The sequence below is a fragment of the Solimonas fluminis genome, from assembly GCF_002930645.1.
Lineage (GTDB): Bacteria > Pseudomonadota > Gammaproteobacteria > Nevskiales > Nevskiaceae > Solimonas_A > Solimonas_A fluminis.
The window spans coordinates 276315-386366 of the sequence record NZ_PSNW01000002.1 but is presented as its reverse complement, the minus strand read 5'-3'; the positions used below and the strand labels follow the sequence as shown (position 1 = coordinate 386366).

Sequence of the window (110052 nt, the reverse complement as noted above, 5' to 3'; positions counted from 1 at the left end):
TGTTCTTCGCGATCAGCCCGTTGGCCGCGCGCAGGATGGTGCCGGTGGAGCGGTAGTTCTGCTCCAGGCGCACCACCTCGGTGCCGAGGAAGTCGCGCTGCAGGTGCAGCATGTTCTCCACGCGCGCGCCGCGCCAGGAGTAGACCGACTGGTCATCGTCGCCCACCGCGAACAGCACGCCGCGATCGCCGGCCAGCACGCGCAGCCAGTCGTACTGCAGCTTGTTGGTGTCCTGGAACTCGTCGACCAGCACGTGGCGGAAGCGCGTGCGGTAGTGGCGCTGGATATCCGGGTTGTCGCGGCAGAGCTCGTAGGCGCGCAGCAGCAGCTCCGCGAAGTCCACCAGCCCGCTGCGGCGGCACTGCTCCTCGTAGGCGGTGTAGACGCGCACGAACTGGCGCATCGCAAAGTCGCCGGTGTCCTGGATGTGCTCCGGGCGCTCGGCCTCTTCCTTGCGGGCATTGATCCAGCCCGTGAGGGCCTTGGCCGGGTATTTGTCCTCGTCCAGGTCCAGTGCCTTGATCACGCGCTTGACCAGGCGCTGCTGGTCGTCCGCATCCAGGATCTGGAAGTTCTGCGGCAGCCTGGCCTCCTTCCAGTGCAGGCGCAGCATGCGGTGCGCGATGCCGTGGAAGGTGCCGACCCACATCGAGCGCACCGGCACGTTGATCAGCTGCTCGATGCGGCCGCGCATTTCGTTGGCGGCCTTGTTGGTGAAGGTCACCGCCAGGATCGACTGCGGCGAGACGCCTTCCACCGCGATCAGCCAGGCCACGCGGTGCGTCAGCACCCGCGTCTTGCCGGAGCCGGCGCCCGCCAGCACCAGCCGGTGCTCCGGCGGCGCCGTCACCGCCTCGCGCTGGGCGGGGTTCAGGTCGCGGGTGAGGGCGACGACGCGGGGGTCGGTGGGGGGGAGGAAATCCATGCGGGTATTTTAGCCCTTTAGCGCGGAGGGCCGCGGCTGGCTTCGGTGCTCTGAATCCGCCCGTACTTCGACAGGCTCAGCACGAACGGATTCCTCTAGCCTTGGCTACACTTGACCGAACACTCCTGCCGTTCGCCCTGAGCCTGTCGAAGGGTGAACGGCCGCCCACCGGACCTCAGCTCATCGCCTTCTGGACCTACATCCTGCAGTGCGCCGACGGCTCCTACTACACGGGCCACACCGACGAGCTTGAGCGCCGCATCGGCCAGCATCAGGCCGGAGAGATTCCAGGCTGCTACACCCTGGACAAGCGCCCGGTGAAACTGGCCTGGTCGCAGGATTTCGCGAGCCGGGAGGAAGCCCTGGCTGCGGAGCAGCAGATCAAGGGCTGGAGCCGGGACAAGAAGCGAGCGTTGATCCGAGGCGACTGGGCAGACGTCTCCCGTCTGGCGCGCTCCAAATCCGCCCGCACTTCGACAAGCTCAGTACGAACGGATTTGGATAGCAAGGACCGCCAATAACACCCGTTCGTGCTGAGCCTGTCGAAGCATGAACGGCCAGGCCCTTCAATTCCTGCCAGGCCTCAGAACACCACCACCTGTCTTACCGCCAGCCCCGCCGCCAGCTTGTCGAAGGCCTCGTTGATCTCCTCCAGCCGGATAGTCTGCGTCAGCAGCTTCTCCACCGGCAGTTGCCCGGCCTGATGCAGGGCGATGAAGCGCGGGATGTCTCGGGTGGGCACACAGGAGCCCAGGTACGAGCCCTTCACCGTGCGTTCTTCCGCCACCAGGCTTACGGCGGAGATGGAGAACTGCTTGGACGGATGCGGCAGGCCCACGGTGATCGTGGTGCCGCCGCGGCGGGTGGCGGCGTAGGCCTGGGCCAGCACCTGCTCGTGGCCGACGCTCTCGATGGCGTGATGCACGCCGCCGGCCGTCGCTTCCTTGATCAGCGCCGCCACGTCCACGCCGGGGCCGGCCTGGATGCAGTGGGTGGCGCCCAATTCGCGGGCGAGCTCCAGCTTCTGCGGCACCACGTCCACCGCCACCAGCGGATAGGCGCCGGCGGCCTTGGCGCCGAGCACGGCGGACAGGCCGACGCCGCCCAGGCCGAACACCGCCACGCTCTCGCCGGGGGACACGCGGGCGGTGTTCACCACGGCGCCCATGCCGGTCATCACCGCGCAGCCGAACAGCGCCGCGATCTCGGGCTTCAGGGCAGGGTCGATCTTCACCGCCGAGCGGGCCGACACCACGGTGTGGTCGGCAAAGGCCGACACGCCCAGGTGATGGTTAAGCGGCTCCGCGTCATGCCAGCGGCGCTCGCCGGACAGCAGCGTGCCGGCGACATTGGCCTTGGCGCCGGGCTCGCAGAGCGCAGGGCGGCCGCTGGCGCAGGGCAGGCAGTGGCCACAGACCGGCACGAAGGAGAACACCACGCGGTCACCGGGCTTGAGGTCCGTCACGCCCTCGCCGGCCTGCACCACCTCGCCGGCGGCCTCGTGGCCCATGACCATGGGCATTACGCGCGGGCGCGAGCCGTCGATCACCGACAGGTCGGAATGGCAGAGGCCCGCGGCCAGCACCTTGACCAGGATCTCGCCGGGGCCCGGCGGGTCCAGCTCCACGGTCTCGATCACCAGGGGCTTGGACTGCGCGTAAGGGGCAGGCAGGCCCATCTGGCGCAGCACGGCGGCACGAACTTTCATGCGGACTCCTTGGACAGCTTCTGCAGCGCGGCACGCAGGGTCTCGGGCAACGGTGCGGGGCGGCGCGTCTCGCGGTCCACGAAGACGTGGACGAACCAGCCTTCGGCCGCCGGCTTGTCGTCGTCCTCGCGGAACAGGCCGATCTCGTAGCGCACGCTGGAGTTGCCCAGCTTCACCACGCGCAGGCCGGCGTTGACCGTCTCGGGGAACTCCAGCGGCGCGTCGAAGCGGCAGTGCGATTCCACGCAGAGACCGATGTTGGGGCCCCTGTGGATGTCCAGCCCGCCCTGGCGGATCAGGAAGGTGTTGATGACGGTGTCGAAGTAGCTGTAGTACTCGACGTTGTTGACGTGACCGTAGATGTCGTTGTCCTTCCAGCGGGTGGTGATGGGCTGGAAGTGCGGGTATCCGGCGCGGGCGCTCATTAAAGTCCTTATTCCTCTGACGCCTAACGGCTATTCAAGCAATCTAGAGCAGGATGCCTAGATGAGACGCTCAGCCTTTCATAGCCCTAGGGCGCTTGGCAATGGGCGCATAGATCGCGCTCATTAGATTGAAAGCTCTTCGCAAGGACTGGACACCACCGAACGGCAGGGGGGGGGTGCTGCCAGCAACCGCTTAGAATTTCTTGCGCAGCTTCACTCCTGCTGGTAATTAGCGTGTGGGTAGATCGTAGGACCCACTTTCGGAGATGACGTATGCCGCTATGCAAATTCTGTGGCGCCGATAGAAGGCTTATAAAAGCCCATATCATCCCCGAAGCATTCTTTCGACAGCTAAAAGTGCCAGGAGAAACTCCTATCTTGGTATCGAGTCGTAAGGGACATTTCAAAAAGAAGTCCCCCATAGGAGTTTACGACTCAAACATTCTTTGTGCCGAGTGCGAAGGTTTGTTCGCAGCTCCCGACAACTATGGCGCGAAAATTCTAATTCAAGAATTCGACTCGCTCTTCGAACCTGTGATCCGTCATGGTCGGATAGTTGCCTTCACTGGAAAAGGAATAGATCAAACTCTGCTTCAGAAATTCTTAGTAGGTACGCTTTGGCGAGCATCTGTGTCCGGGCAAGATTACTATTCCAATGTTCGCCTCGGGCCGTTGGAGGAGATGGCAAAAGCCGCATTTCTTGATCCCACGCATCCCGAGGCTCACAGATTCTCCTCACTTCTTTCTCGTTGGCAAGTCAGTAAAGAACGAGAAAGCCTTGCTGATGCAATGATGGACCCACTACCCGAAAAGTGGAATCAAGTACGTGCCTATAGGTTTTACTTCGGCCGGACTGTCGCATACATAAAGGCTGACAATCGAAAGTTCGGTCGAAATTTCCAGCAGCTGTCTCTTGGCGCACGTCTCGAGCCGGTTGCGATCACACGAGACTTCGACTCTAGTAAGGATTTCGCAGCGATGGTAAGAGTCGCTCGACTTCAGGCGAGAGCCGACGCTGAAATGGGTACTGCTTAGTCAGGTTTTCTTGAATCGAAATCAGGCTCAGTCCAGCAGCGGCGCCAGCGAACGCGGCCGCCAGCGGTAGACCTCGAGGTCGATCTTGCCCTTCACGATCTTCACGCCCTCGTTCTTCAGCCGCTTGAGCTGCTCGCGGTTGCCGCGGCTGCCTTCGGGCATGGAGCTCTTGCCCTGGGCGTTGATGATGCGGTGCCAGGGAATCTCCATGCCCGGCGGCACATGCGCCAGGGCCTGGGCGGTGAGGCGGGGACGCCTGACGAAGCCGGCCTCGGCAGCGATCTGGCCGTAGGTGGCGACGCGGCCCAGCGGCACGCGGCGGATGGTGGCCCAGATCTTCTCGAAGTCTTCCTGCAGCTTGCCCATGTTCAGATGCCCTCCGCGTCCACCACGGCCAGTGTGACCGTGGCCTTGGACTGCAGTTCGCGCCGGCCGTCGTCGAAGACACCCCAGACCGAGGACTCCACCACGCTGATGCGGCGTCCGGGCTTGAGCACCTCGGATTCGCAGCGGTAGCGCGGGGCGCGGCCGGGCCGCAGGACGTTGATCTTGAACTCCACCGTCAGCACCGCCTGGCCGGGCTGCAGCAGCGTGGTGGCCGCGGCGCCCGCCGTATGGTCCGCCAGCGTGGCGGCGGCCCCGGCATGCAGCAGGCCATGGTGCTGGGTGAGGTGCGGCGCCAGCGGGAATTCCGCGACGAGGCGGCCCGGTCCGGCCTCCACCACCTGGGCACCGAGGTTCTGGATGTAGGGCGCCGTCGCATAGATGCGGCGGGCTTCGTCGATGGCGGCGGCCTGGGCGGAACCGGCGGACATGGGCAGCATCCGGGACGCGGCGGGATGCCGCGGGGGAATCATAGCGCCGGGCCTTTCTTCCGTGGGAGCGGCTTCAGCCGCGATTTCCGGAGATCGCGGCTGAAGCCGCTCCCACATGTAAAAAACTAGCCCTTCAGGATGTCCCGCAGCGCCGTCACCAGCGCCCCGCATTGCTCATCCGTGCCGATGGTGATGCGCAGGAACTGCTCGATGCGGGCCGACTTGAAGTGCCGCACGATGATCTTGCGCTCGCGCAGCGCCGCCGCGAGCTGCGCGGCGTCATGTCCGGGGTGGCGCGCGAACACGAAGTTGGCGGCCGACGGCAGCACCTCGAAACCCAGTGTCGCGAGCTGCGCCGCCAGCCGTTCGCGGCTGGCGATCACCGCACCGCGGGTCCGGTCGAAGTACTCGCGGTCTTCCATGGCCGCCGTCGCGCCGGCCTGGGCCACGCGGTCCAGCGGGTAGGAGTTGAAGCTGTTCTTGATGCGCTCCAGGCCTTCGATCAGCTCCGGATGGCCCAGCGCGTAGCCCACGCGCATGCCGGCGAGCGAACGCGACTTGGACAGGGTCTGCACCACCAGCAGGTTGGGGTAGCGGTCCACCAGCGCCGCGGCGGACTCGCCGCCGAAGTCGATGTAGGCCTCGTCCACCACCACCACGGAGCCGGCGTTGGCGCGGAGCAGCGTCTCGATATCGGCCAGGGGCAGCAGGCAGCCGGTGGGCGCGTTCGGGTTGGGCAGGATCACGCCGCCGTTGGGCTGCGCGTAGTCCGCCACGCGGATGCGGAAGGCCGGGTCCAGCGGGACCTTGGTGAACGCCACGCCGTAGAGCCCGCAGTACACCGGGTAGAAGCTGTAGGTGATGTCCGGGAACAGGATCGGCCGCTCGTGCTTCAGCAGCCCCTGGAACACGAAGGCCAGCACCTCGTCGGAGCCGTTGCCGACGAACACCTGCGCGGCCTTCAGCCCGTGGAATCCGGCGATGGCGCCCTTGAGCGCATCCGCGTTCGGGTCCGGATACAGGCGCAGGGCCTCGTTCACCGCCGCCGCCATCGCCGCCATCGCCTTGGGCGAGGGCGGGTAGGGGTTCTCGTTGGTGTTGAGCTTGATCAGGTCCGCGATCTTGGGCTGCTCGCCCGGCACATAGGGCGTCAGGCCATGGACCACGGCGCTCCAGAAACGGCTCATCGCATTCCCTCTCTTACAGCTCGACCTGCGATTCCTTCTTTTCGATCTTGCCGCGCATGCGGATGTTGAGCATCTCGACGGCGACGGAGAAGCCCATGGCGACATAGACGTAGGCCTTGGGCACGTGGAAGCCCATGCCCTCGCCGATCAGCACCATGCCGATCATGATCAGGAAGGACAGCGCCAGGATCTTGATGGTGGGATGGCGCTCCACGAAGCGGCCCACCGCGCCGGAGAAGAACATCATCACGCCGATGGCGATGACGATGGCGGCCACCATGACCGGGATGTTGTTGGTCATGCCCACGGCGGTGATCACCGAGTCCAGCGAGAACACGATGTCCAGGATCATGATCTGCACGATGATGGAGGCGAAGCTGACGCTGGCCACCTTGCCGATCACGTCGTCCGGGCCGTGTCCGTCGCCCTCCACCGACTCGTGGATCTCCAGCGCGCTCTTGCCCAGCAGGAACAGGCCGCCGCCGATCAGGATGATGGCGCGGCCGGATACGCCGAAGTCGCCGACATGGAACAACGGCTCGGTCAGGCGTGCCACCCAGGCCAGCGACATCAGCAGCGCGATGCGCGTGAGGCAGGCGCCGGCCAGGCCGATGGTGCGGGCGCGGGCGCGCTGATGCTCCGGCAGCTTGTTCGCCATGATCGACAGGAAAATGATGTTGTCGATGCCGAGCACGATTTCGAGCGCGGCCAGGGTGATCAGGGCGATCCAGAGTTCGGGAGAGGTCAGGAATTCCATGGCGTTCAGGGCCTAAAAGAGGGGCGCATTCTAGCCGAGACGCTCGCAAGGGCCGGGCCGGCCATTCTTAACCAGCTGATATCAAATAGGAATCTCCGAACTCACGACAATCCGTTCGTGCCGGGTAGCCTCGTGAGGGGTCCCCTGTTGCCTGGTCCCTCACAGCGTCTTCATGTACTCGATCAGCGCCCTTCTCTCCTGGTCCGTCAGCACGCGGGTGAACTCGTGGCCGCCCTTGTCCTGGCTGTAGTAGAAGCTGTTGTAGACCTTGCGGTCCTCCACCTGGGCGTCGGTCAGGATCGGGGCGTTGATCAGGTTCCAGGCCAGGCCGCCGTTGGCCCAGACCAGTGAGAGCGCATCCTGGATGGTGGCGCCGTCGGGGTCGTCCTGGCAGTCGATGAAGGGCATGGAGCCCACGCCGCAGCTCAGGGTCTCGTACTTCCAGCCGATGTCGGTGCTGTCGTAGCCGGTGGCCAGCGCGGAGTCGAAGCCCATCACCACCTTGCCCTCCAGCCCGGCCGGCGCCGGCTTGGACAGTCGCCGCCAGATCGCGGGGCGGTCGGCGGGCTGCAGCACCTGCCAGAGGTTGGGCACCGCACCGTTGTGGAAGTACGGCGCCGTCGCCCAGACGCCGTAGAGCGGCGGCGCGAGGTAGCCCAGCTTGCGGTCGCCGCGCAGCGCGGTGTCGTTCCAGTCCGCGCAGAGCGATACGCCGTTCTCGTTCTTCTCGCCGTCGTTGTAGGCGAACCAGTTGCTGCGCGCGGCCAGGGCCACGAGCTGGCTGTTGCCGTCGAGGCGTCGGCGGTCGGTGCCGATCACCTCGATGGGCACGATGTTGGCGGCGATGCCTTCCAGCAGCGGCGTGTCGAGGTAGGCCGGGTCGTGCACGAAGCGCGGCGAATAGGCGCCGTGGCAGCTCGCGCAGGAGCCGTTGCCTCCCGGCGGCTTCGGCACCGGATTGTTGAGCTTGGCAGCCCAGAGGTCCTTGCTGTGGAACAGGATCGCGCCCTGTTGCGCCAGCGCGGTGTCGATCTCGCCGAGCTTGTTCTCCGGCCAGGCAGGGGACTTCAGCGACATGATCCAGGCATCGCTGTCCTGCTGGTGGTCGAGAATCCATTGCTTGTCCGCCGCCATGTCGAAGTGGAACGGCGTGTTGGGGAAGTGGAAGGACAGCTCGATGCGCTTGGCATCCATCACCTGGCCGCCGTCGAAGAACTTGGCGGAGCGGCTGCCCACGTTCCACCAGACCGGCGGATCCTCGGTGCCGGTGGAAGGCTGCGTCTGGATGGAGAGATAGCCGGGCAGGCCCGGCACGTCGGTGATCGTCAGCGTACCGAAGAGCTGGAAGTTGGTGATGTTGCCGGTGCCGCGCACCTTGTTCTGCGAGATCAGCGCCAGCGCGCTCTGTTGCGGCGCCAGCCGCGCGAGATCGCTGAACATCACGGTGATATCGGACAGCGAGTTGGTGCCGTACATCGCGCCCAGGCCGGGGCCGTCGCCCTTGTCGCCCACGCCGCCGCCGTGGCAGATGCTGCAGGTGACGTTGAGCTTGCCGGTCCAGCTGCCGTCCTCGTTGCGCAGCTGCGTGACGCCCATCGGCAACTGGCCGCTGCCGCCGGGCTTGAGCGGATCATTGGGATCTTCGTCCGGCAGCGGATAGGGATTGGGCGTGGGCGAGAGCGGCATGCCCCAGCGCTCCGCCACCAGTTCGTCGAAATTCTGCGGGCGCGCGTCCAGCTTCCAGACGCGGTCCCACATCTGGTTGTAGAGCTCCGCGTCGAAGGCATAGAACGCCGTCGGATAGTTGCCGCCGAAGAAATGGCCGGCGCCCACCTCGCCGTCGCTGGCCACCAGCGGGTAGCCGCGCTCGGAGCGCGCGCGCAGTTCGCCGCAGGTGCCCGGGTGGTTGTCCTCCTGGCAGGTCTGCCACCAGGCGTTCATGTACACGGCCTTGCCGGCATTGACGCCCGGCGTCACGAGCTCGCGCGGGTCCGGCGGCACCTCGGTATTGTCCGGCTTGCCCTCGCAGTAGTCGAACCAGTAGTGCCCACCGCGGCGGCTGCCCAGCAGCGGCCGCTCCACCACCGCGCCGCCGCCGATGCTGCTCAGCAAGCCGGCGCAGGCACTCTCGTCCTCGAAGCACTTGAGCAGCACGTCCATGGCCTTGTAGGCGTCGCTGCCCACCGGCCAGGGCGCGCCGCCGCTGTGCGGGGTTTCCTGGCCCGAGGCCATCAGCAGGATGCGCGAGGTGGGGTTGTTCCTGCCCAGGCGCTCCCAGCTCAGCCGCAGCAAGGCCATGTCCTGCGACTTGTCGGTGGGATGGAGCATGAAGTCCTGCCCGTCCTCGACGTCGCCGGCGCCGCCGTCGATGTGGCAGCTGCGGCAGAAGTCCAGGCGCGGCTGCACCTGGCCGCTGAAGAGTTCGCCCATGCTGCGGGGCGAGTTACCGCCGCCGGAAACACCGTTGCTGCGGCCGCTGTACTCGCCGCAGGCGGCCAGCAGCAGGGCCGGGAGCAGGACGGCGGCGACGCGAAGGCCCACTTGGGTTTTCATGTGTCAGTCCTCGGGTGACTGGGCGACATGCCGGTCCTCACCGGCTGGCGCCTTTGGCATTGAAGATACCCGCGTACGAAACCCGTCGCCAGCAAGCCGGCTCCCGCAGGGATCGAATGGCAGGACACCCCTGGTCATGGCCGCCGACGGCTACAGCGTCTTCAGGTACTCGATGATCGCGCGCCGCTCGGTGTCGCTCAGCGCGCGCGTGAAATCATGCCCGCCGTTGCTCTTGGCGAACTGATGGCTGTTGAAGATCATCCGCTCCTGCACCGCGGCACGGCCCAGCGGCGGCGTGACCTGGTAGCCGAGGCTGTTGAGCGTGCCCGGCACGGTGTTGATGAATTCCACCAGCGCGGTGAGGGCCGGCGGCGCGTTTTCCGGCTCGCAGGACACATAGGGCAGGCCGCCCGCGCCGCAGATCAGCACGTCGTGCTTCCAGCCCAGGCGGTCGGCATCGTAGGCGGCCGCGCCGGTCTCCAGGCCCTGCTCGCCCAGCTCCGCCGTGAGCTGTCGGCGCCACACCGCGGGACGGGCGTCCGGATCCAGCAGGCTCCAGACATCCGGAACCGAAGCGTTGTGCAGGTAGGGCGCCGTTGCCCAGATGCCGTGCAGCGGCGGGGAGAGGTAGCCCACCGCGTCCTCCGGCAGGGCGCCCTGCCAGGTGCAGGCCCCCTTCACGCGCGTGCCGGTGAACACGGCGAAATCGTCCAGGCGCTCCTGCAGCGCGTTCTTCTGGTCCGGCGCCACGTAGCCTTCCGAGCCCTCGGGGTACGAGAACCAGGAGCTGCTCATCAACTCCAGCAGCGGCTTGGTGAAACCATCCAGCCGCTGCCGGTCGGTGCGGATCTGCTCGATGGGCGCGATATAGCCGGCCATGCCGCGCAGCCGCGGATCCTCGAGGAAGGCCGGATCGTGGGCGTAGCGCTCCGAGTACACGCCGTGGCAGCCGGCGCAGGAGCCGTTGGTGGGCGGCCGGGGAATGTCGCCGTTCTTGCCCGAGGCCCAGAGGTCCTTGGCGTGGAACAGGATCGCACCCGCCTGCGCCAGCGGCTCGTTCACCGTTCCCGGGTATGGCGGCGAACGCAGCGACTCGATGTAGGCCTGCGTGTCGATGCTCTGCGTCTCGATGATCTCGCGCTGCCGGCGGTTGTGCTCCTTGTCCATGCCCAGCGGCGACTCCAGCGGCCGCAGCAGGTTGAGGATGGCGCTGTCGAGCCGCGCCGCGTCGTAGGAGAAGCCGCCGTCCCAGAACTTGCGCGGCCGGTGGCTGGCGTTCCACCAGGCCGGCATCTTGGTGTCGCCCGCGCCGGAGGTGTTGCCGGGCAGCTGCATCAGCAGCGTGCTTTCCGGACGCAGGCCCAGCGAGTCGATGTCGAGAAGGCCGATCAGCAGGCCCGAGAGTCCTTCCGCGTTGGTCACGCCGCGCGTGTCGTTGAGGCCGATGGGCAGCAGCGGGATCAGCAGGTCCGACAGCAGCAGCTGCATGTCTGCCGTGTTGGCGCCCAGGCCGGAGACGAAGTCCTTGCCGGCCACGTCCAGCTCGCCGCTGTGGCAGATGTCGCAGGTGATGCCGATGGTGCCGGTGTAGTGGCCGTCCGCGTCCTTCACCTGCGTGAGGCCCGCGGGCAGTTCGCCGGAGCCGCCGTTGCTGGCCAGCGGGTCCTCGTCCGGCAGCGGATAGGGATTGGGGAAGGACGCCTGGGGCAGGCCGTAGCGGCGCCGCGCCTGCGCGTCGAAATCCGCCGGCCGCGCGGCAAGGCCCCAGCGCTGCCAGAGGTTGTTGTAGGAGCTGGCGCTGACCAGGCCGCGGCCGTGGAAGCTCATCGCCAGGCCCGTGCGCATCAGCGCCTCGCCGGCCTGCGCGCGGCGGCGGTACTCGCCGCAGTTCTGCGGCTTGCGCCGCGGGTTGCTGGACGGGCCGGTGCAGTCCTGCCACCAGGCGTTGAAGGCCACCGCCCGGCCCTGGTTCACGCCGGGGCGGATCAGCTCGCGCGGGTCCTGCGGCAGCGTCGCCGTGTCCGGCTGCCCTTCGCAGAACTCGTCCATGAAGGAGCGTGCATGGGTGCTGCCGAGCAGCGCGCGCTCCTGCACCGGCGGCTCCGTCCCGCCCCCGGTGTCCTCGCGGCCGCCGGCCGCCGCGCCGGGCGCATCGCTGCGCGAGCAGGCCGACAGCGCCAGGCCGCCGCAGAGCACCGCCACCATCCAGGCTTGCCGCATCGTCTCTCCTCCCGACCGGGGGTCCGGCGTCGGCCTCTTGGCGAGCCGCCCAACCAGAAACCCTACATTTGTAGGTTTATGGCGAAACCATACATTTGTAGGCTTTTGTGGTCAAGGCGGGTATCCTTGCTCCATGAACGACCTCCAGGCCGGCCTCTCCGCCCCCCGAGCGCCCTCGCAGCAGCGCGGCCAGGCGCGCTTTGGCCTGGTGCTGGACGAGGCGCGCAAACTGCTGACCGAAGAAGGGATTTCGGCCTTCTCGATCCCCGCGCTGGCGCAGCGCCTGGGCTTCACGCGGGCCAGCATCTACAACTTCTTCCCGACGCCGTACTCGGTGCTCAACGAGCTGGCCCGGCGCGAGTTGCAGGCCCTGGAGGAACGGCTGCTGGCCCTGCCGGCCGAGCATCCGGGCATCTCCTGGAAGGAGCAGGTGCGCCTGACCGTGGACGCCGCCGCGCGCTTCCACAACGAGCGTCCGGTGGCGCGGATGCTGATCCTGGGCGGCGCGCAGACCGACGAGACCTACCGCGCGCAGGCCATGACCATCGACCACCTCGGCAGCCTGTCGCAGCGGCTGTTTGCCGATGCCGGCATCGCGCTGCCGCGCGAGCCGGTGGACGTGATGGTGCTGGCGGTGGAGCTGGGCACGACCTGCCTGCGCCATTCCGTGCTGCTGCACGGGCACGTCACGGATGCCTACCGGGAGGAGGCCACGCGCGCGATGCTGCGCTACCTCGGGCCCTATGTGCGGCAGGTGGTGGTGAGGCAGGCAAGGGCGGCGTAGCGACGGCCGGGGAGGCTGTCCCGCCCCGCCAAAAAAATCGCCGCCCGTCCCCTGTTGGCGGAACGTGGCGGCAATGGTGCCTCCCCCTAACAACTCCGTGTCCTCTCGCATGGAGAGGGAATGCCTGGAGTGTATCCGGTTTGCCGCGTGCAAGCCGGCTGCCGAAAGCGATGGCAGCAGCGCTACAGCGTCTTCAGGTACTCGATCACCGCCTTGCGCTCCTGCTCGGTCAGCACGTCGCTGAAGTCGTGGCCCGAATTGCTGTTGCCCAGGATGCGCGTGTCGTAGACCAGGCGCTTGTCGAAGCCGCCCGGCGTCGGATCCGGCAGCAGCACCAGGCCGGCGTAGCTCACCGTACTGTTCAGCAGGTTCTGCACGATCTGCACCAGCGACGGATTGTCGCGCGCGATGGGATTGCAGTTGAGCAGCAGGTTGCCCGGCATGTCGCCGCAGGCCAGCACCTCGTGCTTCCAGCCCACCGCGCTGAAGTCGTAGGCCTCGCCCAGGCGCTGGTCGAAGCCGGTGACGCCATCGACGGTCTGCAGCTGGCGGCGCCAGATGGGCCGCCGCCGGGACGAATCCAGCAGCTGCTCCAGCGTGGGCACCGAGCCGTTGTGCAGGTAGGGAGCGGTGGCCCAGACACCGTACAGCGGCGGCGCCTGGTAGCCGATCACGTCCTTCTGCCAGCCGCAGACGCCCACCGGGCGCAGCGGGTTCATGTCGTCCAGAAGCTCCACGGCCGGGTTCTTGTCGTCTGGCGAGACGTAGCCTTCCGCGCCTTCCGGGTAGCCCCAGTAGGTGGTGTCCCACTGCAGGCGCAGCGTCGGCGTGAGCATGTCGGAGCGCGCCGGATCGGTGCCGATCACGTTTAGCTCCACGATGTGGCCGGCCACGCCCTCCAGGTCCGGCGACTCCAGATAGCTCTCGTCATGCACGTAGCGCGGCGAGTACACGCCGTGGCAGCTCGCGCAGGAGCCGTTGCCGCCGGCCGGCTTCGGCCGCGGGTTCTCCAGGCCCGCGGCCCAGAGGTCCTTGCTGTGGAACAGGATGGCGCCCTGCTCCGCCAGCCTGGTGTCGATGGCGCGCGGATACGGCGGCGAGCGCAGCGACAGGAAGAAGGCTTCCAGGTCCTGGTCGTACTGCTCGACGCGGTCGCGGTAGTACTTGCCGTCGGCGCTGATGAGCTGGCCGAACTCGCCGGGGCCGGCGGCCATGATGATGCGCGTGCTGTCGTTGGAGACGCCGGCGTCGAAGAACTTGCGCGGGCGCGAGCCCATGTTCCACCAGGCCGGCGTGTCCTGCGTGTGGGCCAGCGGGTGGGCGATGTCCCCCACGCCGCCCAGCGGATTCTCCGGGTTCACGAACATCTTCACCGGGATCGGGTTCAGGCCCAGGCTGTCCACGTCCAGGATCGTGTTCAGCAGTTCGAAGGCACCCACCGCGTTGTTCTGTCCGCGCTGCTGCACGCCGATGTTGAACAGCGTGCCCACGTCCAGCGTCGGCAGGATCGGCGCCAGGATGGTGTTGGCCCAGGGCGCGTTGTCGCGGCCGTTCATCAGCGTGTCGTAGTTGTTGTTGCCGATGCCCAGGCTTTCCACGCCCGCGATGATGTCGCCGGAGCTGGGATCGCCGATCTGGCCGCCGTGGCACTGGAAGCAGGCGCCGCTGCCGATCTTGCCGGTCCACTTGCCGTTCTCGTCCTTCAGCTGGCGCAGGCCCAGCGGAAGCTGGCCGCTGCCGCCGTCCACACCCGGCGCATTCGGGTCTTCGCCGTTGCGCGGGTAGGGGTTGCGGAAGGGCGCGGCGTTGAGCCCGTAGCGCAGCGTATACATCTGGTCGAAGTTCTCCGGACGCTTGTCCAGGCCCCACTTCTGCCAGCTGTTGTCGTAGTCCTCCGCCGTCATGTTGCCGCCCGGCAGCTCGTCCATCAGGAAGTGGAAGCCGCTGTCGCGGCGCGCACGGTACTCGCCGCAGGTCTTGGCCTGCTGCTCCTCCGGCGGCAGCTTGGCGTGGCAGTCCTGCCACCAGGCGTTGTAGTACACCGCCTTGCCTGCATTGACGCCCGGCTGGATCGCCGTGCGCGGGTCGCGCGGCAGCAGCGCGTTGTCCGGCCGGTCCTTGCAGTAGCTGTTCCAGACATGCACCGCGTGCTTGCTGCCGAGCAGCGGCAGCTCCTGCACCACGCCGCCGCCGGTCAGCGTGCACTGCACCGGATTCTCGAAGCACTTGAGCAGCGCCTCCATCGCCTTGTAGGCATCGCTGCCCACCGGCCAGGGCGCGCCTCCGGTATGCGGCGTCTCCTGGCCCGAGGCCATCAGCAGGATGCGCGAGGTGGGGTTGTTCTTGCCCAGGCGCTCCCAGCTCGCACGCAGGTTCTCCAGGTCATCCGCCTTGCGACTGGAGAGCATGAAGTCCTTGCCGTTCTCCACGTCGGCCACGCCGCCGGGGATGTGGCAGCTGCGGCAGAAATCGAGACGAGGCTGCACCTGGCTGCTGAAGTGCTCCTCCATGCTGCGGGCGCCGCCCGTATCGCCGGAGACCGGATCGCTGCGCCCCGGCGCGCAAGCCGAAAGCAGGACCAGCAGGGACAATGCCGCCAGGCGGCCGCGGAACGCGTACTTCATATAGGGCTCTCCTCCCCACGCAGGTTGGCCGCGGTCTTTGCCGCTTGGCCATTTATTGGGGGAAGTCCTCGAGCCGCTTCCGTTCGCCCTGAGCCTGTCGAAGGGTGAACCCCTCCGACGCCAGCCGGCCCCAAAAGCTACTTCCGGAACTTCCCGCTCGGGCCTAAGCTAACCCGAGCCAGGACTCAGGTACTACTCGGTTTCGGCCGGGGGCCTGCGGAGACCGAGCAGGAGGGGACAAACGATGGCGCAGGCAATTGATCTGACGCCCAAAAAGAAACCGCAGCAGGCGCGGGCCAGGGCCTCCGTCGAGGCCATGCTGGATGCCTGTACTCGGCTCTTGGTCGAAGAGGGCTACGAAGCCATTTCCACCAACCGCGTCGCGGAGGTGGCCGGCGTCAGCATCGGCTCGCTCTACGAATACTTCCCCCACAAGCAATCCCTGGTCGCGGCCGCGCTGGCCCGCGCCCTGCGCGAGGTGATGGATGAAGTGGGCACCAGCCTGCGCGCCGCACTCGCCCTGCCCAAACAACCGCACGACGGCATCGACCATTGGATGCGCGGCATGATCGCCGCGCTGGAAAAGCGTGAGGACCTGCTGCGGGTGTCGCTACGCGAGGTGCCCTTCTTCTGGAACATCCCCGAGGTGCGGGAGTTCTCGCGCACGCTGCAGCAGTTCGCGAAGGAAGGCCAGTACAAGAGCCAGCGCGTCATCCACTTCGAAGACCCCGAGGCCAGCACCTACCTGCTGATGAACATGACCTGGGCGGCGGTGCTGCAGACCGTGCTGCATCGGCCGGCGCATCTGTCGCGGGAACGGTTGACTCGGACGTTGGTGGATATGGTGTTGAAGTTGCTTTAGCAGCACTCGCCAAGTCACAAGCTCTTCATGGCCTGGATTCTCTCGAAGAAAGAGTGCGCATGCTTCAACGCACGCCGATAGCGCCCTACGAGGTCGGCATTCAGATGCCGCTCCGCCACCTTGGGATCAGCGTCCGTCAGGACGACGAAGATAGCCAGGGCGAAGAGAAGCGAGGGAGCGGAAAGATAGCCACGGCTCGAACTTCGCCAACCCACCGTCGTGCCTTCCGTGAACTGGTGAAAGCTGAACGCGCTGTTAGCCTGGAATATTCCAAATCCCATGAAAACCGCGGCAAGGTCAGTGGCAAGCTCCGACATTTCCCAGCCTCCAGGGGGAGGGTTCTCCACTCTATGAAGCAGATAGTGGCTAAGCTCATGGGCGAAGGTTGCCACAAGAGCTATCGGCTGACGGCCTAGGGCAGGATCGTAAGTGATTGTCGCGGTGCCGCTCTCATGATCTTCTGAAAACGTTCCGGCAATGGACTCATGTTGCGTGAGCCCTTGTGCCGCATGAGGCTGCGGCGGCTCCTCGTCCTCGTAATGTGGCTCTAGGACACAAGGCCAGTCTTCCAGGCCTGCGAGCTTCCGGACCTGTTCGAACATGTAGGCAACAAACTCGTGACCCTTGAGGTCCGTGTTTGGAAAATACTCCGGCGTCGGCGTAATCAGCGGCGTGCGCTTCAGCTCTTCATATCCACCACAGTTTTCGATCAACCAAGAAAAGCCCTGAAGAATCCACTCTGAATATTCTTCCGGGATGAACGGAGCGCTGGTGAATGGCCACATGAGAGCGACAATAGTGGAGCCTTGCGATGGCAGGCAACCTGAATTGATTGTCAGGTTAAGTCGTCTGCGATGCGTGTCACCGCATTCACCCTTCGACAGGTTCTGGGCGAACGGTGCAGCTAACACATTCAACCTTCCCTGCTCGCCTTGCCCCTTTTCCGCAAGAGAGGGGCACGAAAGCGGCACTAACCCAGCAGCTGTGAGAGCCCGTAAATCAAGGCACCTGCCGCGACTGCTACCGCCGCCATGATGACGTAAGCCCCCTTAGACATCTCGCCCTTGATCTTCTGGAACTGGGCGCGGCTGTTGATGTTGGGGAATGGTGTCGTGGGCACCGGCTTGCCGATGAATTCGCAGAGCGGGTTCCAGCCCTGGTCGGCCGAGAAGATCAGCAGCTTGTCCGCGGGGACTTCGGCCTTGATGGTCTCGATGTGCTGCCGGTAGTAGGCGATAGCCTTCTCGCGGTTGGTGATCGTGTTCTGGTGGCCGCGCTGCCAGATGAGCTTGCGCGTCATCTCGCCGAACTTGCTGCCGAAGGGCGTAACGGCCCGCAGCACCTGGAACTGCCACTGGTTCTCGGTGAAATAGATCGTCTCCATGGTGCTCTCATGCCAGGCCTGCGGTCCCTTGGGATGCAGGGTGAGGATCACCTTGGCGTCCGGGTACGCGGCCATCAGCTCGCGCCAGACGACACAGGCGGGGTTGTCCACGGCGGCGGTGTAGCGGGAGAACACCTGCTCCCAGTCATGTTGGGTGCCGGGCTCTGAGCGGGCAACCTTGAGCCAGAAGTCGATGTGGGTCTTGTTGGCCTTGTTCTTGACCACCTCGAACATGTGGTAGCAGGGCAAGCCGAGCTGGTTCAGCGCGGTGTAGAGCGATTCCGTCCCCGTGCGGCCGAAGCCGACGCCGATGATCTTGAGTGCCATGTCTCCCCCGGTTGGCTCGAGGCGGAGCGTAGCAGATGGGCAGGAGCCGGTTGGAAAGTTCCGCGCGACTGGTGAAGCATGCGCCTGCTCTTGCGAACGGATCAGATCGCAGCAGCGCAGAGATGCGGGGCGGATGAGCTCTGGTTCGATCCGTAGCATTCGCAGGAAGCCTGTTCCAGGCGCGGACGGTCCAGAACGGTGATGCGGCCGCGGCTGTAGCGAATCAGGCCGGCGGCCTGCAGCTTGCTGGCGGCCTCGGTCAGCCGCTCGCGTCGCACGCCGAGCGTTGTGGCGAGCAGTTCCTGGGTCATGACCAGCTCGCTGCCCGGCAGGCGGTCCAGGCTCATCAGCAGCCAGCGGCAGAATTGCTGGTGAACCGAATGGTGACGGGTGCAGGCGGCGGTTTGGGATATCTGCGCCAGCAGGCGTCCCGTGTACTCCTGAAGCAATGCCCGCAATCCACCTTCCAGGCTCAGCTCTTCGCGCAGCCGGCTACGCTCCAGGCGATAGGCATGCCCGGCGCTCTGCACTACGGCGCGGCTGGTGGCGGCCGGCTGCCCCAGGAAAAGGCCGATGCCCACCACGCCCTCATTGCCGGCCAGGGCCAACTGCGCGGTGGCGCCATCCTTCATGACGCGCAGGAGGCTGACGATGGAATCGATAGGAAAGTAGAGGTGGCTCAGCACTTCCGCCTGTTCGTGCAGCGTCGCGCCGGGAAGCAGCGACACCAGGCTGAGCTGGGGAAAGAGACGTTCGCGTTCCCGCGGGGGCAAGGCACGGAGCAGCCGGTTCTGCAGCGGATGCGATGCCATGGCGTGACCTACCCCGGGGCAGCTTCTACGCATGTCGCTCCATTGCACTGGCCTCGCGGCGGCGGGCCGGGATTGGGAATTCCCTACGTAGACAAAAGCCTGCCGCCATAAGTTCGTTATCGCGCAGACGCTGCTCCAGGGGTAGCTTACGGTGGGAGGCTTGCCGGTGCCTGCGCACCTCACCCACGCGACATCCTCCAAGAGGCGGCCTCAAGATGAAGTTCAATATCTCCATGGGAACCCTGAGTCGCCGTGCACAAGCCGTTCCGGCCAACGACACGATGACCTTCAGCCTCATTACGGACAAGAGGGCGACTGATGGCGTCCATACCGCGGCCTGGATGCGCGGTGCCTTTGCGCCGCGATCCGCAGCCGCCCCGGCGAAGACACCGGACGCCGCATCCTGATCGCCACCCTGATGCTCCAGTCGAGAAAGTCGAAGCTCCAGTACATGCGCAGCGAGACCCCCGGCCTGCTGACGCAGGGCGATCCCCGCCCCTTGCAGGTGATCGGCAGCACGGCCGAGGGATCGTTCCTGCTGCTTTGCGACCATGCCGGATTCAGCGTGCCGCGAAGGCTCGCCGGCCTGGGCTTGCGGGCGAAGGACCTGGAGCGGCATATCGGTTGGGACATCGGCGCGGCGGAAGTGGCGAGGCGGCTTGCCGAGCTGCTGCAGGCACCCTTGATCCTGCAGCCCTATTCGCGCCTGGTGATCGACTGCAACCGCCCGCTGCGGAGCGCGGAGTCGATCGTGGAGACGAGCGACGGCTGCGCCATCCCCGGCAACTGGCGGATGCGACGCGAAGAGGCCTCGATGCGGGCGCAGGAAATCTTTCACCCCTATCATGACCGGATCGGCAGCGCGCTCGACGAGCGCCGTCGCCTCGGCCTGCCGACATTGCTGGTGTCCCTGCACAGCTTCACGCCGATGCTGCACGGCGTGGCGCGGCCATGGCACGTGGGCCTGCTCTCCCGCCAGGATGCGCGCGCGGCCGAGGCTCTGGCGGCCTCCCTGCAGAGCGACAAGGGCATTGTCCTGGGCTGCAACGAACCCTATGCGCTGGGGGACGAAACGGACTATTCGATTCCGCAGCATGCCGAACGGCGGGGGCTGCCGCACGTGCTCATCGAAATCCGCCAGGACCTGATCGCCGACACGGCCGGACAGCAGCAATGGGCGGCCAGGCTGGCGCAGGGCCTTCTGCCCCTGGCGGACCGCTTTCCGCTTCTGCCCACCGGGGCGGGGAACGCCGGTGCGCATTCCCGCTCCTGAACCTGCGGACGCCGCATGCTGATCCACTTCGGCTACGAGTTCATCTATCGGTGCCCGAGGAGGACGCCGATGATCCTCAACGTGCACGTCCACCATACGCGTGTGTCCGACTTGGTCTGCCCGGACCATCTGCGCTCGGAACCCGCCGTGCCGGTGAACATGTACCGCGACGGCTTCGGCAACTGGTGCAGCCGCATCGTCGCGCCCGAGGGGCGCCTGCTGCTGACGGGCGACGGCGTGATCCGGGACAGCGGCCTGCCGGAGCCCATGGTGGCCGATGCGCTGCAGCACACCGTGGAGACCCTGCCGCAGGAGGTCCTGGTCTATCTCCTCGGCAGCCGGTACTGCGAGACGGACCTGTTCACGGATATCGCCTGGAAGCTGTTCGGACCCACGCCACTGGGTTGGCCGCGCGTCCAGGCCGTGTGCGACTACGTCCATCAGCATGTGCGCTTCGGCTATCAGTACGCGCGGCCGACGAAGACTGCCTGGGAAACGTACAAGGAAGGTACCGGCGTCTGCCGCGACTACGCCCATCTCGCCATCACGTTCTGCCGCTGCCTCAACATCCCGGCCCGCTACTGCACGGGCTACCTGGGCGATATCGGCGTGCCTGCCGTGGATGCTCCCATGGATTTCGCAGGTTCCATCGAGGTCTTCCTCGGTGGTGCCTGGCACAGCTTCGATCCGCGAAACAATCAACGGCGCATCGGCCGCATCCTCATCGCCCGGGGGCGGGATGCGGCCGATGTCGCGATCACGACCAGCTACGGCCCCCATGTGCTCGAGTCGTTCAGGACGTGGACGGAAGAAATGCCTAGACCCCACCCGGCCGGAGCCGCCCCTTGAAGCCCGACGGTATCGAGCCGGCTGCCGCGCGCATGGCGGTGATGCGCGTACCGCCGAGGAGAAGGGAAATCCGAAGCAGGGCCGTCTTCCGGCGTGATCAGCCATGCGGATATCCGGTGAAGAACGCCCGCCGGAGCGCGGTAGTGGCAGTGTATGCCGGTTGGGCCGACCACGTTCGGACGCGCGGGCGCGTGTTGCTCACTCTGCGCCCCTGCAACGCAAGGCGCTGCGTAGAAGCGGATGTGCGATAGTGGGTCTCGCGCGCCTCCCGGCCCGCACAAAAGGGTGAAGCCCATCATGCGCGGCACGCAGGGCAAGCGAGGCACAGACGGCGTCCTCTACCCGCCCGGTTCCATTCTCGGGGACGACGGGCAGTACTACCCCAAGGGTTACTTCAAGGGCGTGGACTCACGGTACCACCCCGAGGGATCATTCCTCGGCCAGGATGGCTGTTACTACCCCAAGGGATACCAGAGATTCGGGGACGGCTTGTATCGTCCCGGCGATCATTTCCGCGGAGCCGATGGCCAATACCATCCGGCGAATTCCTTCATTGGCGTGGACGGGCTCTATCACCCGCCGGGAGCTTTCCTGGGCCAGGATGGGAGGTACCATCCGCGCGGCTGCTTCCGCGGCACCGATGGTCTCTACCACTATGCCGGATCGTTTCTCGGCAACGATGGCAGGTATCACCTGGAAATCGCCTGCCTGCTGGAGAGCGGGGAGTACGTGGTGCCCTGGTTCCGTCTGCCGGAAGAACTGCGCACCCGGGAAGGAGTGGACTGCTGATGGCCAGCGGCCTGGCCAGGAAGCTGATGTTCATGGAGCCCCGGTCCCAGGCGATCGGAGGACAGGGCCGCATCGGCTGGGTGGAATACATCTCGCGCTGTGGCGTCTACCACTATCGCGGTGCGGTGCTGCGCAAGTCGGAGGAAGGCGACTACAACTGCTTCGATGCCGGCTCCGGCGAGCCTTACCTGGTGGCAGAGCCCAAGTACAACGGCCGCGACAAGCTCAATGGCGGCCTGGTGGAGATCGACGAGGATGCCCGCGAGGAATACTGGCAGCGCATTCGCCGCCAGCCCGCCTGCATCGCCCTGACCTCGTTCCGCGCAGGCGCTCGCCGCGGGCGATAGCCTGCGTGCTGTCTCCCCTTCACTCCCTGAACAGCAGGCGCCGCCATGCCAGCAGCAGGATCGCCGTGGGCCAGAACAGGGTGTTCAGGATGTCGTGCGCGCTGGCTCCCCAGCGCGGCTGGCCGGTGGTGACGCTGTCGTCGTACAGGTCCAGCAGCTCTGCCGCCACGGCCACTCCCAAAACGAAGAGCCAGGGCAGCCTTGAGCGGAGGGGCCTGCGCAGGACCAGGGCGGAGAGGAACAGCGTGGCGAGGCCGGCGTAGACGTGCAGCGCGTCGCGGCCCAGTTCGGTGAAGCCGAGGATGGCGGCCTTGATGGCCTGAAAGTGGGTGGGTTCCATGAAGGGCCATGCTCTTTCATCGTTCGGCTCGCGGCCAGTAGCCCGAGTGCGATTCCACGATTCCTGCACGAAATTCCACGGGATTTGCACGAGGGCTGCGCGGCACCGGCACCGGCGGCGGCGATGCTGGGAGCATGCTCACGCTCCCGCTCTCCCAACCCCTGATCCCGCAACGGCCGGCGCCGCATCTGGGCCATATGCCGGATGGCCATCTCGTCCTGCATTGCGGCCCCTCACGCCGGCGCAAGCTCAAGGCCTGGGTGCTGCTGCGGCTGCGCTACGGGTTCCAGGCGGCGAGGGGCGATGAAGGCCGCCTGCTGGTCTGGGGCGAAATCCGCCTGCGCGTGCGGCAAGGGCGCGCGCTGGTGCTGGTTTCGGATTCCGATGCCGGTGATGTGCTGTTGCGGGGGCTGTGCGGCGAGCTTTAGGGCTTGGAAAGGCCGTTCATGCTTCGACAAGCTCAGCACGAACGGCCTTTGGGGTTCTTCAACCCTGCGGAGGAAACTCCGCGTACTGCGGTGCGCTGCCGCCGATGTGGTCCCAAGGCGCCTTGGAGCCGACGAAGAGGTGCATCTCGATCTGCACGCCGGGGTCGCCGTCCACGCTGCCCAGGGTGACGCCGTGGACCTTGCCTTCGTGCAGGCCGCAGAGCGTGGAGCCGCAGCGCTTGCAGAAGCCCATGCCCCAGCCGGGCGTGGTCTCGTATCGCGTGAGCTGGTCTTCGCCTGCGATCCAGGCGAAGGAGCCGGGCACGACCTCCGCATAGGCAGAGCCGGTGCCGCTGAAGACCTTGCGGCAACGCGAGCAGTGGCAACTGCGGCCGGGGGCTAGGGGCTGGTCGATCTGGTAGCGGATCTGGCCGCAAAAGCAGCCGCCGGTGAGTGCCATGTATCTTCCTTCCGTGGATGTCGTTGTTGGGATGGCGGCGGATTCTCGCATGGGACGCGAGGGCAGCAGGGCGATCGCACAGCTGTGGTCAGCGGCCATTTACCCTTCGGCAAGCTCAGGGCGAACGGCCGCGGAACGGTGCCTGAGTCTTAGCCCGGTTTGCCTGTCTCCCGACAGGGAAGAGCGGTATGCGTCGCCTACGCCGCCCGCTCTTCCGCAATCCCCGTCCAGCTTCCCAGGTCGATCGGTCCGCTGGCCGGCTCGACGCGCACCGGGATGCCGGTGAGGTGCGCCATGCCGGAGACGGACTCCACCGCGTCCGGCCCATCGGCGGCCAGCAGGTTCACGTTGGCGCCGCCGAGCTTGCTTGCGATACGCATGCCCTTGGCGTGCTGGTGGCCCCAGCCGTGGGGGATGGCGACGGTGCCGGGCATCAGGGTTTCCAGCAGCTTCACCGGCAGGCGGATGGTGTTGGTGCGGGAGTGGATATCGGCCACCGACTTGTCCTCCAGGCCCTTGGCGCGCGCGTCTTCGGGGTGCATGTAGAGGTAATTGGTCTGGCCCATCTCGCCGTTGGTGAGTTCGGCGATGTTCTGCGTCCAGGAGTTGTGCGTGCTGTGCATGCGCTTGGAGATCAGGCGCAGTTCGCCGCGGGCGTAGCTGGCGCTCTCGTCGGCGAAGATGCCCTCCAGCCGCGCGGTCTGCTGCATCAGCATCTCGGGGGCCAGGTGCACCTTGCCATCGTCCGTCACCACGCGCTTGCCGAGGTAGCTCTCGGGCTTGGGGCCGCCGCGCCAGGGCAGGCCCTGCGGTTGGCGGGCGATGTCCTTGAACTTGCCGAGCTTGGCGGAGCGCAGGATCAGGTCCAGGATCAGGCGGATGGGCAACGAGGGCTGCTTGCCGCGCCGGAAGGGCGCATTGCCCCAGAGCAGGAGCTGCATGATCCACTGCAGCGGCTTGGCGCCGAACAGGCTGACGCCGCTGGCGCGGGCCAGCTGGGTATAGATCGTGGCCTCGTCGCGCTGCTCGCCGGCAGGCTCCACCACCGCGTCGGTCGCGGCGATGTATGGGCGCGACTGCATGCCCAGGAACAGCGGGAACACGAAGGGCAGGTCCGCGCGCTCCAGCGGCGAGGTGGCGGGCAGCACGTAGTGCGCGAGGCTGGCGGTCTCGTTGAGGTAGATGTCGGTCACCACCAGCATTTCCAGCTGGCCCAGCGCCTGGCGCAGGCGCGCGGCATTGGGCATGGTCATCAGCGGGTTGCCGCCGGTGACGAACAGCGCCTTGATCTGCTCCGGGCCGGGCTTGAGGATTTCGTCCGCCAGGATGCCGCCGGGGAAGCCGCCGTTGAGTTCGCGGAACTGGCCGACGCGCGAGCGCTGCACGCGCTGGAACAGCTTTTCCTTCTTGGCATACGCGGCAAAGTCGAACATGCCCTCGCCCAGCAGCACGCCGCCGCGGCGGTCCAGGTTGCCGCTGACGGCGTTGATGACATCCGCGATCCACTGCGCGAGCGTGCCGTGGCGGCCCATGCCGAGGCCCGTGCCGGTGACGATGGCGGAGGCGCCGGCGGCGATGTAGTCCGCCACCATGCCCTTCAGCGCGGCGGGCTCGATGCCGGTGAGGCTCGCGGTCCTGTCCGCCGGCCAGGCCAGGGCCAGGCGCTCCACGTCTTCAAGGCCCGTCATGTAGCGCCGGGCGCGCTCGCGGTCCACGCCGCCCTGGGCGAACAGCTCGTGCAGGAAGGAGAGGAAGAAGAAGACGTCGGTGTTCGGGCGGATGAAGTGGTGCGCATCCGCCACCTTGGCGGTTTCCGTCTCGCGCGGGTCCACCACCACGATGCGGCCGCCGCGCTTGCGCACTTCCTTGAGGCGCTTGCCGGGATGGGCCACCTGCAGGAAGGTCCACTTGGAGACGATGGGGTTGGTGCCCACGATCAGCATGTACTTCACGTGGTCCAGGTCCACCACCGGCTGCGTGAAGGGGAAGCCGTACATCTCGGTGGCGGAGGCGAAGCGGTTGGCGCAGTCCTGCGTGGACGACGAGAACATGCTGCGCGAGCCCACGCCCTTCATGAACGCTTCCGCGAACACCGGATGCAGCAGGCTGAAGCCGGCGGCGGTGCCGACGTACATCGAAATGGCATGCGGGCTGACGGCGCGCAGGCCCTTCACCTTGGCACCAATCTCGGCGAGGGCCTGCTCCCAGCTGATGCGCTCGAAGCGGTCGCCGACGCGCTTGAGCGGATGCTGCAGGCGGTCCGGGGAGTCGTACATCCTGTGCTGGTTCAGCCCCTTCATGCAGGCAAAACCGTCGGTGCCGATGTGGTCCTTGTTGGGACGCAGGTCCACGATCCGGCCGCGATCCACCTCGGCCACCAAGCCGCAGGATGCCTCGCAGATCCGGCAAAACGTATGTTTCGTCTCGCTCATGCCCGCAACCTCCCCATTCTCCTGGGAGCACCCTACGCCCGTCCGGGGTCGGTGGACTCATCCGGGGAGAGTAGATGGCGAATGGGCGGAGAAGCTGAATGAAGACTCGCCGCGTCCGGTGGTCCTGAGCCCCTTCTGCGGGGGTTCGTCGCTGGCTGGACCCTTCCGGTTTTGTTGGCTTCTCCCCAGCCGCGCCGCAGGGTCCGGCGTCCCTAGGGGGCGGCCTGCGCCGCCAGCCGCGGCATCTGCGAGGTCACGCGGCGGTCGTGGGAGGGCACGATGACCAGGTTGGGGTTGGCGGCCTGCAGTTGGTGGAGCTGCACCAGCACGCCACGCAGGGTTTCCGGATCAGCGTCCACCATGTTGCGCGACATCCAGGGCTTCTCGGCGGGAATCTCCACGCCCTCCTTCTGCCAGGCGAGGTCGCCGATCAGGGCGTAGTCGCGGTCCGCCGTGCGCAGGAAGGCGATCACGGCGCCCGGCGTGTGGCCGCCGGCCGGCACCAGCACGAGGCTGCCGTCGCCGAAGACGTCATGGCTGGCCGGGAAGCCGGCATAGGCCGGGCCTTCGAATTCGTAGAGCTGGAAGCGATCCACGCCGAAGCTGCGCGCCAGCGTGGTGGCCTCGCCGCCGTGCTCGATGAAGTCGCGCTCGGCCCGGTTCACGTAGACCGGCACGCCCGGCAGATCGGGCAAGGCACCCACATGGTCCCAGTGGCTGTGCGTGAGGAAGATGCCCTTGAGATCGGCGGGCGCGATGCGGGCGGCGGCGAGCTGTTCCGTCAGCAGCTCCGCCGGGTGGACCTTGGAGACGCTGCGCATCAGCAGCGGCACGGTCTTGAAGTGCTCGCTCAGGTGGCTGCCGAAGCCGGCCTCGAACAGGACGCTGCCCTGCGGATGGCGGATGACGAACACATCCATGCCGAAGAGGCGCTTCTCCAGGCTGCCGCCGCGGTAGGCGAACAGCGCGTTGGACTCCATGGACCCGGTTTCCGCCACGGCGACCTGCACGCGCTGCGCCGGGGCCGGCGGCAGGGCGGGGCCGGCTTGCTGCGGCACCGGCAGCGGCGCGGCGGTGAAGGTCCAGGCGAAGGCACCGGCGGCGGCGAGCAGGGCGGCCAGCGAGACGGCGGCGAGTTTGCGGGGCATGGGTTCTCTTCTTTTGTTCTCGTGTGATTTGTCCGGCAAGGCCGGGTGGACGTCGCCGCTTGCGGTCAGCGAATCCCGTCCGTACTTCGATCCTTCGACAAGCTCAGGACTTCAGTACGAACGGCATCCTTCAAGTTCTACGACCCGCCCGCCATCCAGCGCCGATACTGGCGCGTGCGGCGCGCCACGTCGATGCGCTCGATCAGCAGGGCCTTGAGCGGCGAGACCGCGGGGCGCGGCCGGCGGCCCAGGCTCAGCTCGCGCATCTGGTACTTCACGCTGGCCATGTAGGCCCGCGCGGCCAGCAGCTTGTGCTTCCAGCGGATCGGCGGCACGGCGGCGCTGGCGTCCTGCTCGCCGGCCTGCCAGCGGCGCGGCAGCGCGGGGTCCAGCGCCAGCGCCGTGCCGATGCCCACGGCGCCGAGGCCGGCCTGCAATACCTGCTCCACCACGGCGCGGCGGCGCACGCCGCCGGTGACCATCAGCGGCATGCGCGCGGTGCCCAGCATCTGCTCGGCAAACTCCAGGAAGTAGGCCTCGCGCGCCAGCGTGCGGCCGTCGCGCGCGTCGCCCTGCATGGCCGGAGCCTCGTAGCTGCCGCCGGAGAGTTCCACCAGGTCCACCGGCAGCTCGTTGAGCATCTGCAGCACGCGGCGCGCGTCCTCGGTGTCGAAGCCGCCGCGCTGGAAGTCGGCGGAGTTGAGCTTCACCGCCACGCAGAAGCCGGGGCTGACGGTGCCGCGCACGGCCTTCACCGTTTCCAGCAGCAGGCGTGCGCGGTTCTCCAGGCTGCCGCCCCAGCGGTCTTCGCGGCGGTTGGTGAGCGGCGAGAGGAACTGGCTCAGCAGGTAGCCGTGCGCCGCATGCACCTGCACGCCGCTGAAGCCGGCCTGCTCGGCCAGGCGCGCGGCGTTGGCGAAGCGGGCGATGACGTCGGCGATCTCGGCCTCGGTCATCGCGCGCGGCAGCGGGAACATGCGCGACAGCGCCCCCAGGTCCAGCGCCACGGCGGAGGGCGCCAATGTCTCCTGCCCCATGCTGGCCAGCGTCTGTCGGCCGGGATGGTTGAGTTGCAGCCAGAACTGCGCGCCGCCGCTGCGGCCGGCCTGCGCCCAGGCGCGGAAGCGATCCAGGTGCTGCGGGCTTTCCAGCACGACGCCGCCGGGGCCGGTGAGGGCGCGGCGGTCCACCATGACGTTGCCGCTGATCAGCAGGCCGGCACCGCCGTCCGCCCAGGCGCGGTAGAGCTGCAGGTGCTGGGCGGAGGGCGCGTGGTCGGCGTCCGCCATGTTTTCTTCCATCGCCGCCTTGGCGATGCGGTTGGGCAGCGCGGCGCCGTTGGGCAGGGCCAGCGGGGTGAAGGCGGTCATGGCAGGCGGGTCCGGGAGACGCTTGGGGGTAGCATGCGGCAAAGCCTAAGGTTAAAGTCAGGTTTAATGTCAATGGCGAGGGCGGCGGCATGAGGATCGGGGAACTGGCGGAGCGCAGCGGCCTGGCGCCCTCGCGCATCCGCTTCTACGAGGCCTCCGGGCTGCTCAGTGCGGTGGAGCGCGGCGCCAACGGCTACCGCCGCTACGGGCCGGAAGCACTGAGCACCCTGGAGATCATCACCAGCGCGCAGACCTGCGGCTTCACGCTGGAGGAGATCCGCCCGCTGCTGCCCATGCGGCACAGCGAGCCCTGGCAGCGGCAGGAGCTGCTGGCCGGCCTGCGCCGCAAGCTGGAGGAGATCACGCTGATGCAGAAGCGCCTGGCCCGCAACCGGCGCCGGCTGCTGGGCGTGATCGCCAGCATCGAGAACAAGCCGCCGGACATCCCTTGCACGGACAACGTGCAGCGGGTGCTGGCAAAGATGCGCTGAAGCGCTCGTCCCGGCCGGGTGTCACGAGGGCGAAAGCCGTCATGCCGGAACTTGTGCGCCGGCTTCAGTAGAACCCCCCCGCAATGCCAGCGACCGGCCGCAGCGGCTGCAGACCAACGGTGGCGGGGACAGGCCCAGCGAGACGCGGCGCAGCGCGAGCATCAGCGTGACGAAGCTGTCCGGATCGGGATTCCCCTGCAGCTTCTCCAGCCGGCGCTTGCCGCAGCGGGCGTCGAGCTGGTCCAGGCCGCGCAACAGCGGATTGGCGGAGGCCAGCGCGGCTTCGACCGGCATTTGTGGCAGCTCGCCGCAGGCGCGCCCCAGCTCTACGGTCTGGCCGTCCACCAGCTCCATGCAGGCGGAATGGCCCAGCAGTTGCCGCGTGAAGCCCGGCGCCTGGACGCTGGCGACCTCCACGCCATCGAACACGATCCAGCCGCGCCCGCCGGAACGGTAGCCGGCGACATGCACCTGCAGGCGCGCCTGCAGTTCCGGAGCCAGGCCGGCCTCGAAGGCCTTCTTCACCTTGCTCCAGGCACGGTTCATGACGCTACCGCACCAGCTCCACGTCATCGTCCTTGCGCGTAGCGTTGCCGGACAGGCTGTCGCGCACGAACTTGATGTGGCGGCGCATGATGTAGCTCTGGTCGGCGAAGGCGCCCGGCATCTTCACGTTGATCACCGACTTCTCGATCTCATCCAGGCGCTGCACCAGGGCGGCGCGCTGCTCGGGCGTCATCGGCTCCTGCGCGGCACGCTCCAGCGCCATCATCTCGCCGTAGCGCTTGTACAGGCGGCGGTTGACGCGCCAGGCGTAGAGCGCGGGCGCGAAGCGCATGCCGGGAATCAGGATCACCAGCAGCGGCAGCAGCACCACCAGCGCGCGGCTGACCAGGCTGGCCAGCCAGAACGGCAGGAAGCGGTAGGCGAAGCTCTTGCCGGACTTGTAGTAGCGCGCCGCATCCTCGCTCATCGGGTAGTCGTGCTCGATGGGGTGAGGGAACTCGCGCGGGTTCTGCATCAGCGAGGATCGGCTGTGGATTTCCTGCGCCGCCTCCACCAGCAGGTCGGTGAGCGCGGGGTGCAGGTCGCGGTGCGACAGCAGTTCCACGGTGGGCGCCATCATGGTGATGCGGCGGTCCGGCAGGTTGTTGCCCAGGTCGAAGGCGCCGGGCGGCAGCTCCAGGCGGTTGAGATAGCGGAAGCGGCGCTCGTAGGCCTCGCCCTGGGCGGTGAAGTCGAACAGCCGGACGCCCGGCTCGCGCAGCAGGCTGCGCACGGTCTTGACCGCCGCGGAGTCGCCGGACAGGAAGATGGCGTCCACCTGGCCGGCGCGCAGCGCCTCGCGGGCGGCCTCGCCCTCCAGGTCCAGGAACTGCGTCTTGCCGGTACCGGGCTCCAGGCCGTTGCCCTTGAGCAGGGCCAGCGCGATGAAGCGCGTGCCGCTGCCCTCGCGGCCCACGGCGATGCGCATGCCGTCCATCTGCGACAGGCGCTCGAAGGGCTTCTCGGAGCGGTAGAAGATGGAGACCGGCTGGCGGAACATGGTGCCCAGCGAAACCAGCTCGTCGGTACCGCTCTCCAGGGTGACGCCGGACTGCACGAAGGCCAGGTCCACCTCGCCGCCCGCCAGCTTCTTGAGGCTGTCCAGCGAACCCAGCGAGGGCACGATCTTCAGCTCCACGCCGTTGCGCGCCAAAATCTTCTCGTACTGCGCCGCGATGTTGCGGAAGTTGCTGTTCTCCGGCCCGCCGGCAATGGTGATGCTGCTGGGCGGCGCGGGCCGCACCAGGTACAGCGCGGCCCAGACGGCCAGCGCGGTGAGCAGCACGATGGGGCCGATGGTGGCCACCGCGTCGCGCCAGGACACGACGGACACGGGCCGCAGGCCGAGCAGGCGGCGGCGGGCGGTTTCGATCTTCTTTTCGCGGGTGGCTTCTTTCTCGGCCATGGCAGCGTCCTTGTGCTTTGGGGACGAAGCCTGCACCAGAAGCCGCGGGCTTGGCCAGCGCCGGCAGGCGCGGGCGGGCCCTAGTGGGCGCGCCCGCCTTGCTCCAGCAGCAGGGCGAGCCGGTCCAGGCCTTCACGGGTGCCGTGCAGGCGCATCTCACGATCATTGGGGCCGTCGAGATAGGCGAGTTGTTCGGTCAGGCGCAGGAGGGTCCTGTCGCCCTCCGGCGACAGCTCGATGGTGACCAGCGAGGCGGAGATGCAGCGGCCGTCGAGCACGATGGTGTAGGCGAAGGCCAGGCGCCGGTCGGGCACGATGTCGAGGTACACCGTCTCCACCCACTGGTCGCCGCCGTCCTCGCGGCGCGAATGCTGGCGGTCATGCCCGCCGACGCGGAAATCCATGCGGCTGCCGCCGTCGCCGTCCTCGTGGCAGCGCGCCCAGGAGTTCTTGCGCTCCGGGTCGCTCCAGGCGCGGAAGACCTCGGCCGGCGCGGCGGAGAAGTGGCGCTCGATGACGAAGCTGGTGTGCTGGGCGGGATTCATGGGGAGTTCTTCGGTTTCTTCGCGGAGAGGAACTGTGCTTCCAGCCGGTCGAAGCCGGAATGCCAGTAGCGCTGGCGCTCGGCCACCCAGTGTTCCAGTGCGCGGAAAGCATCCTCGCGCAGTTCCAGCGTGCGCACGCGGCCTTCCTTGCTGGAACGGATGAAGCCGCCGGTCTCCAGCACGGCGAGGTGCTTGAGCGCCGAGGGCAGCGCGATCTGCAGCGGCTCCGCCACCTCGCTGACGGTGGCGGGGCCCTGCATGAGCTGCGCCAGGATCGCGCGGCGGTTGCGGTCCGACAGGGCGGAGAACAGGCGGTCCAGCGAGTCCTCGCGGGCGGCTTCGCGCGCGTTCATCCTCAGCCTTCCAGGAAGCGTGCGGGCATACGGTCCGCATAGGGGAAGTAGCGGAACCAGGGCCGGGCCTCCTGCAGCACGCGCTGCACCGAGGCCCGCTGCAGCAGGCGCTCGAAGTAGGCCGGAAGCGCCTTCAGCTCGGGCGCGAAGGGATGGACGATATGCGCGTAGAACAGGGCCGGCGCCGCGGCGCAGTCCGCCACCGTGAAGTCCGGGCCCGCGGCCCAGGCTTGCACCGCGAGCTGCTTCTCCGCCATGGCGTAGGCCATGTCCAGCAGCTGCCGCGCCTCCGTCACGTTGAGCTCGTCGCGCCGGTCTTCCGGCCGCAGGCGGTCGGCGACGATGCGCTGCATCGGCGTCATCACGTACTGGTCGAAGAGGCGGTCCCAGAGGCGGGCCTGCATCCGCCGCTCCGGATCGGCCGGGAAGAGTGCGGGGCCGCCGGAATGCCGCTGGTCCAGGTACTCCAGCATGATGCTGGTCTCCGGCACCACGCGGCCCGCCGCGCGATCCTCCAGCAGCGGGATCTTGGCCGTGGGCCACAGGGCGGCATGGGCCTTCCGCTCCGCCGGGTCGCCCAGGTTCACCGTGCGCGGCTCGAAGGGAATGCCCTTCTCGTAGAGTCCGATCAGCACCTTGTGGCAATAGGAGGACAGCGGGTGCAGGTGCAGCGTCAGGGCCGTCATGGGCGCTTCCTAATAGTTTCCGTATTGGCTAACTATAGGCGCGGACTGCGGACAGGGCAAGCGCGCTCGTCCGCCGTCCGCCCGTGCTTCGACGGACGCCGCACGAACGGCCTTTTCAGGATTCCTTCCCTAGGGCCTGTTAGCACTACGGCCGCCGGTGCGACGGCTGTAGTGTTAACAGGCCCTAGGCCGGATCCGCCGCGGCGATGGCGATGCTGCCCTCCACCATGCCGCCCGCGTCCACCGTCATCCAGGGCAGGCCCAGCTCCTCCAGCCAGGCGCGGCCCTGTTCGCCCTTGAGCATGGCGATGGTGGTGGCGGTGCCGGCAACCAGGCATTGCTCGGCCAGCACGCTGACGCTGGCCAGGCCCTGGATGGGCCAGCCGCTGCGCGGATCGAGGATGTGGCTGTAGCGGCGGCCGGCCAGCTCGAAGTAGCGTTCGTAGTCGCCGCTGCTGGCGATGGCGCCGCCGCGCAGCTCCACGCCCGCCACCGGCAGGTCCGGCGCGCGCGGATGGCGGATGCCGACGCGCCAGGGCGCGCCGTCCGGCTGCGGGCCGAGCACGCGGATGTCGCCGCCCAGCTCCACCAGCGCGTGATGCACGCCGCTGGCGGCCAGCGCGGCGGCGGCACGGTCGGCCGCGTATTCCTTGCCGAAGCCGCCGAAGTCCAGCTCCATGCCGGGCAGCGGCAGCACCAGCCGCGGCCGCTCCCAGCGCAGCTTGTCCCAGCCCACCAGCGGCAGCAGCGCGTCGAGCTGCGACTGCTGCGGCAGCCTGCGCGCCTTGAAATCCCAGGCGCGGCGCAGCACGCCCGAGGTGGCATCGAACAGGCCGTCGCTCTGCTCGTGGGCGGCGGCGGCGTAGTCCAGCAGCGCGGCGGTCTCGGGATCCACCTCCGTGCCCTGCGCGTTGCCGGCGCTGGCGTTGATGCGCGAGACCACGCTGTCCTCGCGGTAGCGCGAGTACTTGGCCTCGATACGCAGCACCTCCGCCTGCGCGGCGGCCGCGGCGCGCCGCAGCTGCGCGTCGTCCGGCGCGAACAGCTGCAGCGAGCAGGGCCCGCCCATGGCGTGGAAGCTGAAATGCTGGAAGCGCATGGCGGCGAGCTTACTCTTCCTGTTGCCGCCCGGGGCAAGCGGGGCGCCACCCGGCCCGCGGTGGCACCCCCGATGCCTCAGATCGCCTGGCCGCCGGAAACCTCGATGCGCTGCGCCGTGACCCAGCGGTTGTCGGGGCCGAGCAGGCTGGCGACCATGGGGCCGACATCGTCCGGAACACCCACCCGGCCCAGCGCCGTCATCCCCGCGAACTGCCGGTTGAGATCGGGCATGTCGCGCACGGCGCCGCCGAGGAAGTCGGTCTCGATGGCGCCCGGCGCAACCGTATTGGCCGTAATCCCACGGCTGCCCAGCTCCTTGGCCATGTAGAGCGTCAGGATCTCGACCGCGCCCTTGGCGGCGGAATAGGCGGAGAACCCCGCGACCGACACTCGCGTGAGGCCCGAGGAGAAGTTGACGATGCGGCCGCCATTCGCCAGCAGCGGCAGCAAGGCCTGCGTCAGGAAGAAGACTCCCTTGACGTGGGTATCGAACAACGAATCGAACTGCGCCTCGGTGGTGTCCGCCAGGCTCGCCATTTCGCCCTGGCCCGCGTTGTTGACGAGGTGGTCGAAGTTCTGGCGCCCCCAATGCTGGGCCAGCGCCGTGCGCATCGCGGCGGCAAAGGCGGCAAAGCTGGCGACGTCGGTCACATCGAGCTGCAGCGCGATGGCCTTGCGGCCCAGCGCCTCGATTTCGGCTACGACGGCCCTGGCCTTCTCGGCTCCGTGCCGGTAGGTCAGGATGACGTCGCCGCCGCGGCGGGCGATGCTGATGGCGGTGTTGCGGCCCAGGCCGCGGCTGCCGCCGGTGATGAGCGAGATCGTGGTCATTGAAAGTCTCCTTGCTGGGGTTGATGTGCTGCGGTGGGATCACTATCCCCGCCCACCCCCCGCCGAAGTTGCGCGATCCACCTTCCCCTCTTGCCTATTCCTGCGAATCCGGGCTCCTGATCCGTTCGAGCCCGCCGAGCGCCCGGGCGCGGCCCGTCGCTTTTGCCTGATTCTCTGGAATTTCTTGCGCATTCCTGCAATTTCATTTGAGCGATCTCCGGGACGCGGCTAGGCTGGGCGTGTGCCTTCTGAGTGGAGTCGCCATGATCAGTCGCCTGCTCGATACCGCCCGCCGCTATGCGGACGCCCATGCCGATGCCAACGGCGTGGCGGCCACTCCCTTTCCCGGCCTGTCCATCCTGCGGGAGATCGGCCCGACGCCCTTGCAGTACGCGATCAGCAAGCCGCTGGTGGCCCTGGTCCTCCAGGGCCAGAAGCGCGTCACCATGGGAGGCCACACCTTCGATTTCGGAGCAGGAGAGTCGCTGCTGATCACCGCCGAGGTGCCCACCGTCAGCCAGATCACCGCCGCCACGCTCGGCAAGCCGTATTACTCCCTGGTGATGGAGTTGAATCCCGCGGTGATCGAGGGGCTGGTGCTGGAGATGGGTGGGCAGCCTTTCGCCGCCGGCTCGCCCGTGCGGGTTGACCCCACCGAAGACGAGGTCGCGGATGCGGCCCTGCGCTTGCTGCGGCTGCTGGACCGCCCCGCTTCGCTGCCGATCCTGCGCGACCAGATGCTGCGCGAACTGCACTACTGGCTGCTCTCGGGCCGGCACGGTGGCGCGATCCGCGCGCTGGGCATCACGGACAGCCACGCACAGCGCGTGGCGCGTGCCGTGGCGCTGATCCGCTCCGGCTATGCGAAGCCGCTGGCCATGGAGCGGCTGGCCAGCGCCGCCAGCATGAGCCTGTCGAGCTTCCACGCGCACTTCCGCTCCGTGACCTCGCTGACGCCGCTCCAGTACCAGAAGCAGCTGCGGCTGATCGAGGCGAGAAGGTCGATGCTGGCCGAGGGCACGCCGATCGCCCATGCCGCCCATGCGGTCGGATACGAAAGCATCCCCCAGTTCACCCGCGAGTACGGCCGCATGTTCGGCATGCCTCCTGCCCGCGATATCAGGGAAGCGAATAACCGGTTGCGAACCGTTGCCTGAGCGGATCGTCGGTCCATCGGGTGGCGGGCAGGCGTGGTCCGCCCTGCAGCATCGGCCTACTGGCGGAGTATCTTGTCCATCGCCTTGCCCTTGGCAAGTTCGTCGACCAGCTTGTCCAGATAGCGGATGTTCCGCATCAGCGGGTCTTCCACCTCTTCCACACGCACGCCGCAGACCACGCCCTTGATGAGCGCCGCCTTGGCATTCATGGCGGGCGCCTGGGCGAAGAAGGTCTCGAAGTCGCTGCCCCGCTCGATCTGCTGCCGCAGCCCTGCCGCGTCATAACCGGTCAGCCAGCAGATGATGCGGTCCACCTCGTCCTTGCTGCGACCCTTGCGTTCCGCCTTCTGGACATACAGCGGATACACGCTGGCGAAGGCGGTCCTGAATATGCGGTGTCCGGTCATGCCATGCGCCTCAGTCCGCCGCCGCGAAGTGCGCCATCTGGTCCGCGTAGGCCTTCGCGAAGGCCGGGCGGGCCTCGGCACGCGCGACGTAGTCGCGGCAGGCCGGGAATCCGGCCAGCCGGTCGAAGCGATGGACCAGGCGCAGCACGTCCGCCATCAGGATGTCGGCGACGGAGAAGGTCCCGGCCAGCCAGTCGCGCTTCGCCAGCACCGGCTCCAGGTGCTGCAGCCGCGCCTCGAGGAAGCCGTCCAGGACCTGCCATCCCGGCGTGTCGTCGCTGTTGAAGCCGTAGAACACGAAGATGGACCAGGGCAGGCTGGCCATCTCGACGGAGTTGAGCGCCGCGAACAGCCATTCCAGGGCCTCGCTGCGGCGGCACGGATCGGCCGGCAGCAGCCTGTCGCTGAGGTTGCCCAGGTGCAGCAGGATCGCGCCGCTCTCGAAGATCGAGAGCTCGCCGTCGGTCAGCCAGGGCACCTGGCCGAAGGGCTGGTGCGAGAAATGCCCGGCGCCGCGCTCGTGGAACGGCACGCTGCGGACGCGATAGGGCAGGCCGGCTTCCTCCAGGGCCCAGCGCACGCGAAGGTCGCGCACGTAACCCCGCGGCTTCTCGGGAACCCAGTCAAAGGTGGTGACAGTCAGCTCGCCCATGGGCACCTCCGTCCGTGGATGGCCGGACTATGGCGGCATTCCTCCGCCGCCGGAAGGGGCCCTCCGCGCAGAGGCCCGCTAGCCGCAGCGGCCGTCCTGGCGGTGGCCGATGACGTAGCCCTGGCGGTTCATCAGCCAGAAATGGACGCAGGATTCGCCCATGTCCGGACGCGGGTACTTGTACTCCAGCCGCCGCTCCTCGAGCTTGACGATGCTCCTCGGCGGACCCCAGACCTTCACCAGCTCCGACGCCGGACGACCGAACCAGCGGTCCATCTCCGGATTGCGCGGCGGATCGTGCGAGCAGGCGGCGGCGCCCGCGAGTGCCGCGAAGAGCATGGCGATGACGGTCTTGTTCAATGGCATTTCCGGGACGCGGGATCGGTGACGCGGACTACTATCGCGCCGGCCGCAGGGAACGACAAGGGACAGGGTGTCTCGACCGGACGGCAGCGAGCCCCTTCCTGTTGCGGGCAGAAAGGCAAAAGGAAAAGCCCCCATCCGCTAAGGATGAGGGCCTTGGTGATCCCCGCCGGCGCTACTCGAAGCGATACGTCGCCCGGAACTGGACGCTCCAGTAGTCGATCAGCGCCGGGTTCTCCACGTCCACGCTCTTGAGCGCGAAGTCCTTGCTGGCCTTGTAGTACTCCGCGCCGCCGCCGATGGCCCAGGGGCCCACGGCCTTGGTCAGGTCCACGCGGGCGGACAGCGCGCCATAGGGCGAGAGGCGGTAGTCGCTGGAGGCGTAGCCGTCGCTGCGCGGGGCGTTGTAGTACGGCGCGTAGAAGTCGGCCTGGCTCTGGGAATACCAGCGCAGCGAGGGCGTGAGGCGCAGGTTTTCCGGCAGCGCCTTGGCGAAGGCGATCTCCACGGTGTGGGCGTCGATCTCCCAGTCGTCATGGAAGTAGCGGTAGTCCAGGTGCAGCGCGCCGTTGTACTGCGGCAGGAAGTGGCGCAGCTTGCCGGTGGCCGCCCAGGACTGTCGCTTGTCCGGCCGGCTGTCCGCCACCGGGGACTGGCCCTCGATATAGGCCAGCTTGTAGGGATCGCTGAGGAAGCCGTCGTGGTTCTGGTAGCTGAGGCTGCCCTGCACGACGGTATTGGCATTGAGCACGAAAGCGGCACCGCCGTAGACGGTGATGCTGCGCTTGTCGTCCTTGGTGATGCTGGTGGGCTTGGCGCCCTGGGTCGGCTTCAGGCTGTCGTCGGAGTAGCCGAGGCCGCCGGTCCAGGTGATGCCCGTGTTGTCGTCCTCCAGCTCCAGTTCGACGCCGGCGTTGATCGCCTCGTAATCGTCCTCGGTGGAGTAGCCCAGGCTGAAGGCGGTCTGGAACGGCGCGATGGGCAGGGAGTAGGTGCCCTGCACGTCGACGCGCTCCTCGCGGATGCTGGCGCCGCTCATCGCCACCTGGGGCTTGCCGTTGGCGTCTGGCGCGATGTACCAGGGCGAGGCGCCGCTCATGGTCTCGTAGGTGAGGTTGAGGCCGATGGCGCGGTCACCGTCCTGCGGCGCCACCACGCGGAACATGTGCGAGTAGATCTCGAAGCGGTCGGAAGAGCCGCTGCCCTTGTTGCCGCCGGAGATGTCGCCTTCCTTGTAATAGCTGAAGAGATAGTCGGACTGGATCTCGGCGGCCATCGCGGCACCGGGCAGGGCCAGGGCGGCCTGCGTGAGCGCGGCGAGGGCCTTGGAGGTCTTGGTCTTGGTGGTCATGAATCTCCCCTTTATTTCTTTCTGTCTGCTGGCGGTGTGGGTCTGGCGGGTGTGGTCAACACCTTCGCGCTCATCACTGCGCTGGGATCCCGGGCGCCTTGCACCGGGGGCCCTCTACGCGGCGATGAGCTTTAGTTACACCCACACCCACCGCCGCCGATGGTGGCGCCGCCGCTGGCGGCTTCCTTGCTGTATTGCACCTGGCGGCGGTACTCCGCCATCAGCGGATCCGGCTCCCAGGCCATCTCGGACTTGGCGAGCGTGCCGCGCTGCCAGGGCTGCACGTCCTGCCTGGCGGTGGTGGCGCAGCCGGACAGCAGCGAGACGGCGAGCAGGGCGCCGCAGAACAGGTTCAGCCTCATGGTTTCTCCCCCAGGGTTTTATCGATCAGCGCTTCCAGCGCCGGCACATCCGAAGTCCTGAATCCTTCGTGCACGTAACGCACGATACCGTCACGCCCGATCAGGTAGCCAGTGGGCATGGTCGGCAGGTCGAAGCGCTCGGGCCAGCTGCCGGCCGGGTCGTAGACCACCGGAAAGCTCACCGGTCGGCGCTTGAGCGCGCGGTCGGCCTCGGCACGGTCGGTATCCAGGTTGACGCCCAGCACCACCAGGCCGCGGGAGGCCCACTTCTGGTAGAGGCGGTCGTACTGCGGCATGGCTTGGCGGCAGGGCGCGCACCAGGAGGCCCAGAAGTCCACGTAGACCACCTTGCCGCGATAGTCCTTGAGGCCCACCGGCTGCTGCGCGGCATTGGGCGCGGACAGCGGCGGCGCGGCCTCGCCGGCCTTCACGGCGTGGCCGGCGGGTGACACCAGCATCAGGGCCAGGGCGAGGCCCAGGGCGGTTCGCATCCTCTCTTCCTCCAATGGCACGGCCGCCGTCCCTCTGCGGGGATGGTCCACGGCATCATCGCATCCTCTCCGCGCCGGGGCGACGGGGCGATATTCCCAGCGGTCAGGCGATTGATAATTCAGGACAACGAGGACCGTCCCCTCGGCGAATATCTCCGAAGGGGCCAATCCACGCCGGGCCATCAGCCCTTGCGGCGGAAGGCGTCGTCGTAGAGCGTGAGATCGGGCAGCTTCAGGGGCTCGGCGCCTTCGAAGCCGGGCGCCAGGTGCGCGCGCCACTGCTCCATCAGCGCGGCGCGCGCCTCGGGCTTGAGGTAGGGCACGTGCCAGGCCGCGAAGGTGGGCAGCACGTCCATGCCGACATAGCCGAGCGTGCCCTGGGTGAGCGGCTTGAGCATGGCGGCAAGCTCGCCGTGCACGCCGCCGGCGCTGAGCATGTCCTCGCGGCCGCCCAGCGTCAGCGCCAGCATGGCCTTCTTGCCCCGCATGCCGCCCTGGGCGTAGATGCGCTTGCCGCCGTAGAAGATGCCGGAGATGAAGACCCGGTCGATCCAGCCCTTCATCATCGCCGGCACGGAGAACCAGAACAGCGGGAAGCTGAGGATCAGCAGGTCGCAGGCCTTGACCTTCTCGATCTCGTCGCGGATCTGCGGGTCGATGCTGCCGGCCTCGTAGGCGCTGCGCTGCTCCAGCGCGTAGGTGAGGTAGTCCGGGTTCTTGCGCGTGCCGAAGTCGTCGGCGCTGGCCACCGGGTTGAAGCCTTGCCGGTAGAGATCCGACACGACCACCGTGTGCCCCTGGGCCTGCAGCACTTCCGTGGCAACGCTGCACATGGAGGCGCAGAAGGACTGGGGCTCGGGATGGGCGTGGACGATCAGGACGTTCATGGCGTGGCGGCGGTTGTCGGGAAGGGCCAAAGCTTAGCGGATGCGGCCGCAGGCGGCGGGGCGGGCGGCTCACCCTTGTGGGAGCGGCTTCAGCCACGAGAGCCGGACGGGAGGCAAGAGATCGCGGCTGAAGCCGCTCCCACGAAGGGACGCCCTTCAGGCGTCGTGGAGCCGCCAGGCCTCCGGTGCCTGCTCCGGCCGGCGCAGCAGGTGGCGGCGCAGCCAGCGCGCCCCGCCGGCGACGCCGAGCATCAGCAGCGATCCGACGATGCAGCAGGCCATGGCTCAGGGACTCACTGGACCGGCACGACGCGCAGGTCCTGCAGGCGGTCGAGGTCCACGTGCAGGCTGGCGCGGCCCTGCCCGTCGGCGCGCAGGCGGGTTCCGGTGCCGCCGATCACGCAGTACTCCGCGTCCGGCCGCAGCTGCGACAGGCCCAGGGGGAAGCGCCCGCCGCCGGCACCCGGCGCCAGGCGCAGGAACAGGGCCTGGCCGTCGGATACCGCGCCGGCCACCAGCACCTGCGGGTACGGCGCTTCCTGCAGCAGCGGTCCGCGGCGCCAGGGCTCCGGCATGCCCACCGAGACCAGGTCGTGGAAGCCGTTGCCGCGCAGCACGCGCGCGGCGTGGATCACGGCATGGGCGCTCACCGACCCGCCCTTGTAGTGGCGCACGCCACCGGTCACCTCGCTGTCGAATTCGGAGTCGATTCGCGCGAGCAGGCCGTCGGCCACCTCGTCGTCGCCCATCTCGCGGGCGGAGGCGGCCACCAGGGCATAGGTGGTGAGCAGGCTGCGGCGGTAGTTGCCGAAGTCGATCTTGTCCCAGCCGTTGACCTTGAGTTCCACGCCGCCGCGCCCGACGCGGATCAGGTCATGGCGCACGATCTCCCAGCTGCGCCGCGCCAGCTCCGGCAGCACCGGGTGGATGAACAGCGCGGTGACGGCATCGGCCATGGTCGCGGTCAGCGCCGGCACGGTCATGCCGGTGTAGTAGTCGCGGATGGCGGTGATGCGGCCGTTCTGCGTGACGAACTCGTTCTCCAGGCTGGCCTGGTAGCGCTCGCGCACCTCCTCCCACCAGTTCGTGCCGAAGTGGCGGTCGTGGCATTTCAGCGACAGCGCGCCGAAGTTGTTGCAGATGGGATAGATCCAGCGCGGCTCGCAGGGGAACAGGCAGAAATCGGAGGCCGCCATGTTGCGGCGGATGATCTGGCAGATGTCGGTGAAGCTGGACTCGTAGACCTCGCCGTTGGGGTGCTCCAGGCGGATGGAGCCGGGACGGCTGAAGCGCTCATTGCCGGTGTTGCAGAGATCGATACCCAGCATGCCGCCGTACCAGCCGTAGTACATGATGTTGTCGCGGGCGAAGGGATCGGGATCGCTGCGCAGGTTCCCCCACAGGTTCTCCAGGCGCCAGTAGCTCCAGGCGCGGTGGTCCATCATCTTGCGTGCGAGGTTCTGCTGTCCCTGGTCCATGTAGCCGCGGAAGGCCGGCGTGCGCGTGTAGCTGTGCATGCCGAGCATGTAGGACAGGTTGCAGACCTGGTAGCGCTTGGCCGCCTCGCGGAACTCGTCGATGATGTCGAAGCCGCCGAAGTCGGGCACCGGCTGCAGCGAACGGTCCAGCAGGAAACGCCACAGCGGCAGGTCCTGCTCCTTCAGCGGCTCCACCTTCGGCAGGCCGGTGGCATGGTCGAGCACGGTGGTGATGGTGGTGCGCTTGCCGGCGAGATAGTGGTTGATGCGCTCGCGCTCGGCGCGCAGCCAGGGCAGGCGACGGCGCATGGCCATCACCACCAGCCCCAGCGACGCCAGCGCGCCGGCCGGCAGCCAGGCGCGGGCGTCGGTCCAGAACGCGGCGGTGGCCAGGGCTCCGCTGCGGCACATGGCCGCCATCGACACGATGCCGGCGGCGCCGGACCCGTGGTCCATGGCCGCGGCCGCCGCGGCGCTGCCCAGCCAGACCAGCACCGGCGCCAGGATGTTGCCGGTGGCCACCCACAGGAACAGCGCCAGCAGGAACAGCAGCAAGGTGCCGGCGAACAGGCCGAGGTGCAGCAGCGCCGCGCCGGCGCCGCCGGCATGGAACAGGAAGCCGCCGCCGGGGACGACCAGTCCGAGGCCGAGGGAGGCCCACTGCGGATCAGGCCCCCAGGCGAGCAGCGTGCCGAGCGCCACCAGCGCCAGGTAGACGAGCGCGGTACGGCGCCAGCGCGAGGCGGTCACCGGCCCGGCCAGGCCCTTGCCCTCCGGGATCAGCGGAACCGGATCGCCCTGCAGGCGGTAGCCGTAGGCATTGGTCGCGGTGGAGGTATTCATTGGCCGTCTCCCTGGTAGCCGACCTTCTCGATCTGCGGAGCCCCGCGGCCGTATTCGCGCCCGAAGAAGTCGGTGATATGGCGCTCGCCGGGATCCGGCAGCAGTTTCTTGCCGAGGAACAGGGCGCGCACGCCCAGGGTTGCCAGGGCGTCCTGGAAGGCCGTGGGCTCCGGCAGCCGCAGCGCCCGGCGCAGGCCCGGATCGATCATGGCGTGGAACACGCCGATGCCGAACCCGCGCAGCGGGGCGGGGAACCAGTAGTCCGCCCACTCCCGCGCCAGGGCTGCCGTGATGTCGCTGCACTCCGCCGTGGGCTCGAAGCGCCGCTGCTCGAAGTGCCGCATCCAGGCCAGGAACTCGGCGCGCGTCGGGGGAATGTCGCGGATCTGCATGAGCTCACCGATGGCCCGCCAGAAGCGGTACTGCGCCTCGCACTCCTTCTCGCCCAGGCCGCCGCCGCCCATGTAGCGCCGCGAGATGCGCTCCGGCAGGCAGGACAGCGTCGCCAGGGTGTACAGCGACATTTCGTTCTCGATGGGAAAGTTGCCGTGGATGCGCAGCAGGCGGTCCACGATGCGGCGCGTCGGCTCGCCTTCGCCATGACGGTAGAGCTCGCCGAAGAAGGTCAGCGAGTCGAAGTTGCGCTTGCGCGTGTCGCGCAGGATGGGACCGCGGCCGCCGCGGTGGAGGATGCGCGCCATCGCCGGCATGCCGACGTTGTAGACGAAGGCCACCGAGAACAGGCCGTGCAGGAACATCGGCGCGCCGTAGCGCACCACGAAGGACAGGTGGGCGATGCGGTGATAGTCCCGCTCCACGTCCAGCCTGGCGATCTCGTCACGCGCCCAGGTCCAGCTTCCGGCCATGGCGTTCTTCTCCTCTTGCACCGGCCGCCACCATAATGCGACTATTCAGTCGCATTCAATTCGCATTACAGGCATGCGCAAGAAGCCCCGCCAGCATCGTTCCCGCGCCATGGTCCAGGACCTGGTGGAGGCCGCGGCCATCACCATCGCCGAGGAAGGCCTGGAGGCCGCCACCGCGGCGCGCATCGCGGCGCGCGCCGGCGTCAGCGTGGGCTCGCTCTACCAGTATTTCGACAGCAAGGAAGACCTCTACGCCGGCGTGCTGGCGCAGATCGCCGGCGAACTGAAGGCGGTGGTGGGCCGGCAGCTCGGCAGCCTCGCTCCCAAGGGCATCCGCGACTTCGTGCGCGACCTGCTGCACGACGTCTGGACATTGCTGGAAGCCAACGGGGGGCGCTACATGCACGTCTCGCGCTACTGGGCGCAGCTCGACAGCGCCGCCGTGATGAACGAGCTGGAGGCGCAGATGCACACCGCCCTGGCGGTGTACCTGATGCAGAACCCGCCGACGCAGCCGGTGCAGGAGCTGCAGGCCAAGATCTACGTGCTGATCAACAGCGTGCTGTTCACCACCGTGCGCTACATCAGCGACCCGGCCCCGCATGTCTCGCGCGAGCAGGTGATCGAGACCTTCGCGGCGATGGCGGCGCAGCTGGTGGGCGAGCAACGCATGCCCAAGCCGGCCAGGGCCGCGCGCCGGAACTGAAGCGGCTCCCGTGCGATCCATGGGATGATCCGCGGATGATCCTGCCACCGGTACGCCCATGCTCCGAATCCTCGCCGCCGGCCTGCTCGCCGGGCTCTCCACGCAGGCCTTCGCCGGAGAGCCGGCCGTGAGCACCGACCCCTATCTCTGGCTGGAGGACGTCGGCGGCGACCGGGCGCTGGAATGGGTCAAGGCACGCAATGCGGTCACGCTGGAGAAGCTGCAGGCCGACCCCGGCTACGAGCCGCTGCGCCGCGACCTCAAGGCGATCCTGGATTCCGAGGACAAGATTCCCGACGTCCAGCAGATCGGCGGCCACTGGTACAACTTCTGGAAGGATGCGGCCCATCCGCGCGGCCTCTGGCGCCGCACCACGCCGGCTGAGTACCGCAAGGCCCAGCCCGCCTGGGAAGTGCTGCTGGACCTGGATGCCCTCAACCAGGCGGAGAACGAGAACTGGGTCTGGCACGGCGCCGAATGCCTGCGGCCCAGGCCCGGCCAGCCCTGGGAGCGCTGCCTGGTGGCGCTGTCGCGCGGCGGCAGCGACGCCGACGTGACCCGCGAGTTCGACCTGGGCACGAAGAGCTTCGTGAAGGACGGCTTCTTCCGCCCCGAGGCCAAGGGCGCGCTGAGCTGGATCGACCAGGACCGCGTCTACGTCTACAGCGATTTCGGCCCCGGCTCGCTGACCGAGTCCGGCTACCCGCGCATGGTGAAGGAATGGCGCCGCGGCACGCCGCTGGCGGAGGCGCGCACGGTCTACGAAGGACAGGAGGACGACCTCTACATCGCCGCGCGGCACGACGATGCCCCGGGCTACGAGCGCGACTTCGTGATCCGCTCGCTGGCCTTCTACAACGAGGAGCTGTACCTGCGCGGCGCCGACGGGGCGCTGACCCGGCTGGACCTGCCCAACTCCGCCGACAAGAGCGTGGAGCGCGAATGGCTGCTGGTGCAGTTGCGCGAGCCCTGGAACACGGGTGGCAAGGACTACGCCGCCGGCTCGCTGCTGGCGATCCGCTTCGACGGCTTCATGGCCGGCCGGCGCGACTTCCAGCTGCTGTTCCGCCCCGACGCGCGCAGCTCCCTGCAGGGCATCAGCTGGACGCGCCAGCACCTGCTGCTCAACGTGCTGCAGGACGTGAAGAGCCGGCTGTTCATGCTGACGCCGCAGGCCAGGGGCTGGAAGCGCGCGCCGCTGCCGGGCGCGCCCACCATCGGCACCGTCACCGTGGGCGGCGTGGACCCGGACGAGTCCGACGACTATTTCATGCTGGCCACCGGCTACCTCACGCCGAGCACGCTGTACCACGGAAAGGTCGGGAAGAAGCCGGAGGCGCTGAAGTCGGCTCCGGCCTTCTTCGATGCCAAGGGCCTGCAGGTACGGCAGTACTTCGCCACCAGCCGCGACGGCACCCGGGTGCCCTACTTCCTGGTGTCGAGGCAGAAGCTGGCGCTGGACGGCGGCAACGCCACGCTGCTCTACGGCTACGGCGGCTTCGAGGTTTCGCTGACGCCGGGCTACAGCCCGGGCGTGGGCCGCGGCTGGCTGACCCAGGGCGGCGTCTACGCGGTGGCCAACATCCGCGGCGGCGGCGAGTATGGGCCGGGCTGGCATCAGGCGGCGCTGAAGCAGAACCGCCTGCGCGCCTACGAGGATTTCGCCGCGGTGGCGCAGGACCTGGTCGACCGGAAGATCACCTCGCCGAAGCACCTGGGCATCCAGGGTGGCAGCAACGGCGGCCTGCTGGTGGGCAACATGCTGACGCAATACCCGCAGCTGCTGGGCGCGGTGGTCTGCCAGGTGCCGCTGCTGGACATGCAGCGCTATCACAAGCTGCTGGCCGGCGCGTCGTGGATGGCCGAATACGGCGACCCCGACGACCCCGCGCAATGGGAGTACATCAAGACCTTCTCGCCCTACCAGAACCTGGACAAGGATGCGGACTACCCGCCGGTGCTGTTCATGACCTCCACGCGCGACGACCGCGTGCACCCCGGCCACGCCCGCAAGATGATGGCGCGCATGCTGGAACAGGGTCATGCGGCGCTGTACTACGAGAACATCGAGGGCGGCCACGGCGGCGCGGCGGACAACGGCCAGCTGGCGACCATGCAGGCGCTGGCCTATACCTTCCTGCGGCAGACGCTGATGCGCCACGAGTAGGGGCCGCCCTCTCCCGTGCATCCGGCCGTCACGAAATCTTCACGGAAGCGTCACGGACGGGTTACGGGCATCCCCTAGGCTGGTCTCCGTATGAACGGAGCAGAGCCATGCGTATCGCCTATGGAGTGATGGGCTACGGACGCGGGCACGCGATGCGGACCCTGTCCGTGCTGCCCGCGCTGATGCAGGAGCACGAGGTCACCGTCTTCGCCGGCGGCGATGCCTATGACGTACTCGCGCCGCTGTTCCCCACGGTGCGCATCCCCACGATCGGCTACCGCTACAACCTGCACGGCGGCCATTCGCTGTCGCGCACGCTGCGCGAGAACTTCGCGCCGATGACCGATCTGCTGGTCGGCGGCATCGGCATGGAGCAGGTGGAGCGGGAGTTCCGCGAGCGCGGCATCCAGCTGGTGATCTCGGACTCCGAGGCCTGGACGCACCGCACGGCGCAGCGGCTGAAGATTCCGCGCATCAGCTTCGACCACGTCGGCATCATCGCCTACTGCAAGCCGCATTTCCCGCCGGACCTGTGGCTCACCGGCATGCGCGACGCGGTGGGCTATCGCTCGCTGATGGGCATCCCCGAACGCATCCTGATCTCCAGCTTCTACCCCGCCGAAGGCCAGTACCCGGGCGTGAAGGTGATCGGCCCGATGCTGCGCGACGAGGCGCTGCGCACCCGGCCGACGCGCGGCGACTACCTGCTGTGCTACTTCAACAAGGGCGAGCACCAGTACCTGCCGCAGGTGGACCGCGCGCTGCGCCTGCTGGATCATCCGGTGGTGGTCTACGGCACGCCTTACCGCGGCAAGGTGGAGAACCTGGACTTCCGCGCGCCCAGCAACGAGTGGTTCCTCCACGACCTCGCCCATTGCCGCGCCGTGCTGTCCACCGCCGGCAACGTGCTGATCGGCGAGGCCATCCACTTCGGCAAGCCGATCCTGGCCCTGCCGGAGGACGCCTTCGAGCAGCGCCTCAATGCCTACATGATCGAGCGCATGGGCGTGGGCATGCGCGCCGAGATGAAGCGCCTGACGCCCAGCGACGTGGACCGCTTCATGGGCAACGACGAGTACTACCGCTCCAACATGGGCGAGCACGCCCGCGACGGCAAGGCCGAGGCCATCGCCACCCTGCACCAGTACATCGAGGAGCTGGGTGGCTCCGCCTCGAAAGGCCGCGCGAGGAAGCGCGCCGCGGGACTCCGCCCCCGCGCCGTGAAGGCGCTGCAGCAGCCGGCCTGACCGCGGCTGGCACCGGATTTGCGAGTCTCCCGCACCGGGACAGTGCCCGGATGAAGGGGAGAGGACCGATGCGCCAGCCGATCCGCGGCCTGCGATGAGCACGCGCACCCGAAAGAAGCCGCCGGCCCGGCCGCCCGCTGCCGTCGCGGGGCCGCGCACCGGCCTGGTGCTGACCGCCGGCGGTGCACGCGGGGCCTACCAGGCCGGCGTGCTGAAGCGTGTCAGCGAGATTCCCCGCCTGCGCGGCCGCGCCGCGCCCTTCCCGATCATCACCGGCGCCTCGGCCGGCGCCATCAACGGCGCCGCGCTGGCGGCCTGGCACGGCGACTTCAGCGAGGGCTCCGAGCAGTTGGCCAGGCTGTGGGCCGCGCTGAAGATGACCGACGTGGTGCGCACCGATCCGGCCGCGCTGGCCCGCGGGGCCAAGGACCTGGCATTGGACATGGCACTGGGCGGCCTGACCGGCGCGGGCCGCACGCAGGCCCTGCTGGACGCCTCGCCGCTGGAAGGCTTCCTGACCCAGCACCTGCCGCTGGACCGCATCGCCGGGGCGATTTCCGCGGGCACGCTGGAGGCCATCGCCGTGACCGCCACCGGCTACCACTCCGGCAAGGCCTTCACCTTCGTGCAGGGCCGGCCCGGACGCCCGCTGTGGAACAAGAGCCGCCGCGTCGCGCTGGCCACCACGCTGACGCGGGACCACATCCGCGCGTCGGCCGCGATTCCCATCGTGTTTCCGCCGGTTCCCCTGGCGGCGGGCGGCTCCACCGCCTGGTTCGGCGATGGCGCGCTGCGCCTGACCACGCCCCTGAGTCCCGCGATCCGGCTGGGTGCGGAGCGCCTGTTCGCCATCGGCGTGCGCTGCCAGGAGTCGGCCGACAGCCTGCTGCGCTCGGAACTGTCCACCGCCGGCGACGTGGTGCCGGAGCTGCATCGGCCGCCGCTGGCGCAGATCTGCGGCGTGTTCATGAACGCGATCTTCCTGGACCACCTCGATGCCGACCTGGATCATCTCAAGCGCATGAATGAGCTGGTGGCGGCCTACCAGCAAGTGGCCCAGGGCAGGGTCCAGCCCGGGGTCTCCGAGCCGATGCGCGTCGTGAAGTCGCTGACCGTGTCGCCCTCGGCGGATATCGCCATCATCGCCAAGACGCTGGCGCACCGCATGCCGCGCAGCCTGCGCTACGTGCTCGACGGCCTGGGCACGCCCGACGCGCAGAGCGCGGACCTGACCAGCTTCCTGCTGTTCGACAACGCCTTCACCCGCGAACTGATCGCGCTGGGCTACCGCGACGCGGCGCAGCGCATCGACGAGATCGAGGCTTTCCTGCTCGAGGACTGAGACCGGGCGGCCATCGTCCTGCAAAAGCCGGCCGGCAGACTGTCCGGGCGGAAGGGCGGACCCGGCTTGGCCCGATTCCTGCTCCATCCGTCCTGGGTTGTTTCGCCTTTCAAAAGGATGGCCCAACAATGGACAAACTTGCACTACCCCTGATCGTCGCTGCCCTGTTGCTGCTCGGCATCGGCTGCATGCTGACCGGCCTGTTCAATCTCGACAGCCCCGCCGGCATCGTGCTGCTGGTGGGCGGCTTCTTCTTCGGCGCCGGCTCGCTGCTGGTGCTGGGCTTCGCCGGACGGGAAAACTTCGGCTAGGGCGCTTGCGGCTCCGGAGCCTGAAGCGGCTCCTCCCGCAGGGCTCACTTCAAGCTCCCGTCATGCCGGTGGAAGCCGGCATGAGGACCTCGTGTCTTCGCTCAGGCCGAAAGCGCGCTACTGCGCGAAACCCTGCAGCAGCTGCAGCATCAGGCGGTTGTTGCCGGCGAAGTGGTCGAGCTGCCCGAGGATGTGGTCCGGCGTCTGCACGTAGCGCGCCGGGGCGGGGCGCTCGTGCTCGAACCACTCGCGCGCGTTGGCGGCGGTGACCTCCAGGTGGAACTGGATCGCCGCGATGCGGCCCTCCAGCTCGTAGGCCTGGTGGGCGCAAGCCTCCGAGGACATCAGCGTCTGCGTGCCTGGCGGCAGCGCGAAGGTATCGCCGTGCCAGTGGAAGGCGGTGAAGCGCGGCGGGAAGCCGCCGAAGAACTTCGAGCGGCGCCCGGCCTCGCTCAGTTCCAGGTCGAACCAGCCGACCTCGCTGTGGGCATTGCGCGTGACCGGCCCGCCCAGCACGTCGGCGATCAGCTGCGAGCCCAGGCAGATGCCCAGCAGCTTCTTGCCCGAGTCGATGGCCGAGCGGATCAGCGCCTTCTCGGTACGCAGCCAGGGATGGGCCTCGTACTCGTAGATGTTCATCGGCCCGCCCATCACGATCAGCCAGTCGAAGCTGTCGGCGGAGGGTGGCGTCTCGCCCTGCTGCAGGCGCGTGCAGCTGACCTGGTCGCCGCGCTGTGCCAGCCAGGGCGCGATGCAGCCCAGGTCCTCGAAGTCGGCATGCTGCAGCCAGTGGACCCTCATGTGTCCCGCCCCTTGAAGTCCAGCGCCGCCGAATTGATGCAGTAGCGCAGGCCGGTAGGCTTGGGCCCGTCCGGGAAGACATGGCCCAGGTGCGCGTCGCAGCGGGCGCAGAGCACTTCCACGCGGCGCATGAAGTGGCTGTTGTCCTCGCGGCTGGCGACATTGCCGTTGACGGCGGGATTGAAGAAGCTGGGCCAGCCGGTGCCGGACTCGAACTTGGTCTGCGAGTCGAACAGCGGCAGGCCGCAGCAGACGCAGTGGAAGACACCGTCGCGGTGATCGTCCCAGAGCGCGCCGGTGAAGGCACACTCGGTGCCGGCCTGGCGCGTGACGCGGTACTGCTCGGGGCTCAGCTGGGCACGCCACTCGGCGTCGGTCTTGATGATCTTTTCCATGGCAGTCTCGGTCGTCCGTCTCCCGGGCGCAGGGGCTGCGGCCGGTCCGGACCCAATATGGGGACGCTGCGGCGCCGGCGGTAGCCCTTGGCGGGCACCGCCACCGCCGCGCCATACTACGCCAGCGCCGGCCGGCCGGGCACCAAATGCCCCCGCGCCGGTCTGAACGCCCTGAATACCCCCGACTCACGAAGGCATCCGATGGAGATTCCGATGAAGCGACTCCTGCTGGCGGGCTGCGTCGCCCTGGCGCTGGCCGGCTGCGGCAGCCAGCCCCTGGCCCCAACCGCGACCCCGGCCGGGACCGCCGCCAAGGCCCCGCAATCCGGCATCGACGCCGCCAACTTCGACTCCAAGGTCCGGCCCCAGGACGACCTCTACCGCGCCGTGAACGGCGGCTGGATGGCCCGCACCGAGATCCCGGCGGACAAGGCCAGCTACGGCGCCTTCACCGAGATCGACGACCGCGCCGAGGTGCTGCTGCGCCAGATCATCGAGGAATCCGCCGCCGACAGGAACGCTGCGCCGGGCAGCGATGCCCAGAAGGTCGGCGACTACTACCGGGCCTTCATGGACGAGGCCCGCGCCGAGCAGCTGGGCCTGGCGCCGCTGAAGGACACGCTGGCGCGGATCGACGCGCTGCAGGACCGCAGGGACCTGCCCAGGCTGCTGGCGGAGCTGTCGAAGCTCGGCTCCAGCCACTTCCCGGCCTGGATCGACCAGGACGCCAAGAATTCCACGCAGTACGTGGTCTACCTCGAACAGGGTGGCACCGGCCTGCCCGACCGCGACTACTACCTGTCGCCCGACGCCAAGTTCGTCGATATCCGCGAAAAGTACGTGGCCCACATCGGCCGCATGCTCAAGCTGGGCGGCGTCGCCGACGCGGAAGCCACGGCGCGGAAGATCATGGCGCTGGAAACGCAGCTGGCGAAGGCGCAGTGGACCAAGGTGGCCTCGCGCGACGACGACAAGACCTACAACAAGTATGCGCAGGCGAAGCTCTCCACGCTGACGAAGCGCTTCGACCTGCGCCGCTACCTCGACGAGCAGGGCCTGGCGGCCTCGCCGGGCGTGATCGTGCGCCAGCCGAGCTTCTTCAAGGCCTGGGACAAAGCCATCGCCGACGCGCCGCTGCCGCTGCTGCGCGACTACCTCAAGTGGCAGCTGCTGAGCGACTTCGCGCCCTACCTGTCGAAGGACTTCGTCAACGAGAACTTCGCCTTCTACGGCACCACCCTGCGCGGCATCCAGGAACTCAAGCCGCGCTGGAAGCGCGGCGTGGATGCCACCGAGGGCGCGCTGGGCGAGGTCACCGGCCGCATCTACGTGGCGCGGCACTTCCCGCCCGAAGCCAAGGCACGCATGGAGAAGCTGGTGGACAACCTGCTCGCCGCCTATGGCGACAGCATCCGCAAGCTCGACTGGATGAGCGCCGAGACCAAGGAGAAGGCGCTGCTCAAGCTGTCCAAGTTCACCACCAAGATCGGCTATCCGGACAAGTGGAAGGACTATTCCGCGCTGGAAGTGAAGCCCGACGACCTGGTCGGCAACGTCATGCGTTCCAGCCGCGTGGAACACCAGCGCGAGGCGGCCAAGCTGGGCAAGCCGATCGATCGCGGCGAGTGGTTCATGACGCCGCAGACGGTCAATGCCTACTACAACCCGGCGATGAACGAGATCGTCTTTCCCGCCGCGATCCTGCAGCCGCCGTTCTTCGACATGCAGGCCGACGATGCCATGAACTACGGCAGCATCGGCGCCGTGATCGGCCACGAGATCGGCCATGGCTTCGACGACCAGGGCTCCAAGTTCGACGGCGACGGCAACCTCAAGTCCTGGTGGACCAAGGCCGACCGCGCGCGCTTCGAGGAGCGCACGAAGAAGCTGATCAGCCAGTACGGCGCCTTCGAGCCGGTGCCGGGCCACAAGGTCAACGGCGAGCTGACCATCGGCGAGAACATCGGCGACCTTGGCGGCCTGGCCATCGCCTACAAGGCCTGGCAGGCGACGCTGGCCGGCCAGCCGTCCCCGGTGATCGACGGGCTCAGCGGCGAGCAACGCTTCTTCATGGGCTGGGCGCAGTCCTGGCGGCGCAAGTTCCGCGAGGCCGACCTGGTGCAGCGCCTCAAGACCGACCCGCATGCGCCGGACGAGTACCGCTGCAACGGCGTGGTGGTGAACGTGCCCGCCTTCTACGAGGCCTTCGGCGTCAAGCCGGGCGACAAGCTCTGGCTGCCGCCGGAGCAGCGCGTCAGCATCTGGTAGCGAGGCCGGCCGCAAACCGCAAAGCCCCGGATCGCTCCGGGGCTTTGTTGTTTCAAAGGGCCGCTCAGAAGCCGCCGCCGCCTTCCTCGGCGCAGGGGGACGCCTCGCCTGCCATTGCATCCTCCACCTCCTCCGCCGTCACGGAGATGCCGGTACCGCCGTTGATCGCCAGGGTCGCGCTGCCGTCGTTGTTGAAGGTGAAGCGGGCCGCGGAATCGCCGGATTGCAGGCGGAGCTCGCCGCCGACCGGCGTGGTTCCGCTGACCGTGATGCCGCCCGGAGACGGCGTCGATACCCGGACCTTGCCGCCCTCGCAGCCGGCATTGTTGGTGCGGTAGCTGTAGTGGCCGTCCAGCTCGAAGGAGTCGCCGGTGACCGTCGCGCGCAGTGGAGCGTCGCTGTCTCCCAATCCGACGGAGGCCTTGTAGTCGACGCCGCCCTCCTGGAAGCGCTCGATCCTCAGGCGCAGACGCAGGGCGTAGACCGTACCGTCTCCAGTCTCCAGCGACTCCGCCGTGCCGAGATATTCGAGCCGCTGGCGAAGCCCCAGCCGGCCCTCGTCATAGGTCTCGTTGAGCGTGAAGGCCGCCTCGTCGCCGCTGCCGGCCGTGAAATAGGAGTACCGGCCCGCCTCCAGTTCGTCGGAGTCGCCGTACTCCATCGCACCATCGGACTGGAAGAGTTCGACGATTTCGTTGCCTTCGCCGTAGCAGTCCTGCTGCTGGTAGCCGTCCGTGTCCTGCCGCTGGAACTGGACGCGGACGCCGGAGACGGGCGGGCTCAGCAGCTTGAAGTCGCGATCCTTGGAGCCCTCTTCGTCGGAGGCGCCCCCCTTGATCGTGCCGCAGTCCGCAAGCTGCGCGGCCTTGGCCAACAGTCGCTGGCCCGGCCGCTGCTTGCTGCTCGCGCGGGCCGAAGAGCCCGAGGGGAAGTCGATGTACTGCGACAGGGCGCCGTAGCGGCCGATGGACAGGCCCAGCTCGCGCAGGCCGTCGCTCTTGGTTGCCAGCGGGACCGGCTCGCCATCACCCCCGCCGCCACCGTCGCAGGCCGCGAGCAGGACCGTGCTACCGGCCAGAAGGGCCAACCCGATTGCACCGTTCTTCATCCGTGATTCCCCCATCCTTGTCTGTGGTCGATGTCCTTTCCACGTCGCTCCCTGCAGGGGCGCGGTAGAGACTCCACGCTCGCATCTGGCGCGGCGCCCGTACATTGGACGTTTGGAGGAGGGGGGCGGAGTGCAGATCGCAGGGATTTGCCGGATATCCGGGATCAGCGTGGGGAAATCCCGCTGGCGAGACCCCGCCTCAAAGAAAAAGCCCCGGAGCGACCCGGGGCTTGTTTCTCAGCTCGGCGACGCTAGTCCGGGATGCAGTCGCTGCCGGCCAGGGCCTTGCTGATGTCCTGCGCCGTCAGCGCCACCGGAGCGGCACCGTTGAGCTGCACCGAGCCCGTACCGTCGGCATTGAAGACGATCACGGCACGCTTGTCCCCGGCATCGAACTGCAGGCGGCCGCCGGTCACGCGGCCGTCGTTGCGGGTGATCGCGGCCAGGGTGGTGACGCCGGCCACGCCGCTGCAGCCGGACTCGGAGGTCTCGTAGGCATAGCTGCCGCTGTAGAAGGACTCCACGTCGTCCAGGTCCCTGATGACGAAGGGGCTGCCGTCTTCGCCCAGCGCCGCCAGGATGCGGTTCTGGTCGCTGTCCTTCAGCTCGTAGCGGTAGACCAGGCGGCGCTCGCGGTTGCCGTCGGCCGCCGTCTTCTGCTGCAGCCTGCCGAGCTGCAGTTCTTCGACGCGGTAGGTGACGCTGCCGTTGCTGCGCCGCTCCTCGATGGTCTTGCGCGGACTGCTGCCGCTGCCGGTCAGGACATAGCGCAGCGCGCTGCCGTCGCTCGCGGCGCCGCTCTCCTTGAAGCCGTCCACCGTGTAGAGCACCCCTGCGTTGGCGCCGTTGTAGCTGCAGCTGCGCTGCACGGTGCGGGAGTAGTCCACCGGGCGGAGCTGCGTCTCTTCCGGGAAGTAGTTGAAACGGTAGTTGCCGGTACCGGTACCGTAGTCTTCCTCGCCGGCGACCTGGCAGGGCTGGGCCGCCTTGGGCGCCGTGCCGCCGCCGCCGAGTCCGCCGGGGCTGAAGCCCTCCAGCACGCCGCCCAGTTCGGCCACCACCGACAGCTCGCGCAGGGCATCCGCCTTGGTCGCCAGCGGCACCGGAGTTCCGCCACCCGGCTCCTCATCGTCGCCGCCGATGCCTCCCCCGCAGGCTGCAAGCAGGAACAGGAGTCCACCAGCGGCGACGAATCGGAACGGCTTCTTCATGATGTACGGCGGCCTCGATCGATAGGGGTTCGGCGGCGCGTAGATCAGCACTTCGCCTGCGGGCCGTCAATCCGGCGGCCACAGGGTTTACAGATTGATACGGTTGCTTACAACCCGGCGGCAAAAAGCCCCGGATCGCTCCGGGGCTTTTTGCCGGCAACGCTGGGTTCAGCAGGGCTCGTCGTTGATCGCGGCGCGCACCTGGCTCTGCGTAAGGGTTTCCGTGCGGCCGTTGATCGTCAGCGTGGCGCCGCCGCCGGCGTTGAAGGCAAACACCGCGGTCTTGCCGTCGGCGGCAAGACGCAGGCGGCCGCCCACGGGGTAGTCGGCATCGCCGACCCGCTGCAGCTCGATGACCTCCTCGGTGGTGACCGTGACGTCGCTGCCCGGGCAATCGCTGGTCCGGTAGGAGTAGACGCCGGAGAACGTCAGCTCCTCGCCGTCGCGGAAGGCGCGATACGGTGCGAGCAGGTTCCGGCCGAGCTTCACGATGGCGAAGTAGTCCTCGCGGCGGTTGCCGACCCATTCGCTGCTGTCCAAGCTGTAGTCGTAGTCCGCGCGCACGTCGAGCGCTCCGTCCTCCGTCTGCAGGGACTCCACCGTGCCCAGGCTCCCCTGGATCTCGCTGTAGACCAGGTTGTTGTTGCTGTCGAACTCGCGATAGGTCGTGACGTAGGCCTGGTTGCTGCCGCCGTCGACGACATAGGCATACCGCGACCCGTCTTCGAGCGTGCCGGAATCTCCTTGCTCGAACTGGCCGTTGTAGAGCTTGGTCGCGGTCCGCGGCGCCGGGGCCTGGACCGGGTAGAGGCACTGGTCGTCGATTTCCCGGTCGAAGGACACGTCCAGGTCCTCCACGTCGAAGGACAGGAAGTCGCGCTCCTTGGTACCGGAGGTCACATCGCGGTCGCCGCCCTGCGGGCAGGCCGTCTCGGCCTTGGCAATGTTGCCCAGGCGCGCCGGCAGCGCCGCCGCGCCCCAGCCGCTGGCGCCGCCCAGGCGTTTCGCCGCGGCGGCCGTGCCGCCTTCGGGCTGCCCGTCCGGCACGCCGTTGAGCACCAGCCCGGCCAGCGACAACTCGCGCAGCGCGTCCTGCGGCGAGTCCAGCGAGTAGCGCTCGCCACCGCTGCTGCCGCCTCCGCAGGCGGCCAGCAGGAACAGGGAGCCGCCGACGGCGCCCGCATGCAGGATTCTGGTCATGAATCTTCCTTGAGTGATGGAACCGGTGGGCTTTGGACCGGCCGCCCATGCAAGGCGTTGCACGGCGGGAGCGGCCCTGCCGAAAAACTGGCAAAAGACATGCCGGGTTTTGCCTGCCCGTTTCCGGGCGTCCGCTTCAGGCCGCCAGCGCGGGCAGGGCCTCGGGGCCGGCTCGCGCCAGCCATTCCAGCTGCCAGCCGCCACGCTCCAGCCGCGTCAGTGCGGCGTTGGCGAGGGCTTCGGCATAGCTGCGCCCGAAGGAGGAGCGCAGGCGGCGCTGCTCGCGCCAGGTCATCCAGCGGTCATCGGCACCTTCGCAGAGGCGCAGCAGGTAGTCGCCCCGGGGGTCGCGGCTCAGGAAGACCGCGCACATGCCGCCCTCGCCACCCAGCAGGGCGCTGCTCAGCAGTTCTTCCCGGGTTTCGATCCAGGTGCTGAGTTCGGCGTGGGAGGCCATGGCGGGCAGATGCAGCATGGGGGCATTGTCCCGGGCATGGGGCCCCCGCCACAGCCGGGCGGCGGCGATGCGCCTTGTAGGACGCGGCAGCGAAGCCTGTCGGGGCCTGAACCGACAGCCCTGACGGGCGGTCATTGTGCAAGGAAAGCGGCCACCGTTCGAATCAGTCGAACGTTTCGTTCAGAACATTTTGCTTTTTTGAAGCGTCGGCGGGGGTCTAGCATGCCGGCAGTTTCCAGGAGTCCTCATGTCCCAGCCACTGCCGCAACGCTACGGAGCCATCGCCCAGGCCGGGCACTGGCTGACGCTGCTGCTGATCGTGGGCGCCTTCGCCCTGGGGTGGATCATGGGCGACATGAAGATGTCGCCCACCCGGCTCAAGCTGTTCTCGTACCACAAGTGGATCGGCGTGACGGTGTTCGGCATCGCCGTGTTGCGCATCCTGTGGCGGCAGTGGGCCAAGGCCCCGCCGCTGCCGCCGGCGATGCCGGCCTGGGAACGCATCGGCGCGCACCTGAGTCACTGGGGCCTGTACGCCCTGCTGCTGGCCATCCCGCTGTCGGGCTGGCTGATGAGTTCGGCCAAGGGCTTCCAGACCGTCTACCTCGGCCAGTTCCCGATCCCCGACCTGATCGGCCGCGACCGCGAGCTGGGCAAGCTGCTGGAAGAGGTGCACGAACTGCTGACCACGATCCTGCTGTTCGTGGTGGGGCTGCACGCCGCCGCCGCGCTCAAGCATCACTACCACGACAAGGACGACGTGCTGACGCGGATGCTGCCGCGCTGGCGCAACAACGGAGCCGCCCGATGAAACTCTTCAGTGCCATCCTGCTGTCCCTGGCAACCCTCGGCGTGCAGGCCGCGCCGCGCACGGTGGATGCCGCGCGCAGCGAGATCAGCTTCAGCGTCAAGCAGATGGGAGTGGCCGTGGACGGCCGCTTCAGGCGCTTCGAGGCGCAGGTGGACTTCGACGCCGCCAGGCCCGAGACCTCCAGCGCCGCGCTGGCGGTGGACATCGCCAGCGTCGATGCCGGCAGCGAGGAAGCCGACAGCACCGCGGTGGAGCGTGCCTGGCTCGACAAGGCCGGCTTCCCCAGGGCCACGTTCAAGAGCAGCAGCGTGCGCGCGCTCGGCCCCGGCAAGTACGAGGCCAGGGGCCTGCTGACGATCAAGGGCAAGCCGCGCGAGATCACGGTGCCGTTCAGCGCCGCCGAGCAGGCCGGCGGCACCACCCTGCTCAGCGGACAGTTCTCGATCCGCCGCACCGACTTCGGCATCGGCGGCGGCGAATGGAACGAGGGCGACCTCGTCTCCAACGACGTGCCCGTCAAGTTCAAGCTGTTGCTCGCACCGGCAAAGCAATAAGCCGCACCCACCCCAGCCCCCAAGGAGTGATCCCATGAAGAAGTCCCTGCTCGCCGCCGTCCTGCTGTCCGCCGCCACGCTGTCGGCGCAGGCCGCCGAGTCCACCTACAAGATCGACCCGACGCACACCTTCCCGACCTTCGAGATCAGCCACCTCGGCTTCTCCACCTTCCGCGGCCGCTTCGACAAGACCGAGGGCAGCATCACGCTCGACATTGCCAAGAAGACCGGCAGCGTGGACGTCACCATCGACGCCAACTCCATCTCCACCGGCGTGGCCAAGCTCGACGAGCATCTGAAGAACGAGGACTTCTTCGACACCAAGAAGTACCCGACCATCAGCTTCAAGTCCACCAAGTTCAAGTTCGACGGCGACAAGCTGGACGAGGTCACCGGCGACCTGACCATGCACGGCGTGACCAAGCCGGTGACGCTGGACGTGGACGACTTCGTCTGCAAGCAGCACCCGCTGGCCGGTGTCTGGGCCTGCGGCGCCAACCTGGAAACCAAGATCAAGCGCTCCGAGTGGGGCATCAGCAAGTACTCGCCCAACGTCGGCGAGGAGGTGGAGCTGAAGATCGAGGTGGAAGCCCACCAGCAGAAGGATGCGGCCGGCAGCAAGCGCTGAAACCGTTTCAGTCCCCCAGCGCGGCCGCCATCCCGAGCGGTCGTGTTTCCCCCGAGAGCCGGCGCAAGCCGGCTCTTTTTTTGTCTTTCGTGGGAGCGGCTGTCAGCCGCGAACAAGCGAGATCATGACAACCCGCGGTCGCGGCTGTCAGCCGCTCCCGCAATGGTTATCTGAACTCCCCGCCGGAAATGCGGCCGCCCTCGTCGACCAGCGCGTGGAAGCGGCTGCGATCCGCCCGGTAGTCCGCGGTCGTGACCTCGCCCGGCAGCACCAGCGTCACATCCGGATAGCGCAGGCGGAATTCCGCCGGGTCCGGGCGCGTGTCGATGAAGTGGCGGAAGTCCACCATCTCCGCATCGCTGACCTGCCCGCGATACGGTTCTTCCTTCTTCTCGTCCACGCCCATGCCGCGGCGCAGGCCCTTGCCCAGCACGCGGTTCACCAGGTTGATGGCGCCGTAGACCGTGTCCGCGGTCTGGTCGTGGATCGCGCGCACCACGCGCGTGGTGTCGCGCGTCGCGGGAATCGCTTCCAGGATGCCGAAGGGAATGCTGGCGATGCCGTGGTGGATGCCGCGCACCGTGTCGGTGCCGATGCCCACGCCGCTCTCCGCCAGCTTCTGCACCTGCGCCAGCGTGCCGATGGCGCGGCTGGTGTAGCCATAGTCGCTGTGCCAGGCCTCGACTCGGCGCAGCTCGTGCCGCAGCTCCATGGTCTCGTCGTGCAGGCGCAGTCCCGCCACCAGCGTGCCCCAGAGGGCCGCGGTGCCGATCAGCGCCAGGACGAGTTCAAGGGGCATGGTGCTGGCGCACTTCGGCGGTGACGCCGTGGCCCTTGAGTTCCTCGCGCACCATCTGCGCGGCGCGCTGGTAGACCAGGCGGCGCACCAGCGTCGGCGTCACGCTGCCCAGCGCGCCGGCCACCCAGGATTCCTTGGCCGCCAGCTCCATGGGATTGAGGATCTCGATGGAGATCAGGCTGGGGCGCGAGGCGCTGACCAGCTCGAAGTTGCGCGCCGGGTCGCCGGCCAGGTTCGGCGCCAGCTGCTGCAGCCGGCCGTGCAGCCGGTGCTGCACGCGCCACAGGCGCAGGAACAGCAGGCCGAGCGCGGCCGACAGCAGGACATTGAACAGCAGCAGGATCGTGACGAAGGTGCTCATTACATGAACCGGCCGCCGGTGATGCGGCCCTCGGAGTCGGTGTCGGCGAAGTACCGGCTGTTGTCGTGCCGGAACTCCTTGGTGGCGATATCGCCGGGCAGCACCAGCTTCACGTCCGGGTAGCGCGCGCGGAACTGCTCCGGCGTCGGACGGCTGGCGATGAAGCGCCCGAAGGCATCGAGGTCGCTGACCTTGCCGGGGACGGGAACGGCGGCTTCGGAGGGGTTCATCGTTTGGGCGCAGGCGGAAAGCTGGACGCAGGCCCCCAGCAGCAGGCCGGACAGCAGGACGATCCGACGCATGGGTGTTCCCCCGGATAGGTGATGGACGCCAGTTTTAGCGCATTTCCGCGCCGCCGGCACTGGCGGGGGCGCCGGACGGCACTGACGCCGGGAACAGCGTCGCCTCCCGTCCCAGCTCCAGGGTCTGGACCTGGATTTCCGGCCGCTGCGCCATGCCGGAGAAGAAGCGGTCCAGGCGCACCACCAGCGGAAAGGGCCGCAGCGGCTGGTCCAGCGGCAGGGTGAAGTCGTCCCAGTGCACCGGAACGATGCGGCGGGCGCCGACCAGGTCCACCGTCTCGCGCAGGTAGGCCGGCAGGTCGTCCACCAGGGCCACGCCGAGGAACACCAGGTCGGCATGCAGGCCGGCCAGCGCCCCCGGCTCCCAGCCGGCGCTGCCATGGTGCAGCACCGAGCCTTGCGGGTGTTCCACCAGGATCGAGTAGGTGCCGCCCAGCTTGTAGTCCAGGTAGTGCGCCGGCGTGCGCAGCGGCGCGGTGATGTCGCCGGTAGGGCGCCCGCCGCTGGCCCCGGCATGGCGGCTGGCGATGAAGCGGATGCGGAAGCGGCCGACCGTGATCGGCTCGCCCGGCTCGACGCGGCGGATGCGCCCGTCGGGCAGGCCGGCGCCGCGGCCGATGTTGGCGGTGCTGGCGGAGCCCAGCAGCATCGCGCCGGTGAGCTTCGCCACCACGCCGGCATCCATCGCGTGGTCGTAGTGCGAATGCGAGACCAGCACCGCGTCGAGCTTGTCGATGCGCGCCGCCAGCAGGGCCGCGGCGATGCGCGGCTCGTCCGGCTCGATGGCACGGTTCAGCACCAGCGGCAGCAGGCCCTCGGGACGGGTGAAGAAGGGGTCGATCAGGATCGCATGTTCGCCGTCGCACAGCAGCAGCGCGCTGACACCGTACCAGGTCGCGGTCAGCGCGCCCGGCCGCGGGGCGGCTTCATAGCGGTGCGCCTGGTACGCCTCCAGGCCCGGCGCCTGAGTACGCAGCCAGGACAGTGCCAGGGCCAGCAGGCCCAGCAAGACCACCACGGCGATCAGCAGCCCGCGCAGCAACTTCATGTCGTTCCCCTCGTCACGAGGGCAACAGCATTCCATTGCCGCCCGCGGGCGGCAACCGGTTCACCGGAGTGTCACCTGCCGCCGGCTAGAAGTCGCCGTAGCGCCGCTTCTTGCGGCCACTGCCCAGCCAGGGCAGCACCAGGCCCAGCAGCACGCCGGCACCGACCAGGCTGGCGCCGGTGATCAGCGTCCTGCGCTTGGCGCGCTCCACGTCGTAGCGCTGCTGCAGGGTCTCGGCGGAGCGCTGCAGCTCGCCGATGGTCGCCTTCAGCGACTCGTTCTCGCGCGCCAGCTCGAAGGCCGGCTTGGCCTGTCCCAGCTGCTGCTGCGCCGCGGTCAGCTCGCGCTCCAGGTTCTGCGCGCGCTTCTGCGCTTCGTCGAGCTGCTGCTGCGCCTGCAGGTAGCGCTCCTTCGCGGCGGGCTGCGAAGAAACGAAGCGTGCCGTGACCCAGCCTTCGCGGCCGTCGGCGGTGCGGATGCGGGCAAAGCTCTCGGGGCCCAGCGACTCCAGCACGCTGACCTTGGCGCCGCTCTTGAGCACGCCCACGGGGGGCGCGTCGTTGCGCGGCTGCTGGCGCAGCGTCACGGTGATGTCGTCGGAGATGTATTGCGGGCGTCCCGCCGATTGGGCGGATGCCAGTGCCGGCGCCAGCAGCGCGGCGATGAGTAGTAACGTCCTTGTCATGGCCTGCCGAGTCTAGCAACGCAGCGGCGCGAAACAAACGGTTTTATTTCGCGCCGCTTCAGCGTTCGTTCAGCTAGCCGCTGCCAGGGCCTTCGACAGGCCCTGGCCCTCAAAGTGCCAGCCGGCGCATGTCCGCCATCAGCTTGCCCAGCGACACCACGAAGCGCGCCGCGGCGGCACCGTCGATCACGCGGTGGTCGTAGGACAGCGACAGCGGGCACATCAGGCGCGGCTGGAATTCCTTGCCGTTCCAGACCGGCTTCATCTGCGAGCGCGACACGCCGAGGATCGCCACCTCGGGTGCGTTCACGATCGGGGTGAAGTGGCTGCCGCCAATGCCGCCCAGGGAGGAGATGGAGAAGCATCCACCCTTCATCTCGTCGGGCTTGAGCTTGCCGTCGCGCGCCTTCTTCGCCAGCTCGCCGCATTCGTTGGACAGCTGCACGATGCCCTTGGACCAGACGTCGCGCACCACCGGCACCACCAGCCCGTTGGGCGTGTCGGCGGCGAAGCCGATGTGGCAGTACTTCTTCAGGATCAGGCTTTCGCCGTCGGGCGACAGCGAGCTGTTGAACTCCGGGTACTGCTTCAGCACCGCGCCCACCGCCTTCATGATGAAGGGCAGCAGCGTCAGCTTGAGGTTCAGCTCCTCGCCCTGCGCCTTGCGGAAAGCCTCCAGCTCGGTGATGTCGGCCTCGTCGTTCTGCGTGACATGAGGCACGTTGAGCCAGCTGCGGTGCAAATGCGCAGCGGAGATCCTGCGGATGCGTGCCAGCGGCTTGTTCTCGATCTCGCCGAACAGCGAGAAGTCCTGCGCCGGGATCGGCGGGATCCCCACGCCGCCCGCGGCGGCAGCGGCGACGGACGCCAGAGCCGCGCCGAGCCTGGCCTTGACGAAGGCCTGCACGTCCTCGATGACGATGCGGCCGCGCGGGCCGGAGCCCTTCACCTGCGCCAGGTCCACGCCGAGCTTGCGCGCGAACTGGCGCGTGGCCGGGCCGGCGTATGGCACGTCGCCCGACGCGCTTGCAGGAGCAGCCGTTGGCCGCGACGGTTCAGCCGCCGGAGCCGGGTCGCGGCCAACGGCCGCCCCTGCTGCTTCCGGTTCGGCGATCACTTCAGGCTCGGTGCGCTTGGGCGCAGGCGCCGCCTCGGCCTTCTGCTCGGGCGCGACGCCTGCCGCGCCTTCCAGCGTACAGACCAGGTCACCCTTCGACAGCTTGTCGCCGAGCTTCACCTTGAGCGCCCGCACGGTGCCGGCGGCGGGTGCCGGCACTTCCATCGTCGCCTTGTCGGACTCCAGCACCAGCAGCGGCTGGTCCTTCTCGACCTTGTCGCCGTCCTGGATCAGCAGCTCGATCACCGGCACATCCTTGCTGTCGCCGAGATCGGGGATGCGCACGTCCAGGCTGCCGCCACTCGCAGCGGGCGCGGCAGGAGCCGGCGCGTCCGCCTTGTTCGCGGGAGCGGCTTCAGCCGCGATCCTTTTCTCCGGTGCCGGCGCAGGCCTTGCTTCAGCCTTCGATGCCGGAGCCGCTGCACCCACGCCCTCCAGCTGGCAGATCGCCGAACCGGTGTTGAGCTTGTCGCCCACCTTCACCTTCAACGCGCGCACGGTGCCGGCGGCGGGCGCCGGCACTTCCATCGTCGCCTTGTCGGACTCCAGCACCAGCAGCGGCTGGTCCTTCTCGACTGTGTCGCCGTCCTTCACCAGCAGCTCGATCACCGGCACGTCATGGCTGTCGCCGATGTCGGGAACCTTCACGTCAACGAGATTGCTCATCGATGGGCTCCTTTACACGGTCCAAGGGGCGGCGCGGTTCGGCTTGATGCCGTAGATCTTGATCGCCTGCGAGACGCGCTCCGCCGGCACCTGCTTGCGCTCGGCCAGGGCCTTGAGCGCCTTGACCACGATCCAGCGGCGGTCCACCTCGAAGAAGTCGCGCAGGGCGGGGCGGTTGTCGCTGCGGCCGAAGCCGTCGGTTCCGAGTACGTGATAGGGCATCGGCACGTAGGGGCGGATCTGCTCGGCGTAGGCACGCACCCAGTCGGTGCTGGCGATGGCCGGGCCGCTCATGCCCTTGAGGCATTCCTCGACGTAGCTGAGCCTGGGCTTGGCGTCCGGGTGCAGCAGGTTCCAGCGCTCGGTCTCCATGCCGTCGCGCGCCAGCTCGGTGAAGCTGGGCACGCTCCAGACGTCCGCCGTCACGCCCCATTCCTCCTTCAGCAGCTCGGCGGCGGCGATCACCTCGCGCAGGATGCTGCCGGAGCCCAGCAGCTGCACGTGGCGCTCCGAGGGCTTCTCTTCCGAGCGCAGCAGGTACATGCCGCGGATGATGCCGTTCTCGATGCCGGCCGGCATCGGCGGATGCGTGTGGTTCTCGTTGTAGAGGCTGACGTAGTAGTAGTAGTCCTTCTGCTCGACGTACATCTCCTCCATGCCGTGCTGCAGGATCACCGCCAGCTCGTAGGCATAGGCCGGATCGTAGGAGCGGCAGTTGGGGATCACCGCGGAGTAGATGTGGCTATGGCCGTCCTCGTGCTGCAGGCCCTCGCCGTTGAGCGTGGTGCGCCCGGCGGTGGCGCCCAGCAGGAAGCCGCGGGCGCGCAGGTCGCCCGCCGCCCAGGCCAGGTCGCCGATGCGCTGGAAGCCGAACATCGAGTAGTAGATGTAGAAGGGCAGCAGCGGCGTGCCGTGGTTGGCGTAGGACGTCGCCGCGGCCACCCAGGACGACATGGCGCCGGCCTCGGTGATGCCTTCTTCCAGGATCTGGCCCTTGATGTCCTCCTTGTAGTACGCCAGCTGGTCCGCGTCTTCCGGCGCGTACTTCTGGCCCACCACCGAGTAGATGCCGAGCTGGCGGAACATGCCCTCCATGCCGAAGGTGCGCGCCTCGTCGGGGATGATCGGCACCACGCGCGGCCCCACGTTCTTGTCGCGCAGCAGCGTCTGCAGGAACTGCACGTAGGCCATGGTGGTGCTGATCTCGCGCTCGCCGGTTCCCTCCAGCAGGCGCTGGAAGCTGATCAGCGGCGGTATCTCCAGCTTGTCCTTGGTCGGGCGGCGCTGCGGCAGGTAGCCGCCCAGGGCTTCGCGGCGCTGCTTGAGGTACTGGATCTCGGGCGAGTCCTCGGCCGGGCGGTAGAAGGGGATGTCGGCGAGCAGATCGTCGGAGATGGGAATCTGGAAGCGGTCGCGGAACTTGCGCAGCGCGTCCTCTCCCATCTTCTTCTGCGAGTGCGTGATGTTCTGGCCCTCGCCGGCCTCGCCCATGCCATAGCCCTTCACGGTCTTGGCCAGGATCACGGTGGGCGAGCCCTGGTGTTTCACCGCCGCGGCGTAGGCGGCGAAGACCTTGTGCGGATCGTGGCCGCCGCGGTTCAGGCGCGCGACGTCGTCGTCCGACATGTTCTCGACCAGGCGCAGCGTCTCCGGCGTCTTGCCGAAGAAATGCTCGCGCGTGTACGCGCCGCCCTTGGCCTTGTAGTTCTGGTACTCGCCGTCCACCGTGGACTGCATGATCTCCAGCAGCTTGCCGCTGCGGTCCTGCGCCAGCAGCGCGTCCCAGGCCGCGCCCCAGACCACCTTGATCACGTTCCAGCCCGAGCCGCGGAAGATGCCCTCCAGTTCCTGGATGATCTTGCCGTTGCCGCGCACCGGCCCGTCGAGGCGCTGCAGGTTGCAGTTGACCACGAAGATCAGGTTGTCGAGCTTCTCGCGCTCGGCGATGTCGATGGCGCCCAGGCTCTCCGGCTCGTCCATCTCGCCGTCGCCGCAGAAGCACCAGACCTTGCGGCCGGTCATGTCGGCGATGCCGCGGTTGTGGAGGTACTTCATCAGCCGCGCCTGGTAGATCGCCATGATCGGGCCCAGGCCCATGCTGACGGTAGGCATCTGCCAGAAGTCCGGCATCAGCCAGGGATGCGGGTAGGACGACAGGCCCTTTTCCAGCGCCTCCATGCGGAAGCGCTTCAGGTCCTGCTCGGACAGGCGGCCCTCGAGGAAGGCGCGCGCATAGATGCCCGGCGTGACGTGGCCCTGGATGTAGACCAGGTCGCCGCCCTGCGGATGGTCGGGGCCCTTCCAGAAGTGGTTGAAGCCGACGTCGTAGAGCGTCGCGGACGAGGCGAAGCTGGCGATGTGGCCGCCGATGCCGGCGTGCTCGCGGTTGGCGTTGACCACCATGGCCATCGCGTTCCAGCGGATGATCGAGCGGATGCGCCATTCCAGCGCGTGGTCGCCGGGGGAGCGCTCCTCCAGCCCGGGCGGGATCGTGTTGAGGTAGGGCGTGTTGGCCGAGTACGGCAGGTACACGCCGCTGCGGCGCGCCTTCTGCTGCAGCGCCTCCAGCAGCTGGTGCGCCCGCTCCGGGCCGGCGTGCTTGAGCACCGCCTCCAGGGACTCCAGCCACTCGGCGGTTTCGAGGGCGTCGATGTCTTCGTTCTGTGCCACGGCCTGCTCCTCGCCTGCGTGGAATGTCTGTTTTACCGAATCGAGGGGACTGTAGACAGTGCCCCATGCATATGTCCAATATATGAATCAGGCACTTGCCATACTTCCTGCATATATCTCGTGGAACTGCGTCACCTGCGCTACTTCGTGGCCGTGGCCGAGGAGCTGCACTTCACCCGTGCGGCCTCGCGGCTCGGCATCGGCCAGCCGCCGCTGAGCCAGCAGATCCAGCAGCTGGAGCAGGAGCTGGGCCTGCCGCTGTTCCGGCGCCTGCCGCGCGGCGTCGCCCTGACCGAGGCGGGGCAGAGCTTCTTCGACGACGCCCGCGCGATCCTGGCCGGGGTCGAGCGCGCCAGCGCCCAGGCCCGGCGCGTGGCACGCGGCGAGCAGGGCCGGCTGCGCGTCGGCATGATCAACTCCGCGCCCTTCCATCCCTTTGTCCCCCGCGTGATCCGCGAGTTCGGCCAGCGCTATCCCGACGTGGCCCTGGCGATCGACGAGAACAGCACGCCGACCCTGGCCGCCGCGGTGCTGAACAACACCGCCGACATCGCTTTCGTGCGCCCCCTGCTGGGCGACAGCGCCGGCCTGGTCACCGAGCCCCTGTTCGACGAGGAGGTGCTGGTCGCGCTGCCGCAGGGCCATCCGCTGGCGCGCTTCCGCACGCTGTCGCTGTGGGCGCTGGCCTCGGAGAACTTCGTGCTGTTCCCGCGCTTGGTCGGCTCCGGCCTCTACGACGACATCATCGCCGCCTGCCGGCGCAGCGGCTTCAGCCCGCGCGTGACGCAGGAAGCCTCGCAGGTCACCTCCATCGTCAATCTCGTCGCGGCCGGCCTGGGCGTCTCCCTGGTGCCGGCGTCGATGCAGCAGATCAACTCCGAGGGCGTCACCTACCGCGCCATCGCCGGCGACGCGCCGAGCGCGCGCATGAGCCTGGTCTACCGCGAGGGCGAGGATTCGCCGACGGTGGCGAACATGGTGGCGCTGGCGCGCGAGCGGGTGAAGCGGAAGAGAGGAATGCCCAGTGGGCATTCTTCCCGCTGAACGTCCGGCCAGGGATGGCCGGGCCGGGGGTCGTTCAAGTAGCTGAAGTCCCGCCATGGATGGCGCTCCCACTTTTCGCGGCAGCTAACGGATTGCAGGAGCGGCTGTTGGCCGCGATGGGCCGTCGCGGCCAACAGCCGCTCCTGCATGCGTTGGCTAGATCAGCTTTTCGCCCCGCATCCACTCCAGCGAAGCCTCCAGCACCGGCTTCAACTCTTCCTGCGCCGCACCGCGCACATGCCCGCCGGGCTGTACCACCAGGTCCACCCGCGCGCCCGAGCGGCGCAGCGCGGTCTCCAGCGCCAGGCTGCTGGCGGCGGGAATGAAGTCGTCGCGCTCGGCGCGGATCAGCAGCACGCGCTGGCCCGGCTTCAGCGTGGCGGCCGCCTGCTCGATGCTGGGCAGGCCTAGCAGGGCATGCAGCAGCCGCGAGCTCATCCAGGCGCCCGCGCGGCCGAGCCAGCCAGCCTTGGGTTCCCAGCGCCGCGCGAACTGGTGCTGGATCACGCCTGGCAGGTCGGCAAAGCCATGCACCAGGATCACCGCGGGAAAGCCGGCGTCTGCCGCGGCCAACGTCGCAAAGGGAGCGCCGGCGCTCACGCCGACCAGGGTGATGCGCTGCGGATCCACGTCCGGCCGCTGGCGCAGTTGCCGGTGCAGCGCCGCCAGGCCCTCGCGTGTTTCGGCGATGCCGCGGCGCGTCTGCGGCACCAGGCGCGGGACCTCCGACACCCGCAGCTTGCGCGGCAGTTCCACGGGGTAGTCGAAGCCGGCCAGCAGCACAGGCCGGCCGGCGCTCACCAGGTCCAGCGCTCCGGCGCCGCGGCGGTAGCCGCCCAGCAGGATCACGGCGGGCAGTTTTGCTCCCGCCTGCGCCGGGCGCAGCAGGCGCACGTCCAGCGCGCGCCCGGAGGCCAGGTCCAGCGACAGGGTTTCCTCGACCGGAGCCGCCGAACCCAGGGAGGGCAGCAGCAGCGCGAGCGTCAGCAGCCAGCGCCGCGCCGCGATCATGGCCGGCTACCGGCGACCCGGCAGGGGGATTTCCTGCGGATCATGTCCCTGGGTGCGTAGCCAGTCGCGCAGCGCCAGGCCGGTCGCGGCCGGCCAGTAGGTGGCCTGCGCCGGCGGCACGCGGATGTACTCCGCCAGCTCGGCACCGAGCCTGATCTCGCCGTCGGCCACCACGTGGTAGGCGATGATGATCTGGTTCATGCGCTCGAAGCGGTAGTGGCCGATGAAGCTCGGCGCACGGCCCTGCAGGCCCAGCTCCTCCTCCACCTCGCGCACCACCGCCTCTTCCGGCGAGGGATCGCTGGCTTCCAGGAAGCCCGTGATCAGCGCGAAGAACTTGCCTGGCCAGGCAACGTTGCGCGCCAGGATCAGATCGTCGCCATGCTGCACCACGGCCGCGACCACGGGCGTCGGGTTGTTCCAGTGCACGAAGCCGCAGCCGGCGCCGCAGGCCAGGCGCGGCACGCCGTCATGGTCCTGCGAGGCCAGCGGCGCGCTGCACTGCGGGCAGAATCGGAATCCTCGGCTCATGTCGTTCCTTGCTTGATCGCGGCGTAGGTGCCGCTGGCTCGCGCCACTTCGCGCTCGCCGATACGGATGATGGTGCTGATCCCGATCCTCGCACGCCCGCGCTTCTGCAGCATCTGCAGGAAACGCGGCCACTCGGCCTCGGGCAGGCGGCTCTCGGCATGGAAGTCGGCCAGCGCCGGCTCCAGGTAGTCGCATTCGCTGCGCTGGACCATCAGCTTGGCACCGACGCCCGCCGCATCCAGCGCCTGCTGCACCAGCACCCAGCCGCTGAGGATCGCCAGCGTCGACAGTGCGCCGCCGAAGGCGCTGCCGTGGTGGTTGGCATTGGCCGCCAGCGGCGCCAGGATCTCCACGCGGCCCGGTTCCTGCACCAGCACGCGCACGTCCATCGCCGCCGTCAGCGGGATGCTGCGGTGGAGATAGGCCGTGGTCTCTTCGTTGTTCATGGCCGCGGATGATGCCGCCGCCAGGCCCAGAGGTACAACGCCCCGTTGAAGGCCAGCAGCACGGCCGCACCTGCCAGCTGCAGGCCGGGCGTCAGTCCCCCCGGGTAGATCAGCGGCAGCAGGTAATGGTCGATGAACCCGCCGTCGTAGCCCTGCAGGCCTGCCCGCTCGCGCAGCTGGTTCTCCAGCGGCGTCAACGGGCAGATGCCGTGCAGGGCCATGATGCCGGCGGCCCAGGCCAGCACCGGCAGGTGCAGCCAGCGCAGCCTCCAGCGCCAGGCCACCGCCAGCGCGCCGAGCACCGCGAACAGGATGAAACCGAAGTGGAAGGCGACGACGGCGTCGGCGAGCAGGGCGTAGATCATGCCGGCACCCGGCGCGGCCTGGGCGTCTTCGCCTGCCGGGTCTCTTCCAGCGCACCGGCGGCCGCTGCCTTGAGGATGCGCCGGAACGTCGGGCATTCCATGTGGCTGGGCGCCTTGCAGGCCGCCGCATGGCGCAGGCCGCGGCTCACGGCGCCCAGGCGGCGGATCGTCCGGTCCAGCTCGTCGGCCTTGCCCGCCAGCGCGCCGCGGTCGATGCGTGGGCGTCCGTCCGGCGCGAACATCCGCGCCATCTCCTCCAGCGAGAACCCGGCGGCGCGTCCCAGCGCCACCAGCGCCAGCCGGTCCAGCACTTCGGCACCGAATACGCGGCGCAGCCCGTGCCGGCCGATCGACGCGATCAGGCCTTTCTCTTCGTAGTAGCGCAGCGTCGAAGCCGCCAGGCCGGAACGCTGCGCCACCTCGGCGATATCCAGTTCACGCATCGCTTGACCTCAAGTCGGCTTGAAGTGGCAGATTGCCGCCCAACGCCCCTTCGGGCAAGCCCCAGGAGATTGCCGATGAACGACCTCATCCCGCCCGAGGAAGACCAGGCCGCGCTATGGAACGGCGCGGCCGGGCAAGCCTGGGTCGATGCCCAGGCCGTGCTCGACTACATGTTCCGACCCTTCGAGCAGCATCTCGCCGAACGCGTCGCGGCTTCGCCGGGCCCGGTGCTCGATGTCGGCTGCGGCACCGGCGCCACCACATTGGCCCTCGCGCGCCGCAGCGGCCACCCCTGCCTGGGCGTGGACCTCTCGGAGCCGATGATCGCCCTGGCGCGGAAACGCGCGGACCGCGAAATGCTGCCGGTGGAGTTCACCTGCGCCGACGCGCAGACCCATCCCTTCGAGCCCGGTGTTTTCGACAGGATCGTCTCGCGCTTCGGCGTGATGTTCTTCGGCGATCCCGTACAGGCCTTCTCCAACCTGCACCGCGCCGCGCGGCCCGGCGCCGGGCTCTGCCTGGTCGCCTGGCGCAGCGCCGCGGAGAATCCCTTCATGACCACCGCCGAGCGCGCGGCGGCTCCCTTGCTGCCGCAGCTCCCGCCGCGCAGGCCCGGTGCACCGGGGCAGTTCGCCTTCGCCGACCGCGAGCGCGTGCGGCGTATCCTGCAGGATAGCGGCTGGCGCGAGATCGACATCCGCCCGCTCGACCTCCGCTGCCGTTTTCCCGAACGCGACCTGATGCTGTACCTGACCCGCCTGGGCCCGGTGGGGCGCGTGCTGCAGGATCTGGAGGAGACGATGCGCAGACGCATCGTCGAGGTGGTGCGTGTCGCCTTCGAGCCCTACGTGCGGGGCGACACGGTGTGCTTCGACGCCGCCTGCTGGGAGGTCGGCGCCCGGGCCTGAAGGCCGTCAGCCGGGCGGCTTGAGCAGCCCGGCGGTGATGATGTCGGTGGCCAGCGTCACCATCTTGCGCAGCTGCTTCTCGTTCTTGCGCAGCCCGTCGGCGCGCCAGCCCAGGCTGATCATGCCGTTCCAGGCCGACCACAGGATCGTTGCCAGCTCCCGTGCGTTGGCCTTGCGCACCAGGCCGGCGTCGATGGCCTGCTGCAGCGCCTTCACCATGCGCGCGTTCTGCTCGTCCACGCGCCGCGCGATCTGCTCGTTGAGTTCCTGTCCGGCCGGATTGCGCCCCGGCTCGGGCGGAAAGGCCAGCAGGCGGAAGTAGTCGGGGTAGTCGAGGTAGAACTGCAGGTACTCGGCCGCGGCCGACTGCAGTTGCTCGACCGGTGAGCGCCGGTCGACGTAGGCGCGGTCCATGTACTGCCGGTCCACGTCCATGGCGCGCTCGGCCAGGGCCGCCTGCAGCCCCGCCTTGGAGCCGAAGTGGTTGTAGATCGAGGTCACCGCCACGCCGGCCTGGCGCGCGATCTCGGCGACCGACAGTTCGTCGATGGGCGTCTCGCGCAGGGCCGCTTCGGCGGCTTGCAGCAGGGCCTCGCGGGTTTGTGCGCGGCGGGGGTCGGGCTGGCGCTTGGCTGTGCTCATGCCGTCACGATATGCATTTTTTGTAATGTTTGCAAAAAGCCTTGCGGAATGCTTGAATAGATTTTGTAATCATTTCAAAAAATCATCCTTGAGCCTTGGAGCGACCCATGAGTGCATGCAGTGAATTCATCCAGTACGCGCTGGTCTTCGAGCAGGCCGCCGCCAGCGACCAGTGGTCGCTGCTGGAGCCCCTGTTCGCCGACGACGCCCTCCACGTGGTGCATGACGGCGGCCCCTTCGCCGGGGCGGATCGCGGCGCCGCGGCGGTGGTCGCCGGCCTGCGCCGCGTGGTGCTTGGCATCGACCGCCGCTTCGACGCCCGCATTCCCGAGATCATCGAAGGCCCGGAAGTGCGCGGCGAGGGCATCTGGATGCGCTTCCGCCTGCGCCTGCGCCGCGCCGGACTGCCGGACTTCGTGGTCGACGGCGAGCACCTGACCGTGCACCGCGGCGGCAAGATCGTCGAGTTCCACGAAACGCTGGCGCCCGGCCACGGCGAGCGCGCCACCGCCTACCTGCAGCAGCATGACGCCGCGCTGCACCCCGCCGGCTCGCCCTACCGCGCGCCGAGCTGCGCGCGCGACCTCAAGGACATCGAGACGGCGGTGCGCGGAATCTTCGTGCGCTGCTACGGCATGGCCAAGGGCAACGGCGACATCGCCGCCGCACTGTCGATCTGCCACCCGGACTTCGGCATCGACGCCGTGCCCTTCCGCATGGCCTCGCGCAACCGCAACGAGACCGCGCAGCAGCTCGGCCTGTTCTTCCATGCCTTCCCCGACTTCCGCCCGACCCTAGACGGCCTGGTGGCCGATACCAGCGGCGCCGCCTGCTGGGGCACGGTGCGCATGACGCACGGCGGCGACTTCCTCGGCATTCCCGCCAGCGGCAAGACCGCGAACCTGCCGTTCTTCTCCGCCTTCGAGTTCAAGGGCGGGCTGCTGCTGCGCGAGCGCTTCTTCATCGACCTCGCCATGCTCTGCGGCCAGACCGGCCTGCCCCTGCAGCAGGTCCTGCCGGTGCTCGAGATGCTGTCGGCCCAGACCGCGGCTGCCGCCGCCGCATGAAGACGGTCGACCTCCCATCCGGGCAGCTGGCCTACCGCGACGAGGGCCGCGGCCCGGTGCTGCTGATGCTGCACGGCACGCTGATCAACGGCGACACCTGGCGCGACGTGATCAGCCATCTGTCGCCGCGCTACCGCTGCATCGCGCCGGACCTGCCGCTCGGAGCCCAGGCCGTCGCGTTCCCCGATGGCGCCGACCTGTCGGCGCCGGGGATCGCCGCGCTGATCGAACAGTTCGCCGTGGAACTGGGGCTGGAGTCGTTCACGCTGGTCGGCAACGACACCGGCGGTGCCTATGCCCAGGTCTATGCAGCGCGATATCCCGCGCGCGTGTCGCGGTTGGTGCTGAGCAACTGCGATGCCCTGGAAGTGTTTCCGCCGAAGCACTTCGCGGCGCTGCAGGCCCGCGTCAACATCCCCGGCTACCTGTCGGTGATGGCGTTGCTGTTCCGCTCGCGCGCCTTCCTGCGCTCGTCGATGGCGCTGGGCCTGCTGTCGCATCGCCTGTCCGGCGAGGACATCCACCGGCGCTACGCGCGCCACTTCGTGGCCAGCGCCGCGGTGCGCCGCAATTTCCGCCGCGTGGTACGCGGCTGGTCGGCCGCGCATACGCTGCAGGCCGCCGAGTCGCTGGCGCGCTTCGAACGGCCGGTACTGCTGATCTGGGGAGTGGATGACCGGCTGCTGTTCCCGCTGTCGCTGGGTCAGCGCCTGGCCGCCGTGTTTCCCAACGCGCGCCTGGAAGTGGTGCCGCAGTCCATGACCTACGTGCATGAGGACCAGCCGGCGATCTTCGCCCGGCTGCTGGAGGGCTTCGTCGCCGCTTGAGGCGCCTTACTTGCCGATGCAGAAGCTCGAGAAGATCCGCCCCAGCAGGTCCTCGGTGGTGAAGCGCCCGGTGATCTCGCCCAGCGCCTCGTGCGCCAGGCGCAGTTCCTCGGCGGCGAGTTCCGGCATCGCGGATTCGCGCAGGCGTGCCTGCGCGTCGCCGGCCAGTGCGCGGGCACGGCGCAGGGCATCCACGTGGCGGCTGCGCGCGGAGAAGGCGCTCTCGCTCGCGTTCACTCCGGCGAAGCGGCGGATCTCGGCGAGCAGCAGTTCCAGGCCCGCGCCGCTGCCGGCGCTGAAGCGCAGGTGCCGGCGGCCGTCATGCTCGAAGACTTCCGGCTCGCGGCCGCTGAGGTCGCACTTGTTGTGCAGTACCCACACCGGCAGGCCCTGGGGCAGGCTCGCCAGCAATTGCTGGTCGGTGTCGTCGGCGCCGCTGCGGTCGTCGACCAGATAAAGGCCGAGTTCCGCGCTGGCCAGCGCCGCGCGCGCGCGGCGGATGCCCTCGCGTTCCACCAGGTCGTCGCTGTCGCGCAGGCCGGCGGTATCCACCACCGTCACCGGCAGGCCGTCGAGGTCCAGGTTCTCGCGCAGCACGTCGCGCGTGGTGCCGGCCACCGGCGTGACGATGGCCACCTCGGCGCCTGCGAGGCGGTTGAGCAGGGTGGACTTGCCGACGTTGGGCTGGCCGGTGAGCGCCACCACCAGGCCTTCGCGCAGGCGCCGGCCCTGGGCCGCGCCGGCCAGCAGGGCGTCGAGATCCGCAATCAGCTTTTCCAGGCGCGCGCGCAGCTGCGCATCGCCCAGCCAGTCCACGTCCTCGTCGGAGAAATCCAGCGCGCCTTCCACGAACACACGCAGCGCCACCAGCTCTTCGGCCAGCGCGTGGACCTGCTTCGACAGCGCGCCTTCCAGCGAGCGCTGCGCGGCGCGCGCGGCCTGCGCGGTGCCGGCGTCGATCAGGTCGGCCACGGCCTCGGCCTGCGCCAGGTCCATGCGGCCGTTGAGGAAGGCGCGCTCGGAGAACTCGCCGGGGCGCGCCACGCGCGCGCCGAGCTGGCAGGCGCGGCGCAGCAGCAGGTCCAGCACCACCGGGCCGCCGTGGCCCTGCAGCTCCACCACGTCTTCGCCGGTGTAGGACTGCGGTGCGGGAAAGCGCAGCACGATGCCCTCGTCCAGCGTGCTCGCGTCCGCGGCGCGGAAGGGACGCAGGCCGGCCTGGCGCGGCGGCGGCAAGGGTCCCGCGATCGCGGAGGCGATGGCCTGCGCCGCAGGGCCGGAGATCCGCAGGATGCCGACGCCGCCGCGTCCGGGAGCGGTGGCGATGGCGGCGATGGTGTCGGTGGCGGGGCTCATGCGGGCAAGCTTAGCGGCCCCCAAACGAAAAGTGGGAGCGACGCGAGTCGCGATCTTTTCCGGTTGAAAGATCGCGACTCGCGTCGCTCCCACTGGAGAATACGGCTTAGCGCTTCGCCTCGGCCTTGAGCGCTTCCTCGCGCTCCAGCTTGCGCGTGATGAACCACTGCTGCGCGATGCCGATCAGGTTCGAGGTCACCCAGTAGAGCACCAGGCCCGACTGGAAGAAGGCGAAGAACGCGGTCATGCCGATCGGCATGACGTTCATGATGCGCTGCTGCATCGGGTCCATCGCCGTGTTGCCCGAGAGCTTCTGCTGCACGAACATGGTGATGCCGAACAGCACCGGCAGCACGTAGAAGGGATCCGGCGCGGTCAGGTCGTTGAACCACAGCACCCAGTCGGCCTGGCGCAGCTCCACCGACTCCAGCAGCACCCAGTACAGCGCGATGAACACCGGGAACTGCACCAGCAGCGGCCAGCAGCCGGCCAGCGGGTTGAAGCCCTCCTTCTTGTAGAGGTCCATCATCGCCTTCTGCTGGCGCTCGCGGTCGTCGCCGTAGCGCTCCTTGATGTCCTGCAGCTTGGGCGCGAACTTCTTCATCTTCGCCATCGAGCGGTACTGCGCTTCCGACAGCTTGTACATCAGGCCCTTGACGATGATCGTCAGCAGGATGATGGCCCAGCCCCAGTTGCCGGTGAACTTGTGCAGCTTCTCCAGCAGCCAGAACAGCGGCTCGGAGATCGGCGTCAGGATGCCGTAGTCCACCGTCAGCTCCAGCCCCTTGGCGTGGCTGCCGATGCTGTCCTGCAGCTTGGGGCCGATGTACAGGCCGGTGTTGAACGTGGCCTGCTGGCCCGGCTCGATCTTCTGCGTGGCGCCGACGTATTGCGCCACGAAGCCGTGCTGCGGCGAAGGCTTGGCGCTGAGCGTCAGGGCTTCGCCCGGCGGCGGCAGGATGGCGGTGACGAAGTAGTGCTGCAGCATGGCGATCCAGCCGCCGTTCTGCTGCTTCTCCACCGGCTCCTTGGCCAGCTTTTCCAGCTTGGTCTTGGCAAAGCGGTAGCTGTCGCCGCCCGCTTCCTTCTGCTCGTAGAGGCCCACGCCGGTGAAGGTGGAGGCAAACGGCGGCTCGTCGCCGCTCTTGTACTCGGTGCGCGCGATGCGCACGTAGGGGCTGGCGTCCAGCGCCGCGGCGCCGGTGTTGCTCAGGCCCTGCTGCAGCTCGATCTGGTAGCTGCCGCGCTTGAAGCGGTAGGTCTTGGTGGCGGTCAGGCCGGCCTGCTGCGTCGTCAGCACCACGTCGAGATGGTCGCTGCCTTCCACCAGGCGGTAGTCGGCCTGCGGCGCGCTGTACATCGTCTTGTGCGTGACCAGCGCCGCCTGGCTGCCGGCCAGGCCGCTCTGCAGCACGTAGTAGCGCCCGTTGCGGTCGTCGAGCAGGGCGAAGTGCTCGTTCTGCCGGGTCTTGGAGACCGGGTAGCCCTTCAGCTCCACGCGGCGCAGCTCGGCGCCCTCGGTGGAGATCTCCGCAATGTAGAGGTCGGTCTCCACGCGGATGCGGCGGGCCGGGCCCGCGGTGACCGCGGCCGGAGCCGCATCGGTCACGGCCGCGCCGGGGGCGGCGGCGGCCGGCGCAGGCGCCGCGGTGGGCACGTCGTCGATGGCGGCAGCAGCGGTCGCCGCGGCCGGGGCCTGCGGCAGCGGCTTGGCGCCGTAGTCCTTCTGCCAGGCCTGGTAGATGAAGAACAGCACGACACCCAGCAGGGCGATCAGGATGAAACGGCGGTTTTCCATGTCGGGTCAGTGGTGCGGGCAGCGGCAGGAATCCTGCGGCGGCGCGCCAAGATGTTCGGGAACGGGATCGTAGCCGCCGGGATTCAGGGGATGGCAGCGCACGAGGCGGCGTAAGCCTAGCCAGCCGCCGCGCCAAAAGCCATGGCGGCGGATCGCTTCGGCGGTGTAGTGGGAGCAGCTGGGGTAAAAACGGCAGCGCGGCCCCAGCAGCGGGCTGATGAAGAGCTGGTAGCAGCGGATCAGGAAGAGGCTGAGGGTGCGCATTTGGCCACCACGCGGCTCCAGAGCCGGTCGAGGACGTCGCTGAGCTGCTCGGGCGTCGCCTGCAGGCAGCCCCCCTTGGCCAGGATCACGATATCCACGGCCGGAAGGGCATTGCGCCGGATCCGGAAGCTTTCACGGATCTGGCGCTTGATGCGGTTGCGGTCCACCGCGCGCGGTACCGCCTTCTTGGGTACCGCCAGTCCCAGCCGGGACTCGGGGTCCCCGCTGGAAACGACCAGCGCGGTCAGCCACTTTTCGTTGAGGCGGCTGCCGCGCTCAAAAGCCGCCTTGAACTCGCCGGGCTTCTGCAGGCGGGCGCGCCGCGGAAAGCGCGCCGTCATCGACCGATCCTTACGGGATCAGGCGCTTGCGGCCCTTGGCGCGGCGGCGCGAGATGACCTTGCGGCCACCGACGGTCGCCATGCGGGCGCGGAAGCCGTGCGTGCGGGCGCGACGCAGTTTCTTCGGCTGGAAAGTACGCTTGGTTGCCATGACATCACCCTGAAAACGTGTGTTGATGCAAAAGGGCGCGGATTTTATCCGCAGGCAGGGACTTAGAGCAAGCCGCAGGACCGCGGGAGGCTGTGGATAAGTCGTTTCCGAACGGGTAGACTGCCTGCCCGGCGCTAGAAAGACGCCCTCATACTAATTATTAGAAGCGAGATGCATTCTTCGGAAGAACTGTGGACGCAGTGCGTGCGCTGGCTCGAGGCCGAACTGCCCGACAAGGACATCGCGACCTGGATCCGGCCGCTGCACCCCATCGCCTCGCGCGAGCGGCTGCTGCTGCTGGCGCCCAACCGCATCGTCCTGGATCGCGTACGCCAGGACTTCCTCGGCACCATCCGCCGGGCCGTGCGCGCCAGTTCCGGCGAGACCCTGCCGGAAGTCGAGCTGGCCGTCGGCAGCGCCGAGGTGCGCGCCCCCGCCGGCCCGCCGAGTACCCCGGCCGCCGGCCCCGAACCGGTACTGGCCCCGGCCGCCCCGGACGAGCCGCCGATGGGCAATGCCCCCAAGCTGGATTCGCGCTTCACCTTCGCGAACTTCATCGAGGGCAAGTCCAACTCCCAGGCGCGGGCCGCGGCGCAATACGTGGCCGAGTCGCCGGGCGGGGCCTATAACCCGCTCCTGATCTATGGACCGACCGGGCTGGGCAAGACCCACCTGATGCATTCCATCGGCAACGAGATCCAGCGGCGCAACCCGCAGGCCCGCGTCGCCTACCTGTTCGCCGAGCAGTGGATGAGCCAGTACGTCACCGGGGTGCGCCACGGCCGCTGGGACGACATCAAGTCCTACTACCGCTCCGTCGACGCCCTGCTGATCGACGACATCCAGTTCTTCGCCTACAAGGAGAAGACGCAGGAAGAGTTCTTCCATGCCTTCAACTCCCTGATCGACAGCCGCAAGCAGATCGTGCTGACCTGCGACCGCTATCCCAAGGACGTGGACGGCATCGACGACCGCCTGAAGTCGCGCTTCACCTGGGGCCTGTCCGTGGCGGTGGAAACGCCGGACCTGGAAACCCGCATCGCGATCCTGCAGAGCAAGGCCGAGCAGAGCCACGACCTCAAGCTGCCGGACGACGTGGCGATCTTCGTCGCCCAGCGCGTGCGCTCCAGCGTGCGCGACCTGGAAGGCGCGCTGCACCGCCTGGCCGCCAGCGCCCGCTTCCGCGGCGAGCCGCTGACCACCGATTTCGCCCGCACCACGCTCAAGGACATGCTGGCCGCCTACGAGCGCCAGGTGACCATCGAGAACATCAAGCGCAAGGTGGCGGACTACTACAACATCCGCGTCTCCGACCTGTCCTCGCCGCGCCGCACCCGCACGCTGGCGCGACCGCGCCAGATCGCGATGGCCCTGGCCAAGGAGCTGACCCAGCACAGCCTGCCGGAGATCGGCGAATCCTTCGGCAAGGACCACACCACCGTGCTGCACGCCTGCCGCAAGGTGGCGGAACTGCGCGAACAGGACCTGAAGATCCGCGAGGACTACGAGAACCTGCAGCGCCAGCTCGGTTTCTGAGGGAGGCGGGCAGGGGATTTCGGGAGGAAGAACAAGCTGTGGACGGAGTGCATGGCAAGGCTTCGGAAAACGCTTGCAAGAAGCTGTGGATAAATTAAGCTCAAGGTTTATCCACAGTTCATCCGAAGGCCGGCAGCCCGTCTGTCCAGTCCCGGAAACCGGTTTCAAGCGATTGATGCGCAAGCATTAGTCGGAAGTTATCACCAGCGGCAGGCGGTCCTTGTTGTTATTGTTTTTACATCATTAATCAATCTACATATTAATAAGGTGATGTCATGAAACTCCAAGTGGGGAGAAACGAGCTGCTCGCAGCGCTCTCTGCGGTGATCGGCGTGGTCGAGCGTCGGCAGACCCTGCCGGTGCTCTCCAACTTCCTGATGGAAACGCGGGAAGACGAACTGATCGTCACCGGCACCGACCTGGAGATCGAGCTCGAAGCCCGCGCCCGCGTGCAGAACCTGGCGCCCGGCCGTGCCACCCTCCCGGCCCGCAAGCTCTTCGACATCTGCCGCGGCTTGCCGGAAGGCGCCGAGATCTCGCTGGACGTCTCCGGCGACAAGGCCACCCTCAAGTCGGGCCGCAGCCGCTACTCGCTGTCCTGCCTCAAGGCCGACGAATTCCCGGCCATGGGACGCCTGGCCGAAGGCCGCGAGCTGGTGATCCCGCGCCGCGCCCTGCGCACGCTGATCGAGCGCACCCAGTTCGCCATGGCGCAGCAGGACGTCCGCTACTACCTCAACGGCCTGCTGCTGGAAGTCACCGCCAAGCGTGTGCGCTGCGTGGCCACCGACGGCCATCGCCTGGCGATGAGCGAGGCGGGCCTGGACACCGGCTTCAAGGACAACCTGCAGGTCATCGTGCCGCGCAAGGCCGTGCTGGAACTGACCCGCCTGCTGGACCCCAGCGACGAGTCCGTCACGGTGAAGATCGGCGCCGGCCAGATCCAGGTCGACGTCGACGTGGTCCGCATGACCTCCAAGCTCATCGACGGACGCTTCCCGGACTACGAGCGCGTGATCCCCGAGTCCGGCGACAAGAAGCTGCAGGCCGACCGCGAGCTGGTGAAGCGCGCCCTGGCCCGTACGGCGATCCTGTCCAACGAGAAGTTCCGCGGCGTGCGCCTCAACCTGGACGGCAGCAAGCTGGTCCTGCAGACGCACAACCCCGAGCACGAAGAGGCCGAGGAAGACCTGGAAGTCAGCTACCAGGGTTCCGCCCTGGAGATCGGCTTCAACGTGAACTACCTGCTCGACGCCCTGGGCGCCCTGAGCGGCGAGCAGTTCGTGATGGAGCTGAAGAACTCCGACTCCTCCGGCCTGATCCATGCGGCCGACGACTCGTCCGCCAAGTACGTCGTGATGCCGATGCGCCTCTAAGGCATGCCGCATCTCGCCCAGGTCGGGGCGGAAAACTTCCGGGTGTTCGAAACCTTGAGCCTGCGGTTCCACCGCAGGCTCAATTTCGTTTATGGGGACAATGCCGCCGGCAAGACCACGCTGCTGGAACTGGTGCATGTCCTCAGCCGCGGCCGGTCCTTCCGCGGCAGCAGCCTGCAGGACTGCGCCGGTCCCGCCGGCAAGCATTGGCGCCTGCGCGGGCGCTACCAGGAGCAGGGCGAAGCACTGCCCGTGGTCGTGGATGCCGCCTGGGCCCAGGGCGAGTTGGCCCAGAAGCGGGCAGGGCAGGCGGCCAGCCGCCTGGAACTACTCCGTGAATATCCTGTGCAAATCCTTGAACCAGGCTTGCATAAGTTGTTGCAGGACGGTCCCAGCTATCGCCGGGGCTTCCTCGACTGGGGTGTGTTCCACGTGGAACATGGCTTCCATCCGGCCTGGAGGCGCTACAGCCGGGCCCTGAGGCAGCGCAACCTGGCTCTGCGCCAACGCGCGCCGGACCGCGAGCTGGAGCCCTGGACCGCGGAACTGGCGCAGTCCGGCGAACAGGTCCACGCCTACCGCCTGGCGCAGCTCGAAGCCCTGCGTCCTTATATGGAACGCCTGGTGCCGCGCCTGTTGGATACGGACGACTGGTCCCTGGACCTGCAGGCGGGGTGGACGGCCGGGCAGAGCCTTCGCCAGACCCTGGATGCCCACCTGGCCCGGGACCGGCAGCAGGGCCTGACCCAGGATGGACCCCAGCGGGCCGAGTTGCGCCTGCGCCTGTTCCAGCGCCAGACCAAGACCCTGGTCAGCCGCGGCCAGCAGAAGCAGCTGATCGCCGCCCTGCTGCTGAGCCAGTGCGAGCTGATCTGTGAAACCACTGGCAGCGCCCCCATTCTGCTTGTGGATGATTTTGGATCGGAACTGGGCGAGGACTACCAGAAGCGCCTGTTCCAGACCCTCCGGGACTATCCCGGGCAGCTCTTCATCACCAGCTTCGCCCCGGCCGGCGTGCTGGAAAACATCGGGGAGGGGGCCATGTTCCACGTGGAACATGGCCGCTGCAGGGCGGTTTCTCCCTAGTCTCCGGGGGCTCCGGGCCGGGCCGAACCCCCTGAAAATGCTAAAATGACAGCTTCCACCAGGTCGAATCCATGACTGTTCCTCCGAACAACGAATACGACGAATCCAGCATCCAGCAGCTCGAGGGCCTGGAGGCCGTCCGCAAGCGTCCGGGCATGTACATCGGCGATACCTCCGATGGCACCGGCCTGCACCACATGGTGTTCGAGGTGGTGGATAACTCTGTGGATGAAGCCCTCGCCGGCCACTGCGACGACATCGTCGTGACCATCCATGCCGACCAGTCCATCACCGTGTCCGACAACGGCCGCGGCATCCCGGTGGGCATCAAGTTCGACGACAAGCACGAGCCCAAGCGCACCGCCGCCGAGATCGTGATGTGCGTGCTGCATGCCGGCGGCAAGTTCAACCAGAACAGCTACAAGGTCTCCGGCGGCCTGCACGGCGTGGGCGTGTCCTGCGTCAACGCCCTGTCCAAGAAGCTGACCCTGACCATCCGCCGCGACGGCCAGAAGCACTTCCTGGAGTTTGCCCGCGGTGTTCCACAGAACCGCCTGGTGGAAGTCCAGAACGGCGTGGAAGTCTCCCCGCTGAAGATCCTGGGCCCGGCCGAGGGCCGCGGCACCGAGGTGCACTTCCTGGCCGACGAGGAAATCTTCGGCAAGGTGGAGTTCCACTACGACATCCTGGCCAAGCGCCTGCGCGAGCTGTCCTTCCTCAACAACGGCGTGAAGATCCGCCTGCGTGACGAGCGCACCGCCCAGGAAGAGAACTTTGCGTTCTCCGGCGGCGTGAAAGGCTTCGTGGAGTACATCAACCGCGCCAAGACCGCGCTGCATCCCAACGTGTTCTACGCCAGCGGCACGGCCACGGTCTCCGGCAGCACCGGCGGTCCCGTGGAACTGACCGTGGAAGTGGCGATGCAGTGGAACGACAGCTACCAGGAACAGGTGCTGTGCTACACCAACAACATCCCGCAGTCCGACGGCGGTACCCATCTGACCGGCCTGCGCGCGGCGATGACCCGCGTCATCAACAAGTACATTGAAGAGAACGGCATCGCCAAGAAGGAGAAGGTGGACATCGCCGGCGACGACATGCGCGAAGGCCTGGCCTGCGTGCTGTCCGTGAAGATGCCGGATCCGAAGTTCGCCTCGCAGACCAAGATGAAGCTGGTCTCCTCCGAGGCCCGTCCGGCCGTGGAAGAGGTGGTGGCCGAGAAGCTCGCCAACTTCCTGCTGGAGAACCCGGCGGAAGCCAAGATGATCACCGGCAAGATCGTGGAAGCCGCCCGCGCCCGCGAAGCCGCGCGCAAGGCCCGCGAGATGACCCGCCGCAAGGGCGTGCTCGACGGCATCGGCCTGCCGGGCAAGCTGGCGGACTGCCAGGAGAAGGATCCGGCCAAATCCGAACTGTTCCTGGTCGAGGGTGACTCCGCAGGCGGCTCCGCCAAGCAGGGCCGCGATCGCCAGTTCCAGGCCATCCTGCCGCTGAAGGGCAAGATCCTGAACGTGGAGCGCGCCCGCCTGGAGAAGATGCTGTCCTCGCAGGAAGTGGCCACGCTGATCACGGCACTGGGCTGCGGCATCGGCAAGGACGAGTTCAAGCCCGAGAAGCTGCGCTACCACCGCATCATCATCATGACCGACGCCGACGTGGACGGCTCGCACATCCGCACGCTGCTGCTGACCTTCTTCTACCGCCACATGTTCACGCTGGTGGAACGCGGCCACGTGTTCATCGCGCAGCCGCCGCTCTACAAGGTGAAGGCCGGCAAGCACGAGACCTATGTCAAGGACGACCACGCGCTCAACGACTGGCTGATCGCCACCGCGCTGAACGACGCGCAACTGTTCCCGGCCGAGGGCCAGCCGGCACTGCCGGCGGCCGAACTGGAGCGCCTGGTGCGCGAGTACGCCGCCGTGCAGGACAGCATCGAGCGCCTGGGCCGCCGCTACGACCACCACGTGCTGCAGACCCTGGCGCGCCTGGCGCCGCTGCCGGCCGACGAGAACGGCCTGCGCGGCTGGTCCGAGCGCTTCTACGTTGCCCTGAACGAAGGCGGCCTGGTGGGTGATTTCTCGGTCAACTCGCAGATGGGTGCTGAGGGTCCGCTGCTGCAGGTCTCGCGCCGCTTCCACGGCGCCACGCAGATCTTCAACTTCAACCACGACTTCTTCGCCGGCAGCGACTATCGCCGCATCGCCACGCTGCGCGAGAGCACCGCCAGCCTGATCGGCGAGGGTGCGCAGGTGAAGCGCGGCGAGCGCCAGCCGGTGGCGGTGCAGAGCATCGACGACGTCTACGCCTGGCTGCTCAACGAAGCCCGCCGCGGCCTCGGCATCCAGCGCTACAAGGGCCTGGGCGAGATGAACCCCGAGCAGCTGTGGGAAACCACGCTGAACAAGGCCAACCGTCGCCTGGTGCGCGTGAACATCGAGGATGCCGTGGCGGCGGACCAGATCTTCACCACCCTGATGGGCGAGCAGGTGGAACCGCGCCGCGACTTCATCGAGAAGAACGCGCTGCTGGCCAGCAACCTGGACCTGTAGGCCCGCATGAAGTCCCTGAACGTCGAGCTGGCGGACCGCAGCTACCCGATCCGCATCGGCGCGGGCCTGCTGGCCGACGCGCGCCAGTATGCCGAGGTGGAAGGCCGCCGCCTGAAGCTGGTGACCGACAGCAACGTCGCGCCGCTGTACCTGACGCACGTTCTTAACGCGTTGAATTTAAAGGAAGAAGACGCCCTGGTGTTGCCGGCGGGCGAAGAGCACAAGAGCTGGGCGACGGTGGAGCGCGTGCTCGACTGGATGCTGGGCGCGCGCCTCAACCGCGACGGCGTGCTGGTGGCCCTGGGCGGCGGCGTGATCGGCGACATGGCCGGCTTCGCCGCGGCGATCTACCAGCGCGGCATCGACTTCATCCAGATCCCCACGACGCTGCTGGCGCAGGTGGACTCCTCGGTCGGTGGCAAGACCGGCGTGAACCACCCGCGCGGCAAGAACATGATCGGCGCCTTCCACCAGCCGCGCCTGGTGCTGGCCGATACCACCGCGCTGCGCAGCCTGCCGCAGCGCGAGCTGCTGGCCGGCATCGCGGAAGTGATCAAGTACGGCATGCTCGCCGACAGCGACTTCTTCAAGTGGCTGGAGCAGCGCCTGGACGACCTGCTGGTGCTCGACACCGACGCGCTGACCAAGGCGATCTATCGCAGCTGCGAGCTCAAGGCGCGCATCGTCGCGCAGGACGAGCGCGAGTCGCTGGCCGGCGGTGCCGGCCCGCGCGCGCTGCTGAACCTGGGCCACACCTTCGGCCATGCCATCGAGACCTACACCGGCTACACGCAGTGGCTGCACGGCGAGGCCGTGGCCACCGGCCTGGTGATGGCCGCGGATCTCTCCGCGCGGCTGGGCTGGATGAGCGCCAAGGATGCCGAGCGCTGCACCAGGCTCGTCGCCCGCGCCGGCCTGCCGGTGAAGCCGCCGGCGGGCATGACGCCGGAGCAGTTCCTGGAGCTGATGGGCCACGACAAGAAGGTGGCCGCCGGCAAGCTGCGCTTGGTGCTGATGCGCGGCATCGGCCTGGCCGTGGTCAGCGGCGACTTCGACAAGGACGCGCTGCAGGCGACGCTGGAGCATTTCACGAAGCAGTAGCGCTGCTTTGAAGTGGGAGCGACGCCGGTCGCGAAGGCCCTCTCAAAAGATCGCGACTGGCGTCGCTCCCACGTGGAACAAGACCGTCGCCCGGTTTGCCGCAGGCAAGGCGGGAACGATGCGGCTCCATGGCAGCCACAGCCGGTGCTTGCGAGTGGGTTCCCGGCTTCGCTGCGCGAAACCGCCTGCATCGCTTAGCCCAGCAATCGACGCTGCAGAAGCAATTGCATGTCGCGGCGACCGTCGATGACAGCGAGGATGAATACGCTTTGGCCGCGCACGACGTAGATCATCCGGTAGGGCTTGTGGTGAACCTGGCGAAATTCCCGGATTCCGAGAGCGGCCAGCTCCGGCGGATACTCGCCGCGATTCGGAAAGTCCCTGAGTTTCGATAAGGTGGCGTGGACGCCATCCAGGACTTTGTCCGCGCGAGCCAACCCGTCTTGGTCGGCTACAAATGCATGAAGCTCGTCGAGATCACGCAGCGCATCCTGCGTGAGGGCGACGTTGAACTTCATTTGCTGCCCCGGCGCGATGTCTTGATCCGATCAATCGCTTCATCAAGCGGGACGACCTTGCCTTCCGCGATCTGCTGCTGGCCCAGGGCGAGAACCTTCAGCAGCGCCAGCGTCTCCTGCGTCTGCTCATAGCTGTGGATGTCCTGGAGGACGGCTTTCGCCTCGCCGTTCTGTGTGATCACCAGCGCGGGGCCGGTCTTGCCCAGATCGCGCACGATCTCGGAGGCGTGGGCCTTGAGATAGCTGATGGGTTTGATGCGGGTGGATAGCTTCATGACGGCGTCCTCAAGCATGACCGGAATTCAGTCCGAGTATAGGTCATGTTGGTGTCCCATGCCCGGGGCGGGAGTGCTTTGCCCAAGCGGAAAGCAAAGTCATTACACTTTGCAGACCTATGAGCGCCGACCTCGCCCCCTACGCCGCCAGTGAAGCGCATTCGCGCGGCCGCCTGCATGCCGAGCCGCCGCCGGGCAACCGCGGCGAGTTCCAGCGCGACCGCGACCGCATCATCCACTCCGCCGCGTTCCGCCGGCTGGAGTACAAGACGCAGGTCTTCATCAACCACGAGGGCGACCACTTCCGCACGCGCCTGACGCATTCGCTGGAAGTGGCGCAGCTCGCGCGCACCATCGCGCGCAACCTGCAGCTCAACGTCGATCTCTCCGAGGCGATCTCGCTGGCGCACGACCTGGGCCACACGCCCTTCGGCCATGCGGGCCAGGACGCGCTCAACAGCTGCATGCAGCCCTACGGTGGCTTCGAGCACAACCTGCAGTCGCTGCGCGTGGTGGATCACCTGGAGGACAAGTACGCCAGCTTCCGCGGACTCAATCTCTCCTATGAAACGCGCGAGGGCATCCTCAAGCACTGCTCCCTGAAGAACGCGCGCAAGCTCGGCGAGATCGGCGAGCGCTTCATCAAGCGCCAGCAGCCGAACCTGGAAGCGCAGCTGGCGAACCTCGCCGACGAGATCGCCTACAACAACCACGACATCGACGACGGCCTGCGCGCGGAATTGCTCTCCGTGGAACAGATGCGCGAGGTGTCGCTGTTCCGCCGGCATCACGACGAGGCGCTGAAGGCGCACGGCCAGGACCTCAATCCCAAGCAGGCGCGCCACGAAACCATCCGCCGCATCATCAACACGCTGGTGGTGGATCTCACCGAGACTTCGCGCGCCAACCTGAAGGCGGCGAAGCCGAAGAGCATCGCTGAGGTGCGCGAGCGCGACAAGCCGCTGATGGCCTACAGCGAAGAGATCGCCGCCGAGTCGCGCGCGCTGAAGAAGTTCCTGTTCGAGAACCTGTACCGCCATCACCGCGTCTACCGCATGACCACCAAGGCGCAGCGCGTGGTGCGTGAGCTGTTCGAGACCCTGCACGGCGACGTGCGCCTGCTGCCGCCGGACTTCTACGACGAGGCGAAGCAGGCGGAAGACGAAGCCGGCCGCGCGCGCGTGGTGGCGGACTATATCGCGGGCATGACGGATCGTTATGCGCTGGATGAGCACGAGCGCCTGTTCGATCCCAGAAGACTGCGCTAGGCGCGCTCCGGCGCGGACCCGGCTGGCCGTCGATACCCCCTGCGCGGGACTCTCTTCGCCGGCTGACTCGCGTTGCTACTGCAACGCGCGCGATGAGCATGAGCGTCTGTTTGATCCTCGGCACCTTCGCTAGCTCCTTCCTTCCGTAGGATGCGGAGAGCGCAGCGAGCCGCATCGATCACCTCCCTTCGTCGATGATGCGGTTCGCTGCGCTCTCCGCATCCTACGGATGGCATGGCTGGGCCGGCGTTTGGGTTTGTTCCACGCGGAGCAGACGATGCGGGCTGCAGGTGCAGGGGCGCACCTCGATACGCCGCTGCGCGGCACTCGGTGTGAACGGAATGGAGGATCGTTCCACCGACGGCCTTCCCCTGAACCCTCCCGCGCTCCCGACGGCTCCGCGCTTCCCCCGACCCGTTCCTCCCGAGCGCCGCGCAGCGGCGTATCGAGGGCGCGCTGGTCCTGATCCCGTAGGGGTTTGGACCAAGCGCGTGAAAGCACAGAATAATTATCTAACCGTTCGGTCAGATATAGTCCGTTTGCAGATATCCGGACGGGGTTGTCGGCCGCCGTCGCCGGTTTCCTAGTCTCCCGAAGCGCAATTCGCGCATGAGGAGACCACTACAAATGAAAGCGACACACCTGCTCTTGATGCTGGGGCTCACGGCGCTGGCGGCGCCGGCGCAGGCCCTGAACATCGTGCTGTCCAATGACGACGGCTTCGAAACGGCGAACATCCGCGCCCTGTACCAGCGGCTGAAGGCTGCCGGACACGACGTGGTCGTGTCGGCGCCCACGCAGAACAACAGCGGCCGCGGCGGCTCGATGAACTTCCTGGTGCCGGTGACGCCGATGGCCAAGGCCAGCCGCCATGGCAGCGTCGCGGCGGGCTCGCCGGGCGTGGGCAAGGATCCGGGCGATGCCGACGTGTACTACGTGGACGGCACGCCGGTGATGTCGATGCTGCACGGGCTCGACGTGGTGGCGGTGAAGCGCTGGGGCCAGCAGCCGGACCTGGTGGTGTCGGGCTTCAACGAAGGCAACAACACCGGGCTGATCAACAACAGCTCCGGCACGGTCAACAACCTGCTCTACGCGGTGAACCGCGGCATCCCGGCCATCGCCGCGAGCTACGAGGGCACGGAGGCGCGCGCTCACACGGCGCTGGCGGAAGGCGCGCTCGAGTACGAGATCGCCGACGTGGTGGTGAAGCTCATCGAGGAGCTGGAGGACAAGCGCGCCGAGGGCCAGCCGCTGCTGCCGCCGGGCGTGGGCCTCAACATCAACATCCCCAAGGTCACCGCCGGCCAGGCCGCTACCCTGCCCTTCCGCTTCGCGCGCATGGGCAAGGCCACCGAGTACCAGCCGGTGTTCTACGAAAAGCTGTCGGACAGCCCGGTGGCCGTGGGCTATGGCGCGGGCGTGGCCTACCCGGGCATTTCCTTCGCCAACGATGTCATCGCCCCGCCGGCGGGCGTGGTGATCGCGCAGGACGACAGCGAGCTGTCCGAGTTCAACGTGATGAAGGACCACGCGATCCCGGTGACGGTGGTCGAGGGCGTGCCGCAGGGCCGCCGCAGCAACGAGGAGCGGGTGAAGATCCAGCTGCGCGACCTGCTGGGTGCGGCACCGTGAGCGCCCGCCTCGCGGTGACGCTGCTCGCCGCCGCGCTGGCCCTGGCCGGTTGCGACGACGACAAGAAGGAGAATCCCGGGCCCCGGCTGGAGCTGCCGGCGCTGTCCAGCGGCGCGCATGCGCTGCGCCTGTCCGGCGACGCGGCCGGCGCCTCCGGCTGGGGTTTCGCGGCGGCGGACGGACGCGGCTTCGTGCTGCTGGCGCCGGAGTCCGACAGCGCGGCCGCGGTGGTCTATGTCCGCGACGGCAGCGGCAAGGCCTGGCGCCGCGTGCCGGCGGCCACGGCGCCGATGACGCTGGCGGCGCAACTGGACGAGCCGCAGGCGGCGGCCGCGGCACCGGCCGCGGCGGGCAGCTACGACGCCCTGATCGGCGGTGCGCCCGCCCGCTTCACGGTGGCGGCCGACGGCACGATCACGGCCGGCGCCGGAGAGTGCGCCTTGACCGGGCGCGTCGACAGCGGCAAGGCCTATGGCGGAGCCTTGCCGGTACAGGCAAGCGTCGCCGGCTGCGCGGCCCTGGCCGGAAACTATCAGGGCCTGGCCTTCGCCGATCCGGACGCCGAAAACGCCCGATTCCGGGTGGTTTTACACGACACAGCCAAAATACTGGATTTCTACGCCTTCGCGCGCTAATTGGCCCCGATCTTGCTCATTGAGCCCGGCTTTGCCGGGCTTTTTTTCTGAATGGGGCAAGACCCTTTCATGAAAAGGCTGCCCGTCCGGACCTGTGATTGACGCTCCGCGATCCATTCTTATAATGGAATGTTGCACCGCAGCGATTCGCCCCCCGTCTGGTCACCCGCAAAGTGTCCGCAGGCCGCGCCAAACCGCAGGCCCGGGAGACGTGTCGCCGTTGGAAAGCTGCAATCAAACGCAAGGTAGATAAGGTCATGACAACCCAGCAAGGGCTTTACCGCCCGGAATTCGAGCGCGACAGCTGCGGCTTCGGGCTCATCGTGCAGATGGACGATCAGCCCTCCCATTGGGTGGTTGAGACGGCCATTGGTGCCCTGGCGCGCATGACCCACCGCGGCGCCATCGCCGCCGACGGCAAGACCGGCGACGGCTGCGGCCTGCTGATGAAGAAGCCGGACCGCTTCCTGCGCATGAAGGCCAAGGAAGCCGGCATCAAGCTCGACCCGCGCGCGCCCTACGCCGCCGGCAACGTCTTCCTGTCCACCAACGAGGCGGTGGCCGCGCGTGCGCGCGAGCTGATGGCCGAGGCCTGCGCGGCCAACGGCCTGGTGCTGGCCGGCTGGCGCAAGGTGCCGGTGAACCCGGAAGCCTGCGGCGCCGAAGCGCTGCGCACCCTGCCCCAGGTGGAGCAGGTGTTCATCACCGCCGGCAAGGACAGCGCCAACTTCGACATCGCCCTGTTCAAGGCGCGCCGCCGCGCCGAGAAGGCGATCGACGCCGCGGGCGACACCGACTTCTACATCACCTCGCTGTCGTCGCGCGTGCTGGTGTTCAAGGGCCTGGTGATGCCCTCGTACCTGCCGGTGTTCTACGTGGACCTCAGCGACGAGGACCTGGAGAGCTCGCTCTGCGTGTTCCACCAGCGCTTCTCCACCAACACCATGCCCAAGTGGCGGCTGGCGCAGCCGTTCCGCTTCCTGGCGCACAACGGCGAGATCAACACCGTCGCCGGCAACCGCAAGTGGGCGCTGGCGCGCGCCAGGAAGTACCAGTGCGCCAACCTGCCGGACATCTCCGAGATCGCCCCGCTGGTGACCCTGGACGGCTCCGACTCGCAGTCGCTCGACAACATGCTGGAAGTGCTGCTGGCCGGCGGCATGGACTTGTTCCAGGCGATGCGCGCGCTGATCCCGCCCGCCTGGCAGAACGTGGAGAACCTGGACGCCGACCTGCGCGCGTTCTACGAGTACAACTCGCTGCAGATGGAGCCCTGGGACGGCCCGGCCGGCATCGTGCTGACCGACGGCCGCTACGCCGCCTGCGCCACCGACCGCAACGGCCTGCGCCCGACCCGCTATGTCATCACCCGCAACCGCGTGTTGACCATCGCCTCCGAGATCGGCGTGTACGACTACCCGCCGGAGAGCGTGCTGGAGAAGGGCCGCCTGCGCCCCGGCCAGATCCTGGCCGTGGATACCGAGAGCGGCAGCCTGCTGCGCCCGGCCGACATCGACCGCATGCTCGCCGGCCGCCGCCCGTACAAGCAGTGGCTCAAGCAGGGCATCAAGCGCCTGGAAGCCGTGCTGATCGACGACGCCGGCAAGCTCGAGAAGCTGCCCGCCGACCAGGTGGGCGTCTACCAGAAGCTGTTCGGGCTCTCCTATGAAGAGCGCGACCAGGTGCTGCGCGTGCTGGCCGAGAGCGGCCAGGAAACCGTGGGCTCCATGGGCGACGACACCCCGTTCGCGGTGCTGTCGCAGAAGGAACGCTCGCTGTACGACTACTTCCGCCAGCAGTTCGCGCAGGTGACCAACCCGCCGATCGACCCGCTGCGCGAGCAGATCGTGATGTCGCTGGAGTGCTCGCTCGGCGCCGAGCACAGCATGTTCGAGGAAACCCCGGAGCGCGCCGCGCGCCTGCTGGTGGACTCGCCGGTGCTCAGCGAGACCAAGTACCGCAAGCTGCTGTCGCTGCACGACCAGGGCTACCCCAACGTCGTCATCGACCTGAACTACGACCCGGCCCTGGGCCTCGAGGACGCGGTGCGCCGCGTCTGCGACCAGGCCGTGGAAGCGGCCCAGGGCGGCAAGGTCATCCTGGTGCTGTCCGACCGCGCCATCGTCAAGGGCAAGCTGCCGGTGCACGCGCTGCTCGCCGTGGGCGCGGTGCATCACCGCCTCACCGTCGAGGGCCTGCGCGCCGACTGCAACATCGTGGTGGAGACCGCCACCGCGCGCGACCCGCACCAGTTCGCCTGCCTCCTCGGCTACGGCGCCTCGGTGATCTACCCCTACCTCGCCTACGCCAGCCTCTACGACATGGCCGAGCGCGGCGAGATCAAGGGCAAGGAGCTGCCGTACCTGGCGCAGGCCTACCGCAAGGGCATCAACAAGGGCCTGTACAAGATCATCTCGAAGATGGGCATCAGCACCATCGCCAGCTACCGCGGCGCGCAGCTGTTCGAGACCGTGGGCCTGCACGACGAGGTGGTGGAGCTCTGCTTCGAGGGCACCGTCAACCGCATCCAGGGCGCACGCTTCGCCGATCTGCAGGCCGAGCAGGCCGCGCTGGCCGCCGTGGCCTGGAACCCGCGCAAGCAGCTCGACCAGGGCGGCCTGCTCAAGTACGTGCACAACGGCGAGTACCACGCCTACAACCCGGACATCATCAACACCCTGCACGCCGCCGTGCAGTCGGGCGACTACGGCAAGTACAAGGAATTCGCGGAGCTGGTGAACCACCGCCCCGTGGCGATGTTCCGCGACCTGCTGAAGTTCCGCGCCGACATCAAGCCGATCAGCATCGACCAGGTCGAGTCCGCCGAGGCCATCCTCAAGCGCTTCGACTCCGCCGGCATGTCGCTGGGCGCGCTGTCGCCGGAGGCCCACGAGGCCCTGGCCACCGCGATGAACCGCCTGGGCGGCCGCTCCAACTCCGGTGAAGGCGGCGAAGACCCGCGGCGCTACGGCACCGAGAAGAACTCCAAGATCAAGCAGGTGGCTTCCGGCCGCTTCGGCGTGACCCCGGCGTATCTCTCCAGCGCCGAGGTGCTGCAGATCAAGGTCGCGCAGGGCGCCAAGCCCGGCGAAGGCGGCCAGCTGCCCGGCGACAAGGTCAACGAGCAGATCGCCGGCCTGCGCTACGCCAAGCCCGGCGTCGCGCTGATCTCGCCGCCGCCGCACCACGACATCTACTCCATCGAAGACCTCGCGCAGCTGATCTTCGACCTCAAGCAGGTCAACCCGGCGGCGCTGGTGTCGGTGAAGCTGGTGTCCGGCCCGGGCGTGGGCACCATCGCGGCCGGCGTGGCCAAGGCCTATGCCGACCTCATCACCATCTCCGGCTACGACGGCGGCACCGGCGCCTCGCCGATCACCTCGGTGAAGTACGCGGGCACCCCGTGGGAGCTCGGCCTGTCCGAGACCCACCAGACCCTGCGCATGAACGGCCTGCGCGAGAAGGTCCGCGTGCAGACCGACGGCGGCCTCAAGACCGGCCTCGACGTGGTCAAGGCCGCCGTGCTCGGCGCCGAGAGCTTCGGCTTCGGCACCGCGCCGATGGTGGCGCTGGGCTGCAAGTACCTGCGCATCTGCCACCTGAACAACTGCGCCACCGGCGTAGCCACCCAGGACAAGGTGCTGCGCCTGTCGCACTTCATCGGCCTGCCGGAAATGGTGATGAACTATTTCCGCTTCGTGGCCGAGGAAACCCGCGAGTGGCTGGCCGCCATCGGCGTGCGCTCGCTGGCCGAGCTGATCGGCCGCACCGACCTGATGGAGATCTCCGCGGGCGAGAGCGACAAGCAGAACAACCTCGACCTGTCGCCGATCCTCTCCGCCTCCGGCATGGCGCACGAGTCGGGCCACAGCTGCATCTCCGCCAACCCGCCGCACGACAAGGGCGAGCTGGCCGAGCACATGGTGGCCGACGCGCTCTCCGCCATCGAGAACAAGAGCGGCGGCGTGTTCGAATACAGCGTGCAGAACGTGCACCGCTCGATCGGCGCGCGCCTCTCCGGCGAGATCGCCAAGCGCCACGGCAACCTCGGCATGTCCGACGCGCCCATCACCATCCGCCTGACCGGCACCGCCGGCCAGTCCTTCGGCGTGTGGAACGCCGGCGGCCTGCACCTGGAGCTGGAAGGCGACGCCAACGACTACGTCGGCAAGGGCATGGCCGGTGGCCGCATCGTGATCAAGCCGCCCAAGGGCAGCCGCTTCAAGAGCAACGAGACCGCCATCATCGGCAACACCTGCCTCTACGGCGCCACCGGCGGCGCGCTGTTCGCCGCGGGCACCGCGGGCGAGCGCTTCGGCGTGCGCAACTCCGGCGCGCTGACCGTGGTGGAAGGCTGCGGCGACCATGGCTGCGAATACATGACCGGCGGCGCGGCGGTGATCCTCGGCGAGTGCGGCGTGAACTTCGGCGCCGGCATGACCGGCGGCTTCGCCTACGTGCTGGACGAGTCGCGCAGCTTCGTGGACCGCTACAACCACGAGCTGATCGACACCACCCGCATCGTGGCCGAGCACATGGAAGCGCACCAGCACTACCTGCGCTCGCTGATCCAGGAACACGTCAACGCCACCGGCTCCGCCTGGGGCCAGCAGATCCTCGACGACTGGCGCGATTTCGTCGGCAAGTTCTGGCTGGTGAAGCCCAAGGCGGCCGACATCGGCTCGCTGCTCGTTGCAATCAAGGCCGCGGCTTAACAAGCCCCGCGACCCAGGGATATCAAGATGGCAAAGAAGAACGTCATGCAGTTCATCGAGATCGGGCGCCAGGACCCGAAGAAGGTGCCTGCGGAAGTGCGCCTGCACGACTGGCGCGAGATCTACGGTCAGTTCCCGCAGGAGCAGGCCGGCACGCAGGCCGGGCGCTGCCTGGAATGCGGCAACCCCTACTGCGAGTGGAAGTGCCCGGTCCACAACTTCATCCCCAACTGGCTGAAGCTGGTGAACGAGGGCAACCTCTTCCAGGCCGCCGAGCTCTCGCACAAGACCAACTCGCTGCCGGAAGTCTGCGGCCGCGTCTGCCCGCAGGACCGCCTCTGCGAAGGCGCCTGCACGCTCAACGACGGCTTCGGCGCCGTGACCATCGGCAACATCGAGAAGTACATCTCCGATGAAGCCTTCAAGCAGGGCTGGCGTCCGGACATGTCCGGCGTGGTGCCCACCGGCAAGCGCGTCGCCATCGTCGGCGCCGGCCCGGCGGGCCTGGGCGCCGCCGACATCCTCGCTCGCAACGGCGTGAAGGCCGTGGTGTACGACAAGTACAACGAGATCGGCGGCCTGCTGACCTTCGGCATTCCTCCGTTCAAGCTGGAAAAGGAAGTGATGCTCCGCCGCCGCGAGATTTTCGAAGGCATGGGCATCGAGTTCCGCATGAACACCGAGATCGGCAAGGACGTGGCCTTCCAGTCGCTGCTGGACGAGTACGACGCCGTATTCCTCGGCATGGGCACCTACACCTACATGAAGGGCGAGTTCCCCGGCGAGAACCTGCCGGGCGTGCATGAGGCCCTGCCCTTCCTGGTGAGCAACATCAATCGCGTGATGAGCTGGGAGAAGAACCCGGCCGACTTCGTCGACATGGCCGGCCAGAAGGTGGTCGTGCTCGGCGGCGGCGACACCGCGATGGACTGCGTGCGCACCTCCGCGCGCCAGCAGGCCAGCAGCGTCACCTGCGTCTACCGCCGCGACGAGGCCAACATGCCCGGCTCCAAGCGCGAAGTCAGCAACGCCAAGGAAGAAGGCGTGAAGTTCGTCTTCAACCGCTCGCCGGTCGAGATCGTGGGCAAGGACAAGGTGGAAGGCGTGAAGGTGGTCGAGACCCGTCTCGGCGCCCCCGACGCGCGCGGCCGCCGCAAGCCGGAAGTGGTGCCCGGCTCCGAGCAGATCATCCCCGCCGACCGCGTGGTGATCGCCTTCGGCTTCCGCCCGAGCCCGGCCGACTGGTTCAGCCAGCACGACATCAAGCTGCAGGCCGACGGCCGCGTCGACACCAGCGAGAAGAAGCGCTTCCAGACCGCCAACCCGAAAGTCTTCGCGGGCGGCGACATGGTGCGTGGTTCCGACCTCGTCGTCACCGCCGTCTACGAAGGCCGCCAGGCTGCCGAGGGCATTCTCGACTACCTGGGCGTCTGATCCCGCAGCGACAAAGTGGCTGCAATCCAATCCGGGGTCAGCGCAAGCGGCCCCGGATTTTTTATGGCCGAAACGAATTCACTTCCCTCTCCCAAGGAGAGAGGAAGCACCAAGGACGGAGCACACCTCGAACAGATTGAAGCAAGGCGCATCGAACAAACCGCTCATCCCGAGTAGCCTCGTGAGCGAAGCGAGCGTGCGTATCGAGGGACGCTACTGAGCGAGCAAGCAGAAACATGAACACCGAAACGACAACAGACTCCTCCGAACACCTCCGCCGCGGCTACCTCTTCGCCGCGCTCACCGTCGCCATCTGGACCGGCTTCGTGCTGGTCTCGCGCATGGCCGGCAAGGGCACGCTCACCGCCTTCGACGTCACCGCCCTGCGCTTCGGCGTGGCCGCCGTGCTGCTGTCGCCCCTGCTGCTGATGAAGGGCCTGGGCTCGCTGAAGAACATCCGCCGCCTGCTGGCCTGCACGCTGACCGGCGGCCTGGGCTACGCCCTGCTCTGCTACAGCGGCTTCTACTTCGCCCCCGCCGCGCACGGCTCCATCCTGCTCAGCGGCATGATGCCCTTCCTCACCGCGATCCTCGCCTGGATCTTCCTGGGCGAGCGGCCGAGCACGCAGAAGCAAATCGCGCTGCTGGTGATCGGTGCCGGCGTCGCCTGCATGGCGGCGCAGACCTTCAGCCACGGCTTTGCCGGCAACAGCTGGATCGGCGATCTCTTGTTCGTCAGCGCCAGCACCAGCTGGTGCGTCTTCACGATCCTGGTGCGCCGCTGGCAGGTGAAGCCCTGGGACGCCGCCGCCGGCATGTCCGTGACCTCCGCCGTGATCTTCCTGCCGATCTACCTGCTGTTCCTGCCCAAGCACATCGCCGTGGCGCCCTGGCACGAGATCCTGCTGCAGGCCGGCTACCAGGGCGTGATGGTGGTGATCATCGCGATGGTGCTCTACACGCGAGCGGTGGCGGAGCTGGGGCCGACGCGGCTCGCGGCGGTGATGGCCACGGTACCGGCGCTGTCCGCGCTACTGGCCTGGCCGGTGCTGGGCGAGGCGCTGACGCCGCTGCTGGGGGTGGGGATTGCGTTGGTGACGCTGGGGGCGCTGATCGGGGCGGCGACGCGGGTGTCGGGGTGGGCGAGGCTGCGCGCATAGCCAGGCGTGCGACCTGACGTCGTCGTCAGGTCGCGCGCTTAGGTTCGTTATCGCATGATGGCGGTAAAGAGCGCAAAGGTGTCTGGGGTGCCGAGAGCGCCGCTACTGATGCTTCATAGCACGCGACCGCAGGGGGTAGTCGTGGCAAGAGACAATAGTAATCCTGTCTGGATTGTTTACAACAAGTTCCGCACAGCATCATTCGCCGACGAGCAGGCTGAAAGCAAGCGTAGGGTGGATTTTTTTAGCCCACCTTTTTAGGGTTTGTTCGAGGCGCATGCTGCGCTTTTCCCCACCCTACACTTGCTGAAAAAAGGGGGTATTGAGTAGAAGCAGATCCGATCTCGCTCGAACCATTTTCTTAAATCTATGAGAAAGCAGCATAACTATAAGGCGAAGTTTCCGGCCGAAGTCATATCGGCGGCATTGAAGGACTTCAAATCTAAGTGTCCGAAGCCTCCCGTAACGATAACCCTCGAAGTTAAAGAGGGCCCAACTACATGGCAGTTTGCCTCAGAAGAAGAGTTTTTAGCTGAGTATCGAAAGGATGCTTGCATTCAAGCCTCGATGCACATTGGCTTTGATGGACCTAGTTTCCAGCTGTTCTTTTTCCAAGCAATATCCATAGTATCCATTTCTTTTGACTCTCGCCCCCCGATAGAAGATATCCACGCAATTTTCGCGAATTGGCTAGATCGTAATTCTCCAGTTCCTCAAGAGAAAGAAAGTAAAGAGGGTTTGGTTGTGTTCTTGGGTCATGGGCGCTCCTCACAATGGCGAGACTTAAAAGATCACTTACAAGATAAGCATGGAATCGAAGTAGAGGCATATGAGATCGGATCTAGGGCGGGTCATACGATCCGAGATGTTCTTGAGTCAATGCTCGATCGAAGCGATCTTGCTTTTTTAATTCTCACTGCAGAAGACGAACTTAGTAGCGGAAAAGTGCTTGCTCGCCAAAATGTGGTTCATGAGGTTGGACTATTCCAAGGTAAGCTAGGATTTAGCCGCGCGATTGTTGTGCTGGAAGAGGGATGCGAGGAGTTCTCCAACATTGCCGGAGTACAGCAAATTAGGTTCTCGCAAGGCAGGATTCGAGAAACTTTTGGCGAGGTGCTAGCCGTTATCCACCGAGAAAGCTAAGTTATGGAAAAGGGAGCGGAGTAAAATAGACCCCATGCTCGGCGCGAGACGCGCGCGCGAAATTCCATGGCGGGCCTCTTTGGCCTCCGATACGTAGGGGGAGACGGGAATGGCGGCGACCTTGTTCAAGGATACGACCTATCAGCTCAATAATCTGATCGAAAATATCCGGCGCGGCGAGATAGCACTGCCCGACATTCAAAGACCCTTCGTTTGGCCTGCGTCCAAGGCCCGGGATCTGCTCGACTCGATGTACAAGGGATTCCCGGTCGGATACCTGCTGTTCTGGGCGACGGGGGCTGAAGTCGGTGCTCGACAGATCGGCGATGGTGCCAAGGACGCAGTCCCCAGGCTTCTTATCGTCGATGGCCAGCAAAGGCTCACTTCACTATTCGCGGTTTTCACAGGCACATCGGTACTCCGCAAGGACTACACACAGGGCAAGTTGCGCATTGCCTTCCGTCCTGCCGACAGCCGGTTTGAAGTAACCGATGCCGCTATCGAAAAAGACCCGGAGTTCATCCCCGACATCACGGAAGTCTGGCGTTCGTACAGGGAGACCACCAGAACCTTCCTTTCGAAATTGAAAGAACACCGGAACCAGCCGCTCAGCGATGAGGAAGTGGATCGGCTGGAGGATGCAATCGACCGGGTGCGCGACCTGCACCACTATCCTTTCAAGGCCGTGGAGCTGCGAACGAAAAAGGGGTCGGAGTAAATATCTAGGAGCTCCGCCTCACACCCCCCGCCAGCACCAACTCCACCATCGCCTGAAACCTCGGCGCCCCATTACCTCATCACGCCGCGCCTCGAGTTGCTAAGCCCATATGTTTGCGAAACCTCGATCTTGGCTGGGAGACCGGCGAGGAGATCTCAACGGTTGGCGACCTAACAGGCAGATCAGGTAGACGGCCGGCCATGCCGCTCGTAGTCTGTTCCAGACCCGCCAACGATGCCGGGAAAGCAGGCTGCAGCGCGGCGGTGGTTCGATGTGCCGCAGCTTTCCGTGGTCCGGCAGGCAGGGCATTCCATGCTTGAAAGAAGCGCGCGGTATCTCTTTTCCTTGTGCCTCGGGGCGGGCCTCGTGGCTTGCGGCGGGGACGACACCTACTCATCGGATGTCACGGCTCCCGGCGGCTATTACGAGGGCCGCCTCACTCCGGACGGTTCCGAGACCGGCGTCCCTGTGGAAGGCATCGTCGCGGAGAACGGGCAGATGCTGCTGCTCGACGACAGCGAGCGGCTCTACCTCGGCAGGCTGCAGGCGCGAGGCGCGGCATTCAGCGGCGACTACCGCACCTTCAACATGCTGGGGCAGCGAGGCCCGGCCATCACCACGGGACAGTTCAGCGGCACTGCCGAGGAGCGCATCGGCCTGGAGGGCCGCTTCACCGAGGCAGGGGGCTCGCGTGGCAGCTTCTCGTTCGACTACCTGGCGGCGGGCTACGAAACCCCTTCATCCCTGGCCTTGGTGTCGGGCAGCTGGTCGCAAGGAGGCGTCTTCACGATCTCCGAAACCGGCGTGCTCAGCGGGACCAACGACTACGGCTGCAGCTACACCGGGCGCCTGTCGATCATCAACGCGGCCTACAGCCCCTACGGCCTGCAACTCACCGAAACCTGCGGGACGACGGTGCGCTCGATGAGCGGGCTCGCGCTCTATCGGCGGGACTCCCTGAGTCCCGGGTTGCTGGAGTTCGGCGAAGGGCTGGTGCTCGCGGCCGCCGATGCGGAAGAGGCCGTGCTGATGGGGCTGCGCCGCTGAGCGCCCAGGGCAGGAGCCGCCGCCCACGTCCCCGTTCTGAAGCTCGCCCGCTCTCAGGTTCGCGCCGTCACCCAGGCGAAGGTTTCCTTCCACAGCGTCGCGGGCACGTCCTGTTCCAGCGTGCCGACCAATTCGGCCAGCGTGGTCTCGCGCAGCGAGGCGCGCCAGGCCTGGTCCGCCTTCCACATCACGCGCGCCACCGCGCAGGTCTTGCCGTCGCGCGTGCCGGACTTGCGGCAGGGGTTGTTCTTGCGGATCTCGGTGCAGACGAAGGTGGACTGGTTGCCCTCGATGGCCTCGACGATCTCCAGGAAGTTGATCTCCGCCGGCGCCCGGGCCAGGCGGTAGCCGCCCTTGGGGCCGAGCGTGCCGGTAACGAGGCCGGCCTGCGACAGGCCCTGCAGGGCCTTGGACAGGTATTCCTTGGGCAGGCCGTGCAGCTCCGCGAGGTCCTTGGTCGGCAGGTACTTGCCCGCGGGCAGGCCCGCCAGGATGGCGCAGCAGTGCAGGGCCCATTCCACCTGGCTCTTGAGGACCATCTTTTATCCTTGAACGGAAACTTGTCGCTCAACAGGATACTGCGGAGCTTGATCGGTTGACGGTGAAAAGTCCGTTCATGCTTCGACAGGCTCAGCACGAACGGACTTTGGGAGGTCTCAGCTACCGTTCGGGATTCACGCCGCCTTCGCGGCCTTGCCCAGCCAGGCCTCGAAGCGCGTGGGGCCCAGGATGGGATCGGCGCCCGGGGTCAGGGACGCGTCGGTCAGCGGCGTGCCGAAATAACCCTCGGCCGGCCCGCTGACCACGGCGCGCGTGTCGCCGGTGGCCTGCATGAAGCGGCGCACGAACTGGTCCAGCGGCGCCTTCTCGGGGCCGGCCACTTCCAGCGTGGCGTTGCGCGGCGTCTCCATGGCGAGCCTGGCCAGCGCGGAGGAGACGTCGGCCGCGGCGACGGGCTGCAGCGCGGCGGAGCTGAGGTGCACGGTGTCGCCCACGGTGCCGGTGTAGGCGATGGCGCCGAGGAATTCGTAGAACTGCGTGGCACGCAGCAGGGTGTAGGGAAGGCCGCCACCCTGGATCAGTTCTTCCTGCGCCATCTTGGCGCGGAAGTAGCCGCTGGCCAGCATGCGCTCGGTGCCCACCACCGACAGGGCGACGTAGTGCTTCACGCCGGCCATCTTCGCGGCGGCCAGCAGGTTGCGGGTGGAGTCCCGGAAGAAGGCCAGCACCGCCTGGTCCTCGAAGGACGGCGAGTTGCTGACGTCCACCACCACCTGCGCTCCTTGCAGTGCGGGCGCCAGGCCTTCGCCGGTCACGGCGTTGACGCCGTTGCGCGGCGAGGCGGCGATGACTTCATGCCCCGCCTCGCGGAGCTGGCGGGCGAGCTCGGAGCCGATCAGGCCGGTGCCGCCGATGATGACGATCTTCATGATGTTCTCTCCAGCAAGAGCCCCGCGCTGCCGGGCCGTGATCCGAGGGGGCGAGGCTTCAGCCTGGCCGACAATCAAGGACAATCTTTATCCTTAAGGATAGATAATATCCTTAATTAGGCCCGAGTCAAGCCCTGCCCGTTGGACGGCCGCGGGCCGGGGTTCTAGGCTTGGAGCCGCCGGCCGGCAATCCCGCCCCTCGTCCTATCCAGGAATCCCTCATGTTGGCAAAGCTCTTTGGGCTCGGTCGTCCGGCATCCGATCCACGGGCCCTGCTGGTTGAAGCCCTGTCCGACATCGCGGGCGAGCCACTGGCGCAAAAGGCCGGCGAGTACTTCGATTTCCCGGAGCGGTTCGAGCAAGCCTGCGAGGCTGCAGGCACGGAGGCCCTGTGGGTCCTGGAGGGAAAAAAGCCCACACCGGGCGCAAAGGCCCAGGGCATCTTCCAGCAGATGCTGGAGGACAGCGGCCATGCGGGTTTCATCGATTGGGCCGACGATGCCGAAAGCATCCTCGACGCGATACAGCCATTGCTGCGGAACGCGGGGGCCGAGATGTTCAGCCCGGAGGAACGAAGCAGGTTGTTGTCGCTGGCGGCCGATGCCCGGCGAGGGAAGGCATTCGGGAAACTGGATGAGCCGCTCAGGCAGGCGGTGCGGGCGAGAGGCCTGGTGCTGAGCTACCTCGACCGGGACGCGGATGCCTACTATCCGGTCGTCGTCAGCTTGGGGACCTATGAGAAATGGAGCAGGCTCTGCTTCGACTCGAAGCGGACCATTCTCCAGGGCCCGCCGCCGTGATCGTCGTCGCCGCGCCGGGTTGCGGATGAGGCCTATTTCTTCATCAGGTTGAAGGGGCGGCTATGCCACACTCCGCGGCCATCCCAGCCTGAAGCCAGCCCGCATGTCCCGCCGCACGCCCCCGAGCGATCCTTTCCGCCGCCGCCTGCTCGCGGGCATGGCCGCCCTCACCGGCACGGCGATGCTGCCGGGTTGCGGCGACTCCTCGCCGCTGCTGCGGGACGGCGGCGAGCGGGTTCCCGGTGCGGTGCCGTCCTCCGTCACCCTGCCGGCTCCGGGGACGGGCGATGCCGCGGCGGTATTCCCCTCCTCCGTGGCCAGCGGCGATCCCACGCCGGCCGGCGCGGTGATCTGGACCCGCGTGGCGCCGGAGGCGATGAAGCCCGGGGAAGACCTGCTCTGGCAGATCGCGGAGGACGAGGCCTTCGCCCGGCCGGTGGCGGCGGGACGCATGAGCACGGCGGCGCTGACGGCGCGCAACGATCATACGATCAAGCTCGACACGCACGGCCTGCTGCAGCCCAACCGCTTCTACTGGTATCGCTTCGCCCATGCCGGCGTGTCCAGCCGGGGTGGACGGCTGCGGACGCTGCCGCGGCCGGACGAGGCCGTGGATCGCCTGCGCCTGCTGGTGACGAGCTGCCAGGACTACACCTTTGCCTTCTTCCATGCCTTCGGCGAGATGGCCGGGGTGGAAGCGGACTATCTCGTGCACCTGGGCGACTTCATCTACGAGAGTGCCATCGCGCCGCTGCGCGTCATCCGCCTGCCCTCGGGCGCGTCCTACGCCAGCACGCGGGAGGACCTGTTCACGATCTACCGCACGCACCGCAGCGATACCCATCTGCAGGCGCTGCTGGAACGCCACACCCTGCTGGCGACCTTCGACGACCACGAGTTCGCCAACGACCTGTACTTCGACGGCGAGCGCCCGCGCGGACCCGATCACCCGCTGGACGAGGACGCGGCGGCGATGAGCGCCTACGTGCGCGACGCCTTCGACGCCTGGTACCGCTACCTGCCGGTGCGGGTGGGCTACCGCCCGGAGGCGCCGTTCCCCGAGGTGATGCAGGCCTGGCGCTCCTTCCGCTTCGGCAAGCTGGCGGAGCTGGCGATGGTGGAACTGCGCACGCACCGCAGCCCGCATCCCTGCGGCGAAGCCAACCTGGGCGAGCGCCAGCTGGTGCAGGAGTCGCAGTGCGAGGCACGCCATGAAGAGGGCCGCACGATGATGGGCGCGGCACAGAAGCGGTGGATGCTGGACACGCTGCGCGGCAGCGGCGCGCAGTGGCGCCTGCTGGGCCTGCCGGTGCCCTTCTCGCCGATCCGCGCGGCGCGGACGCCGCCGATGCTCTACGAAACGGACCACTGGGACGGCTACACCGCCGAGCGCACCGAGCTGCTGCACGAGCTGGCCGGCACGCCGGACCTGGTGGTGCTGGCCGGCGACCTGCATGCCTTCGGCGCCGGCACGCTGCAGGACGGCTATCCGGACGGCCCCGCGGTGGGCGCCGAGTTCATCACCAGCTGCGCGGCGGCGACGCCGATCGCCTCGCCCATCAACCTGCCGGCGACGCTGTTCCTGCAGTCATCGACGGTGCTGGCCAACAACCCGCACCTGGCGCTGTGGGATGGCAGCCGCAACGGCTGGATCGAGCTGGAGATCACGCCGGCCGGCTGCACGGCGACGATGCGCGCGATGCTGGCGCAGCTGCCGCTGGCGAATCCGTCCAGCGAGCTGGCGAGCTTCCGCGTGGAGGCGGGCAAGCCGGGAGTGATTCGGGCCTAGCGCAGGGCCCCGGAAGCACCGCCGAACGCCAGGGTCCCCGCTCCCGGTTGCGGGAGAGGGGACAGAGCGGAGCGGCCCAGGCTTGTCGCGGCAGCGCGGATCACTCCTCGTCCGGCTCCGCCGCGCCGCAGTCCGCCGACACCCAGCGGCCTTCCTGCTCCATCTTCATCGCCATCGGAATGGTCTTGCCGCCGGCGATCAGCTTGCCGTCGAAGCTGAGCTTGGCGCGGTACTGCGTGGGGCTGCTGAAGACCATCTCCAGATGACCCTTGCCGTTCTGCGTGGCGCTGACGCAGCTGTAGTCGTAGGACTGCGCGGTGGCGGTGTTCTTCAGCGTGGTCACCGTGCAGCCCTTGTTGATCTGGCCGCGCCACTCCTCGAAGGAGTTGTCGTTGGCCTTGATGCAGTGCCGGTCGGTCTCGGTGTCGCCGTCGCTGGTGGTCTTGGTTTCCCAGAGGCCGGGCTTGGCGGGGCCCGCCAGGGCGGGCAGCGCGGCGGCGCAGAGCAGCAGGAGGGCGGCAGGGCGGATCATGGACACGGCATTCACTCCGTTGAATGGAACTCGGGCCGCGCATCTGAACATGCGGGCAGCCTGGGCCAGGGAGGATTCGGTCACAGAAGAAAGCGGCGTTCAGCCGCGGCCGGGCGCCAGCGTGACGTGGTGCGCCCTTTCCGTCGCCGCCGCCGGCGGCGCTTGCATCGGGCGGAGCCTGAAGCACCGGGAGAGCCGCAGGATGTCGCGCACGGAACTATCGTGCGGGCATGCGATCATTGAGACGACTCCACACCATTCCGTAATGCCCGATACAAGGGGTCATGGAAGACTCCGGGCAACCGGAACACGGCGCCAGGGAGGCTCCACCCGATGACATCTGTACGAGATTTCGCACGCGGCTCCCTCCTGGCCGCGGCCGCGCTGCTGTCCGCCTGCAGCCTGGAAGGCTCGGACGAGTACCGCCACCGCGAGTACGACTGGACGCAACTGGCCCAGGCGCTCGACAGCGCCGTGGGCGAGAGCGAGACGCAGCTGCGCGGCTACAGCTTCGTGCTCAACGTGGACGGGCGCCGCGAGTTCAGCCGCGCCGGCGGCGACATGACGCTGGACACCGCGATTCCCATCGCCTCCGCCGCCAAGGCGCCGGCCGCGGCCGCGCTGCTGACGCTGGAGCGCGAGGGCCGCGTGGACCTGGATGTGCCGGTGAGCCAGTACATCGGCGATGCCGTCACCTGGCCGCCGGCCAAGGCCGCCATCACGCTGCGCATGCTGCTCAACCATACCTCCGGGCTGCCGACGACCTCGCCCTGCCTGGACGAGACGAACATGCTGACGCTGCAGCAATGCGTGGCGGAGATCGCGCAGGCGCCGCTGGACTTCCTGCCGGGCACGCAGTTCGGCTACAGCGCGGCGGGATACCAGGTGGCCGGCCTGGTGGCGGAGCAGGTGACGGGGCAATCCTGGAACACGCTGTTCCGCGAGCGTGTCGCCGCGCCGCTGGGCATGGCGTCCTTCAGCTACGGCGAGATGAGCAATCCGCGCGTGGCCGGCGGCGCCGTCTCGAATGCCGCGGACTACATCCGGTTCAGCCAGGCGATCCTCGGCGGCGGCGCGCCGCTGCTGTCGAAGGCCCAGGGACAGGCCCTGCGCCAGAGCCAGGTCTCGGGCCTGCCGGTGTACTTCACGCCCGCGCTGCCGGATGCGCGCCTGGAGGGCTACAGCCTGGGCTGGTGGATTTCCGCGCCGGCCAACCACCCGGGCAGCAACGGACCCGAGACCAGCGACCCGGGCCTGCTGGGCAGCACGCCGTGGATCGACTACGGCAAGAACTACACGGCGGTGCTGCTGATCACCGGCACGCCGGAGAAGGGCCTGTCGATGTGGACGGCGGCCCGCGAGAAGGTCCTGGCGGAACTGAACCGCGAGTGAAGCCGCGGGCGGGGTTGCTCCCGTCCCGGGGTTGCCTGCTCCTGCAGGGGGAACATGGTGGCATCATGCGACCGTCATCCGCTTGCCTTAGCGTGGTCGCAGGTTCCCCATGATCCCGATCATGATCCGCAAGTTTTCCCTGCCGGCCCTGCTGCTCCTTGCCGCCTGTTCTTCCAGCGAGCCGCTGGATCCGGTGCCGGCGCCGGGCGGCACTGCCGCCGCGATGCGGCAGCACGCGCATGCCCATAACGATTACCTGCACGAACGGCCCCTGCTGGATGCGCTCGAGCGAGGCTTCGGCAGCGTGGAGGCGGACGTCTTCCGCACGCTGGCGGGCGACCTGGCGGTGGCCCACAGCCTCGCCGAGATCCGCCCCGGCCGCACGCTGCGGGCGCTGTATCTCGATCCGCTGGAGGACTACGCGGCGACCCACGGCGGCGTCATCCATGACGAGGGCCGACTGCAGCTGCTGGTGGACCTGAAGACCGCGGGGCCGGCCAGCTGGGCGGAGCTGGAACGCCAGCTCGCGGAGTACGGCGACCTGTTCACGCGGCATGACGCTGCCGGCCTGCATGCCGGCGCGGTGGACGTGGTGGTGTCGGGCAACGGCCCGCGCGCGGAGATGGAAACCGCCGCCACGCGCCGCTCCGGCTACGACGGCCGCCTGGCGGACCTGGACGATCCGGCCCCGGCCTCCTTCATGCCGCTGATCAGCGCCAACTGGGCGACGGAGTTCGGCTGGGACGGCAATGGCGACTTTCCCGAAGCCCAGCGCGCCAAGCTGGCCGATGCGGTGCGGCGGACGCATGCCGCGGGCCGCAGGCTGCGCCTCTGGGGTACGCCCGATGCGGCCGGCGAGGCTCGCGACCGCCTGTGGTGCACGCTGCTCGCCAGCGGCGTGGACTGGATCAATACCGACGACCTGGACGGACTGCACGATTTCTTCGAGCGCGCGCCCTGCCGTTGAGCGCCGCCGTGGCGGCGGCCGGCCCTGGTTGCGCAACGGCCATCGGGGCCGCAATACTGGATTCGCCGCACTGGAAGGAGAATCAGGATGGCGATCACGAATCCGCAGTCCGGCACCCGGGTCGATGAAATCGCCGACGGGATCTACCGCATCAGTACGCCGGTGAACCTGCCCGGAGGCTTCGGCTTCTCCTTCAACCAGTACCTCATCGACGACGACGAGGCGCTGCTGTTCCATACCGGCCCGCGGAAGATGTTTGCGCTGGTGCGCGAGGCGGTTGCGAGCGTGCTTCCGCTGCAGCGGCTGCGCCACATCGCGTTCTCGCACGTGGAGGCCGACGAGTGCGGCTCGCTCAACGACTGGCTGGCCGTGGCTCCGCAGTCCGCGCCGCTCTGTGGGCGCATCGCGGCGATGACCTCCGTCGCCGACCTCGCGGACCGGCCGCCCCTGGCGCTGGCCGACGGCGAGCGGCTGTCGCTGGGACGGCACGCGGTCCGCTGGTTCGACACGCCGCACCTGCCGCACGGCTGGGAGTGCGGCCTGCTGATGGAGGAGCGCACGCGGACGCTGCTCTGCGGCGACCTGTTCACGCAGGGCGGCGCGGAGCATCCGCCGCTGGTCGAGACCGATATCCTCGGGCCGAGCGAAGCCTTCCGCCAGCCGCTGGATTACTACGCCCACGCTCCGGACACGCGCCGGATGCTGGAGCGGCTGGCCGCGGCCGGGCCCGCGACGCTCGCCTGCATGCACGGCAGCGCCTGGCGCGGCGACGGCGCCGCGCTGCTGCGGGCGCTGGCGGACTCGGTCTCTCCCTGAACGGCCACGGTGCAGGGCCATGGCTGGAACGGGACCGGCCTGCGAGACCCGCAGCGGAAAATCCCGTTGAAATTCCCGGGAACTCGGGGCCGCAGCCGGCGTCCAAATCAGGCGAGGAGGAAGAAAGCAGAGAATTGAAAAGACGATTGGGAACAATCGACCCTGTCAAATCAAAGCATTCAGCCACTTCGCCGGCTGGGAATGACTTAATACATGACGCCATACGGTGCCGTCATTTCCAGCCTCTCATTCCTCGACTCCCAGGCGGTCACAAGTCGCCTGGGAGCGGTGTGGTGACCGATGCGTCCCGGCCATGCGCGCAATGAGCCGGGACAGCCGGGGTGGCAGCGCCACGCCGGAGCAGGCGCCGGGGCGGGAGGAATCCCGCCCCGGCGAAGCGGAAAAGAAGGGCGGCCCCAGGGCCGCCCTTTCGCTTTGCAGAATCCTGTTCCTGAAAAAGTCCGTTCGTGCTGAGCCTGTCGAAGCACGGGCGGCCTTTCTCCAAGGCCGGTCCATTCGTTACCGGACACCCTTCGACAGGCTCAGGGCGAACGGTAACTTCTTCAGAGCTTCCTAGTGCGCCTGCGGCGTCTGGCTGTGCTGGCCGCCCTGGCGCGAGATGCCCGCCAGCGCGCGGTTCACCGGCTTGGTGCCGACGCCGCCGCAGGCCAGGTCGGCCAAGGCGACGATGCCGACCAGGCGCTTGCTCCGGTCCAGCACCGGCAGGCGCCGCACCTGGATTTCGCCCATGTTGTCCGCGACGTGCGTGGCGAATTCGTCCTCGAAGCAGTACTTCACGTCCTGCGTCATGACCTGGCGGATCGGCGTTTCGCAGTCCAGGCCTTCGGCCACGGCGCGTACTGCAATGTCGCGATCGGTGATCATGCCGACGAGGCGGTCGTTCTCGCCCACGGGCAAGGCGCCGAGATCCAGGGCGGACATCACCTGGGCGGCCTCGCGGATGCTGCGATCGGGGGAAATCGTGCGGACGTCGCGCGTCATGTATTCGCTGATCTTCATCTGGATGTCTCCTGGGACTGAGAGGGCTTGCAGCGCGGCCTGCGGGCGGCTGCTTCCTGCCGTGCATGGCGTCCCGGACAGGCGGGCAAGCACCGTGCCCGGCCTGCGGTCGCGGGCTCAGGCCGCGCCGGCTTCGCAGCGGCCGCTGTCGCAGCCCGCGGGGCCCGGCAGGGACCCGGAGGGGCGCCGCGGCGCCGCCGCTTCGGCCACCAGCGTGGCGATCTCCGCGCCCAGCACCAGGTCATCCACCTGCCCGAAGTACTGCTGCCGCAGGCGGCCCTGGGCGTCGATCAGGATCAGCGTGGGCGTGCCGCGCATGCGGTAGGCCTGCATGGTCTGCGGGATCGGCGAATCCTGGTCCGCGCGGTCCACGCCGACCGGGAAGTCGATGCGGTACTCGTGCAGGAAGGCCTGCAGCGACACCGGCGTCATCGCCGCGTGGTGCTCGAAGACCGCATGCAGGCCGACGACCGCGACCTGGTCGCGCGGGAAAGCCTGGTGCACGCGCTGCGCCTGCGGCAGGCCGTGGGCGACGCAGCCGGGGCAGAGCATCTGGAAGGCCTCGACCACCACCACCTTGCCGCGCAGCGCGGCGAGGCTCAGCGGGACAGGCGTGTTGAACCAGGCGTCCACCTGCCATTCCGGCGCCGCTTGCGGGAAATTGTGCTGGCTCATGTGCAGCTCCGGTGGGGAGGCCGGCCGCATCGCGGCCGGCCCGGGGTCAGCGATTGACTTGGCCGGGCAGGCTCAGGTCGCCCGAGGCCAGCTTGAAGACGTCGGCCACGCAGAGCAGCGGGGCGTGGACGCTGGCGTTGACCCGCAGGCCGGCGGTGACGCCGTCGAATTTCGCGTGGCCGATCACGCCCTCGCTGTCGAAGGGCACGCGCACTTCCACGGTGTCGCCGGCAAAGGTCGGGTCCCAGCCCGGGCTGTCGATCAGGATCGGCAGGCCCGGCCAGGTCTTGGGCAGCCGCGGCTTCTGGCCCTCCGGGATGTCCACCACCGCCAGCGCGTCCTTGCCGCAGGCGGATGTGGGCTTCAGCACCACCCAGTGGCTGTGCCAGAGGTTGCCGTCGTTATCCAGCCTGCCGTCGCCGTTCTCGTCGTAGAGCGGGGTGTCGTCGAAGTCGGGGTGCGCGGTGACGGCCAGGGCCAGGATGCCGGCGCCCTTGTCGAAGCCGACCTCGAACGGATCGATCGAAGTCGGCCAGACGTAGGAGAACACCGAGCTGCCGGCGAGCTTGCCGGTGGCTGCGGGGCGGGTCTTGCCGGCCTTGCCGGAGACCGCCATGTGGAAGACCGCGACGCGGCCCTGCGCGCTGACCTTGGCGTGGACGATGTCGAAATCGGCGTTCACGGCCTTGGCCGGCTGCGCCTGGATGCCGCCGGCATGGCCCTCGTGGGCCTGGGCGCTGCCGAAGGCCAACAGCGCCGCGGCGGCGAAACTCACAACGGTGCTCTGCTTCATGACCCGACTCCTCGTCCTGTTCCGTGGCAGCCCGGCGGGGCCGTGCCGATAGGAAGTAAATTAGGAGTCCTAACTATTAAAGTCAAGGCGGGGCCGGGTCATGCCTGGATATGGGAGCGGTTGCGGAAGGCGCCGGGGCCTCAGTAGCGCGCCAGCAGGGATTCCACGTCGGCGCGGATGTACTTCAGCGACTCGCGGGAATTGAGCGCCTGCCCCGGCGTGCCGTTGACCAGCACGGCCAGGGCGATCCAGCCGCCGTCCTGCTTGCGCAGGTAGCCGCCGATGCCGAATACCGCATGCGGCTCGCTCATGGTGCCGGTCTTGAAGGCCGTGCGGGTCAGCCAGGCCTGGCTGCCCTCGCGCATGCGCGTGCCGGAAGAGTCGGCGGGCACGACCAGGCCGGCGTAGAACGCGGGGAAGCTGCGCGGGTTCAGGTACTGCGCGCGCAGCACCGCGACGAGGTCTCGCGCGGAGAGCGCGTTCTCCGGCGTCAGGCCGCTGCCGCTGTACAGCGGCGGCGCGATGACGGCGCCGTCGCCCAGGGCCTGGCGTGCGCGCACCACCAGCGCCGAGAGCTGCGTCGCCGACTGCGCCAGCGTCGGTGCCGGGCCGGGCCGCGCTTCCTGCGCGAGCTTCAGTGTCATCACGTCGGCGATGTAGTTGTTGGAGAAGCGCATCATGCGCGCGAGCTGCTCGCGCAGCGGCAGGCCCTGCACGCTGGCCAGGCGCCAGGCATTGGCGGGCAGGGCCTCCGCGCTCAGATAGATCTTGCCGTTCACGCGGACGCCCAGCTCCGCCAGCATCTGCCACAGGAGCTGGCCGGTGCCGCCGGCAGGATCGGCCATGGAGCGATAGACGCGCTGCATGCTGCCCGGGTCGAGCGTGCCGGAGATCAGCATCCGCTCTCCCTCCGGCGTGAGG

General features: G+C 67.9%; 112 protein-coding genes (2 of these 112 running past the window's edge). 44 read left to right on the top strand and 68 right to left on the bottom strand.

The genetic code is table 11. The features are described from left to right. Positions 1-925, bottom strand: the beginning of a protein-coding gene (gene uvrD, locus C3942_RS05620; RefSeq protein ID WP_104229381.1) for a DNA helicase II. 1400 nt of this gene lie to the left of the window's left edge; only the first 925 of its 2325 coding nucleotides appear in the window; it begins with the start codon at positions 923-925; its stop codon lies off the left edge, out of view. 101 nt (positions 926-1026) lie between these two features. Between uvrD and C3942_RS05615 the strand changes: the two genes are divergently transcribed. After that, positions 1027-1446: a GIY-YIG nuclease family protein gene (locus C3942_RS05615; RefSeq protein ID WP_207765979.1), complete on the top strand. Its 420-nt coding sequence runs from the start codon at positions 1027-1029 to the stop codon at positions 1444-1446. A 62-nt stretch (positions 1447-1508) separates the two neighbouring features. Here the strand turns inward: C3942_RS05615 and C3942_RS05610 are convergent, their stop codons facing one another. Continuing rightward, a complete protein-coding gene (locus C3942_RS05610; protein ID WP_104229380.1) occupies positions 1509-2633 on the bottom strand; it encodes a zinc-dependent alcohol dehydrogenase family protein in 1125 nt (374 codons plus the stop codon). Then, complete coding sequence (locus tag C3942_RS05605; protein ID WP_104229379.1) at positions 2630-3058, bottom strand: acyl-CoA thioesterase; 429 nt, start codon at positions 3056-3058, stop codon at positions 2630-2632. The genes C3942_RS05610 and C3942_RS05605 overlap by 4 nt, the downstream gene beginning before the upstream one ends. Before the next feature lie 273 nt (positions 3059-3331). On the opposite strand from C3942_RS05605, the gene C3942_RS21975 reads away from it, so the two are divergent. Continuing rightward, complete coding sequence (locus C3942_RS21975; RefSeq protein WP_133164239.1) at positions 3332-4093, top strand: hypothetical protein; 762 nt, start codon at positions 3332-3334, stop codon at positions 4091-4093. A gap of 27 nt (positions 4094-4120) precedes the next feature. Here the strand turns inward: C3942_RS21975 and C3942_RS05600 are convergent, their stop codons facing one another. The 6 genes from C3942_RS05600 to roxC (C3942_RS05575) form a co-directional block, all read right to left on the bottom strand. Next, positions 4121-4459, bottom strand: a complete 339-nt coding sequence (locus C3942_RS05600; protein ID WP_104229378.1) for an MGMT family protein — start codon at positions 4457-4459, stop codon at positions 4121-4123. Positions 4460-4461: 2 nt separating this feature from the next. Next, positions 4462-4908 (bottom strand): PaaI family thioesterase, encoded by a 447-nt coding sequence (locus tag C3942_RS05595; RefSeq protein ID WP_104229539.1) that lies wholly within the window; start codon positions 4906-4908, stop codon positions 4462-4464. 125 nt (positions 4909-5033) lie between these two features. Then, the gene (hisC, locus tag C3942_RS05590) at positions 5034-6095 is read right to left on the bottom strand and encodes a histidinol-phosphate transaminase (protein WP_104229377.1); all 1062 of its coding nucleotides are present in this window, start codon (positions 6093-6095) and stop codon (positions 5034-5036) included. A gap of 13 nt (positions 6096-6108) precedes the next feature. Further along, on the bottom strand, positions 6109-6852 hold the full coding sequence (locus tag C3942_RS05585) for a TerC family protein (RefSeq protein WP_104229376.1): 744 nt from the start codon (positions 6850-6852) through the stop codon (positions 6109-6111). 159 nt (positions 6853-7011) lie between these two features. Then, a complete protein-coding gene (gene roxB / locus C3942_RS05580; protein ID WP_133164238.1) occupies positions 7012-9405 on the bottom strand; it encodes a rubber dioxygenase RoxB in 2394 nt (797 codons plus the stop codon). Positions 9406-9555: 150 nt separating this feature from the next. Further along, a complete protein-coding gene (roxC, locus tag C3942_RS05575; protein WP_165797332.1) occupies positions 9556-11625 on the bottom strand; it encodes a putative rubber dioxygenase RoxC in 2070 nt (689 codons plus the stop codon). 133 nt (positions 11626-11758) lie between these two features. Here roxC (C3942_RS05575) and C3942_RS05570 point away from each other — a divergent pair, with 133 nt between their 5' ends. Further along, positions 11759-12409, top strand: a complete 651-nt coding sequence (locus C3942_RS05570) for a TetR/AcrR family transcriptional regulator (RefSeq protein WP_165797331.1) — start codon at positions 11759-11761, stop codon at positions 12407-12409. A 182-nt stretch (positions 12410-12591) separates the two neighbouring features. On the opposite strand, the gene roxC (C3942_RS05565) is transcribed toward C3942_RS05570, so the two are convergent. Next, entirely contained in the window at positions 12592-15033 is a 2442-nt protein-coding gene (roxC, locus tag C3942_RS05565; RefSeq protein WP_104229372.1) for a putative rubber dioxygenase RoxC, read from the bottom strand. A gap of 244 nt (positions 15034-15277) precedes the next feature. On the opposite strand from roxC (C3942_RS05565), the gene C3942_RS05560 reads away from it, so the two are divergent. After that, entirely contained in the window at positions 15278-15895 is a 618-nt protein-coding gene (locus tag C3942_RS05560) for a TetR/AcrR family transcriptional regulator (RefSeq protein ID WP_104229371.1), read from the top strand. Between the two features lie 14 nt (positions 15896-15909). Here the strand turns inward: C3942_RS05560 and C3942_RS21970 are convergent, their stop codons facing one another. From C3942_RS21970 to C3942_RS05545, 3 genes are all read right to left on the bottom strand, one after another. Further along, entirely contained in the window at positions 15910-16812 is a 903-nt protein-coding gene (locus tag C3942_RS21970) for a hypothetical protein (RefSeq protein ID WP_133164236.1), read from the bottom strand. A gap of 53 nt (positions 16813-16865) precedes the next feature. Next, on the bottom strand, positions 16866-17606 hold the full coding sequence (locus C3942_RS05550) for a sulfotransferase family protein (protein ID WP_104229369.1): 741 nt from the start codon (positions 17604-17606) through the stop codon (positions 16866-16868). Positions 17607-17707: 101 nt separating this feature from the next. Beyond that, positions 17708-18418, bottom strand: coding sequence for a Crp/Fnr family transcriptional regulator (locus tag C3942_RS05545; protein ID WP_104229368.1), 711 nt, complete (start codon positions 18416-18418; stop codon positions 17708-17710). Positions 18419-18633: 215 nt separating this feature from the next. Here C3942_RS05545 and C3942_RS21965 point away from each other — a divergent pair, with 215 nt between their 5' ends. The 5 genes from C3942_RS21965 (at position 18634) to C3942_RS05525 (ending at position 21676) form a co-directional block, all read left to right on the top strand. Then, a complete protein-coding gene (locus C3942_RS21965) occupies positions 18634-18825 on the top strand; it encodes a hypothetical protein (protein ID WP_133164235.1) in 192 nt (63 codons plus the stop codon). A gap of 44 nt (positions 18826-18869) precedes the next feature. Beyond that, positions 18870-19691: an N-formylglutamate amidohydrolase gene (locus C3942_RS05540; RefSeq protein WP_104229367.1), complete on the top strand. Its 822-nt coding sequence runs from the start codon at positions 18870-18872 to the stop codon at positions 19689-19691. 15 nt (positions 19692-19706) lie between these two features. Then, the gene (locus C3942_RS05535; RefSeq protein WP_104229366.1) at positions 19707-20540 is read left to right on the top strand and encodes a transglutaminase-like domain-containing protein; all 834 of its coding nucleotides are present in this window, start codon (positions 19707-19709) and stop codon (positions 20538-20540) included. A 297-nt stretch (positions 20541-20837) separates the two neighbouring features. Beyond that, positions 20838-21329 (top strand): hypothetical protein, encoded by a 492-nt coding sequence (locus C3942_RS05530; RefSeq protein WP_104229365.1) that lies wholly within the window; start codon positions 20838-20840, stop codon positions 21327-21329. Next, complete coding sequence (locus C3942_RS05525; protein WP_104229364.1) at positions 21329-21676, top strand: 1-deoxy-D-xylulose-5-phosphate synthase; 348 nt, start codon at positions 21329-21331, stop codon at positions 21674-21676. The genes C3942_RS05530 and C3942_RS05525 overlap by 1 nt, the downstream gene beginning before the upstream one ends. Positions 21677-21695: 19 nt before the next feature. Here the strand turns inward: C3942_RS05525 and C3942_RS05520 are convergent, their stop codons facing one another. Further along, on the bottom strand, positions 21696-22016 hold the full coding sequence (locus tag C3942_RS05520) for a hypothetical protein (RefSeq protein ID WP_104229363.1): 321 nt from the start codon (positions 22014-22016) through the stop codon (positions 21696-21698). A gap of 134 nt (positions 22017-22150) precedes the next feature. Here C3942_RS05520 and C3942_RS05515 point away from each other — a divergent pair, with 134 nt between their 5' ends. Then, complete coding sequence (locus tag C3942_RS05515; protein ID WP_133164234.1) at positions 22151-22444, top strand: hypothetical protein; 294 nt, start codon at positions 22151-22153, stop codon at positions 22442-22444. A gap of 58 nt (positions 22445-22502) precedes the next feature. On the opposite strand, the gene C3942_RS05510 is transcribed toward C3942_RS05515, so the two are convergent. The 4 genes from C3942_RS05510 to C3942_RS05495 all read right to left on the bottom strand — a co-directional run bounded on the left by C3942_RS05510 (position 22503) and on the right by C3942_RS05495 (position 27854). After that, entirely contained in the window at positions 22503-22904 is a 402-nt protein-coding gene (locus tag C3942_RS05510; RefSeq protein WP_104229361.1) for a GFA family protein, read from the bottom strand. Positions 22905-23101: 197 nt separating this feature from the next. After that, entirely contained in the window at positions 23102-25336 is a 2235-nt protein-coding gene (locus C3942_RS05505; RefSeq protein WP_104229360.1) for a molybdopterin-containing oxidoreductase family protein, read from the bottom strand. Positions 25337-25548: 212 nt separating this feature from the next. Then, positions 25549-26484 (bottom strand): MBL fold metallo-hydrolase, encoded by a 936-nt coding sequence (locus C3942_RS05500; protein ID WP_104229359.1) that lies wholly within the window; start codon positions 26482-26484, stop codon positions 25549-25551. Between the two features lie 137 nt (positions 26485-26621). Next, positions 26622-27854, bottom strand: a complete 1233-nt coding sequence (locus tag C3942_RS05495) for an NADH:flavin oxidoreductase/NADH oxidase family protein (protein ID WP_104229358.1) — start codon at positions 27852-27854, stop codon at positions 26622-26624. A gap of 89 nt (positions 27855-27943) precedes the next feature. Between C3942_RS05495 and C3942_RS05490 the strand changes: the two genes are divergently transcribed. After that, positions 27944-28345, top strand: coding sequence for a MerR family transcriptional regulator (locus C3942_RS05490; protein WP_104229357.1), 402 nt, complete (start codon positions 27944-27946; stop codon positions 28343-28345). Positions 28346-28384: 39 nt separating this feature from the next. Here C3942_RS05490 and C3942_RS05485 read toward each other — a convergent pair whose 3' ends face one another. From C3942_RS05485 to C3942_RS05455, 7 genes are all read right to left on the bottom strand, one after another. Further along, on the bottom strand, positions 28385-28891 hold the full coding sequence (locus C3942_RS05485; protein WP_104229356.1) for a hypothetical protein: 507 nt from the start codon (positions 28889-28891) through the stop codon (positions 28385-28387). Positions 28892-28895: 4 nt separating this feature from the next. Continuing rightward, positions 28896-30296, bottom strand: coding sequence for a TAXI family TRAP transporter solute-binding subunit (locus C3942_RS05480; RefSeq protein WP_104229355.1), 1401 nt, complete (start codon positions 30294-30296; stop codon positions 28896-28898). 80 nt (positions 30297-30376) lie between these two features. Further along, the gene (locus C3942_RS05475) at positions 30377-30841 is read right to left on the bottom strand and encodes an SRPBCC family protein (protein ID WP_104229354.1); all 465 of its coding nucleotides are present in this window, start codon (positions 30839-30841) and stop codon (positions 30377-30379) included. Beyond that, a complete protein-coding gene (locus C3942_RS05470) occupies positions 30838-31194 on the bottom strand; it encodes an ArsR/SmtB family transcription factor (RefSeq protein ID WP_104229353.1) in 357 nt (118 codons plus the stop codon). Before C3942_RS05470 ends, C3942_RS05475 begins: the two co-directional genes overlap by 4 nt. Positions 31195-31196: 2 nt before the next feature. Continuing rightward, positions 31197-31880 (bottom strand): glutathione S-transferase family protein, encoded by a 684-nt coding sequence (locus C3942_RS05465; RefSeq protein WP_104229352.1) that lies wholly within the window; start codon positions 31878-31880, stop codon positions 31197-31199. A 184-nt stretch (positions 31881-32064) separates the two neighbouring features. Further along, complete coding sequence (locus C3942_RS05460; RefSeq protein ID WP_104229351.1) at positions 32065-32979, bottom strand: FAD:protein FMN transferase; 915 nt, start codon at positions 32977-32979, stop codon at positions 32065-32067. Between the two features lie 77 nt (positions 32980-33056). Continuing rightward, positions 33057-33812 (bottom strand): SDR family NAD(P)-dependent oxidoreductase, encoded by a 756-nt coding sequence (locus tag C3942_RS05455; protein ID WP_104229350.1) that lies wholly within the window; start codon positions 33810-33812, stop codon positions 33057-33059. Positions 33813-34075: 263 nt separating this feature from the next. Between C3942_RS05455 and C3942_RS05450 the strand changes: the two genes are divergently transcribed. Further along, positions 34076-34969 (top strand): AraC family transcriptional regulator, encoded by an 894-nt coding sequence (locus tag C3942_RS05450; protein WP_104229349.1) that lies wholly within the window; start codon positions 34076-34078, stop codon positions 34967-34969. A gap of 56 nt (positions 34970-35025) precedes the next feature. Here C3942_RS05450 and C3942_RS05445 read toward each other — a convergent pair whose 3' ends face one another. The 10 genes from C3942_RS05445 to C3942_RS05405 all read right to left on the bottom strand — a co-directional run bounded on the left by C3942_RS05445 (position 35026) and on the right by C3942_RS05405 (position 42669). After that, positions 35026-35376 carry a DUF2200 domain-containing protein gene (locus tag C3942_RS05445; protein ID WP_104229348.1) on the bottom strand — a complete coding sequence of 117 codons (351 nt, stop codon included), beginning with the start codon at positions 35374-35376 and terminating at the stop codon, positions 35026-35028. Between the two features lie 10 nt (positions 35377-35386). Further along, complete coding sequence (locus C3942_RS05440; RefSeq protein ID WP_104229347.1) at positions 35387-36028, bottom strand: glutathione S-transferase family protein; 642 nt, start codon at positions 36026-36028, stop codon at positions 35387-35389. Positions 36029-36106: 78 nt separating this feature from the next. Beyond that, a complete protein-coding gene (locus C3942_RS05435) occupies positions 36107-36388 on the bottom strand; it encodes a hypothetical protein (RefSeq protein WP_104229346.1) in 282 nt (93 codons plus the stop codon). Positions 36389-36566: 178 nt separating this feature from the next. Further along, positions 36567-37742, bottom strand: a complete 1176-nt coding sequence (locus tag C3942_RS05430; protein WP_104229345.1) for a DUF3570 domain-containing protein — start codon at positions 37740-37742, stop codon at positions 36567-36569. Between the two features lie 131 nt (positions 37743-37873). After that, positions 37874-38104 carry a DUF4266 domain-containing protein gene (locus tag C3942_RS05425; RefSeq protein WP_104229344.1) on the bottom strand — a complete coding sequence of 77 codons (231 nt, stop codon included), beginning with the start codon at positions 38102-38104 and terminating at the stop codon, positions 37874-37876. Next, entirely contained in the window at positions 38101-38595 is a 495-nt protein-coding gene (locus C3942_RS05420) for a TlpA family protein disulfide reductase (RefSeq protein ID WP_165797330.1), read from the bottom strand. The genes C3942_RS05425 and C3942_RS05420 overlap by 4 nt, the downstream gene beginning before the upstream one ends. A 182-nt stretch (positions 38596-38777) precedes the next feature. Further along, on the bottom strand, positions 38778-39482 hold the full coding sequence (locus C3942_RS05415) for an NAD(P)H-dependent oxidoreductase (protein WP_104229342.1): 705 nt from the start codon (positions 39480-39482) through the stop codon (positions 38778-38780). Positions 39483-39638: 156 nt separating this feature from the next. After that, positions 39639-39764 carry a hypothetical protein gene (locus C3942_RS22810; protein WP_279330969.1) on the bottom strand — a complete coding sequence of 42 codons (126 nt, stop codon included), beginning with the start codon at positions 39762-39764 and terminating at the stop codon, positions 39639-39641. 11 nt (positions 39765-39775) lie between these two features. Next, positions 39776-41803 carry a linalool dehydratase/isomerase domain-containing protein gene (locus tag C3942_RS05410; RefSeq protein WP_104229341.1) on the bottom strand — a complete coding sequence of 676 codons (2028 nt, stop codon included), beginning with the start codon at positions 41801-41803 and terminating at the stop codon, positions 39776-39778. Next, on the bottom strand, positions 41800-42669 hold the full coding sequence (locus C3942_RS05405) for an oxygenase MpaB family protein (protein WP_104229340.1): 870 nt from the start codon (positions 42667-42669) through the stop codon (positions 41800-41802). The genes C3942_RS05410 and C3942_RS05405 overlap by 4 nt, the downstream gene beginning before the upstream one ends. Positions 42670-42742: 73 nt before the next feature. On the opposite strand from C3942_RS05405, the gene C3942_RS05400 reads away from it, so the two are divergent. The 5 genes from C3942_RS05400 (at position 42743) to C3942_RS05380 (ending at position 48442) form a co-directional block, all read left to right on the top strand. Further along, complete coding sequence (locus tag C3942_RS05400; RefSeq protein WP_165797329.1) at positions 42743-43375, top strand: TetR/AcrR family transcriptional regulator; 633 nt, start codon at positions 42743-42745, stop codon at positions 43373-43375. A 58-nt stretch (positions 43376-43433) separates the two neighbouring features. After that, positions 43434-45542, top strand: coding sequence for a prolyl oligopeptidase family serine peptidase (locus tag C3942_RS05395; protein ID WP_104229338.1), 2109 nt, complete (start codon positions 43434-43436; stop codon positions 45540-45542). 107 nt (positions 45543-45649) lie between these two features. Next, positions 45650-46789 (top strand): glycosyltransferase family protein, encoded by a 1140-nt coding sequence (locus tag C3942_RS05390; protein WP_104229337.1) that lies wholly within the window; start codon positions 45650-45652, stop codon positions 46787-46789. Positions 46790-46883: 94 nt separating this feature from the next. Beyond that, positions 46884-48131 carry a patatin-like phospholipase family protein gene (locus tag C3942_RS05385; protein WP_104229336.1) on the top strand — a complete coding sequence of 416 codons (1248 nt, stop codon included), beginning with the start codon at positions 46884-46886 and terminating at the stop codon, positions 48129-48131. A gap of 128 nt (positions 48132-48259) precedes the next feature. Next, a complete protein-coding gene (locus tag C3942_RS05380) occupies positions 48260-48442 on the top strand; it encodes a hypothetical protein (protein WP_104229335.1) in 183 nt (60 codons plus the stop codon). Positions 48443-48559: 117 nt separating this feature from the next. Here the strand turns inward: C3942_RS05380 and C3942_RS05375 are convergent, their stop codons facing one another. Both C3942_RS05375 and msrB read right to left on the bottom strand, forming a co-directional pair. Further along, the gene (locus tag C3942_RS05375) at positions 48560-49243 is read right to left on the bottom strand and encodes a type 1 glutamine amidotransferase (RefSeq protein WP_104229334.1); all 684 of its coding nucleotides are present in this window, start codon (positions 49241-49243) and stop codon (positions 48560-48562) included. Next, positions 49240-49638 (bottom strand): peptide-methionine (R)-S-oxide reductase MsrB, encoded by a 399-nt coding sequence (gene msrB / locus C3942_RS05370; protein WP_104229333.1) that lies wholly within the window; start codon positions 49636-49638, stop codon positions 49240-49242. Before msrB ends, C3942_RS05375 begins: the two co-directional genes overlap by 4 nt. Positions 49639-49851: 213 nt before the next feature. On the opposite strand from msrB, the gene C3942_RS05365 reads away from it, so the two are divergent. Next, entirely contained in the window at positions 49852-51906 is a 2055-nt protein-coding gene (locus C3942_RS05365; protein ID WP_104229332.1) for a M13 family metallopeptidase, read from the top strand. Between the two features lie 64 nt (positions 51907-51970). On the opposite strand, the gene C3942_RS05360 is transcribed toward C3942_RS05365, so the two are convergent. The 4 genes from C3942_RS05360 to C3942_RS05345 all read right to left on the bottom strand — a co-directional run bounded on the left by C3942_RS05360 (position 51971) and on the right by C3942_RS05345 (position 55900). After that, on the bottom strand, positions 51971-53014 hold the full coding sequence (locus C3942_RS05360; protein ID WP_104229331.1) for a hypothetical protein: 1044 nt from the start codon (positions 53012-53014) through the stop codon (positions 51971-51973). Between the two features lie 251 nt (positions 53015-53265). Continuing rightward, positions 53266-54225, bottom strand: a complete 960-nt coding sequence (locus C3942_RS05355; RefSeq protein ID WP_133164233.1) for a hypothetical protein — start codon at positions 54223-54225, stop codon at positions 53266-53268. 168 nt (positions 54226-54393) lie between these two features. Further along, positions 54394-55425 (bottom strand): hypothetical protein, encoded by a 1032-nt coding sequence (locus C3942_RS05350; protein ID WP_104229329.1) that lies wholly within the window; start codon positions 55423-55425, stop codon positions 54394-54396. Between the two features lie 136 nt (positions 55426-55561). Then, on the bottom strand, positions 55562-55900 hold the full coding sequence (locus tag C3942_RS05345) for a hypothetical protein (RefSeq protein ID WP_104229328.1): 339 nt from the start codon (positions 55898-55900) through the stop codon (positions 55562-55564). Positions 55901-56129: 229 nt separating this feature from the next. Here C3942_RS05345 and C3942_RS05340 point away from each other — a divergent pair, with 229 nt between their 5' ends. Genes C3942_RS05340 through C3942_RS05330 form a run of 3 tightly spaced genes read left to right on the top strand, consistent with a single transcriptional unit; the run spans position 56130 to position 57875 of the window. Then, positions 56130-56693 carry a cytochrome b gene (locus C3942_RS05340; protein WP_207765978.1) on the top strand — a complete coding sequence of 188 codons (564 nt, stop codon included), beginning with the start codon at positions 56130-56132 and terminating at the stop codon, positions 56691-56693. Continuing rightward, the gene (locus tag C3942_RS05335; protein ID WP_104229327.1) at positions 56690-57247 is read left to right on the top strand and encodes a YceI family protein; all 558 of its coding nucleotides are present in this window, start codon (positions 56690-56692) and stop codon (positions 57245-57247) included. The genes C3942_RS05340 and C3942_RS05335 overlap by 4 nt, the downstream gene beginning before the upstream one ends. 34 nt (positions 57248-57281) lie before the next feature. Next, positions 57282-57875, top strand: a complete 594-nt coding sequence (locus tag C3942_RS05330; RefSeq protein WP_104229326.1) for a YceI family protein — start codon at positions 57282-57284, stop codon at positions 57873-57875. 166 nt (positions 57876-58041) lie between these two features. Here C3942_RS05330 and C3942_RS05325 read toward each other — a convergent pair whose 3' ends face one another. From C3942_RS05325 to aceE, 7 genes are all read right to left on the bottom strand, one after another. Beyond that, positions 58042-58674 carry a hypothetical protein gene (locus tag C3942_RS05325; RefSeq protein ID WP_104229325.1) on the bottom strand — a complete coding sequence of 211 codons (633 nt, stop codon included), beginning with the start codon at positions 58672-58674 and terminating at the stop codon, positions 58042-58044. Further along, positions 58664-59035: a hypothetical protein gene (locus C3942_RS05320; protein ID WP_104229324.1), complete on the bottom strand. Its 372-nt coding sequence runs from the start codon at positions 59033-59035 to the stop codon at positions 58664-58666. Before C3942_RS05320 ends, C3942_RS05325 begins: the two co-directional genes overlap by 11 nt. After that, a complete protein-coding gene (locus C3942_RS05315) occupies positions 59035-59337 on the bottom strand; it encodes a hypothetical protein (RefSeq protein ID WP_104229323.1) in 303 nt (100 codons plus the stop codon). The genes C3942_RS05320 and C3942_RS05315 overlap by 1 nt, the downstream gene beginning before the upstream one ends. 34 nt (positions 59338-59371) lie before the next feature. Continuing rightward, positions 59372-60385 (bottom strand): MBL fold metallo-hydrolase, encoded by a 1014-nt coding sequence (locus tag C3942_RS05310; protein ID WP_165797328.1) that lies wholly within the window; start codon positions 60383-60385, stop codon positions 59372-59374. 85 nt (positions 60386-60470) lie between these two features. Continuing rightward, the gene (locus C3942_RS05305) at positions 60471-61070 is read right to left on the bottom strand and encodes a TIGR04211 family SH3 domain-containing protein (RefSeq protein ID WP_104229321.1); all 600 of its coding nucleotides are present in this window, start codon (positions 61068-61070) and stop codon (positions 60471-60473) included. A 109-nt stretch (positions 61071-61179) separates the two neighbouring features. Next, positions 61180-62853 (bottom strand): dihydrolipoyllysine-residue acetyltransferase, encoded by a 1674-nt coding sequence (aceF, locus tag C3942_RS05300; RefSeq protein ID WP_104229320.1) that lies wholly within the window; start codon positions 62851-62853, stop codon positions 61180-61182. 12 nt (positions 62854-62865) lie between these two features. Next, complete coding sequence (aceE, locus tag C3942_RS05295; protein WP_104229319.1) at positions 62866-65523, bottom strand: pyruvate dehydrogenase (acetyl-transferring), homodimeric type; 2658 nt, start codon at positions 65521-65523, stop codon at positions 62866-62868. 120 nt (positions 65524-65643) lie between these two features. Here aceE and C3942_RS05290 point away from each other — a divergent pair, with 120 nt between their 5' ends. After that, entirely contained in the window at positions 65644-66567 is a 924-nt protein-coding gene (locus C3942_RS05290) for a LysR family transcriptional regulator (protein ID WP_104229318.1), read from the top strand. Positions 66568-66723: 156 nt separating this feature from the next. Here C3942_RS05290 and C3942_RS05285 read toward each other — a convergent pair whose 3' ends face one another. Genes C3942_RS05285 through C3942_RS05265 form a run of 5 tightly spaced genes read right to left on the bottom strand, consistent with a single transcriptional unit; the run spans position 66724 to position 69363 of the window. Beyond that, positions 66724-67578: an alpha/beta hydrolase family protein gene (locus C3942_RS05285; RefSeq protein WP_104229317.1), complete on the bottom strand. Its 855-nt coding sequence runs from the start codon at positions 67576-67578 to the stop codon at positions 66724-66726. A 6-nt stretch (positions 67579-67584) separates the two neighbouring features. Continuing rightward, positions 67585-68109, bottom strand: coding sequence for an NUDIX domain-containing protein (locus C3942_RS05280; protein ID WP_104229316.1), 525 nt, complete (start codon positions 68107-68109; stop codon positions 67585-67587). Then, positions 68106-68555, bottom strand: coding sequence for a YiiD C-terminal domain-containing protein (locus tag C3942_RS05275; RefSeq protein WP_104229315.1), 450 nt, complete (start codon positions 68553-68555; stop codon positions 68106-68108). Before C3942_RS05275 ends, C3942_RS05280 begins: the two co-directional genes overlap by 4 nt. Beyond that, positions 68552-68920: a DUF2784 domain-containing protein gene (locus tag C3942_RS05270; protein WP_104229314.1), complete on the bottom strand. Its 369-nt coding sequence runs from the start codon at positions 68918-68920 to the stop codon at positions 68552-68554. Before C3942_RS05270 ends, C3942_RS05275 begins: the two co-directional genes overlap by 4 nt. Further along, on the bottom strand, positions 68917-69363 hold the full coding sequence (locus C3942_RS05265) for a helix-turn-helix domain-containing protein (protein WP_104229313.1): 447 nt from the start codon (positions 69361-69363) through the stop codon (positions 68917-68919). The genes C3942_RS05270 and C3942_RS05265 overlap by 4 nt, the downstream gene beginning before the upstream one ends. Before the next feature lie 75 nt (positions 69364-69438). Here C3942_RS05265 and C3942_RS05260 point away from each other — a divergent pair, with 75 nt between their 5' ends. Further along, positions 69439-70272 carry a class I SAM-dependent methyltransferase gene (locus C3942_RS05260; protein WP_104229312.1) on the top strand — a complete coding sequence of 278 codons (834 nt, stop codon included), beginning with the start codon at positions 69439-69441 and terminating at the stop codon, positions 70270-70272. A gap of 6 nt (positions 70273-70278) precedes the next feature. On the opposite strand, the gene C3942_RS05255 is transcribed toward C3942_RS05260, so the two are convergent. Further along, positions 70279-70914, bottom strand: a complete 636-nt coding sequence (locus tag C3942_RS05255) for a TetR/AcrR family transcriptional regulator (RefSeq protein WP_104229311.1) — start codon at positions 70912-70914, stop codon at positions 70279-70281. A 107-nt stretch (positions 70915-71021) separates the two neighbouring features. Here C3942_RS05255 and C3942_RS05250 point away from each other — a divergent pair, with 107 nt between their 5' ends. Next, positions 71022-71981 (top strand): ester cyclase, encoded by a 960-nt coding sequence (locus C3942_RS05250; protein WP_104229310.1) that lies wholly within the window; start codon positions 71022-71024, stop codon positions 71979-71981. Then, positions 71978-72808, top strand: a complete 831-nt coding sequence (locus C3942_RS05245) for an alpha/beta fold hydrolase (protein ID WP_104229309.1) — start codon at positions 71978-71980, stop codon at positions 72806-72808. The genes C3942_RS05250 and C3942_RS05245 overlap by 4 nt, the downstream gene beginning before the upstream one ends. 6 nt (positions 72809-72814) lie before the next feature. On the opposite strand, the gene mnmE is transcribed toward C3942_RS05245, so the two are convergent. From mnmE to rpmH, 5 genes are all read right to left on the bottom strand, one after another. Further along, a complete protein-coding gene (gene mnmE / locus C3942_RS05240; RefSeq protein WP_104229308.1) occupies positions 72815-74164 on the bottom strand; it encodes a tRNA uridine-5-carboxymethylaminomethyl(34) synthesis GTPase MnmE in 1350 nt (449 codons plus the stop codon). Positions 74165-74270: 106 nt separating this feature from the next. Further along, the gene (gene yidC / locus C3942_RS05235) at positions 74271-75962 is read right to left on the bottom strand and encodes a membrane protein insertase YidC (RefSeq protein WP_104229307.1); all 1692 of its coding nucleotides are present in this window, start codon (positions 75960-75962) and stop codon (positions 74271-74273) included. Positions 75963-75968: 6 nt separating this feature from the next. After that, positions 75969-76226: a membrane protein insertion efficiency factor YidD gene (gene yidD / locus C3942_RS05230; RefSeq protein WP_104229306.1), complete on the bottom strand. Its 258-nt coding sequence runs from the start codon at positions 76224-76226 to the stop codon at positions 75969-75971. Continuing rightward, positions 76202-76567, bottom strand: a complete 366-nt coding sequence (gene rnpA, locus C3942_RS05225; protein WP_104229305.1) for a ribonuclease P protein component — start codon at positions 76565-76567, stop codon at positions 76202-76204. Before rnpA ends, yidD begins: the two co-directional genes overlap by 25 nt. Positions 76568-76577: 10 nt before the next feature. Then, a complete protein-coding gene (rpmH, locus tag C3942_RS05220; RefSeq protein ID WP_104229304.1) occupies positions 76578-76718 on the bottom strand; it encodes a 50S ribosomal protein L34 in 141 nt (46 codons plus the stop codon). 171 nt (positions 76719-76889) lie between these two features. Between rpmH and dnaA the strand changes: the two genes are divergently transcribed. The 5 genes from dnaA to aroB all read left to right on the top strand — a co-directional run bounded on the left by dnaA (position 76890) and on the right by aroB (position 84369). After that, positions 76890-78254, top strand: coding sequence for a chromosomal replication initiator protein DnaA (gene dnaA / locus C3942_RS05215; protein ID WP_104229303.1), 1365 nt, complete (start codon positions 76890-76892; stop codon positions 78252-78254). A gap of 275 nt (positions 78255-78529) precedes the next feature. Then, positions 78530-79630 (top strand): DNA polymerase III subunit beta, encoded by a 1101-nt coding sequence (gene dnaN / locus C3942_RS05210; RefSeq protein WP_104229302.1) that lies wholly within the window; start codon positions 78530-78532, stop codon positions 79628-79630. 3 nt (positions 79631-79633) lie between these two features. After that, positions 79634-80716 carry a DNA replication/repair protein RecF gene (recF, locus tag C3942_RS05205; protein ID WP_104229301.1) on the top strand — a complete coding sequence of 361 codons (1083 nt, stop codon included), beginning with the start codon at positions 79634-79636 and terminating at the stop codon, positions 80714-80716. 71 nt (positions 80717-80787) lie between these two features. Then, on the top strand, positions 80788-83268 hold the full coding sequence (gyrB, locus tag C3942_RS05200; RefSeq protein WP_104229300.1) for a DNA topoisomerase (ATP-hydrolyzing) subunit B: 2481 nt from the start codon (positions 80788-80790) through the stop codon (positions 83266-83268). 6 nt (positions 83269-83274) lie between these two features. Further along, positions 83275-84369: a 3-dehydroquinate synthase gene (aroB, locus tag C3942_RS05195; RefSeq protein WP_104229299.1), complete on the top strand. Its 1095-nt coding sequence runs from the start codon at positions 83275-83277 to the stop codon at positions 84367-84369. A 194-nt stretch (positions 84370-84563) separates the two neighbouring features. Here the strand turns inward: aroB and C3942_RS05190 are convergent, their stop codons facing one another. Both C3942_RS05190 and C3942_RS05185 read right to left on the bottom strand, forming a co-directional pair. Then, a complete protein-coding gene (locus C3942_RS05190; RefSeq protein WP_104229298.1) occupies positions 84564-84887 on the bottom strand; it encodes a type II toxin-antitoxin system RelE/ParE family toxin in 324 nt (107 codons plus the stop codon). After that, positions 84884-85162, bottom strand: coding sequence for a type II toxin-antitoxin system Phd/YefM family antitoxin (locus C3942_RS05185; protein ID WP_104229537.1), 279 nt, complete (start codon positions 85160-85162; stop codon positions 84884-84886). The genes C3942_RS05190 and C3942_RS05185 overlap by 4 nt, the downstream gene beginning before the upstream one ends. A gap of 119 nt (positions 85163-85281) precedes the next feature. Between C3942_RS05185 and C3942_RS05180 the strand changes: the two genes are divergently transcribed. From C3942_RS05180 to C3942_RS05140, 9 genes are all read left to right on the top strand, one after another. Next, positions 85282-86430: a deoxyguanosinetriphosphate triphosphohydrolase gene (locus C3942_RS05180; protein WP_104229297.1), complete on the top strand. Its 1149-nt coding sequence runs from the start codon at positions 85282-85284 to the stop codon at positions 86428-86430. A 627-nt stretch (positions 86431-87057) separates the two neighbouring features. Beyond that, entirely contained in the window at positions 87058-88065 is a 1008-nt protein-coding gene (gene surE, locus C3942_RS05175) for a 5'/3'-nucleotidase SurE (RefSeq protein WP_207765977.1), read from the top strand. Continuing rightward, positions 88062-88700 (top strand): hypothetical protein, encoded by a 639-nt coding sequence (locus tag C3942_RS05170; protein WP_104229295.1) that lies wholly within the window; start codon positions 88062-88064, stop codon positions 88698-88700. Before surE ends, C3942_RS05170 begins: the two co-directional genes overlap by 4 nt. A gap of 257 nt (positions 88701-88957) precedes the next feature. Continuing rightward, positions 88958-93415, top strand: a complete 4458-nt coding sequence (gene gltB / locus C3942_RS05165; RefSeq protein ID WP_104229294.1) for a glutamate synthase large subunit — start codon at positions 88958-88960, stop codon at positions 93413-93415. Positions 93416-93442: 27 nt separating this feature from the next. Then, complete coding sequence (locus C3942_RS05160; RefSeq protein WP_104229293.1) at positions 93443-94849, top strand: FAD-dependent oxidoreductase; 1407 nt, start codon at positions 93443-93445, stop codon at positions 94847-94849. Between the two features lie 236 nt (positions 94850-95085). Continuing rightward, the gene (locus C3942_RS05155; protein ID WP_104229292.1) at positions 95086-96009 is read left to right on the top strand and encodes a DMT family transporter; all 924 of its coding nucleotides are present in this window, start codon (positions 95086-95088) and stop codon (positions 96007-96009) included. 369 nt (positions 96010-96378) lie between these two features. Continuing rightward, positions 96379-97152 (top strand): TIR domain-containing protein, encoded by a 774-nt coding sequence (locus C3942_RS05150; RefSeq protein WP_104229291.1) that lies wholly within the window; start codon positions 96379-96381, stop codon positions 97150-97152. A 109-nt stretch (positions 97153-97261) separates the two neighbouring features. Continuing rightward, on the top strand, positions 97262-97870 hold the full coding sequence (locus C3942_RS05145) for a DUF262 domain-containing protein (protein ID WP_104229290.1): 609 nt from the start codon (positions 97262-97264) through the stop codon (positions 97868-97870). Positions 97871-98236: 366 nt separating this feature from the next. Then, positions 98237-98917, top strand: coding sequence for a hypothetical protein (locus C3942_RS05140; protein ID WP_133164232.1), 681 nt, complete (start codon positions 98237-98239; stop codon positions 98915-98917). A 53-nt stretch (positions 98918-98970) separates the two neighbouring features. Here C3942_RS05140 and C3942_RS05135 read toward each other — a convergent pair whose 3' ends face one another. Together C3942_RS05135 and C3942_RS05130 are read right to left on the bottom strand one after the other, a co-directional pair. Then, complete coding sequence (locus C3942_RS05135; protein WP_104229288.1) at positions 98971-99456, bottom strand: RrF2 family transcriptional regulator; 486 nt, start codon at positions 99454-99456, stop codon at positions 98971-98973. Between the two features lie 135 nt (positions 99457-99591). Further along, positions 99592-100347 carry an SDR family oxidoreductase gene (locus tag C3942_RS05130; RefSeq protein ID WP_104229287.1) on the bottom strand — a complete coding sequence of 252 codons (756 nt, stop codon included), beginning with the start codon at positions 100345-100347 and terminating at the stop codon, positions 99592-99594. Positions 100348-100568: 221 nt separating this feature from the next. Here C3942_RS05130 and C3942_RS05125 point away from each other — a divergent pair, with 221 nt between their 5' ends. Together C3942_RS05125 and C3942_RS05120 are read left to right on the top strand one after the other, a co-directional pair. After that, positions 100569-101147, top strand: coding sequence for a DUF6630 family protein (locus C3942_RS05125; RefSeq protein ID WP_104229286.1), 579 nt, complete (start codon positions 100569-100571; stop codon positions 101145-101147). A gap of 103 nt (positions 101148-101250) precedes the next feature. Then, a complete protein-coding gene (locus tag C3942_RS05120; RefSeq protein WP_104229285.1) occupies positions 101251-102936 on the top strand; it encodes an alkaline phosphatase D family protein in 1686 nt (561 codons plus the stop codon). Positions 102937-103036: 100 nt separating this feature from the next. On the opposite strand, the gene C3942_RS05115 is transcribed toward C3942_RS05120, so the two are convergent. Next, positions 103037-103468 (bottom strand): DUF3617 domain-containing protein, encoded by a 432-nt coding sequence (locus C3942_RS05115; RefSeq protein ID WP_243393530.1) that lies wholly within the window; start codon positions 103466-103468, stop codon positions 103037-103039. A 333-nt stretch (positions 103469-103801) separates the two neighbouring features. On the opposite strand from C3942_RS05115, the gene C3942_RS05110 reads away from it, so the two are divergent. The 3 genes from C3942_RS05110 to C3942_RS05100 all read left to right on the top strand — a co-directional run bounded on the left by C3942_RS05110 (position 103802) and on the right by C3942_RS05100 (position 106643). Then, positions 103802-104860 carry a serine hydrolase domain-containing protein gene (locus C3942_RS05110; protein WP_104229283.1) on the top strand — a complete coding sequence of 353 codons (1059 nt, stop codon included), beginning with the start codon at positions 103802-103804 and terminating at the stop codon, positions 104858-104860. 121 nt (positions 104861-104981) lie between these two features. After that, positions 104982-105827, top strand: a complete 846-nt coding sequence (locus tag C3942_RS05105; RefSeq protein ID WP_104229282.1) for a phosphatidylinositol-specific phospholipase C/glycerophosphodiester phosphodiesterase family protein — start codon at positions 104982-104984, stop codon at positions 105825-105827. Positions 105828-105914: 87 nt separating this feature from the next. Continuing rightward, positions 105915-106643: an oxygen-binding di-iron domain-containing protein gene (locus C3942_RS05100; protein ID WP_104229281.1), complete on the top strand. Its 729-nt coding sequence runs from the start codon at positions 105915-105917 to the stop codon at positions 106641-106643. 573 nt (positions 106644-107216) lie between these two features. On the opposite strand, the gene C3942_RS05095 is transcribed toward C3942_RS05100, so the two are convergent. From C3942_RS05095 to dacB, 4 genes are all read right to left on the bottom strand, one after another. Continuing rightward, positions 107217-107663: a CBS domain-containing protein gene (locus C3942_RS05095; protein WP_104229280.1), complete on the bottom strand. Its 447-nt coding sequence runs from the start codon at positions 107661-107663 to the stop codon at positions 107217-107219. 117 nt (positions 107664-107780) lie between these two features. Further along, positions 107781-108338 (bottom strand): redoxin domain-containing protein, encoded by a 558-nt coding sequence (locus tag C3942_RS05090; RefSeq protein WP_104229279.1) that lies wholly within the window; start codon positions 108336-108338, stop codon positions 107781-107783. 46 nt (positions 108339-108384) lie between these two features. Next, positions 108385-109131 (bottom strand): hypothetical protein, encoded by a 747-nt coding sequence (locus tag C3942_RS05085; protein WP_104229278.1) that lies wholly within the window; start codon positions 109129-109131, stop codon positions 108385-108387. A 140-nt stretch (positions 109132-109271) separates the two neighbouring features. Beyond that, positions 109272-110052, bottom strand: the 3' portion of a protein-coding gene (dacB, locus tag C3942_RS05080; protein ID WP_165797325.1) for a D-alanyl-D-alanine carboxypeptidase/D-alanyl-D-alanine endopeptidase. 650 nt of this gene lie beyond the right edge of the window; the window shows 781 of its 1431 coding nt (coding positions 651-1431); the start codon falls outside the window, past its right edge; it ends in the stop codon at positions 109272-109274.

Bases quoted from the DNA above. Each gene is read 5' to 3' on its own strand.
- C3942_RS05610 (WP_104229380.1), bottom strand. From the start codon at position 2,633: ATGAAAGTTCGTGCCGCCGTGCTGCGCCAGATGGGCCTGCCTGCCCCT.
- C3942_RS05605 (WP_104229379.1), bottom strand. From the start codon at position 3,058: ATGAGCGCCCGCGCCGGATACCCGCACTTCCAGCCCATCACCACCCGC.
- C3942_RS21975 (WP_133164239.1), top strand. From the start codon at position 3,332: ATGCCGCTATGCAAATTCTGTGGCGCCGATAGAAGGCTTATAAAAGCC.
- C3942_RS05600 (WP_104229378.1), bottom strand. From the start codon at position 4,459: ATGGGCAAGCTGCAGGAAGACTTCGAGAAGATCTGGGCCACCATCCGC.
- C3942_RS05595 (WP_104229539.1), bottom strand. From the start codon at position 4,908: ATGTCCGCCGGTTCCGCCCAGGCCGCCGCCATCGACGAAGCCCGCCGC.
- hisC (WP_104229377.1), bottom strand. From the start codon at position 6,095: ATGAGCCGTTTCTGGAGCGCCGTGGTCCATGGCCTGACGCCCTATGTG.
- C3942_RS05585 (WP_104229376.1), bottom strand. From the start codon at position 6,852: ATGGAATTCCTGACCTCTCCCGAACTCTGGATCGCCCTGATCACCCTG.
- roxB (WP_133164238.1), bottom strand. From the start codon at position 9,405: ATGAAAACCCAAGTGGGCCTTCGCGTCGCCGCCGTCCTGCTCCCGGCC.
- roxC (WP_165797332.1), bottom strand. From the start codon at position 11,625: ATGCGGCAAGCCTGGATGGTGGCGGTGCTCTGCGGCGGCCTGGCGCTG.
- C3942_RS05570 (WP_165797331.1), top strand. From the start codon at position 11,759: ATGAACGACCTCCAGGCCGGCCTCTCCGCCCCCCGAGCGCCCTCGCAG.
- roxC (WP_104229372.1), bottom strand. From the start codon at position 15,033: ATGAAGTACGCGTTCCGCGGCCGCCTGGCGGCATTGTCCCTGCTGGTC.
- C3942_RS05560 (WP_104229371.1), top strand. From the start codon at position 15,278: ATGGCGCAGGCAATTGATCTGACGCCCAAAAAGAAACCGCAGCAGGCG.
- C3942_RS05550 (WP_104229369.1), bottom strand. From the start codon at position 17,606: ATGGCACTCAAGATCATCGGCGTCGGCTTCGGCCGCACGGGGACGGAA.
- C3942_RS05545 (WP_104229368.1), bottom strand. From the start codon at position 18,418: ATGGCATCGCATCCGCTGCAGAACCGGCTGCTCCGTGCCTTGCCCCCG.
- C3942_RS21965 (WP_133164235.1), top strand. From the start codon at position 18,634: ATGAAGTTCAATATCTCCATGGGAACCCTGAGTCGCCGTGCACAAGCC.
- C3942_RS05540 (WP_104229367.1), top strand. From the start codon at position 18,870: ATGCGCAGCGAGACCCCCGGCCTGCTGACGCAGGGCGATCCCCGCCCC.
- C3942_RS05535 (WP_104229366.1), top strand. From the start codon at position 19,707: ATGCTGATCCACTTCGGCTACGAGTTCATCTATCGGTGCCCGAGGAGG.
- C3942_RS05530 (WP_104229365.1), top strand. From the start codon at position 20,838: ATGCGCGGCACGCAGGGCAAGCGAGGCACAGACGGCGTCCTCTACCCG.
- C3942_RS05525 (WP_104229364.1), top strand. From the start codon at position 21,329: ATGGCCAGCGGCCTGGCCAGGAAGCTGATGTTCATGGAGCCCCGGTCC.
- C3942_RS05520 (WP_104229363.1), bottom strand. From the start codon at position 22,016: ATGGAACCCACCCACTTTCAGGCCATCAAGGCCGCCATCCTCGGCTTC.
- C3942_RS05515 (WP_133164234.1), top strand. From the start codon at position 22,151: ATGCTCACGCTCCCGCTCTCCCAACCCCTGATCCCGCAACGGCCGGCG.
- C3942_RS05510 (WP_104229361.1), bottom strand. From the start codon at position 22,904: ATGGCACTCACCGGCGGCTGCTTTTGCGGCCAGATCCGCTACCAGATC.
- C3942_RS05505 (WP_104229360.1), bottom strand. From the start codon at position 25,336: ATGAGCGAGACGAAACATACGTTTTGCCGGATCTGCGAGGCATCCTGC.
- C3942_RS05500 (WP_104229359.1), bottom strand. From the start codon at position 26,484: ATGCCCCGCAAACTCGCCGCCGTCTCGCTGGCCGCCCTGCTCGCCGCC.
- C3942_RS05495 (WP_104229358.1), bottom strand. From the start codon at position 27,854: ATGACCGCCTTCACCCCGCTGGCCCTGCCCAACGGCGCCGCGCTGCCC.
- C3942_RS05490 (WP_104229357.1), top strand. From the start codon at position 27,944: ATGAGGATCGGGGAACTGGCGGAGCGCAGCGGCCTGGCGCCCTCGCGC.
- C3942_RS05485 (WP_104229356.1), bottom strand. From the start codon at position 28,891: ATGAACCGTGCCTGGAGCAAGGTGAAGAAGGCCTTCGAGGCCGGCCTG.
- C3942_RS05480 (WP_104229355.1), bottom strand. From the start codon at position 30,296: ATGGCCGAGAAAGAAGCCACCCGCGAAAAGAAGATCGAAACCGCCCGC.
- C3942_RS05475 (WP_104229354.1), bottom strand. From the start codon at position 30,841: ATGAATCCCGCCCAGCACACCAGCTTCGTCATCGAGCGCCACTTCTCC.
- C3942_RS05470 (WP_104229353.1), bottom strand. From the start codon at position 31,194: ATGAACGCGCGCGAAGCCGCCCGCGAGGACTCGCTGGACCGCCTGTTC.
- C3942_RS05465 (WP_104229352.1), bottom strand. From the start codon at position 31,880: ATGACGGCCCTGACGCTGCACCTGCACCCGCTGTCCTCCTATTGCCAC.
- C3942_RS05460 (WP_104229351.1), bottom strand. From the start codon at position 32,979: ATGCGCTTCCAGCATTTCAGCTTCCACGCCATGGGCGGGCCCTGCTCG.
- C3942_RS05455 (WP_104229350.1), bottom strand. From the start codon at position 33,812: ATGACCACGATCTCGCTCATCACCGGCGGCAGCCGCGGCCTGGGCCGC.
- C3942_RS05450 (WP_104229349.1), top strand. From the start codon at position 34,076: ATGATCAGTCGCCTGCTCGATACCGCCCGCCGCTATGCGGACGCCCAT.
- C3942_RS05445 (WP_104229348.1), bottom strand. From the start codon at position 35,376: ATGACCGGACACCGCATATTCAGGACCGCCTTCGCCAGCGTGTATCCG.
- C3942_RS05440 (WP_104229347.1), bottom strand. From the start codon at position 36,028: ATGGGCGAGCTGACTGTCACCACCTTTGACTGGGTTCCCGAGAAGCCG.
- C3942_RS05430 (WP_104229345.1), bottom strand. From the start codon at position 37,742: ATGACCACCAAGACCAAGACCTCCAAGGCCCTCGCCGCGCTCACGCAG.
- C3942_RS05425 (WP_104229344.1), bottom strand. From the start codon at position 38,104: ATGAGGCTGAACCTGTTCTGCGGCGCCCTGCTCGCCGTCTCGCTGCTG.
- C3942_RS05420 (WP_165797330.1), bottom strand. From the start codon at position 38,595: ATGCGAACCGCCCTGGGCCTCGCCCTGGCCCTGATGCTGGTGTCACCC.
- C3942_RS05415 (WP_104229342.1), bottom strand. From the start codon at position 39,482: ATGAACGTCCTGATCGTCCACGCCCATCCCGAGCCCCAGTCCTTCTGC.
- C3942_RS22810 (WP_279330969.1), bottom strand. From the start codon at position 39,764: ATGGCCTGCTGCATCGTCGGATCGCTGCTGATGCTCGGCGTCGCCGGC.
- C3942_RS05410 (WP_104229341.1), bottom strand. From the start codon at position 41,803: ATGAATACCTCCACCGCGACCAATGCCTACGGCTACCGCCTGCAGGGC.
- C3942_RS05405 (WP_104229340.1), bottom strand. From the start codon at position 42,669: ATGGCCGGAAGCTGGACCTGGGCGCGTGACGAGATCGCCAGGCTGGAC.
- C3942_RS05400 (WP_165797329.1), top strand. From the start codon at position 42,743: ATGCGCAAGAAGCCCCGCCAGCATCGTTCCCGCGCCATGGTCCAGGAC.
- C3942_RS05395 (WP_104229338.1), top strand. From the start codon at position 43,434: ATGCTCCGAATCCTCGCCGCCGGCCTGCTCGCCGGGCTCTCCACGCAG.
- C3942_RS05390 (WP_104229337.1), top strand. From the start codon at position 45,650: ATGCGTATCGCCTATGGAGTGATGGGCTACGGACGCGGGCACGCGATG.
- C3942_RS05385 (WP_104229336.1), top strand. From the start codon at position 46,884: ATGAGCACGCGCACCCGAAAGAAGCCGCCGGCCCGGCCGCCCGCTGCC.
- C3942_RS05380 (WP_104229335.1), top strand. From the start codon at position 48,260: ATGGACAAACTTGCACTACCCCTGATCGTCGCTGCCCTGTTGCTGCTC.
- C3942_RS05375 (WP_104229334.1), bottom strand. From the start codon at position 49,243: ATGAGGGTCCACTGGCTGCAGCATGCCGACTTCGAGGACCTGGGCTGC.
- msrB (WP_104229333.1), bottom strand. From the start codon at position 49,638: ATGGAAAAGATCATCAAGACCGACGCCGAGTGGCGTGCCCAGCTGAGC.
- C3942_RS05365 (WP_104229332.1), top strand. From the start codon at position 49,852: ATGAAGCGACTCCTGCTGGCGGGCTGCGTCGCCCTGGCGCTGGCCGGC.
- C3942_RS05360 (WP_104229331.1), bottom strand. From the start codon at position 53,014: ATGAAGAACGGTGCAATCGGGTTGGCCCTTCTGGCCGGTAGCACGGTC.
- C3942_RS05355 (WP_133164233.1), bottom strand. From the start codon at position 54,225: ATGAAGAAGCCGTTCCGATTCGTCGCCGCTGGTGGACTCCTGTTCCTG.
- C3942_RS05350 (WP_104229329.1), bottom strand. From the start codon at position 55,425: ATGACCAGAATCCTGCATGCGGGCGCCGTCGGCGGCTCCCTGTTCCTG.
- C3942_RS05345 (WP_104229328.1), bottom strand. From the start codon at position 55,900: ATGCTGCATCTGCCCGCCATGGCCTCCCACGCCGAACTCAGCACCTGG.
- C3942_RS05340 (WP_207765978.1), top strand. From the start codon at position 56,130: ATGTCCCAGCCACTGCCGCAACGCTACGGAGCCATCGCCCAGGCCGGG.
- C3942_RS05335 (WP_104229327.1), top strand. From the start codon at position 56,690: ATGAAACTCTTCAGTGCCATCCTGCTGTCCCTGGCAACCCTCGGCGTG.
- C3942_RS05330 (WP_104229326.1), top strand. From the start codon at position 57,282: ATGAAGAAGTCCCTGCTCGCCGCCGTCCTGCTGTCCGCCGCCACGCTG.
- C3942_RS05325 (WP_104229325.1), bottom strand. From the start codon at position 58,674: ATGCCCCTTGAACTCGTCCTGGCGCTGATCGGCACCGCGGCCCTCTGG.
- C3942_RS05320 (WP_104229324.1), bottom strand. From the start codon at position 59,035: ATGAGCACCTTCGTCACGATCCTGCTGCTGTTCAATGTCCTGCTGTCG.
- C3942_RS05315 (WP_104229323.1), bottom strand. From the start codon at position 59,337: ATGCGTCGGATCGTCCTGCTGTCCGGCCTGCTGCTGGGGGCCTGCGTC.
- C3942_RS05310 (WP_165797328.1), bottom strand. From the start codon at position 60,385: ATGAAGTTGCTGCGCGGGCTGCTGATCGCCGTGGTGGTCTTGCTGGGC.
- C3942_RS05305 (WP_104229321.1), bottom strand. From the start codon at position 61,070: ATGACAAGGACGTTACTACTCATCGCCGCGCTGCTGGCGCCGGCACTG.
- aceF (WP_104229320.1), bottom strand. From the start codon at position 62,853: ATGAGCAATCTCGTTGACGTGAAGGTTCCCGACATCGGCGACAGCCAT.
- C3942_RS05285 (WP_104229317.1), bottom strand. From the start codon at position 67,578: ATGATCGCGGCGCGGCGCTGGCTGCTGACGCTCGCGCTGCTGCTGCCC.
- C3942_RS05280 (WP_104229316.1), bottom strand. From the start codon at position 68,109: ATGAGCCGAGGATTCCGATTCTGCCCGCAGTGCAGCGCGCCGCTGGCC.
- C3942_RS05275 (WP_104229315.1), bottom strand. From the start codon at position 68,555: ATGAACAACGAAGAGACCACGGCCTATCTCCACCGCAGCATCCCGCTG.
- C3942_RS05270 (WP_104229314.1), bottom strand. From the start codon at position 68,920: ATGATCTACGCCCTGCTCGCCGACGCCGTCGTCGCCTTCCACTTCGGT.
- C3942_RS05265 (WP_104229313.1), bottom strand. From the start codon at position 69,363: ATGCGTGAACTGGATATCGCCGAGGTGGCGCAGCGTTCCGGCCTGGCG.
- C3942_RS05260 (WP_104229312.1), top strand. From the start codon at position 69,439: ATGAACGACCTCATCCCGCCCGAGGAAGACCAGGCCGCGCTATGGAAC.
- C3942_RS05255 (WP_104229311.1), bottom strand. From the start codon at position 70,914: ATGAGCACAGCCAAGCGCCAGCCCGACCCCCGCCGCGCACAAACCCGC.
- C3942_RS05250 (WP_104229310.1), top strand. From the start codon at position 71,022: ATGAGTGCATGCAGTGAATTCATCCAGTACGCGCTGGTCTTCGAGCAG.
- C3942_RS05245 (WP_104229309.1), top strand. From the start codon at position 71,978: ATGAAGACGGTCGACCTCCCATCCGGGCAGCTGGCCTACCGCGACGAG.
- mnmE (WP_104229308.1), bottom strand. From the start codon at position 74,164: ATGAGCCCCGCCACCGACACCATCGCCGCCATCGCCACCGCTCCCGGA.
- yidC (WP_104229307.1), bottom strand. From the start codon at position 75,962: ATGGAAAACCGCCGTTTCATCCTGATCGCCCTGCTGGGTGTCGTGCTG.
- yidD (WP_104229306.1), bottom strand. From the start codon at position 76,226: ATGCGCACCCTCAGCCTCTTCCTGATCCGCTGCTACCAGCTCTTCATC.
- rnpA (WP_104229305.1), bottom strand. From the start codon at position 76,567: ATGACGGCGCGCTTTCCGCGGCGCGCCCGCCTGCAGAAGCCCGGCGAG.
- rpmH (WP_104229304.1), bottom strand. From the start codon at position 76,718: ATGGCAACCAAGCGTACTTTCCAGCCGAAGAAACTGCGTCGCGCCCGC.
- dnaA (WP_104229303.1), top strand. From the start codon at position 76,890: ATGCATTCTTCGGAAGAACTGTGGACGCAGTGCGTGCGCTGGCTCGAG.
- dnaN (WP_104229302.1), top strand. From the start codon at position 78,530: ATGAAACTCCAAGTGGGGAGAAACGAGCTGCTCGCAGCGCTCTCTGCG.
- recF (WP_104229301.1), top strand. From the start codon at position 79,634: ATGCCGCATCTCGCCCAGGTCGGGGCGGAAAACTTCCGGGTGTTCGAA.
- gyrB (WP_104229300.1), top strand. From the start codon at position 80,788: ATGACTGTTCCTCCGAACAACGAATACGACGAATCCAGCATCCAGCAG.
- aroB (WP_104229299.1), top strand. From the start codon at position 83,275: ATGAAGTCCCTGAACGTCGAGCTGGCGGACCGCAGCTACCCGATCCGC.
- C3942_RS05190 (WP_104229298.1), bottom strand. From the start codon at position 84,887: ATGAAGTTCAACGTCGCCCTCACGCAGGATGCGCTGCGTGATCTCGAC.
- C3942_RS05185 (WP_104229537.1), bottom strand. From the start codon at position 85,162: ATGAAGCTATCCACCCGCATCAAACCCATCAGCTATCTCAAGGCCCAC.
- C3942_RS05180 (WP_104229297.1), top strand. From the start codon at position 85,282: ATGAGCGCCGACCTCGCCCCCTACGCCGCCAGTGAAGCGCATTCGCGC.
- surE (WP_207765977.1), top strand. From the start codon at position 87,058: ATGAAAGCGACACACCTGCTCTTGATGCTGGGGCTCACGGCGCTGGCG.
- gltB (WP_104229294.1), top strand. From the start codon at position 88,958: ATGACAACCCAGCAAGGGCTTTACCGCCCGGAATTCGAGCGCGACAGC.
- C3942_RS05160 (WP_104229293.1), top strand. From the start codon at position 93,443: ATGGCAAAGAAGAACGTCATGCAGTTCATCGAGATCGGGCGCCAGGAC.
- C3942_RS05155 (WP_104229292.1), top strand. From the start codon at position 95,086: ATGAACACCGAAACGACAACAGACTCCTCCGAACACCTCCGCCGCGGC.
- C3942_RS05150 (WP_104229291.1), top strand. From the start codon at position 96,379: ATGAGAAAGCAGCATAACTATAAGGCGAAGTTTCCGGCCGAAGTCATA.
- C3942_RS05145 (WP_104229290.1), top strand. From the start codon at position 97,262: ATGGCGGCGACCTTGTTCAAGGATACGACCTATCAGCTCAATAATCTG.
- C3942_RS05135 (WP_104229288.1), bottom strand. From the start codon at position 99,456: ATGGTCCTCAAGAGCCAGGTGGAATGGGCCCTGCACTGCTGCGCCATC.
- C3942_RS05130 (WP_104229287.1), bottom strand. From the start codon at position 100,347: ATGAAGATCGTCATCATCGGCGGCACCGGCCTGATCGGCTCCGAGCTC.
- C3942_RS05125 (WP_104229286.1), top strand. From the start codon at position 100,569: ATGTTGGCAAAGCTCTTTGGGCTCGGTCGTCCGGCATCCGATCCACGG.
- C3942_RS05120 (WP_104229285.1), top strand. From the start codon at position 101,251: ATGTCCCGCCGCACGCCCCCGAGCGATCCTTTCCGCCGCCGCCTGCTC.
- C3942_RS05115 (WP_243393530.1), bottom strand. From the start codon at position 103,468: ATGATCCGCCCTGCCGCCCTCCTGCTGCTCTGCGCCGCCGCGCTGCCC.
- C3942_RS05110 (WP_104229283.1), top strand. From the start codon at position 103,802: ATGACATCTGTACGAGATTTCGCACGCGGCTCCCTCCTGGCCGCGGCC.
- C3942_RS05105 (WP_104229282.1), top strand. From the start codon at position 104,982: ATGATCCGCAAGTTTTCCCTGCCGGCCCTGCTGCTCCTTGCCGCCTGT.
- C3942_RS05100 (WP_104229281.1), top strand. From the start codon at position 105,915: ATGGCGATCACGAATCCGCAGTCCGGCACCCGGGTCGATGAAATCGCC.
- C3942_RS05095 (WP_104229280.1), bottom strand. From the start codon at position 107,663: ATGAAGATCAGCGAATACATGACGCGCGACGTCCGCACGATTTCCCCC.
- C3942_RS05090 (WP_104229279.1), bottom strand. From the start codon at position 108,338: ATGAGCCAGCACAATTTCCCGCAAGCGGCGCCGGAATGGCAGGTGGAC.
- C3942_RS05085 (WP_104229278.1), bottom strand. From the start codon at position 109,131: ATGAAGCAGAGCACCGTTGTGAGTTTCGCCGCCGCGGCGCTGTTGGCC.